Below are 112880 nucleotides of genomic sequence, written 5' to 3' on the forward strand. Positions count from 1 at the left end.
CCGGCGGCTTGAGCGCCGCGTGGATCTGGGGCGGGAGCACCCGCCCCAGATCCACGCGGCGCTCAAGCCGCCGGCGACGACCCGCGGATCGCCGACGCTCCATCCGTACGATGCGGCCCGGAGGGCGGCGTCCTGCGGTTCGGCGACCGACGCCCAGCAGGCACCGACCGCGACGAGGTCACCGGCAAGGACGGCGGCGTGCAGTTCCGCCGCCGGCCAGTCGTCCGTGGTGACGAGGCGGGAGGAGGGCACGAGCACATGATGGCGTAGCCGGCGTCACCGGGGGCGCGGGTGTGGACAAGCGGTGGAGCGGCGTCAGCGCAGGACGTCGGCCCGGTGCACGAGCGCCGCCGCGCCGATGAGCGGGCCGTCCTGCGACAGCCCGGTCGGCACGATCCGCACCTTCGTCACGAACGGGAACTCGACCCGCTCCGCGATGGCCTGTCGGGCGTACTCGAACAGGTCGGGGGAGACGTGCGAGAACCCGCCACCGATCGCCACGACCTCCAGATCGACCAGGCTCGTCGCGGCCGCGATGGCCTGACCGAGCGCGCGACCGCTCCGCTTGACCGCGGCCACGGCGACCTCGTCCCCGGCCGCGTAGGCGGCCGCGAGCTCTTCGCCGGTGCTGCCGGCGAACCCCTGACGACGCGCCCAGGCGACGGTCTTCGGGCCGCTGGCCACAGCCTCCAGGCAGCCGGTGCCACCGCAGGCGCACGGGTCGTCGTACCCGCCGCACTCGACGTGTCCGATGTGGCCGGCGTTGCCGGTCGGCCCGCTCACGGTCCGACCGTGCAGGATGAGCCCGCCACCGACGCCGGTCGAGACGATCATGCCCATCACGTGGTCAGAGCCCTGCGCCGCACCGACCCAGTGCTCGGCGAGCGTGATCGCGAGCCCGTCCATGCGCAGCGTCACCGGGACGCCCTCCGGCACGTGGGCGGCGACGCGGTCGCGGAGCGGGTAGCCGCGCCAGACCGGCATGTTCAGCGGGGAGACCAGGCCGTTCTCCTCGTCCACCGGACCCGCCGAGCCGATCCCGACGCCGACCAGGGTCGCGTCCTCCGGCAGGCTGGCGAGGGTCGCGACGACCACCTCGTCGACCGCGGCCTGCAGCTCCTCGGACGTGCGGCCGGGGCCGGTCGGGCTGCGGTGCCGGGAGGCGGGCAGGACGACGCCCTGGTCGGTGACCAGCGCGGCCTCGACCTTCGTGCCGCCGAGGTCGACGGCGAGGGCCAGGTTCGAGGAATCGGACGAGGTCGTGGTACTGGACATGCGCACTCCGGTGTGGCGGTCGGGAGGCCGGGCAGCGGTCCGGGACGTGTCGTGACGTCCGGACGCGGCCGGCCAGGTGAGGTCGGTCGGGGGAGAGGGGCTCAGTAGGACGAGGTGTCGTCGCCGCGGTCCGAGGCCGCACCGGTGGCGACGCGGTGCGCGACCTCGTCGAGGATGCGAGCGGAGGCGCTGGTGCCGATGCGGCTCGCGCCGGCCCGGACCATCTCGAGCAGGGTGTCGAGGCCGCGGACGCCGCCGGAGGCCTTCACACCGGTGTCGGGACCGACGGTCTCGCGCATCAGACGGATGTGCTCGGCGGTCGCGCCACCGCCGGCGAAGCCGGTCGAGGTCTTGACGAACGCGGCACCACCGGCGACGGCGGCACGGCTGGCGGCGACGATCTCGTCGTCGGTGAGGTACGCGGTCTCGAGGATGACCTTGACGACGGTGTCCCCGGCGGCATCGACGACGGCGCGGACATCACGCTCGACACGCTGCCAGTCACCGGACTTCGCGGCGCCGATGTCCTGCACCATGTCGAGCTCGAAGGCCCCGTCGGCGAGGGCCTGCAGCGACTCGGCGACCTTGGCCACGGTCGAGGTGGTGCCGTGCGGGAAGCCGATCACGGTGCCGACGCCCACCCCGGTGCCCTGCAGGCGCTCGACGGCGTGCAGGACGTCGCCCGGACGGACACAGACGCTGAACACGCGGTGCGCGGCGGCCTCGTCGAGCTGCGCATCGACCTCGGAGCGGCTCAGCTCGGGCTTGAGGACGGCGTGGTCGATGAGCCGACGCACGGCATCAGCGGTGACGGCTTCGGCGTTGTCGGGGAGCGCTGCGTTTTCCACCCGGCAAGCCTACAAGCAGGCGTGAGGCGTACCGTGCGGAGCATGCGCGTCCTCGTCACCGGGGCCACCGGGTACATCGGTGGTCGACTGGTCCCCAGACTCCTCGATGCCGGGCACGACGTCCGGGTCCTCGTCCGCAACCCCCGGAAGCTCCAGGACGTCCCCTGGGCGGACCGGGTGACCGTCGCCGAGGGTGACCTGCAGGACGCCGACGCAGTCGCCGCCGCGGTCGACGGGATCGAGGCGGTCTACTACCTCGCCCACGCCATGGGAGCGGACGGCGACTTCGAGCAGGCCGAGCGCGACGCCGCCCAGACCATGGCCCGTGTCGGTCACGAGGCCGGCGTGCAGCGGTTCGTGTACCTCGGCGGTCTGCACCCGGACGGCGACCTCAGCAAGCACCTCCGCAGCCGGAAAGAGGTGGGGGAGATCCTCCTCGGCTCCGGGGTGCCGACCGTCGCGCTGCAGGCGGGCGTCGTCATCGGTTCAGGCAGCACGTCGTTCGAGATGATCCGGCACCTGACGGACGTCCTGCCGTGGATGCCCGCGCCGCGCTGGGTGCGGAACCACATCCAGCCCATCGCCGTCCGCGACGTCCTCTACTACCTGGTCGAAGCACTCACGATCCCCGCCGACGTCAACCGCACGTTCGACATCGGCGGGCCGGACGTGCTCCGGTACGGGCAGATGCTCAACGGCTACGCGGTGGAGGCGAAGCTGCCGCAGCGACCGATCACGGTCCTCCCGGTCCTGACCCCGCGACTGGCGGCGCACTGGTTCAACGTCGTGACGCCGATCCCGCGGAAGCTCGCGACCCCGATCATCGAGTCGCTGCAGTTCGAGTGCGTCCAGCGCGAACACGACATCGACGACGTCATCCCGCAGCCGGAGGGCGGACTCACCTCGTACCGCCGAGCGGTCCGGCTCGCACTGGCGAAGATGCGCAAGGGCGACGTCGAGACGAGCTGGCGGAACGCGACGCTCTCGAGCGGGTCGGCCGATCCGCTGCCGAGCGACCCGGACTGGGCCGGCCACACCGTCTACGTCGACGACCGCAAGCGGCACTCGTCCGCCCCACCGGAGGCCGTGTGGAGCGTGGTCGAGTCGATCGGGGGCGAGAACGGGTGGTACTCGTTCCCGCTCGCCTGGGTCGCTCGCGGTTGGCTCGACAAGATCGCCGGCGGTGTCGGCCTGAACCGCGGCCGTCGCGACCCGAAGCGTCTCGAGCAGGGCGACGCGCTGGACTGGTGGCGCGTCGAACGGTTGGTGCGCGGTCGGTACCTGCGCCTCCGGGCCGAGTTCAAGTCGCCGGGGCGCGCCTGGCTCGAGATGACCGTCACCCCGTCGGACGACGGCGGCAGCGACTACCACCAGCGGGCGATCTACTTCCCACAGGGTCTGGCCGGGCGGCTCTACTGGTACGGCATCCTGCCGTTCCACGGGGTGATCTTCCCCGGCATGGTCGAGCGGATCACCGCCCGGGCTGAACGGGAGGCGCACCGTACGGACTCGACGCAGCGCAACTCCACGTACCAGAATGACGACGCGCAGCCAGCGCACGAGGAGGCGGCATGAGCGACGACGGCACGGACGGCGGCAGCACGGGCGGCGAACGCCCGGCCGGAGGCGGTGTCCTGTTCCTCGGTGACAGCATCACCGCGGGCGGCGACTGGGCACAGTGGCTGCCCGATGAGCGGACGATCACCCTCGGCGTCGACGGCGACACCACCGACGGAGTCCTGGCACGCCTGGACGAGGTCGTGCAGGCCGCACCCGAGGTCATCGTCCTCCTGATCGGGACGAACGACTTCGGCCACCACCGTGCCAGCGCCGAGCACGTCGTGCGGAACGTCGAGTCGGCCCTGGTGAGCCTCCGTCGTGCGCTGCCGGGCGTCCGACTGCTGCTGGTGTCGATCCTGCCGCGTCAGGCCGAGTTCACGCAGAAGATCGAGCAGGCGAACCGGCACCTCCGTCAGTTCGTCGCCACCTGCCACGCGCAGTACCTCGACGTCTGGCCGGCCCTGGCGGACGGGGACCACCTCGACGAGCGGTTCACCGACGACGGGTTGCACCTCGACGAGGACGGGTACCGCGCCTACGTCGCCGAACTCGTGCCGGCGCTCGAGCGTGTCCGTGAGCTGCCGCCGATGTCACGGCCGATCTCGCTGGCGGACCTGCGCGACGCCCAGGACCGATGACGGCACGGAAGGGACGGCCGGCGATCGGGTCCTCGCAGCAGGCGGCCTCGTCTCCGCAGGGCTCGTCGCGGCAGGGCTCGTCGCGGCAGGACTCGCGCGGCGCCACCCAGGGGAGCGGGTCGGGCCGCGACGGACGGACCCTGCCGGACTTCACCCGTCCGGCCCTGGCGCCGTCGCTCCTCGCAGCCGTGGTGCTCCTGGCGTGCGTGGCGTTCCTCGACTCCTCGGCGTTCGTCTTCGCGCGCTGGGGCGTCACGGTGTTGGCGCTCATCGTCCTGGTCTTCGCGATCCGCGGACGCGCCTGGTGGGCGGCGGTCCTCACCGCGGCCGTCGCCGTCTGCTGGAACCCGGTCGTGGTGCTCCCGATCCCGGGGCAGCTGTGGGCCGCGCTGCAGCTCGTGGCGGCGGCGCTCTTCATCGTCGTCGGGATCGCGGTCAAGGTGCCCCGCGCGGCGGACTGACGCCGCGCCTCCCGGTAAGATCGCAGGTGCTGTGCATCGAGTACGGCGGCGTGACCTGGAAGGCATGGATGAGCAACGAGACCGAGCCGGTGACCGAGAGTCCTCTGCTGACCCCTCGACCGTCCTCCGGCGGTCTCGACCGTCCTGACGTCGTCCTCCGCAAGGGACGGCTCACCCTCATCAACGGGCACCTCACGCCCCAGCAGTCGATGATCGAGGACCTGCTGTTCCTCGACGACGCCCTCACCGCCGGCGACGTCGACCACCTGCTCATCCGCGGCAACGACCAGCGTCCGGTCATCGCCGTCGACGAGCGCGACCGCCAGCGGGCCGAGAGCGCCGTGATGGACGCCGCCGCCGGCGAGCCGTTCTACGCGAAGCCGCCGGGCAAGGCCGCCCTGCTCGTCGTCGACGACGGCTTCGGATCGGCCGACGAGCCCGTCCTGCGCCTGTTCCGTCCGCGCCTCGAGCCGATGGGCCGTCTGCGGTACGGCGCGGAGACGAGTGTGCAGCTCGAGTTCTGGCGTGTCACCGAGACCGAGGTCCTGGCGCCCGTCGAGAACGCCCTGATGCGACGCAGCCTGCCGATCGAGGAGTTCGTCCTCGTCGACATCGAGCGCTACGGTCGCGGCTGGTCCACCGTCGAGCACATGTTCGACGACCACGTCTCCGACATCCGGTTCCCGATCGACATCGTCTTCTCGTGGGTGGACGGCAACGCGATCGAGTACCAGCGCGCCCGTCAGGCCGCGCAGGCGAACGCCGTCCTGGGGGAGGGCGACGACGCCCCCGCCCGCTTCCGGCAGATCAACGAGCTGAAGTACGCGCTCAGGTCGGTCCACATCTTCGCGCCCTGGATCCGCCGCATCTACATCGCGACCGACTCACCGGCGCCCGAGTGGCTGGCGGACCACCCGAAGGTGCGCATCGTCCGCAGCGAGGAGTTCTTCGCCGACCCCTCGGTCCTGCCGACCCACAACTCGCAGGCCGTCGAGGCGCAGCTGCACCACATCCCGGGGCTCAGCGAGCACTTCATCTACTCGAACGACGACATGTTCTTCGGGCGCCAGGTCGACCCGTCGATGTTCTTCAGCCCGGGATCGGTGACGAAGTTCATCCTCGCGACCACCCGGATCGGGCTCGGGACGAACAACCCGGCACGCAGCGGATTCGAGAACTCGGCACGGGTGAACCGGAAGCTCCTGCAGCAGCGGTTCGGCGCGGTCACCACGCGGCACCTCGAGCATGCGGCCACGCCGCTGCGGAGGAGCATCATGACCGAGATGGAGCACGAGTTCGCGGCAGAGTTCGCTGCGACCGCCGGCTCCCGGTTCCGTGCGGCGGACAACATCTCCGTGACGAACTCGCTGTACCACTACTACGCGCTGCTCACCGGTCGGGCGATCATCCAGGAGAACGCGACCGTCGGGTACATCGACACGACGATGGAAGCGGGGCTCCGGGAGCTCGACGAGCTGCTGAAGAAGCGGAACGTCGACATGTTCTGCCTGAACGACGGCAGCTTCCCGGAGGTCAGTGACGAGGAGCGTACCGAGCGGGTCACCGACTTCCTCGAGCGCTACTTCCCCTTCCCGGCGCCGTGGGAGCGCCCCGGCGCCTAGGGCGCGGAGCGCCCTGCCGGGGCGCTCCGGGCGAGCCTGCGAGCCCGGCGCCGAAGCCCAGCCATCTCCCGGAGTCGCTCCGGGCGAGCCTGCGAGCCCGGCGCCGAAGCCCAGCCATCTCCCGGAGTCGCTCCGTGCGAGCCTGCGAGCACGGCGCTGGATCCCAGTTATCTCCCGAGGTCGCTCCGGGCGCACCCGCGAGCACGGCGCCGAAGCCCAACCCCCTCGCGAGCGGCCCGTGCACGGCCGCCAGGCCCCCGTACACGCCGTCAGCGGTGTATCGGGGACACCGGCACCGAGTCGAGGGTGAACACCGGCATCGAGGCCGTGACGGGCGCGGGCTCGACGGCCGTCGGGATGACGACCCCGGCAGCAGCGAGCCGCGCTTCGGTCTCCATGGAGGACACGGGTTCGCCGACGGTCGCGTAGGTGCCGATCGGGACGACCGAGTGCACGACCTGGTGTCCGTAGACGTGCATGAGGTTGAACGACTGGGCACCGTCCCGTCCGCGGGTGCCGCCCTGGAACTCGTTGAGGTCCTGCGTGTAGCAGGTGGCGCTGGCGACGGAGACGGGGATGCCCGCGAACACGGCACTCGTCGAGTAGTGCAGGTGGCCGGCGATGATGGTGAGGATGTCGCTGCCCTCGACCACTTCGGCGAGGGCCGGCTGGTCGCGGAGCTCCACGAGGACGGTGAGGTCCTGGACGCTCGGGACGGGCGGGTGGTGCATCGCGAGGATCGTGCCGTGCGGTGCCGCTTCGGAGAGGACCTCGGCGAGCCAGTCGAGCTGTTCCGGGGAGACCTCACCGTGGTGGTGTCCGGGGACGCTCGTGTCGAGTGTGATGACACGGAGGCCGTTCACGTCGTACACGAAGTCGACGGGGCGGTCGGTGGGCTGCAGGCCGAAGAGCCCCTGTCGGAAGGCGCCGCGTTCGTCGTGGTTGCCCATGGCCCAGATGACCTGCGCGCCGAGACGTTCGGCGGCGGGTTCGATGATGTCGCGGACCTTGACGTAGGCACCCGGTTCACCCTTGTCGGCGACGTCGCCCGTGATGATGATCGCTTCCGGGCGTGATCCGGAGGCTTCGATCTCGGCGATGATCTGGCCGAGTCGTGCGGCGGAGTCGACGGCCCCGTAGAGCGCGCCGTCGCCGGCGATGAGGTGGGTGTCGCTGAGGTGGAGCAGGAAGTGGTTCGGCCTGGGGTGTTCGGCCGTCCGGGCGTCCATCGGTCTCTTCTTCCGTTGGCAGCGGGTGCGTGGTGCAACACAGTGCCACACCGTCCTCGACGATTCCAGCACCCACGTCTGAACGCCCCGTGAACTGGGGCGGCGTGTCCGATGTCCGCGGGTTGAGGCGAACGCGAACACCCCCCGACCACGAAGTGGACGAGGGGTGTTCGCGTTCTTGCCGAGGAGTGTTACCGAGGAGACTAGTGCGTCCCGGCACCGACCTGTGGGGCCTGGTGGGTCCCCTCCAGGTCGGGACCGTGGTGCGCGGCGTGCGCGGCTTCGAGCTCGTTCTTCGACACCGGCTCGATGCGGTCTTCGAAGAAGAAGCGGGAGGCGCGTGCACGAGCCTTCTGCAGCGAGGTGATGCGACCACGGGAGTCCGGGCGGATCATCAGCGGCTTGTAGTCGTTGAACTCCAGCAGACGCCAGCGCTCGTACTCGTCGAGCTGCTCGTGCACCTCGATGTACTCACCGTGCGGCAGTCGGACGATGCGGCCCGACTCGTACCCGTGCAGGACGATCTCGCGGTCCTTCTTCTGCAGTGCGAGGCAGACACGCTTGGTGATCCAGAAGGCCACGAACGGACCGAGGACCGTCGTTGCCTGGAGCACGTGGATCACGTGGTTGATCGACACCATGAAGTGGGTCGCGATGAGGTCGGACGACGCCGCGGTGAACAGCGCACCGTAGAGCGTGATGCCGGCGACGCCGAGAGCGGTCCGGGTCGGGGCATTGCGCGGGCGGTCGGCGATGTGGTGCTCCCGCTCGTCTCCCGTGACCCAGGCCTCGATGAACGGGTACACGAAGATCGCGATGATCAGACCCATGAGGACCGCGATCGGAACGAGGATGTTGAACGAGATCGTGTAGCTGAACCAGTTGACCTCCCAGTGCGGCGGCACCAGACGGAGCGCACCGTCCGCGAAGCCGATGTACCAGTCAGGCTGGGTACCGGCGGACACGGGGGAGGGGTCGTACGGGCCGTAGTTCCAGATCGGGTTGATCGTGAAGAACGACGCGATGGCGGCGAGGATGCCGGCGACGATGAAGAAGAAGCCACCGGCCTTCGCGGCGAACGCCGGCAGGATCGGGACGCCCACGACGTTGTCGTTGGTCTTGCCCGGACCCGCGTACTGGGTGTGCTTGTTGATCACGACGAGCACGAGGTGGACACCGAGCACTGCGACGAGGATCGCCGGCAGCAGCAGGATGTGCAGCGTGTACAGACGGCCGACGATGTCGGTCCCGGGGAACTCGCCGCCGAAGAGCAGGTAGGCGATCCAGACACCGATGACCGGCACACCCTCGATCATGCCGACGATGATGCGCAGACCGTTGCCCGAGAGCAGGTCGTCGGGAAGCGAGTACCCGGTGAAGCCCTCGGCCATGGCGAGGACCCAGAGCACGAAGCCGAAGACCCAGTTGAGCTCGCGCGGCTTGCGGAACGCGCCGGTGAAGAAGACGCGCGCCATGTGCAGCATGACGGAGGCCACGAACAGCAGGGCCGCCCAGTGGTGGATCTGCCGGACGAACAGACCGCCGCGGATCTCGAAGGAGATGTTGAGCGTCGACTGCAGCGCCACCGACATCTCGACGCCCTTGAGCGGGACGTAGGTGCCGTTGTAGACGACCTCGGCCATGGACGCCTGGTAGAAGAACGTCAGGAAGGTCCCCGAGAGCAGGACGACGACGAAGCTGTAGAGCGCGACCTCACCGAGCATGAAGCTCCAGTGGTCGGGGAAGATCTTGCGACCGACCTCCTTCACCAGGCCGGAGATGCTCGTGCGCTCGTCGATGTAGTTCGCGGTGTAGTTGATCAGACGCGAGCCACGGTCAGGAGCCGGCTTGTTCGCCGACTCGGTGGTGGGGGTGGTGGTCGTTGTGCTGCTCATGAGCGGGCACGCTCCCAGAAGGACGGGCCGACCGGCTCGTGGAAGTCGCTCTGTGCGACCAGGTAGCCGTCGTCATCGACCGAGATCGGAAGTTGGGGAAGGGGGCGGGCCGCCGGTCCGAAGATGACCTCGCAGTTGTTCGAGACATCGAAGGTGGACTGGTGGCACGGGCACAGCAGGTGGTGCGTCTGCTGCTCGTAGAGCGCGACCGGGCATCCGACGTGGGTGCAGATCTTGGAGTAGGCGACGATGCCGTCGTAGCCCCAGTTCTCGTGGCCCTTGGCGGGGTTGAGGTCCTTCGGGTCCAGGCGCATCAGGAGGACGGCGGCCTTGGCCTTCTCCTCGAGCATGTGCTCGGAGTCGAGCATGCCCTCGGGGATGACGTGGAACACCGATCCGATGGTGACGTCGGACGCCTTGATCGGCAGACCCGTCGGGTCCTTGGTCAGGCGGAGGCCCGACTTCCAGAAGGTGTGACGGAGCAGCTCGTTCGGGTCTTCCTTCGGCGCGAGGTCGCGCACCAGGACGATGCCGGGCAGCGGGAAGGCGACCAGGGCACCGATGAGCGAGTTGCGGATCAGCTTGCGACGGCTGAAGCCGGACTCCTTGTCGGCGAGCTGGAAGGCTTCGACGGCCTTGGCGCGGGTCGCGTCCGTGCCACGCGTGGTGTGGCGCATCTCTGTGATCTCGCGGTCGGAGACGAGCGTCTTCGACCAGTAGACGGCACCGATGCCCAGGGCGAGCAGGGCGAGCGTGATGGAGAGACCGAGGAACAGGTTCGCGGTACGGACCGTTCCGAACTCGTCCGGGTCGATCGGGAAGGCGATGTACGCGGCGATCGAGAGCACGCTCGCGACGATCGACACGTAGAAGAACGTGGCGACCTGGCGCTCGGCCAGACGCTGCTTCTTCGAGTCGACGTCCGTGCGGCGCGCGCGGTGCGGCGGCTCGCCCGGGTTCTCGAACGGATCGTGGGGCAGGACCGCGGTCCCGACCGGCTGGTTCGCGTCGTGCCTCTCGACAGCCGAGGACGAGTTCAGTGCCTCGTCGTCGTGCTCTGCCATGGTGTTCCCTTCAGTGTCGTGCGACACGGACGATCAGTTGGTCTTCGCGGTCAGCCAGACGGTCATCGCGACGACCGCTCCGAGACCGAAGATCCAGATGAACAGACCCTCGGCGACCGGGCCGAGGTCACCCAGGCCGAAGCCACCGGGCGACCTGTTGTCCTGCACGTACTTCAGGTACGTGATGACGTCGGCCTTCTGGTCCGGGGTCAGGTTCAGGTCGTTGAACACCGGCATGTTCTGCGGGCCGGTGAGCATCGCCTCGTAGATGTGCTTGCCGGACACGTCGCGCAGGTTCGGTGCGTACTTGCCCTCGGTCAGCGCGCCACCGGCGCCGGCGACGTTGTGGCACATCGCGCAGTTGATGCGGAAGAGCTCGGCACCTTCGGCAGCGTCACCCTCTGCGCCGTCGGTGAGCTTCGACGACGGGACCGACGGGCCGGGGCCGAGGGAGGCGACGTAGGCCGCCATGGCGTCGACCTGCTGGTCCGTGAACTGCTCGGGCTTCTCTTCACCCTGCGGGCCCTGGGCGGCGAGCGGCATGCGGCCGGTCCCGACCTGGAAGTCGACCGCTGCCGAGCCGACACCGATGAGGGACGGGCCTTCGCTGGTGCCCTGTGCCGACAGCCCGTGGCACGTGGCGCAGTTCGACGCGAAGAGCTTCTGACCCTCGTTGACCTGGGACTGGCTGGATGCGGCCAGCGTGGTGCTGGTGCTGTCGTCGGCGTTGGCCGACGTGCTGAACAGTGCGTACGCACCACCAGTCGTCATGAGGGCGACGGCGAGCAGGGACACGGTCGCCAGGGGGGAGCGACGGCCCTTCTTGTTCTTCTTCGATGTGTTGAACATGCTGTGGGGCTGCCTGATTCTCACTTGAGGAGGTAGATGACGGCGAAGAGACCGATCCACACGACGTCGACGAAGTGCCAGTAGTACGACACCACGATCGCGGTGGTGGCTTCCTTGTGCCCGAAGTTCTTCGCGGCGAACCCACGCCCGAGCGTGAGGAGGAAGGCGATGAGACCGCCGGTCACGTGCAGACCGTGGAAGCCGGTGGTCATGTAGAAGGCGGAGCCGTAGGCGCTCGAGGAGAGCGTCATGCCCTCGTGCCAGAGGTTGGCGTACTCGAAGATCTGCCCACAGACGAAGATCGCGCCCATGCAGTAGGTGACGAAGAACCACTCCGTCATGCCCCAGTCCTTGGGGTTCCAGCTGGTGCGGTGCACCTGGAACCGCTCGGCGGCGAAGACCGCGAACTGGCAGGCGAAGCTCGACAGCACCAGGACGATGGTGTTCACCGATGCGAACGGCACCTCGAGCTTGGCGCTCTCGGTTGCCCAGAGCTCGGGGGAGGTGCTTCGCAGCGTGAAGTAGATCGCGAACAGGCCGGCGAAGAACATGACCTCGCTGCCCAGCCACACGATCGTCCCCACGGCAACGGGGTTCGGCCTGTTCAGGACCGGACCGCTGACGGATCTGGAGAGAGGGGTGCTTGTCACGTCTTCCATTATGGCGGAAACCCCCGACAGTGTTTTCGCAGGCAACTGGCGGGTCCTCCAGAATCAGTACGATCGAGCCATGTCTGACGTACTCTCCTGGCCCTCGGTGATCAGCGCGCTCATGGCGCGCGAGGACCTCTCGATCAGGCAGTCCACATGGGCCATGGAGCAGATCGTGCAGGGCGAGGCGACCTCCGCCCAGATCGCCGCCTTCGCCGTGGCCCTCCGCGCGAAGGGCGAGACGGTCGACGAGGTCGTCGGTTTCCGCGACGCGATCCTCGACGCCGCCGTGCCGCTCGATGTCGACCCGATGGCCCTCGACATCGTCGGCACGGGCGGGGACGTCGTCGGCACCGTCAACATCTCGACCATGGCCGCGATCGTCATCGCCGCGGCGGGTGTGCCCGTCGTGAAGCACGGCAACCGGGCGAGCTCGTCCAAGTCCGGGTCGAGTGACGTGCTCGCCGCCCTCGGTCTCGACCTCACGATGGACGCCGCGCGTGTCGCCGAGACCTTCCGGCGTGTCGGTCTGACCTTCGCGTTCGCCAGCGCGTTCCACCCCGGATTCGCCCACGCAGGCCCGGCCCGCCGCGAGATCGGCGTGCCGACGGTGTTCAACTTCCTCGGCCCGCTGGTCAACCCGGCGCGCTGCGAGGCGAACGCCGTGGGCGTGGCGCAGCTCGAACTCGTGCCGATCATCACCGGCGTGTTCCAGACCCGGGGTGCGACCGCGCTCGTGTTCCGCGGCGACGACGGCCTCGACGAACTCACCACCACCGGCCACAGCCACATCTGGGAGGTGTCCGGCGGGCGCATCACGGAGCACGACCTGGACCCGCGCGACCTGGGCATCGCCCACGCCCGGATCGAGGACCTGCTCGGCGGCGAGCCGGCGGAGAACGCGGCGATCGTCCGGACGGTGCTGGCCGGCGAGACCGGACCGGTGCGCGACATCGTCCTGCTGAACGCGGCGGCCGGACTGGTGTCCTTCCGTCTCGCGCAGGACCCGACCGAGGCCGACCGTCCGATCCTGCAGCGCTTCCGCGAGCAGCTGGTCGTCGCGTCGGGATCGATCGACTCCGGCGCCGCCATGCGCAAACTGGACGAGTGGGTCGGCGTGGCCCCCGCCTCCGACCCGGCCTGAGACGCCGGCGGCGACGCGGGACGCCGCCGAGTACCCGGACACCGCCGGTTGCGGCGGCGTCTCACGGACACCGAGGCGTCTCGGCGGAAGGCACACAGGCAGGCACACGCAACAGACGGGAGGCCCGTACCGGTTCTGCGGAACCGGTACGGGCCTCCCGTCTGGAGCGGTCAGGCGACCCGCGTCAGCGGACGTCCTCGTCGACCCAGTCGAAGGTCTTCGTGACGGCCTTCTTCCAGAGGCGGAGGGTGCGCTCGCGCTCGGCGGCGTCGAGCTGGGGCTCCCAGCGCTTGTCCTCCTGCCAGTTGGCACGGAGCTCGTCGAGGTTCGCCCAGAACCCGACGGCCAGGCCGGCCGCGTAGGCGGCACCGAGCGCCGTGGTCTCGGCGACCACCGGGCGGACCACGGGGACGTCGAGGATGTCGGCCTGGAACTGCATGAGCGCGTCGTTGGCGGTCATGCCGCCGTCGACCTTGAGCTCCGTGAGCTCGACGCCGGAGTCCGCGTTGACGGCGTCCAGGACCTCGCGGGTCTGGAGTGCCGTCGCCTCGAGGGCCGCCCGGGCGATGTGCCCCTTGTTGACGTACCGGGTGAGGCCGACGAGCGCGCCGCGGGCGTCCGGACGCCAGTACGGCGCGAAGAGACCCGAGAAGGCCGGGACGAAGTAGACGCCGCCGTTGTCCTCGACCGTCGTGGCGAGGGTCTCGACCTCGGGCGCGCTGCCGATGATGCCGAGGTTGTCGCGGAGCCACTGGATGAGCGAGCCGGTGACGGCGATGGAACCCTCGAGGGCGTAGTGCGTCTCCTGGTCGCCGAGCTTGTAGCCGACGGTGGTGAGCAGGCCGTTCTCGGAGCGGACGATGTCCGTGCCGGTGTTGAAGATGAGGAAGTTGCCGGTGCCGTAGGTGTTCTTCGACTCGCCCTGGTCGAACGCCGCCTGGCCGAAGGTCGCCGCCTGCTGGTCGCCCAGGATGCCGGCGATCGGGACCTCGCGGAGGAGGCTCGAGGACTCGACGTGGCCGTAGACCTCGGAGGAGCTGACGATCTCCGGGAGCATCGACTTCGGGACGCCGAAGTCGGCGAGGATGTCGTCGCGCCACTGCAGCGTCTCGAGGTCCATGAACAGGGTGCGCGAGGCGTTCGTGACGTCGGTCTTGTGGACGCCGCCGTCGGTGCCACCGGTCAGGTTCCAGAGGACCCAGGTGTCGGTGGTGCCGAAGAGCAGGTCGCCGGCCTCGGCCTTCTCGCGTGCACCCTCGACGTTCTCGAGGATCCAGGCGATCTTCGTGCCGGAGAAGTAGGTCGCCAGGGGCAGGCCGACGATGGCCTTGTAGCGGTCGGTGTCGCCGTCGGCGAGCTTGTCGACGATCGACTGCGTGCGGGTGTCCTGCCAGACGATGGCGTTGTAGACGGCCTTGCCGGTGGTCTTGTCCCAGACGACCGCGGTCTCGCGCTGGTTCGTGATGCCGACCGCTGCGACGTCGTGACGGGTGATGTCGGCACGGGAGAGGGCCTGGCCGATGACCTCACGGGTGTTGTCCCAGATCTCCGCCGGGTCGTGCTCGACCCATCCGGCGCGCGGGAAGATCTGCTCGTGTTCCTTCTGACCGACGGAGACGATCGAACCGGAGTGGTCGAAGACGATCGCTCGCGTGCTGGTGGTTCCCTGGTCGATGGCGACGATGTAGTCGGCCATTGGTGCTCCTTACGACGGTGTTCGGTGCTGCGGACGGGACGGGTCGACCCGGCCGCGGGTGTTCGGGTGGTGCAGCGCGGGGCGGCCGCGCGGGTGGCGGGACGCGGCCGCCACGAGGGAGGTGCAGCGTGGCGGCCGCGTCGGTGGTGCTGGTGGTGCTGGTGGCCCGGTGACTACGCCATCGGGAGCAGCGCGCCGGAGAGGATCGCGGCGAGTGCACCACCGACGAGCGGGCCGACGACCGGGACCCAGGCGTAGGACCAGTCGCTGGTGCCCTTGCCCTTGATCGGCAGGAGGGCGTGCGCGATGCGCGGGCCGAGGTCACGTGCCGGGTTGATCGCGTAGCCGGTGGGGCCACCGAGCGAGACACCGATCGCGATCACGAGGGACGCGACCGGGATGGCGCCGAGTTCGGACGGGGTCTTGCCGTTCGTGAAGGCGAGGACCACGAACACGAGGACGAAGGTGCCGATGATCTCGGTCACCAGGTTCCACGCGTAGTTGCGGATCGCGGGACCGGTGGAGAAGACGCCGAGCTTCGCCGCGGCGTCGGGCTCCTCGTCGAAGTGCTGCTTGTAGGCGAGCCAGACGATGACGGCACCGATGATCGCGCCGATGAGCTGCGCGAGCCAGAAGAGGAACATCTCGCCGACCGAGATGTTGCCGATGATGGCCTGCGCGAGGCTGACCGCCGGGTTCAGCTGTCCACCGGACTTGTACGACACGGTGACGCCGGCGAAGACCGCGAAGCCCCAACCGATCGTGACCATGAGGAAGCCTGCGCCGAAGCCCTTGGACTTCGTGAGCGAGACCGCGGCGACCACGCCGCCACCCAGGATGATGAGCATCGCCGTGCCGACGAGCTCAGACAGGAATTTGACGCCGATGTCGTCCACCGGTACCTCCGATTTGCTGTGGTCGGGGGCCCCGGCTGAGCACCGGCACTCCCCGTCGAGTGATTGAGCCCGAGCTTAGTGCTGGGAATTTCCGGAGGGCGATGGACTCGAACCGCAATCCCGTCAAAGTGAACGGACGTGCACGGGTCATGGATGCCGGGAGACGCGGCGACCGGGTCGGAGGGTGGGGCCGGTGCACGAACGTGCAGAACGGCGGCACACGTGCCCGCGACTGCCCCTGGCGAGGACACCGCACGGCGGTACAGTGAGCCCGACTCCGGACGACGTCGGCGGTGTGCAGGCGATGGACCGGTGCCGGACATCCGTGTCGTACTCGTGGCACACCCTCGTCACACTCCCGGAGGCGCAGCATGAAGAAGCTCATCAACGACCCGCAGGACGTCGTCATCGAGACCGTCCGGGGGTTCGCCCTCGCCCACGCCGAACACGTCGTGCTCGTCGAGGACCCGGTCCACCTGTACCGCCGTGACGCCCCGGTGTCGGGCAAGGTCGGCATCGTCAGCGGTGGCGGCAGCGGACACGAGCCCCTGCACGCCGGCTTCGTCGGGTACGGCATGCTCGACGCCGCCGTCCCGGGCCCCGTGTTCACCAGCCCGACGCCCGACCCGATCGTCGCCGCCACCAAGGCCGTCGACGGGGGAGCGGGCGTCCTGCACATCGTGAAGAACTACACCGGGGACGTCCTGAACTTCGAGACCGCCGCCGAGCTCGCCGCGATGGACGACGTCCGGGTCGAGAGCGTCGTGGTGGACGACGACGTCGCCGTGCAGGACTCGCTGTTCACCGCCGGTCGCCGCGGGGTCGCGGGCACCGTCGTGGTGGAGAAGTGCGCGGGCGCCGCCGCCGAACGTGGCGACGATCTGGACGCCGTCGCGGCCGTGGCCCGCCGCGTCAACGAGGTGACGCGGTCCATGGGGCTCGCGCTGGCCTCCGGGACCGTCCCGCACGCCGGCGAGCCGTCCTTCACGCTGGCCGATGACGAAGCCGAGCTCGGCATCGGCATCCACGGCGAGCCCGGCCGGGAGCGGATCCCGATGGCGCCGGCGGACGAACTGGTCGACCGGGTGCTCGAGCCGATCCTGACCGACCTGCACGCACCGGCCGGGGCGCAGCTGCTCCTGCTCGTCAACGGCATGGGCGGGACCCCGCAGTCCGAGCTCTACATCGCCTACCGACGCGCCGCCGAGGTCCTCTCGGATCGTGGCTACACCGTCGCGCGTAGCCTGGTCGGCAACTACGTCACCTCCCTCGAGATGCAGGGGTTCTCGCTCACCGTCACGGTGCTCGACGAGGACCTCACGGCACTCTGGGACGCGCCGGTGGAGACGCCGTCGCTCCACTGGGGACGCTGACACCGCACCACGACTCCGCTCACGACGCCGACCAGCCGGTCGGCCGCACGAAGGGACACACCTTGTCGCTCGACACCGCCTGGGCCATCGACTGGGTCCGCCGCACCGCCGCCACCATCGACGAGCACCGGGCGGAGCTGATCACGCTCGACCGCGAGATCGGCGACGGCGACCACGGTGAGAACCTCGACCGGGGGTTCCGCGCGGTGGTCGTCGCGCTCGACGACGCGGATCCCGAGACGCCGGGTGCGGTGTTCAAGCTCGTCGCGACGAAGCTCATCTCCACCGTGGGCGGCGCGGCCGGTCCGCTGTTCGGCACGGCGTACCTCAAGGCGGCCCAGGCGGCAGGTGATGCCACCGAACTCGACGCCGACACGCTGGTCGCCGTCCTGACCGCAGCCCGCGACGGCGTCGTCTCCCGCGGCAAGGCCGAGGTCGGCGACAAGACGATGATCGACGCGTGGACGCCGGCCGTCGACGCCGCAGCCGCAGCCGCCGCCGCGGGGGAGACCCCGCAACGGGTGCTCGCGGCCGCGGCCGACGCAGCAGCGACCGGTGCCGCATCGACCGACGAGCTGGTCGCCCGGAAGGGACGCGCGAGCTACCTCGGCGACCGCGCGGTCGGGCACCGTGACCCCGGTGCCCAGTCGAGCGCCTACGTCCTCCGTGCCGCCGTGGACGCGGCATGAGCGTCGGCATCCTGGTCGTCTCGCACAGCGCCGCCGTCGCGCAGGGCACGGTGGACATCGCACGACAGATGGCCGGCGACGTGCAGCTCGTCGCGGCCGGTGGGACCGACGAAGGCGGCATCGGCACCTCGTTCGAGGCGATCACCGCCGGCATCGAACAACTCGCCGGGACCGACGGCGTGGTCGTGCTGTGCGACCTCGGATCGGCCTACCTGACGACGGACACGGCGCTCGACTTCCTGGACGACGAGCTGCGTGCCCGCGTGCACGTCTCGGACGCCCCGGTCGTCGAGGGGACCGTCGCGGCGGCCGTCGCCGCCCAGACCGGGGGCGACGTCGACGCGGTCCTCGCGGCTGCTGCGAGCGCATCCGGGACCACGGCCGGGACCGGCGCCGGCGCGGACGACGCGGCCACGGGCCTCCCGGGAGGCACGCCGACGGTCTCCGACGCCGGTGCGGCCGACGGGACCAACGCGACCGCCACCGTCGAGCTCGTCAACGCGTCGGGCCTGCACGCCCGTCCCGCTGCGGAGTTCGTGAAGACGGCGGCGAAGCACGACGCCTCGGTCCGGGTGAACGGGGTCGACGCGAAGAGCCTCCTGGCGATCATGGCGCTCGCGCTGCCGAAGGGTGCGACGGTGACGATCGTGGCGTCCGGCCCGGACGCCCGGGCCGCGGTCGATGCGCTGGCGGACCTGGTCCGATCCGGCTTCGGCGAGTAGTCCCTCCCGCGGACCGCAACGTGGGCGGTTCCTCGCAGCATCACTCCGTTGCGCGGCGACGCCGACGTTGCGTTCCGCGGGCGGTCAGACGCGCTGGAGGCCCGTGACCCGCAACAGGTCCAGTCGCGAAGCGTCGTCACTGCCGGGCACCACCGTGTAGACGACGATCCGCAGGTCGCTGCCCGGCACCGAGAGGGTGTCGCAGTCGACCTCGATCGGACCGACCGGGGTCTGCAGGGTCTTCCGGCTGGTCCGGTGCTCGGCGATCCGCGCCTCGCCCCAGCGCCGTTCGAACTCCGGGCTCGTCGCCCGCAGGTCCCGCACCAGCTCGGCGAGGCGCCGGTCGTCCGGGTAGCGGCCGAGGGCGGTGCGGAGGTCGGCGGCGAGGTCGGACGCGAACGCCTCGGCGTGCTCGTCGTCGAACTCCACGCCGGCGTGCCCGTCGGTGAAGAACTGCCAGACGAGGTTCGCGGAACGACCCTGCCACCGGTCGACGTCCCCCGTCGCGGCAGCCCACAGCTCGTTGCGGTGCAGCAGGTCGTGGCTGGCCGTGAAGACGGCGAGCGGCACGTCCGTCAACCGGTCGACGATCCGCTGCACGCCAGGTGTGATGTGCCGGGGGACGAGCCCATGTGTCGGGGGAGCGGCACCGGCGACGCGGAACAGGTGGTCGCGCTCCTGCTCGGTCAGGCGGAGTGCGGTGGCCAGAGCGGCGAGCAGCTGCGGTGACGGGTTCGTCGCACGGCCCTGTTCGAGTCGCACGACGTAGTCGACGCTGACCCCGGCGAGGGCGGCCAGTTCCTCACGTCGGAGGCCCGCGGTGCGTCGTCCGGCGCCGGCGGGCAGGCCGACCTCGGCTGGGGTGACCCGGTCGCGCCAGGACCGGAGGACGTCGGCGAACTCGCTCATGCACACATCCTCGCGCGTTTCGGCCAGCGGACCGTGGTACTGCCAGTCCCAGGGTCCGGGGGACAGCACGTCGAGCGGGGCCTGGGGGAGTGCGGGCGGAGCGAGCACGATGGTCCCCATGACCACCACACTCATCACCGGGGCGAACCGCAGCCTCGGACTCGAGACCGCCCGCCGCCTCATCGAGGCCGGCCACACCGTCTACGCCGGCGTCCGGAACCCGGAGGACGCCGACGCCGTGCGTGCCCTCGGCGCCACCGTCGTCCGCCTCGACGTCACCGACCAGTCCAGCATCGACGAGGCCCTCGCCTCGATCCCCGCGCTCGACGTGCTCGTCAACAACGCCGGCGTCCTGGGGACCTCGTTCGGCGTGGACGACCTGACGGCGGAGGCGATGGCGTCCGTCCTCGACGCCAACGTCACCGGCATCGTCCGGGTGACGCAGGCGGCACTGCCGCTGCTGCGCGCCTCGGAGAACCCCGTCATCGTCAACGTCGCGTCCGGGGTCGGCTGGCCGCGGTTCCTCAGCACCCCGGGCCACGACGAGTTCCACGTGCCGAGCATCCCGTACGCGGCGTCGAAGGCCGCGGTCATCACCCTCACGGTGCAGTACGCGAAGAACCTGCCCGGGTTCCGTGTGAACGTCAGCGACCCGGGCTACACCGCGACGGACTTCAACGGGCACTCCGGCCACCAGACGGTGACCGAGGGGACCGACGCCACGGTCATGCTCGCGCTCCTCGGTCCGGACGGGCCGACGGGGGAGTTCCACAACCGGCACGGGCGCGTCGACTACTGACGTGACCGGCTGGTGCTGACGAGACCGGTCGGTCCTGACGTGACCGGCTGGTACTGACGAGACCGGCCGGTCCTGACGTGACCGGTTGACGGACGGGAGGCCCGTGGCGACACCGCCACGGGCCTCCCGTCCGTCAGGGCGTCGGTCAGGGCGGTCAGCCCGCCCAGTGGGACGGTCGCTGGAACCCGTCGTCCAGGCGGGTGCGCGCGTCGCCGCGGGCGGCGTTCACCTGCATCTGCGTCAGGTACACGGCTCCGCGGAGGTCGGCTCCGGAGAGGTCGGTGTCACGGAGGTCCGCACCGATGCACTCGCACCGGCGCAGGTCCGCGCCGGTGAGGTCGGCACCGATGAGGAGCGCACCGCGGAGGCTCGCGCCGCGCAGGTCCGCCCGCCGCAGGTCGACGCCGAGCAGGTCCGCACCGGGACCGACGCGCACGCGCCCGATCCGGCGGTCGTCGCGGGCTCGGTCGACGCTGCCTCGGTCGTCCCCGGCTCGGTCGGCGCTGCCTCGGTCATCGGCGGCACCGACCCGGGCGTGCCGGCTGGCGGTGAGGAGGAGCGGTCGCGCTGCGTCGTACTCGGCGTCCACGTCCACGTCCAGCAACGTGCCCGGGTCGGCGTCGCTCAGGTCCCGGACCCGGTCGAACCGTTGCGTCAGCTCGGTAGCCGCATGTTGGTCGCGCGTGATGGTGATCGCTTCGTCCAGGTAGCGGAGCAGCTCGTGGAGTCGGCGGACGACCGGGAAGACGGCGAACATCGCGTCCCGGGTGGCCGTGTCGTCCTGCCAGGAGCGGCCCGCGAAGGTGTGGCGGGACACCTTCTGCCCGGCACCCGAGCAGTCGAAGACCGTGCAGCCGCGGAACCCCTCGGCCCGCAGGCGTGGGTGGATCGTGCAGCCGTCTGCGGGGTCGAGGTTCCCGCACGGGTCACCGGCGTCCTTGTCGACCGGGAAGTCGACCGACCGGGTGAACGCCAGCGCGACGCAGCACAGGCCGAAGCAGTTGGCGCAGTCGGCTCCGAGGTCCTCGCGGCGGCCGAGGGTGACCCGGGTGCGTGTCGTCATCGCCGACGAGGCTAGCCCAGCGCTCGGTCGCGCTCACCCACCGACGGGGTCAGCGGCGCCCGCGGAGCGCGTTCGTGGCCCAGAGCGCGACGGCGATCAGCACCGGCTGGAACAGCAGGCGGACGAAGCGCTTCGTGTCGGTGTCGAGCCCGAAGCCGTCACGGTGGTGCATCCACTGGGCGATGTTGCCCGGGAAGATCGCCGTGAAGAACACCGCCGCGACCCAGCCGACGGTCGCCTGACGGCGGACGAGCAGCATGAGCGCGGCGCCGAGGGAGATCTCCGCGATGCCGGAGGCCAGCACGGTGACGTCAGGGTCGAGCGGCACGAACTCGGGGACCTGGGCGCGGAACTCCTCGCGAGCGACCGTGAGGTGGCTGATGCCCGCCCACGTCATCGCCGCGCCGAGCAGGATGCGGACGACGGTGCGGGGGGCGGAGGAGCGGGAGGAGTGGCGACGGGACATCGGTTCGGGTGCCTTTCGGTGGTGGGGGAGGGTGAGGGGGAAGTGGCGGTTGCTCGGGTCAGTGCGCCCGGAGCACCCGATGCCTGCGGACGAGTTCGAACACGACGACAGCGCCGATCGCGCCGAGGAGTCCGGCACGCGGCCGACCCCGGGTGGAACGGACCACGGCCGCCAGCCCGGCGATGGTCAGGCCGGCAGCGGCAGCCGTCCCGCCGCCGACCGCGCTGTCCTCGAGGTCCGTGCCGACCCGGACGGCACCGAGGGCGGTCGCTGCTGCAGCGGCGGCGGGACCGACGACTCCGGCGCGGCCGAGCAGCGGACCGGTCGCGATCTCGAGCAGGGGGACGAGGACAGCGTGCGGCACGCCGGGGACGAAGCCGCGGTCCGCCATCCGGCGGGCGCGCGCCCCGAGCGGCTGTGAGACGAGCGCGGCCGCGCCGTGCGCGGTGAGGCACGTGCCGATCGCGCTGGTGATCTTGCTGCGTGCAATCATGTTGCGCACAACCTAACACCTGCTGGCGCGGAACGGTCGGGAGGCTGGTCACGCTGCTGTGTGCTGGTCGCGCTGCCGGACTGCGGGTCGATGACGATCTCCGAGTGCTCGTCCTGGCGGGTGGGGTGCCACAGGGGTGCGAGGGGAGTGCACTCGCGGTCGTCAGCGGCGCTCTGCCCCACCGGAGCTCACTGAGTTGACATAATATGCATTATCGGCGCGGAGTTCGTGGCGCCTGAACCCTGTGCGGGACGGCTCCGATCGGCTGCGCACAACGGAAGCCCGCCGGAACCACGGCATCCCACGGTTCCGGCGGGCTTCGGTTGTGCGGCGGTCATCCAGATCGCACGCGCCGCCCGTGTCAGCCCGCCAGCATCGCCTTGATGCTCCGTCGTTCGTCCATCGCGCGGTACCCCTCGGCGACGTCCGCGAGCGGCAGCGTCAGGTCGAACACGGCGCCCGCATCGTACGTGCCCGCCATCGTCCGCGCGACGAGGTCCGGCAGGTACCGACGGACCGGCGCGACGCCGAACCGCAGCGTCAGGTGCTGCACGAACGGCTGGAAGATACCGAGCTGCGGGCTGGTGTGCGGGACGCCGACCGCGCCGATCGTCCCGCCGACCCGGGCCATGCCGATCGCCGTGGCCCAGGACTCGGGCGTCCCGACGGCCTCGACGACGTGCCGCACGCCGAGTCCCCCGGTCATCTCGCGGACGGTCGCGACGGCTTCGTCGCCCCGCACGCTGACGACGTCCGTCGCACCGTACGAGCGCCCGAGAGTGGCTCGGTCTTCATGGCTGCTCATGAGGATCACTCGCTCTGCACCCAGGACGGAGCGTGCACCGAGCACCGCGGCCAGACCGACAGCGCCGTCGCCGATCACCGCGACGGTCGAACCGGCAGTCACGTCGGCGAGCACGGCGCCGTGGAGCCCGGTGCCCGCGACGTCGGTCAGGGCGAGCAGCGACGCGAGCTGGCCGTCGTCGACGGCGGACGGGCCTCCCGGCACGACCACGAGGGTGCCATCGGCCAGGGGAACGCGCACCGCCTCCCCCTGTCCCCCGTCGGTCCCCGGGGCACCGAAGGTGCCGCCGTGCTCACAGCGGGTGTGGATGCCGTCGAGGCAGGCCGGGCAGGTGCCGTCGGACCACTGGAACGGCGCGACGACGAGGTCCCCGACCGCGATGGTCCGGACGTCCCGGCCGACCTCCTCGACGACGCCGATGAACTCGTGCCCGAGGCGGGACCCCGGCTGGCGCTGGATCACGCCCCGCCAGGACCAGAGGTCGGACCCGCAGACGCAGGACCGGACGACCCGGACGACGGCGTCCGTGGAGTCGTGCAAGGCGGCGTCGGGGACGTCCTCGACGGTGACGTGGCCGGCGGCCTGGTAGATCGCTGCGCGCATGGGAGGGCTCCAGTTCAGACGTGGGTGGGGAGGTCCCGCACGAAGGCCGCGAGTTCGTCGAGGTTCGCGCGCTCGCACGTGCGGCGGCCCTCCTCGACGTCGTGGACCATGGCGACGATCCGGTCGAACACCGGGCCCTGGATGTCCTTGTGCACCTCGTCGACCTCGGTCTTGCGCTTCCGGACCATGAGATCGCGCCAGATCCCGGACCGGGCCTTCGCGCTGCGGCGGTTGAACGCGGCGAGGCGGTCGAGGGAGCCGGGCAGGTCGTCGGGCACGAAGCCGTCGAAGGACTCGACCGGGACGGGTGCCTGGTCGATGGCCTCCTGCGCGACGGCGATCATCAGCTCACGGTAGGCGGGCAGCGACAGCGAGTCGGCGATCGTCAGGTCCGAGACGGCCCCGGCCCAGAGCATCGCGCCGTAGGCCTCCTTGCCCCACAGGTACCCGAGGACGTTCTCCGTCGGCAACGCGTACGGCATCGCGTCCGCGAGCAGACCCACCCGCGGCGTGATCGCTCCCCCGGCGAGCTCGCCGATCCGGAACGCGGCGATGTTGCCCTGCAGGATCCGCCCGGGTTCGAGGTAGTCCGCGCCGACGTTGATGAAGCTCGACACGACGCGATCGGCACCGACCACGCCGGACAGGGTGTCGGCGGTCAGCCCGTTCTGCGTCGTCAGGACGTACCCGTCGGGTGCGAGGACCTGGGCCACGAGTTCCGCAGCGGCAGCGGTGTGCAGGCTCTTCACCGCGACGACGGCCGCGCCCACGCCCCCCGGACCGGCACGGTCCGCCAACTCCCCCGGCGTGACGGCGTCGACCTGGACGGTGAAGTCCTCCACGGGTCCTTCGATGTGCAGCCCGTTGGCGTTGATCGCGGCGACGTGGTCGGCGTCCGCGTCGCACAGCAGCACGCCGTGCCCGGCGCGCGCCATGTGTGCGCCGATGGTGCCGCCGATCGCGCCGGCGCCGATGATCGTGATGTCCACGGGGGTCCTCTCGAGGTGGTGCGGTCAGTGGGACGCGCTGTGCACCCGCTGCTGCCAGCGGGTCACGGCGTCGGCCAGCACGGTGAGCGGGACGGCGCCGTTGCCGAGCACCGTCTCGTGGAAGTCCCGGATCGAGAACGTCTCACCGAGCGACTCCCGGGCAGCGGTCCGGAGCCGGAGGATCTCGCGTCGGCCGATCATGTACGCCAGGGCCTGTCCCGGCCAGGCGATGTACCGGTCGACCTCGCTCCGGACGTGTTCGTCCGTCGTGGCGGTGTTGTCGAGCATGAACTGCACGGCGCGCTCGCGGGACCAGCCGAACGCGTGCATGCCGGTGTCGACGACCAGTCGGCAGGCCCGGACCGCCCGCATCGAGAGCATCCCGAGGCGCGACAGGTCGTCCGAGTACAGGCCGGCGTCGTCGGCGAACTGCTCGGAGTACAGCCCCCAGCCCTCGTTGAAGCTGCAGGCCTCGACGTCCAGGTGCCGGCGGTACCGCGGGATGTCGAGGCGTTGCGCCATCGCGAGCTGCATGTGGTGGCCGGGCACCGACTCGTGGAACGTCAGGGCTTCGTACTCGTAGCGGTAGTGCGTCTCCGGTGCACTGGCGTTGATGCAGAAGGTGCCCGGTCGGGTGCCGTCGACAGCGGGCGGACGGTAGAACCCGAGCGCACTCGACGCGGCGTCGACCTCGTTGATCGGTTCGATCGCGCAGTCGGTGATGTCGTCCGCGGGGAAGTACCGGTCGCGCACCGCCTCGGCACGGGCGAGGGCGTCGTGCGCGACAGCCACGATCTCCTCGCTCGAGCCGAACCGGAGCGCCGGGTCGTCGCGGAGTCGCGTGGCGATGGCGGTGAAGTCGCGCAGCCCGAACAACCGGTCCCCGATCTCGGCGGCCTCGGCGCGGATGCCCTCGAGCTCCTCGAGCCCGATCCGGTGCACCTCGTCCGGGGTCAGGTCGGTCGTGGTGTGCCGGGCGACCGCGGCGACGTAGCCCTCGGTCCCGCCGGGCACCTCGCTGATGCCGACGTGCTCGTCGTCACGGGCCACCGGCAGCAGCGCACGGAGCGCCTCGGCCAGCGCGGCCATCCCGGGGCGCACGGACTGCGCGACGAGCTCTTCCGACTGCGCGACCAGCGACGCCGCCTCCGCCACCGTCGCCGTGCGGGCGGGCTCCAGCAGCGGGTCCTGGGCGAGCGGCAGCCCCAGGTACCCCTCGAGCTGCTCCACGGCGTGCAGGACACCCATCCGCGTCGGGACACGGCCGGCGGCGGCCTCGTCGGCGTACCGCTCCCCCAGCGCGACGAACATCGTGCCGAGCCCAGCCAGGCGGGACGTGTACCGGGCGGCCGCGGCACGGTCCGGGACCGTCATCGCGGGCACGGCCTGGAACACGAGGCCCTGCCGGCTGACGTAGCCCTTGGCCGAGGCGTTCGCTGCCCAGAGCGCGTGCCGGGCGTCGTGCGCCGCCCCGCGGGCCAGCGCGACGAGCACGTCGCGGTCGGTGCGGCCGGCGTCGTCGAGGTCCTCCCCGGGCAGCGCCGCAGCGTCCTGCGCCACGGCGTCGAGCTCGGCGGCTGCGCGCTCACTCGCCGCCCGCGACGGGTCGCCCGGCAGGTGGTCGAACTCCGTGATCCCGAGCAGGGTCGCGTTGTACGGGTCGTACGTGTGCTGCGCGACGAAGTACCGCTCGCCGAGGGCGTGCAGTCTGGCGGCGGTGTCGGTGGTCAAGGGTCCTCCAGAGGACAGGAACAGGGACGAACAGGAACAGGACAGGACGGACAGGAACAGGACAGGACGGACTGGAGGCTCGCGGAGCCGACTCAGAAGAGCGAGTGGCCGCCGTCGACGGAGAGCGTCTGTCCGCTCACCCAGCCGGCGTCCGGGGCGACGAAGAACGACACCGCGCGGGCGATGTCGTGCGGCGTGCCGGTGCGACGGACGGCGATCCGTTCGACCAGGGCACGCTGCCCCTCGGGTCCGTAGGAGTCCCACTGCGCCTGCGTGGTCGGGTTCGAGAGCACGAACCCCGGTGCGATGCAGTTCGCGGTGATGCCGTGCGGACCGAGTTCGTGCGCCATCTGCCGGGTGAAGCCGATCTGGGCGGCCTTCGCCGCGGTGTAGGCCTGGATGCCGGTCAGGCTGACGCTCCGCCCGGCTCCGGAGGCGATCATCACGATCCGGCCCCACCCCCGCGGCTTCATGCTCCGGACCGCGGCGCGGGTGCAGTTCCGTGTGGTCGTCAGGTTGGCGTGCAGGACGGCGTCCCACGCCTCGTCGCTGAGTTCGTCGATCGGCGTGTGGGTCTGGCCGACGACCCCACCGGCGACGTTCACCAGGACGTCGACGGGGCCGAGCCCGGCGAACCACGCGTCGGTGGCCGCGGTGTCACTGAGGTCGACCTCGCTACGGTCGACCCGGTGCACGAGCGCACCGTCGGCGGCGAGCCGGTCCGCGATGCCGGATCCGATGCCCTGGGCCGCTCCCGTGACGACCGCGACCCGACCGTCGAGGGTCTCCACGGGCCTCCCGGCCGGCGCGGCGCTCACAGCGCCCCCTCGGTGCCCGGCAGGGCGAGCGCCTCGACGTTCCCGGCTCCGACCTCGCGGGGTCCGGTGTCGTCGCGGACGTCCTCCTCGGCATGGGCAGCACGGGAGGCGCGCGTGATCCGCACCGACTCCTCCCACTGCCGCATCCGCTCCAGCCCGCGAGGTCCGGCGGCGCGCAGCACACCCTCGACCAGGGCCTCGATGAGCACCAGCAGCGGCGTCATCGAGTCGAACGGGATGCCGTCGACGGTGACCGGGAGCACGATGTCGGCACTCTCGACCACGGGCGACAGCGACGTGTCGGTGATGAGCAGCACCGTGGCACCCTGGCGCTTCGCGGCGGCCGCCGCCTGCTGTGCGACGAGCTCGTGCCGGCGGAAGTCCATCACGACCACGACCCCGCCCTTGCCGAGCTGCAGGAACCGGCCGACGTCGTGGCCGAGCGGTTCAGCCACGAAGTCGACGTTCGGCAGGATCTGGTCGAGTTGCGCGGCGAGCACCATCGCGAAGTACCGGCTGAAGTACCCGCCCAGCAGCGCGACCTGCTTGGGACGGTCGGCGAGCACGGCGACCGCCCGGTCGAACTCGCTCGGCGGGACGCTCGTGCCGAGCGACTCCACGAGCGCGACGCGGTCCGCGATGGCGCGGCCGAGCGTGCCGCCGTCGCCGAGTGCGATGCCCTCCTGCGAGCGGCGGAGCGGGCTGTTGAGGTGGTCGGCGATCTCGTCACGGACCCGTGCCTGGAATTCCGGCCAGCTGCCGAACCCGAGGCGGCTCGCGAGCCTCAGGACCGTCGGCGTGCTCGTCCCGGCGGTGCGGGCGAGGCTCGCGGCGCTCTCCGTCCCGGAGGTGGGCCATGCGGCCAGCAGTGCGCGGGCGACCTTGCGCTCCGCCGGGCTCAGCTCGTCCATGCGGGCGAAGACCTCGTCGTTGATGGGCATCCCGGCTCCTCGTCGTCGGTGGTGGTCGTGGTGCTCGCGGACGAGCCTGGCAGGTGCGGCCGGGCGTCGGCCAACGCCGCCCGGGTCAGGTCCGGAGCACCAGGCCGCTGCCGTCGTCGAACGCCGCGAACATCGTCGGCGAGTTGTGCGCGACGACGATCCGGCCATCCGCCCCGACCGCGACGAGCCCGCCGCTGGCGTGCTCCTCGGTCAGCTCCTCCTGGATGGTCGCGGCCACGGCGTCGGGCAGCACACTGCCGCCGTACCGCATCCGCGCGACGATGTCGTAGGACACGACCCCGCGGATGAACGCCTCACCCTCGCCCGTGCAGGAGATCGCGGCGAACCCGTCGAGCGCGTAGGTGCCGGCGCCGATGATCGGCGAGTCACCGACGCGGCCGTCCTCCTGGTTCGCCATGCCACCGGTGGACGTGGCCGCCGCGATCGAGCCGCTCCGGTCCCGGGCCACCGCCCCGACGGTCCCGTGCCGCGGTGCGACGAGCCGGTCCGCCAGGATGCGGGCGAGCTGCGCCTGCCGGGCCTCGGTGACGAAGTGGTCCTGCTCCGCGGTGGCGAGTCCCCACGACTCGACGAGCGCGCGGGTCGGGTGGACCAGGAGGAGGTGGGCGGACCGCTCCATGACGGCGCGCGCCAGGTGCACGGGGTTGCGGGCATGCCGGGAGGCTGCGATCGCCCCCGCCAGGCCGGTCCGGCCGTCCATCACGGCCGCGTCCAGTTCCACCTCGCCGTCGGTGGTCAGGGCGGCGCCTCGCCCGGCGTTGAACAGCGGGTCGTCCTCGAGCTGTTCGACGGTCGCGCAGACCGCGTCGAGTGCGGTGCCGTCCTGGTCGAGGACCGCCTCACCGGCCCGGTAGGCGCGGGTCAAGCCCGCCTCGAAGCGCTCGCGCTCCTCGGCGGCGAGTTCCTGGATGCGGCCGCCGGCACCGCCGTGCAGGGCGAGCGACCAGCCGCGGACGGCGGGCACGTCGAACAGGACGGTGTCGCGTGGTGGGGCGATCGACTCCTCGGGCATCAGCGTCCTCCGGCCTGTCGGGTGATGTAGTTGACGGCGACGAAGCGGGTGAAGACCGACAGCAGGTCGTCGCCGCGGATGGCGACCGTGCGGGTGGCGGTCCGGTCGACGCCGCCGACCCAGGTGGCGACGTCGGCCATGTCGCCCGTCTGCAGGTCGAGCTCGAGGGTGGCCGGGGCGGTGATCGGTGCGCTGGCCATCTCGCCGACCCGACGTGCGGCGCGTTCGGCGGCGTCGCGGATCCGGCGGCACGACTCGGTCGGGTGCAGCGAGTCCGCGCTGGCGCGGGTGATGGAGGTCTTCGTCACGACGTGCTCGGCGTCCGGAGCGAACGGCTCGGTCTCGTCCCAGGTGACCTCGTCGCCGGTGACCAGGGCGATCGGCACCCCGTGGTGGGCGGTGACGAGGGCGTTGATCCCGCTCTCCCCCACCCACGTGCCGTTGACGCGGGCACCGGAGAAGACCTCGGGGTTGTAGGTGTGCGACATCGTGGACGGCTCCCCCGAGATCGAACCGTGGTAGCCGATGAGGAACGCTCCGTCGACGGTGTCGTCGAGCCCCTGCATCATGTACATCGGCTTGTGACGGCCGGTGATGAAGCGCACCTTGTCCGGGTGCACCACGGCACGCGGGTCGAGGTTCGACATCCGGCTGTGGGAGTCGTTGAGGAGCACCTCGGTGGCACCGCCGGCGACGGCACCCTCGATGGCCGCGTTCACCTCGTCGAGGAGCAGTGCGCATCCCAGGGCGTAGCCGTCGCTGCCCGGTCGGCACTGGTCCCAGTCGACGATGCCGGCGACGCCCTCCATGTCGTACGAGATCCAGATCTTCATGCGGACGGTTCCTCCTGGTGGTGCGCGGCCGTGGTGGCCGGGGCGGCTGGTGCGACCGGGTTGGCTTCGGGCTCGACGACCCGTTCGGGGTCGAGGAGCACGTCGGGACGGGTCAGTGCCGGATCGTCGGGTTCGATCGCGGGCTCGTGGAGCGGGTCGACGTCGCCGAGCTCCGCGGAGCGGATGCAGGCGGCGACGTGCGCATCAGGCGTGTGCACGTCGGCGGCCGACGTCGGGACCGTGGTCGTGCCTCCCGGCCGGGTGCCGAGCACCAGCGGGACCGGCGTGAGCGACGGGTCCGTCGTCCGGCAGGCGTCGACCGCGTAGGGGCAGCGCGGGTGGAACCGGCAGCCGGACGGGATGTCGAACGGGCTCGGCGGGTCACCCTGCAGCGCGAGCCGCGTCGTGACGCTCTCCGCGCCCATGCGCGGGATGGAGTCGATGAGCGCTCGGGTGTACGGGTGCCGCGGGTTGCGGAACAGCTCGTCGGTGTCGGCGACCTCCACGATCCGGCCGAGGTACATCACGGCGACGCGCTGGCTGAGGTGCTGGACGACGGCCAGGTTGTGCGCGACGAACAGGATGCTCAGGCCGAGCTCGCGCTGCAGCCGGGCGAAGAGCTCCAGGATCGTCGCCTGCACGGAGACGTCGAGGGCGGACACCGGCTCGTCCGCGATGAGCACGTCGGGCCGTACCGCAATGGCGCGGGCGATCGCGATGCGCTGTCGCTGGCCGCCGGAGAACTGGCTCGGGTACGCGTCGAGGGCGTCCTCTTCGAGCCCCACCAGGTTGAGCAGCCGGATGCTCTCCGCGCGGACCTCGTTCCGCGGCACGATGCGGTGCAGGAGCAGGAGTTCCCGGAGCATCGAGCCGACCGAGATCCGCGGGTTGAGCGAGGAGTACGGGTCCTGGAACACCATCTGGATCCGGCGTGAGGCGTCCTTGTCACGGTGGACGGGCATTCGCTCGCCGTCCGCGTCGAGGGTGCCAGTGGTGGCGGTGACGCTCCCGACCAGGATCTTGGCCAGGGTCGACTTGCCGGACCCGGACTCCCCCACCAGGGCGAGGACCTCGCCGCGGCGGAGCTCCAGGTCGATGCCGTCGAGCGCGGTCAGGGCGGTGGGGGCCGCCTTGCGCATCCGGTCGATGACCGTCACGGGCAGCTGGTAGCGCTTGGTGACGGCCTCGGCACGGAGGACCGGGGCGGTCGCGGTGCTGGTGTTCGGGCTCATGCCAGGACCTCCACCGGTTCGCCGGGGGCGGCGGAGCCGATCTCGTGCGTGCGGATGCAGGCGGCGGTACGGCCGGGGCCGACGTCCTCCTGCGCGGGCATCGCCGTCGTGCAGGCGTCGATCGCGAACCGGCAGCGCGGTGCGAACGGGCACCCGTCCGGCCGTTGCGCGACGTTCGGCGGGAAGCCGGGGATCGGCACGAGCTCCCGGTCCGGGTCGTCGAAGTCCGGCGCCGACTCGAGCAGCCCACGCGTGTACGGGTGACGCGGGTCGCGGAAGACGTCCTTCACCGGACCCGCTTCGACCCGGTGCCCCGCGTACATCACCGCGAGTTCGGTGCATGTCTGGTTCACCACGGCGAGGTCGTGCGTGACGAACGCCAGCGCAGTGCCCGTCTCGTCGCAGAGTTCCTCGACGAGCTGCAGGACCTGGTGCTGCACCGTCACGTCGAGCGCCGTCGTCGGCTCGTCGCACAGCAGCAGCCGCGGGGAACACGACAACGCCATCGCGATCATGATGCGCTGTCGCAGCCCGCCGGAGAGTTCGTGCGGGTAGGCCCGTGCCCGGCGCGCCGGGTCCGGGATGCCCGTGCGACGCATCATCTCGACCGCCAGGTCGGCAGCGGCAGCCCGCGAGAGCCCGAGGTGCCGGCGCGGACCTTCGGCGATCTGCTCACCGACGCGGACGACGGGGTTGAGCGCCGTCATCGGCTCCTGGAACACCATCGCGATCTGCGGGCCCACCAGCTTCCGCCGAGCGGTGGCGGACATGCCGCCGAGGTCCTCGCCGTTGTAGCGGATCGCGCCGGAGAGCACCTCGACGCCCTTGGGCAGGAGCCCGGCGATCGCGCGGAGCGTCAGGGACTTGCCGGAGCCGGACTCGCCGACGATCCCGAAGCGCTCGCCGGGCTGGATGGCGAACGTGAGGTCCTCGACGATGCGGACGTCGTCGCGGCCCTTGCGGCGGATGCCGATGGTGAGGTCCTCGACCTCGAGCAGTGCGGCGGTCATGTGCGTTCCTTCCATGTCAGCGCCTCCGGTCCGGGCTGAGCAGGTCGCTGATCCCGTCGCCGAGCCAGGAGAGACCGAGGCTCGTGACGACGACGACCAGGCCGGGGATCGTGGTCTGCTGCCACTGGGTGGTGATGAACTCCTGCCCGTCGACGATCATCGAGCCCCACTCCGCCGTCGGCGGCTCGATGCCGAGCCCCAGGTAGCCGAGGGTGACGATGGCCATGATGTCCATCACGATGTCGCTCATCGCGTAGATCACGGCCTGGCTCATCACGTTCGGGGCGATGTGGCGGACGAGCAGCCGGGCGTGGGACATGCCGCCGAGTCGTGCGGCGACGACGTAGTCCTGCTGGCGGGCGACGATCACCTCGCCGCGGACGATCTTGGCGTAGGAGACCCACGACACCGCGGCGATGGCGAGGTAGATGCTCGTCTCCCCCGCGCCGAGGACGAACACCAGCACGATCACCATGACGTAGAAGGGGAACGCGAAGAACACGTCGACGATGCGCATCAGGACCGTGTCGACGATGCCGCCCACGTACCCGGCGATCGCGCCGACGACGCTGCCGACGACGAACGGGATGAGCACGGCCAGGAAGCCGACGCGCAGGTCGACCCGGGCGCCCCAGATCAGGCGGGACAACACGTCACGGCCGTACTTGTCGGTGCCGAGCCAGTGCGCGGCGCTCGGCGACTCGAGCGCCTGCTCGAGGTGCTGCGCGATCGGGTCGTACGGTGCGATGACGGGTGCCAGCACGGCGACGAGCACCAGCAGGCCGACGATGACGATGCCCGCCATCAGGGACCCGTTGCGGTACCAGGCGCGGAGCGACCGGGAGCGCGATGCGCGACGGCGCTGCTTGAGGCCCACGAGCGCGGCGGTGGGGGTGGTCATGGGGTGGTGCCTCCGGCCAGGTCGACCCGCGGGTCGAGCATCGTGTAGACGACGTCGGTCAGGATCCCGACCACGACGACGAAGATCGCGACGAACAACGTCACGCCCTGGATCGTCGGGAAGTCACGGGCGAAGATCGCGTTCACCATCAGGGAACCGAGGCCGGGGAGCGCGAAGACCTTCTCGATGACGAGCGACCCGCCGACCAGGTAGCCGAGGTTCACGCCGATGATCGACACCGTCGGGATCGCGGCGTTCCGCAACACGTGGTCCCGGAACAGGGGCAGGCCGGCTGCACCCTTCGACTTCGCGGTGCCGACGTACTCGGACTCGAGCACCCCGATCATCGACGCCCGGAGGCTGCGGATGATCGTCGGCGACATCGCGATCGCCAGCGTCAACGCCGGCAGGAACAGGAAGTACAGGTGGGCGCCGGCACCGTCGCCGTACCCACCGACCGGGAAGGCACGCACGTTCACGGCCAGCAGCAGGATGAGCATGATGCCGACCCAGAACTGTGGCATGCCCTGCCCGAGCAGGGTGAACCCGCGGGCGAACAGGTCGCCGGCGCGGTTCGGACGACTGGCCGCCACGGAGGCGAGCGGGATGCTGATGAGCAGCGCCATCACGAGCGCGAGCCCCAGCAGCGACAGGGTGACCGGCACCGCCTGGAGGACCAGCTGCCCGACGGGCAGCTGGTAGGTGAGGCTCGTCCCGAGGTTCCCGTGCACGATCTGCCCGAGGAACCGGAAGTACTGCTCCCAGAGCGGCTTGTCCAGACCGAGCTGCTCGGTCAGCGCCGCGACGCTGGCCTTCGTCGCGCGCTCGCCGAGGAGTGCGAGCGCCGCGTTGCCGGGCAGCAGGTGGGAGAGGAAGAAGACGATGATGGTCACGCCGAACGCGACCGGGACGGCCTGCAGGAGTCGTCCGGGGATGAACCGGAGCCGGTGGAGCATGACTGCCTTTCCGAGAGGGGTGGTGGGGTCCGGCGTCGGGCCGGACCCCACCGGGTCCTACTTGGCCTTGGAGACGTCCTCGAGCTGGTAGTTGCCGAGGGGCGTCACGTGGAAGTCGTTGACCTTGTCGGTCGTCGCGAACACGTAGGGCGAGTAGTAGAGGTACGCCAGGAAGGCGTCGTCACCGGTCTTCTGCTGCAGTTCGGAGTAGAGCTCCTGCCGCTTGGCCGGGTCGGTCTCCTGCTGTGCCTTCTTGTTGATCGCGAGCACGTCCGGGTTGTCGTAGTGCGTGAAGGCCGAGTTCGAGCCGCCTTCGGGGTCGACGGCGAACGAGGTCCACTCGTCGGGGTCCGGGATGTCCATCGTCCAGGCGGACCAGGCCATGTCGAAGTCGCCGGCGAGTCGGGCTTCCTTGTTCGCCGTCGGGTCGAGCTGCTTGATCTGCATCGTGATGCCGATCTCCTTGAGCTCGGACTGCATGATCTGCGCGATGGAGGTCTGGTTCGGGTCACCCGACCGGATGAGCAGCGTCGTCGTGAACCCGTTCGGCTTCGACGACTTCGCCAGCTCGGCCTTCGCCTGCTTCACGTCGTACGTCGGCCCGTCCGCCTTCGCGTCGTAGTACGGCGTACCGGGCGACAGCAGCGAGTTCGCGGTCGTGCCGTTGCCGAACAGCACGGCCTTGACCATGGCCTTGCGGTCGAGTGCGTACGCGATCGCGCGGCGCACGTGCACGTCGTCGAAGGGCTTGCGCTGCTGGTTGAAGGCGACGTAGTCGATCTGCGTCGACTTGAACGTCTCCGCGTTGACGCCCGATGCCGACTTCAGCGACGAGAGGCTCGACCAGTCCGGGGTGTCGTCGATGTCGACCTGGCCGCCCTGCACCTGGAGCTTCCGGGTGTTGGCGTCCGGCACGACGGTCCACTTGACGCCGTCCAGGTACGGCTTGCCCTTCTGCCAGTAGTCGTCGTTGGCGGTGAGGCTGAGCGACTGGCCCTTCTTCCACGAGTCCCAAACGAACGGTCCGGTGCCGATGGGGTGGGTGTAGAACTCCTTCTTCGACTCCCCCGCGTAGTCCGCCGGGACGATCGCGTTGCTGAAGAGGGACAGGTCGGCGATGAGCGGTGCCCACGCGTACTTCAGGTCGATCTCGACCGTCTCGTCGTCGACGGCGCTGACCTTGTCGATCGCCGCGTTGATGTAGCCCCAGCCGGACGCCCCGGTGGCGGTGTCGGCGTCGATGGAGAAGACGACGTCCTTCGCGGTCATCGGGTCCCCGTTGGAGAACTCGACGCCCTTGCGGAGGTGGATCGTGTACTTCTTGCCGTCCTCCGACGCGTCGTACCCGGTGGCGAGCCACGGCTCGAGCTTCTTGCCGTCTGCACTCACGTTGAACAGCGGTTCCATGATCTGCTGCATCACGTGGATGGAGTTGTTGTCGAAGGTCGTGGTGTTGTCCATCGAGATGATGTCGGCGGACCGCGCCATCGTCAAGACACCGCCCTTCGGGTGGCCGCCGGCCGCGGTGCCGGTGTCCGCCGAGCCGCCGGCGCTGCAGCCCGCGAGGACCAGGGCCGCTGCCGCCGTCACCGCGGCCAGGGCCGCCCGATTCCGTTGTCTCATCGTTGCCTCTTCGCTTCTGTGCACCCGTGGGGTGCGTTGTCCGTCTTCGGGGAGGTGGAGCGAGTGGTGCTGTACTGATGATTACAGTAAGGCAACTTGTTTTCAGTTTTGTTACGTTTGGAAGACAATGACGAACGATGACCTCGACCTCGTCCTGCGGCCGTTCCGACCGGGTGACGCCGCGACCGTCGTCTCCTGGTTCCGCGGACACGCGGATGCGCTCGCCGTCGCCGGCACGGGTGCACCCTGGCCGTACGGGGCCTCGAACCTCCTCGCCGCGTCCGGACGACCCGACCGGACGCCGCTCACGCTCGTCGCACACGACGACGACGCGACGGTGCTCGGCCACGTCGCCGTCGTCCGTGTGACGGAGACCGCGGGGCGGCTGGCGCGGATCGTCCTCGCGCCGAACCTCCGCGGACAGGGCCGGTCCGGCGTGCTCGTCCGGCTCGCGATCGCCGAGGCCCGGTCGCTCGGCCTGGAGGAACTGGCCCTGTTCGTGGTGCCCGGGAACGAACCGGCGCTCCGGGCCTACGCGGCGGTCGGGTTCAGCCGGTCGGACCCCGACCCGGAGCACCCGGAGTACGTGCGTCTCACCCGTCGCCTATCCGGCACGATGGACGCATGACCGAAGCGTCCGAACGCGACCAGCACGACGAGCACGACGAGCACGACCAGCACGACCCCCGCCCCGCCGTCCTGTTCGTGTGTGTGCACAACGCCGGCCGCTCGCAGATGGCAGCGGGCTTCCTCCGCGCGATCGCCGGTGACCGCATCGACGTCTTCTCCGCCGGCTCCGAGCCCGCCGACCGAGTGAACGAGGTCGCGGTGGCCGCCATGCACGAGGTCGGGATCGACATCGTGGGACGGACCCCGACTGTCCTCACCACCGAGGCCGTCCGTCACGCCGACGTCGTCGTGACCATGGGCTGCGGCGACGCCTGCCCCGTCTTCCCCGGCAAGCGCTACGAGGACTGGGAGCTCACCGACCCGGCGGGCCTGCCGATCGAGGACGTCCGTCCGATCCGCGACGACGTCCGCAGACACGTCGAACGCCTGGTGTCGACACTCGTCTGAGTGCCGTCACCAGGCGTCCGGCGTGCTGTGCGAGCGCGCTCGCGTCAGTTCGACGAGTCGTCCGACGTCGTCGGGACGTCCGAGCTGTCGATCTCGAGGGCTGCCTGCTCCCCGCCCTGCTCGCCGACGGTGGACTGCTCCGTGTCGGGCTGCTCGGGCTCTGCCTGCGTGGTCTCTTCTGCCGGATCCGGCTGGCTGTACGTCATGGCCGCGACGCTACGCCGGAGACCGCCCACTGCTCGCAGGGACCGTGACGGTCGCCGATCAGTCGCGGTGGCGACGCACCAGGTCCGGCAGCTCGGCGGGCTCGTACGACTCGTCCGTCGCGTCGAGCTCGTCGGCGGTCCACCAGCGCGACGCCAGGATGTCCACCCGTTCGTCATCGGTCCATCCCGCATCCGACAGCTCGAACCCCGGCGTCCGTACCACGTAGAACTCGGCGTGCCCGCGGTCGTGGTCGGCCTGGTCCCACCCGACCGCGAAGTCCCACGACCACACCGGCTCGCCCGGGTCGGTGACGGCGATGCCGGTCTCCTCGCGGAGCTCGCGGATCGCCGCGTCCCGGTGGGACTCCCCCGGGTCGACGCCGCCGCCCGGCGTGATCCACCGGTGTGCTCCGTCGGACGACGGCGCCTTCGTGTCCATCAGGAACACGCGGCCCGCCGGGTCGAGCAGCAGGATGCGGGAGGTCCGGCGCAGGCCCGGTGTGGCGGTCACGGTGTCACGCCGTGAAGGAGCTGACGTCGCCGACGAGCTTGGTGTGGTCGGCGGGGATCGGCTCGACTGCGGCGAGGGCGATCTCGGCGGCGAACTCGGAGACGCTGTAGAGCTTGCCGACGGCGTCGCGACGACCCTCGATCGCGCCGGGGTTGAGACGGTTCAGCAGGGTCGCCGTGATGGTGCCCTCGATCATGTCGCCGGAGACGGTGACGAACTCGATGCCCGCGGCCTCGAGCTGGGGCAGGAGCTCGCGGAGGGCGAGTTCGCCGGCGCGCTTGCTCTTCGCGACCGGGACGTACTCGGGCATGGTCTCGGCGGTCTCGACGAAGTGCGCCTGGTGACTCGTGACGAAGACCACGCGGGAGCCGGACGGCATGTGCGGCACGGCCGTCTGGAGCATGTCGACCTGGGCGTCGCGGTTCAGGCGGAGCGCGTAGTCCTCGCCCATGCCGGACTCCATGCCACCGGAGGCGTTGAGCACGAGCAGGTCGATGCCACCCCACTCGGCGACGACCGCGTCGACCATGGCCTGAACGGAGTCGTGCTCCGTGAGGTCGGCCTGCAGTGCCAGGGCCGATCCCCCGGCGGCGGCGACCTTCTCGACGATCTGCTCGGCGCGACGGGCCTTGTTGCGGTAGTTGACGACGACCTTCGCACCGGCCTCGGCCAGGTACCCGACCGTGTCCGCACCGATGCCGCGAGAGGACCCGGTGACGAGGGCGCGCGTGCCGTCGAGGGATCCGGGGGCGAGGGGGCTGCTCACAGTGGTGACTCCTGTCGTCGGGCGGCGCCGGTCCTGGTCGTCCCGGGCGGCATCGAGCCTAGCAAGGGGCCCGCGCCACGTCGGCCCGTCAGTGGTGGCTGATACGTTGGACGCAACAGGACCGGACGTCGCGATGCTGCGGATGCCGTGCGCGATGCCAGGGGAGGGAGATCGCGTGAACGTCTCGGAATGGACCCAGGTGATCGTGTGGATCGCCCTGGTGCTCGTGTTGGGAGTGGTCGAGGTCTTCACGCTCGACTTCATCTTCCTCATGCTCGCGGCCGGTGCCGCCGGCGGGTTGATCGCCGCACTGCTCGGCGCCCCGTGGTGGCTCAGCGCCATCATCGCCGCGGTGCTCGCGCTGCTGCTGCTCGCCGTCGTCCGCCCCCGCGTGCTCCACGCGCTGAGCCGTGGTGCCGACCCACACCGCACCGGCGTCGAGGGTCTGGTCGGCATGGCCGGCACGGTCGCCCTCGCGTTCACGCCGTCCGCCCCCGGCCAGGTCCGCCTGGCCAACGGTGAGACCTGGAGCGCCCGGTTCGCACCCGGCGCCGTCGACCGCACGCCACCGCTCGGGACGCGCGTCGTCGTCGAGTCCATCGAAGGTTCCACCGCCGTCGTCCGCATCGAACAGAAGGCAGCCCAATGACGCTCTCCACCGGGACGGTCGTGCTCATCGTCCTGATCGTGGTCATCGTGATCTTCGTGATCACGGTCCTCTCGAAGGCCATCCGGATCGTTCCCCAGGCCACGGCCGGTGTCGTGGAACGGCTCGGGAAGTACCACAAGACCCTCACGCCCGGGTTGAACCTGCTTGTGCCGTTCATCGACCGGCTCCGGCCGCTCATCGACATGCGTGAACAGGTCGTCTCGTTCCCGCCGCAGCCCGTCATCACCGAGGACAACCTGGTCGTCTCGATCGACACGGTCGTGTACTTCCAGGTGACCGACGCCCGCGCCGCCACCTACGAGATCGCGAACTACCTCGGTGCCGTCGAGCAGCTCACGACCACCACGCTCCGCAACGTCGTCGGTGGTCTGAACCTCGAAGAGGCCCTGACCAGCCGCGACAACATCAACGGCCAGCTCCGCGTCGTGCTCGACGAAGCGACCGGCAAGTGGGGCATCCGCGTCGGCCGCGTGGAGCTGAAGGCCATCGAGCCACCCGTGTCGATCGTCGACGCCATGGAACAGCAGCTGCGCGCCGAGCGGAACCGTCGTGCGGCGATCCTGCAGGCCGAGGGCACCAAGCAGTCGCAGATCCTCGAGGCCGAGGGGCAGCGGCAGGCCGCGATCCTCGGTGCCGAAGGTGACGCGAAGGCCCAGGTCCTCCGGGCCGAGGGTGAAGCGCAGGCCATCGCCACGGTGTTCGACGCCATCCACCAGGGCGACCCGGACGAGAAGCTGCTCTCCTACCAGTACCTGCAGATGCTCCCGAAGATCGCCGAGGGCAACTCGAACAAGCTCTGGATGATCCCGAGCGAGTTCACCGAGGCGCTGTCCGGGATCGCGAAGGGTTTCAGCGCCCAGCGGACCGGTCCTGGCGGGTCGGCTGCCGGCGGCGCTGCCGGATCGGACTTCCTGTCCCGCATCTCGAAGCTCGCCGACGAGAGCCTCGCGAACACCCAGGCGCGGGACGGCGCCGGACGCTCCGGCTCCCCCGCGGCCGACGCCTCGGTCGCGGACATCGTGCCGCCGTCGGAACTCGACGACCGCCTGGCCCAGTCGGACCGCAGCATGGACGAGCGTCTCTCCGCCGCCGACCAGGAGGCCGACACGGCGTTCGGCACCGACCCGACGCGCGACTGACCCCGTTCGACGCCGGACACGCCAACGGCCCGCTCCCCTGCTGGGGGGCGGGCCGTTCTCGTCTGTTCCGGTGCTGCGGCGCTCTGGTCCGGTGCTGCGGCGCTCTGGTCCGGTGCTGCTAGGCGCCGCGGCGGGCCCGGAGGACCTGGAGACGTTCCTCCAGCAGTTCCTCGAGCTCCTCGCGGGAGCGCCGCTCGAGCAGCATGTCCCAGTGGGTCCGCGGTGCCTTGACGTCCTCTGCGGCGATCTCGACGGGCTTGCCGTCCTCGCCGAGGAGACGCCCTTCCCAGCCGCTGCGTGGGTCCGACCACACCGGCGGGACCTCGGCGTCGGCGGAGAACACCACGTCGAAGGTCTCACCCGATGCCGCCTGGTAGACGGCACGCTTCCGCTCGGAGAGCTCGACACCGTCCTCGCTCTGGAGGCTCTGGCTCCCGAGCCGCATGCCTCGGAGACTCCGATCAGCCATGTCCGACTCCTCTCGCTCGTTCCCCCGGTCCAACCCACACCACCCGCGTTTCGTTCCGGTGGGGTTGCATTCACAGTCGCTTCCCAGTGCGCAGGATCCGACGGGGACCCGTCGGACGGCGTCAGCGGTGCCCGCGTCGCCAGGGAGCGCAGGCCAGCAGCACGAGCAGTCCCCCCAGCGACAGCACGAGCGTGACGTCCCCGGAGGCGACGGTCGCGGGCGTCGTCGAGGTGCCCAGTGGGACGTCGGTCACCATCGAGGTCGCCGTGTAGGCAGGCACCCGGTCGATGGTGTGCCCGTCCGGGTCGATCACCTGCGACGCGCCGACGGTCGAGATGTTCACGAGCGAGCGTCCGGTCTCGACGGCCCGCATCCGCGCGATCTCGAGCTGCTGCAGGTTCTCGTCGGTCCCGTCGAAGTCCGCGTTGTTCGTCTGCGCCAGGATGACCTGCGCTCCCCCACGTGCCAGGTCGGCGGTCAGCCCGTCGTCGACGACGTCGAAGCAGATCATCACACCCGCGCGGATGCCGGCGACCGGCAGCACGTTCGGCTTCGTCCCGGGTGTGTAGTCGCGCTGCAGCAGGCCGATCAGCGAGGGCGCGAGCTTCGAGTAGAACCAACGGTCGGGAACGTACTCGCCGAACGGCACCGGCCGCTTCTTGTCGTAGGAGGCCTGCCAGCCGTCCGCGCCCCAGACGAACGAGGTGTTGTGGAGCACGCCCGACGACGTCTGCGTCACGGCCCCGGCGACGAGGGGTGCGCCGACGCTCTGCACGACCGCGTCCAGGGCGCCGGCGATGACCGGTTCCCGTCGCGGGTCGTACTCGGCGGCCGCCTCGGGCCAGACGACCAGGTCCACGCCCCGGGCGTCGACGTCGGTCGCGGCGACCTGGGACCGCAGCACGTCACCCGGCTGCGCACGGTCGAAGTAGCCCGCGGGGCCGTTGCCCTGCACGGACTCGACACGCACTGTCCCCTGGACGGCCGTCGGCCACGCGGGCACGGCCAGCACCGCGGACACGAGCAGTCCCGCCGTCGCGATCCGCATCGGCAGCCGGACACCGCCGACCAGCCCGAGCGAGACCACCACGGCGACGCAGTACACGACGACGAAGCTCAGTCCGAACACGCCGACGTACGCGGCGAGGTGCGTGAACGGACCCTGCGACTGCGACAGACCGACCCGTCCCCACGCGAAGCCGCCGTACGGCCAGCTGCCGGAGAACCACTCGCGTCCGGTCCAGAGCGCTGCCACCACGGCCGGGAGGCCCCACACCCGCCCGGCGGTCGAGGGCACCACGCGCGCGACCCAGCGGTAGGCCAGTGCGATCGCGACCGTGCCGACGGCGAAGAGCGCCGCCTCGAGCAACGCCAGCGCGAACCAGGGCACCGGTCCGAGGTAGCGGCCCGCCCACGAGATCGCGGGCAGCCAGAACGTCGCTCCGGCGAGCAGTCCGAGCCAGGCCGCCCGACGAGCGCGCTGTCCCATCGCGGCGAGCAGGAGGCACGCCACGGCCGGGTAGGCGAGGAACCACCAGCCGGGCGACGGGAACGACAGGGCGAAGAGCAGTCCCCCGATCACCGACAGCGGCAGCGCCTGGCCGAGCGGCAGCGCGGCGAACACCGACGTCGACTGCGCGACGACGGGCGTCGTCGTCCGGGTCGCACGGCCGGCGTCCGCACGCGCCGGGCGCACGGCTGTCCCGGGGACCGACACTGGGCCTCCCGTCAGACCGTCGCGTACGCGACGATGCCGCGGCGGACCGCGTCGGTGGCGCGCCGGGCGGTCTGCGCGAGGTCCGGGTCGCCGGCGTTCCGGATCTGGTCGAGGAGGTCGATGACCTGCTTCGACCAGCGCACGAAGTCCCCCGCGGCCAGGTCGAGCGAGCGCAGGACGTCGTCGAGCGGCGAACCCGACGCCCAGCGGAACATGCCGAGCGCGATCGCCGGGGTGGGCGGCTCGGACCCGGCCAGCCGGGCGTCCCGCTCGACGTCGTCCAGGCGGGACCAGATCGTCAGCGTCTCGTCGAGCGCCGGCCGGAACGCCCCGCGCGGGACGGCGTGCTCGGTGCCCGGTGCGTCCTCGCGACGCGGCTGGTAGACGATCGTCGCCGCCATGCCGGCGAGCTGCGCGGGGGTGAGGTCCTTCCAGACCCCGGCTTCCAGGCACTCGGCGACCAGCAGGTCCCGGTCGCCGTAGATGCGCTGCAGTCGGCGACCACCGGCGGCCACGGTCACGTCGCCCTGCTCGTCCTGCACCAGGTACCCGAGGGCGAGGAGCACGTCGGTGACGCGGTCGAACGTCGTCGCGACCGCGCCCGTGCGGGAGCGGATCTGCTGCACGAGCTTGTCGTTGGTGCGCTTGAGCTTGTACCAGCGCTCGGCCCAGCGGGCATGCGCCTCCCGGTCGGGGCAGGCGTGACAGGGGTGCCGCTGGAGCTGGCGGCGGACCTCGCTGATCGCGGCCTGACGCTCCTGGCGGGCACCGTGCGACGCTTCACGACCACCGGGCACGTTGGTGCGCTCGAGGTCCGAGAGCCGCCGACGCAGCGCCGCGTACTCGGTGAAGTCGCCGAGGTGGCACTGCATGGCGTCCTGGTAGCCGTCCAGGGACTCCTGCTGCGACCGCACCTTACGCGCCAGGTCGACGACCGAACGGTCCGCCTGGAACTGGGCGAACGAGGTCTCGAGGACCTCGCGGGTGCGGTCCCGACCGAACTGCTCGATCAGGTTCACGGCCATGTTGTACGTCGGCTTGAACGACGAGTTCAGCGGGTAGGTGCGACGGCTCGCCAACGACGCGACGGCCTGCGGCTCGAGCCCGTCCGTCCACTGCACGACCGAGTGCCCCTCGACGTCGATGCCACGACGACCGGCGCGACCGGTGAGCTGCGTGTACTCCCCCGGCGTGATCGGCACCCGGGCCTCGCCGTTGAACTTCTCGAGCTTCTCGAGCACGACGGTGCGCGCGGGCATGTTGACCCCGAGCGCGAGGGTCTCGGTGGCGAAGACGACCTTCACGAGCTTGCGCTGGAACAGGTCCTCCACCACCTCCTTGAAGGCCGGGAGCAGGCCTGCGTGGTGCGCGGCGACGCCGCGCTCCAGACCCTCGAGCCACTCCCAGTAGCCGAGCACGGCCAGGTCCTCGTCGAGCAGGGTGCGGCAGTGGTACTCGGCTGTCTCCCGGATCTCCCGGCGCTCGTCGGCCGTCGTCAGGGACAGCCCGGAGCGCACGACGTGGCGGACGCCCTGGTCGCAGCCGTTCCGGCTGAAGACGAAGAAGATCGCCGGCAGCAGCATCCGCTCGTCCAACATCTTCGCGATCTGTTCGCGGTGCGCCTTCTCGGTGCGCGGGCCCCGGCGCTCCGGGAACCCACCGCGGCCACCGCGTCGACCCCGCGGACCACCGGACCCCCGGGAGGCGCTGCCCACCAGACGGAGCAGCTCCGGGTTGACCCGGTTGGTCGCGGCGGCACCCGACGAGTCGAACAGGTCGACCATCTTGTTGCCGACGAGGACGTGCTGGTCGAGCGGGACCGGACGGTCCTCGGACACGATCACGTCGGTGTCGCCGCGGACCGTCTGCAGCCAGTCGCCGAACTCCTCGGCGTTGCTGACCGTGGCGGACAGCGAGACCAGCCGGACCTCGGTCGGCAGGTGCAGGATGACCTCTTCCCACACCGCGCCGCGGAACCGGTCGGCCAGGTAGTGCACCTCGTCGAGCACGACCCACGCCAGGTCGTCGAGCAGGTCGGAGTCCGCGTAGATCATGTTCCGCAGGACCTCGGTCGTCATCACGACGACGCGGGCCCGGGGATTGACGTTCGTGTCGCCCGTGAGCAGGCCGACCTCGGTCTCCCCGTAGGCCTGGACGAGCTCGGCGTACTTCTGGTTGCTCAACGCCTTCATCGGCGTCGTGTAGAACACCTTCGCCGTCGGCTGCCGCATCGCCAACCAGATGGCGAACTCGGCGATGATCGTCTTGCCGGCACCGGTCGGCGCTGCGACCAGGACGCTCCGGCCCTGGTCGACGGAGTCGCACGCAGCGAACTGGAACGGGTCGAGGTCGAAGCGCAGGTCGGTGCGGAACAGCTCGAGGTTCCGGGACCGGGAACGGACCTTCGCGGCGGCGAACCGCTCGGCGGGGCTGAGGCTGGTCTCGGTCACAGTCCGTACTCCTCGTCGAGCTTCGCCTGGCGCTTGGCCACGCGGCGGTCGTGGATCCACGTCACCAGGCAGGCCGCGAAGTAGAGCACGACCATCGGGATCGCCAGGATGAACATCGACAGGATGTCCGCCGACGGGGTCACCAGTGCGGTGAAGACCAGGATGAGGACGATCGCGACCCGCCACGAACGGACGATCGCCGCCGCCGACAGGACGCCGACGAAGTTCAGCAGCACCAGGAAGACCGGCAGCACGAAGGCGATGCCGACCGCGACGATGAGCTTGATGACGAAGTCGTAGTAGGCCTTCGCGTCGACGATCGAGGTGTCCTGTGCGGAGACGAAGCTGCCGAGGATCCCGACCACGTGCGGCAGGACGTACCAGCCGAACGCGCAGCCGGCGAAGAACAGCGGGATCGCGGTGCCGAGGAACCCCCACACGTACTGCTTCTCACGGCGGACCAGGGCCGGGACGATGAACGCCCAGATCTGGTAGAGCCACACCGGGCTCGCGAGGACGACCCCGATCGTGATCGCGATCTGCAGGCGGAGGTCGAAGGCGCCGGTGATCATCGGGAAGTTCAGCTCGGCAGTGTGCCCACCGACCCGCGCGAGCTGCGTCACCGGGGCACGGAGCGAATCGAGCACGAAGGGGGTGAGGAACCAACCGCCGATCGCACCCACCAGCACCGCGACGACCGCCTTGAAGAGACGGTTGCGCAGCTCGATCAGGTGCTGACCGAGGGACATGCGGCCTTCGGGCTCCTTCGGCCGGCGCCCTTGCCGCTTCTCTCGCCCGCTCGCGGTCGTCGAAGCCATGGTCCGATCCTACGGCAGCGGTCTCTCAGTGGACGTCGAGAGCGGCGGCGGCGAAGTCGCGGACGGCCTGCCGGGCGGCCGGCGGGTCGAGCACCACGGCACGGCCCGGCAGGCCGGCCACCAGACGGACCACCCCGTCGAACCCGGCCGACGCGGCGAGCCGGATGCGCACCCGTCCGTCGTCGTCCGGCGCGTCCGCGGTGTCCGCGAGGAAGTCGGCGACCAGCGGCAGCGACGACCCGTCGAGCTCCACCGTCACGATGACGTCCTGGGCGCTCTGCTGGAACAGCGTGTCGGGCAGGACGACGTCCTCGATGGTCCGTTCCGCGGGCCGGTCGTCGACGCGCACGCCGGACATCCGGTCCAGTCGGAAGGTCCGGATCGCGGCACGGTCGAGGTCCCAGGCGCGCAGGTACCAGTCCGCGTCGATCGACTCCACCCGGAGCGGGTCGACCCGGCGCGTGCTGCCCTGCGTCCGCGGTCCGGCGTACTCGAAGTGCAGGCCGCGGCGGCCTGACATGGCCTCCCGGATCACCGTGAGGGCGGCGTCGTGCAGGTCCTGGCCGACGGCGACGTTGCCCGCCACACCGCCGGCACCACGGGACAGCTTCGCCATCAGGGCACGGATCGCGTCCTTGTCAGCCGCCTCGGGCAACGCCGACAGGTACTGCAGCCCGGCGATGAGCGCCGAGGCCTCGCGGGCCGACAGCCGCGGAGCGTCGTCGATCGCCACCAGGTTCGTCAGGACGATCATGTCGTTCTGGTCGAAGTCGTCCCAGGCGATGTCGAACAGGTCACCGTGCTGGTACTGCATGGTCTCGCCGGGGACACCGGAGACCGCGATGAGCTCGACGGCACGGCGGATCCGGGACTCCGGGACGCCGAAGTGCCGAGCCGCCTCGGACACGGAGACACGCTCGCGGTCGATCAGGTACGGCACGAGGGCCAGCAGGAAGGCCAGCTTGTCCTGCGCCTGCAGCGGTTGGGCGTCAGCCATGTGTCGCTCCGTCGTTCCCCGTGGTCGCGCCCGCGACGCCGCTCTCCGGTGCACCGGTGTGGTCCTCGACGAGCACGCGGAGCCGGTCGACCACGCGCTGCCGCAGGTCCTCGGGTTCGACGACGCGGACCTCGGGCCCGAAGGCCGCCAGTTCCTCGGCCAGGATCTGCGGGTCGACGTGGTGGATCACGAGTTCACCCTCGGCGGTCGAGGTCGTGTCCCGGCGTCGGGTCAGTCGTCGTTCAGCGTCGGAGCCCGGGACGACGTGCACGGTCGCCGTGCGCTCGGCCCAGACCCGGTCGAGGCCCGCCAGCGCCCGTTCCCCGGCGTCGGCCGGCGCCGGGTGCTGCCCGACCTCGTACTGGGTGACCGGCCCGACGATCCGGGCGAGCAGGTAGTTCTTCTCGGAGCGGGTCGCGAACTCGTGCGCGGCGAGCATCCACCGGCCGCCGTGCTGCACGAGCGCGAGCGGGGCGAGTTCGCGCACCCGCGCATCGTGGTGCCCCGGTGTGATGTAGGAGAACCGGACGGCCGCCGCCCGGTCGAGGGCCGAACGCAGCGGCTCGAAGGCGGCGTCCCGGGTGCGCAGCCGCGGAGCGTACGCACCGATGGCGGCGGCGCCGTCACCGGCGTCGTGCTCCGACCCGTCGTCGTCGGACCCGGCGGAACGGACCTTCAGCAGACCGCGGCGGGAGTCGGCGGACAGCGCGCCCTCGCGCCAGGCCATCGCGGCCAGGGAGAGCAGCGCGGACTCGTCCGGGGTGAACCGGACGTCGAGGGGCAGGTCGTACTCGCCCTTCGGGATGCGGTAGCGCAGCGTCTGGTTGTTGCCGGCGGCGCCCGGGGTCTCGATCGTCTCGAGCGGGATGCCGAGCTCGCGGACGTCGTCCTTGTCGCGCTCGAACTGTCGCTCGAGCGACGCGTTGTCCCCGCCGGTGCTGTAGCGCTGCCGGTAGCCCTGCACGTTCGCCAGGATCTCGGACTTCGTCAGCCCGGACTCCGTCGACAGCAGCGCGAGGACCAGGCTGAACAGCCGTTCCTCAGCGGGCACACGGGGAGCACGAGTGGTGGGCACGTGCCGATCCTACGCAGCCTGTGGTGCGGGTCAGCGCGGCATCACGCCGAGCACGTCGATGACGTACGCGTACGCGGCACCCTGCTCGTGCACGATCGCCAGCACCTGGTCACCCACGTGGCGGCCGAGCAGGGCGTTCCGGATGCCGTCGACGACCTGGCCCTTCGCCAGCGGCAGCGGCTGGGAGCCCGAGCCGTCGGTCCAGCTGGAGCCCGCGACGGTCGAGTCGGCCGTGCTGCTGCCCCACGTGACGGCGGTGTACTTCACCACGGCGGTGTCCTTCGCCGTGAGGGTCGCGCCGTCGCCCTTGCGGAGCAGGTGCTGCTCGTCCTGCTTCGGGGCGGACCACGACGGGATCGTGATGCCGGGCGCGCCGTCGGGTGCGAGCACGACGGCAGGCATGCGGTCACCCGCGAGCTGTGGCGTGCCCGTCGCGCGGGCGTCGAAGGCCCGCTTGACGTCGACGACGAAGACGGCGGCGTCCTCGGCCTTCGACCCCGAGCGACCCTGGTCCGCAGCGGTGCCGGAGAGCGCGGACTTCGGCAGTGCCACGGCCAGGCGGTCGCCCACCTGGGCGCACTCGAGCGCCTCGCCGAGCGCGCCGCCGTTGGTGGAGCCCGCCGTCAACGGTGCGGTGCTGCCGGTGTAGCCGCTGGTCTGGGCCACCGCGCCGGTGGCACCGTCGACCAGCGTGTACTCGAGCACCACGGGGGTGCCGTCGCCGATCGTGCGGCCCTCGCCCTGGCGGAGCACGGAGACCTGCGTGCCGCGGACGGTCAGACCGGCCGGCACGGTGACCTCCGGCTCGGAACCGAAGGCGCCCTTCGCCGACACGGCCTGGGACGCGGCGCCGGACGGGGCGCACGTGCCGGCCGATCCCGCACCGGGCGTGGCGCACGCGGTCAGCGACGCGAGGAGTCCGATGGTGACGACGAGTGCGGGGATGGCGCGCACGGATCCTCTTTCCGGTCGATGCAGGACGGGCACGGGGGAAGCCTACCGGTCGCCGTCGGAGGGACCGGACGCCCCGAGGACCGCTGCCGTGGGCTCGGACGCTGCCGCGACGGCGGCCTCGGACGCCGCTTCGGCAGCGGCGACCTTCCGCGCCTGGGCTGCAGCCTGACGGGCGACCTTCCGGAGCTTCTTGTCGCTGGCACCGCGCTCGCCGACCGCGCCGGGGGTCCACGCCTCGACGTCCTCGTCGGAGAACTCCGCCTTGCCGGCTCGACGCTTCAGGTTCGGTAGGACGACACCGTCGGCCAGTCGACGGGCCGTGATGAGGAAGCCGGTGTGCGCCACCATGCGGTGGTCGGGTCGGACTGCGAGACCCTCGACGTGCCAGGTGCGCACCAGGGTCTCGCTCGACTGCGGGTCGGTGAAGCGTCCGGTGTCGCGGAGCGCCTCGGCGGTGCGGGAGAGCTGCGTCACCGTGGCGACGTAGCAGACGATGAGACCCCCGGGCGCGAGGGCGTCGGCTGCCTCGTCGACGCACTCCCAGGGCGCGAGCATGTCGAGCACGACGCGGTCGATGCTCTGCGGCTCGACGGCCTGCGGCAGTTCCTCGACCAGGTCGCCGACGGTGACCGACCAGTTGTCGGGGACAGCGCCGAGGAACGTGCCCACGTTGCCACGGGCGATCGCCGCGAACTCCTCGCGTCGCTCGAAGGACTGCAGGCTGCCGCTCGGGCCGATGGCGCGGAGGAGCCAGAGCGACAGTGCGCCCGAACCGACGCCGGCCTCGACCACGCGGGCGCCGGGGAAGACGTCCGCGAAGGCGACGATCTGTGCCGCGTCCTTCGGGTAGACGATCGCGGCTCCGCGCGGCATCGACATGACGTAGTCGTTGAGGAGCGGCCGGAGGGCCAGGTACTCGTCGCCCGTGCTGGCCCGGATGACCGACCCGTCCGGCTGGCCGATGACGTCGTCGTGCGCGAGCATGCCGCGGTGCGTGTGGTAGACCACGCCGGGCTCGAGCGAGAGCGTCGTGAGCTTGCCCTTCGGCCCGGTCAGCTGCACCCGGTCACCGGCGCGGAACGGACCGCGGGGCGGGGTGTGCGGGGCGCCGCCGGCGGTGTGCGGCAGCTCGGCCTCCGGAACAGCAGCGGCGTCGTGCACGGTGGTGTCGTCGCTCATCGCGCGTCCCCTTCGGTGGCGGGGGCCGACGTCGGGACGGAGGTCGGGCCTCCTTGGCGTTCGGCTGCCCGCGCGCTGAGCGCCGGGCCGGTGAGTTCGAGCAGGCGGTCGACGTCGACGCCGTCCAACGTGGTGAGGTGGACGTCGCTCGCGCCCTCGGCGATCGGGACGATGTGCTCCACCGCGACGGTGACGGCGCCCGAGGCCCGGGCGGAGGCGACGCCCGTGGCGGAGTCCTCGATCGCGACGCAGGCGGTGGGTTCGACGCCGAGCTGTGCGGCGGCGGTCAGGTACGCGTCCGGGTGCGGCTTCGGACGGTCGACGTCGTCACCGGCCACGACGACCCGGAAACCGCGGGCACCGAACGCCTCGGCCGTCACGAGCGCCATCGTCCGACGGGACATCGTCACGAGGGCCGTCGGGATGCCGCGGTCGTGCAGTTCCTCGACGAGTTCACGGGCGCCGGGACGCCAGGGCAGGTCGTCACCGTGCAGCCGCTCGACCACGAAGTCGGTCATCCACTGGACGATCTCCTCGACCTCCAGGTCGACGCCCTTGTCACGGAGGATCTCCCCCGACCGCTCCAGGCCACTGCCGACGAGCGACAGACCGTCCTGGTGGGTCCACTCGGCGCCGTAGCGGGCGGTGAGCACGACCTGCGACTCCTGCCAGATCGGCTCGGTGTCGATGATCGTGCCGTCCATGTCCCACAGCACGGCTGCGGGCAGCACCGATGCGGGCTGGGCGGGGGTGGGGGGTTGCGCGGTCACGGGCGACGAGTCTACCGGCGGCGCGGTCGGTGGACGGCGGCCTGTGGAGAGCGGGACTATCGTGGATGCCTGATCGTGTCCGGTCGGCACGCGCGTGAGCGCGGCGGACCACTCCACCACCAGGAGGCCCTGCCGTGCCACAGCACTCCCCCTTCAGTGACGGACGGCTCCTCGTCGTCGCGTTCGAGGGCTGGAACGACGCGGGAGAGGCCGCGAGCGGTCTCGCCCGACGCATCGTCGACTCGCTCGAGCTCGACGAACTGCGCGAGATCGACGGGGAACGCTACGTCGACTACCAGTTCAACCGGCCCGAGGTCGGTTTCGACGACGACGGCGAACGCGGAGTGCAGTGGCCCCGCATCGTCCTGCACGGCCCCAGCGCCGAGGGCCGCCCGGTGATCGGGGCGACCGGTGCCCCGACCGAACGCGACGTGTTCGTCCTCGTCGGCCCCGAACCGTCGCGCACCTGGCGCGGCTTCTGCGCCGAGGTCATCGACCTGGCCGACGTCTACTCGATCGACGCCGTCGTGTTCGTCGGCGCGATGCTCGCCGACGTGCCGCACACCCGTCCGATCTCGGTCTTCGTGTCGAGCGAGAACGCCGGCGTCCGGGCCGCGTTCGACGTGGACAAGTCGACGTACGAGGGGCCCACCGGCATCCTCGGGGTCCTCGCCGACTCGATGGACAAGGCCGGGCTCACGACGCTCTCGCTGTGGGCGTCGGTCCCGCACTACGTGCACAACGCACCCTCCCCCAAGGCCACGCTGTCACTCCTCGACAAGATGGAGGAGCTCACCGACGTCACCGTGCCCCGCGGCACGCTGCTCGACGACGCCGCGCAGTGGGAGGAGGGCATCGACGCCCTCGCCTCGGACGACGAGGACATGGCGTCGTACATCGGGCAGCTCGAGCAGGCGCGTGACACCGTCGACTCCCCGGAGGCCTCGGGGGACGCCATCGCGCAGGAGTTCGAGCAGTACCTCCGGCGTCGCGAGCACAAGGACGGCAAGGACGGCAACGGGGCGGCGGGTGAGGGGCCGTGGCGTCCGCCGCAGCCGCCGCAGTAGGCGCGAGACCCTGACGGACGGGAGGCCCGGGACCAGCTGGTCCCGGGCCTCCCGTCCGTCCGGTGCGTGCGTCAGGAACGCGACTCCGCTCGCCGAGACGGCGCGACTCGCCGCCCGCCGGTCGCCGGTCGCCCGAGGTGCCGGGACACCGGCACCTCGGGCCCCGGGACACCGGGGTGTCGGCACCTCGGCGAAGCGGGTGGGCGTGCGCGCAGGCGCGCCGCGTCAGCCGATGCGGATGCCGAGGAGCGCGTCGACCAGGTCGACGAGCTCGGGCGTCGCCGCCGTGCCGGCCGCGATCGCGGTGTCGACGACCGCGACGGCACCCGGCGTGTCGAGGTCGTCCGCGACGCGGGCGCGGAGGCGGCCGATCACCTGGTCGGCGTCGTCCTGCTCGCCGCGACCGCCCGCGGCCCAGGCGTCCCAGGACGCCAGCCGGCGCTCGGCGTCCTCGAGGTCGCCGTCGAACCACTCCCAGTCGTCGGAGTAGCGGTGCGACAGCAGCGCCAAGCGGATCGCCCGCGGATCGGCGCCGGCGTCCAGCAGACCGCGGACCGTGACCAGGTTGCCGAGCGACTTCGAGATCTTCGTGCCCTGGTAGGCGACCATGCCGGTGTGCACGAACGCGTTCGCGAGCGGCTGCTGGGCGAGGGCTGCGGCGTGCCCGGCGCTCATCTCGTGGTGCGGGAAGACCAGGTCGCTGCCGCCGCCCTGCACACTGATCGGCAGGCCGAGCCGGTCGCCCGCGATGACGCTGCACTCGATGTGCCAGCCGGGACGCCCGGGGCCGATCTCGGTGTCCCAGCTCGGCTCGCCCTGGCGCTCGGCACGCCACAGGAGCGGGTCGAGGGGGTCGCGCTTGCCGGGGCGGTCGGGGTCACCGCCGCGTTCGGCGGAGAGGGCGAGCATGGTGTCGCGGTCCAGACGGCTCTCGTCACCGAGCGTCCACACGTCGTTCGCCCGGTTCACGTCGAAGTACAGGTCCTCACCGTCGGAATCGGGCGTGGGCACGGTGTAGGCGGCGCCGGTCTCCTCGAGGTAGGCGACGGCCTCGGCGACGCGGTCGACCTCGTCCGTGACGGCCACGTAGTCGTCCGGCGGCAGGACGCGGAGGGCCTCCATGTCGCGGCGGAACAGGTCGATCTGCGACGCGGCGAGCTCCCGCCAGTCGACGCCGTCGCGGGTCGCGCGCTCCAGCAGCGGGTCGTCGACGTCGGTGGTGTTCTGGGCGTACTGCACCTGCAGGCCGGCGTCGCGCCAGACCCGGCCGAGCGTGTCGAACGCCAGGTAGGTGGCGGCGTGGCCCAGGTGCGTGGCGTCGTAGGGCGTGATGCCACAGACGTACAGCGCCGCCCGGTCGGCACCGCGCGTCGGGTCGACGGGCTTGCCGGTGGCGGTGTCGTGGACGACCGGGCGGGGACCGGCGCCGGGGACCTCCGGGACGGACGGTGCCGACCAGGCCCTCATGCCTGCACCACCCCGAGCGAGAGCAGCACGATGAGGACGATGCCGAGCAGGATCCGGTAGACGACGAAGGGCATGAAGCTCCGCTTGCTGATGTAGTTCATGAAGGCGGCGATCACGACGAAGCCGACGACGAACGCCACCACGGTCGCGATGAGCGTGTCCGCCAGGCCGAACGGTGCGCCGGTGTCACCGAGGCTCGTCGCTGCCTCGTACAGGCCGGACAGGAACACCGCGGGGATCGCCAGGAGGAACGCGAACCGCGCCGCGGCCGGCCGCGTGTACCCGAGGGCGAGCCCCATCGACACGGTGGCTCCGGAGCGGGAGACACCCGGCACGAGCGCCAGGACCTGTGCCAGGCCGATCAGGATGCCGCCGGTGAAGGTCATCTGCTCGATCGGACGGACCTTGCGGCCGACGCGGTCCAGCACGCCCAGGACGACCCCGAAGACGATGAGGACGATGGCGACGATCCACAGCGACCGGAACGTGGTCTCGATGGTGTCCTGCAGGAGCAGCCCGATGACGCCGATCGGGATCGTGCCGATGATGACGAGCCATCCGACGCGGACGTCCGGGTCGTTCCGTGGCACCTTCCCGGCCAGGGCGCCGAACCACTTCCGGACGATCCGGACGATGTCCTTCCAGAAGTAGATGAGCACGGCGGTCTCGGTGCCGAGCTGCGTCACCGCCGTGAAGGCCGCGCCGGGGTCCTGTGCGTCGGGCAGGAACAACCCGACGATGCGCAGGTGGGCGCTGGAGGAGACCGGCAGGAACTCCGTCAGCCCCTGGACGAAGCCGAGGAAGATCGCTTCGAAGATGTGCACGTGTGCGGCCTTTCGCCGGTGCTGGACTCGGTTGTGCCGTCACCGACGACGACCATGCACGGTATCAGTAGGTCGCGAACAGGTCCCCGAGGACGCGGCGGCCGAACGCCAACGACTCGAGCGGAACGCGCTCGTCGACGCCGTGGAACATCGCGGGGAAGTCGACGCCAGCCGGCAGCTGCAGCGGCACGAAGCCGTACCCGGCGATGCCCAGTCGCGAGAGCGCCTTGTTGTCGGTACCGCCGGACAGCAGGTACGGCAGCACCGGAGCACCCGGGTCGTGACGCTCGAGGACGTCCCGGACGGCGTCGACGAGCGGGCCGCCGAAGTCCTGCTCGAGCCCGACGTCCTGGTGCGTCATCGTGACCTCGACGTCGTCGCCGGCCAGTTCGCGAACCCGGGCCAGGACCGCGTCCTCGTCACCGGGCAGGCAGCGGATGTCCACGAGCGCGGTGGCCTGGTCGGGGATCACGTTGTGCTTGTACCCGGCGCTCAGGACGGTCGGGTTCGTCGTCGTGTGCAGGGCGGCGTGGATGAAGCGGGCGGCCGACCCGGTGGCGAGCGCGACCTCGTCCGGTCCGGTGGCGACCGGGTCGACCCCCAGGAACCGGGCCACCTCGGTGACCATCGCGGTGGTCGTGTCGGACAGCCGGACCGGCCACTCCTCGCTGCCGATCCGGGCGACGGCGGCGGCGATCGTGGTGACCGCGTTGTCCTTGATGACGTGCGAGCCGTGCGCCGCGGTCCCCCGCGCGGTGAGCTTCACCCACATCAGGGCCTTCTCGCCGGTCTGCAGCAGGTAGGCGCGCCGGTCACCGACCGTGATCGAGTAGCCACCGACCTCGCTGATCGCCGCGGTGGCGCCGTCGAAGACCTCGGGGTGGGTGTCGACCACGTGGTGGGCGCCGAGGATGCCGCCCGCCTCCTCGTCGGCGAAGTACGCGATCACCAGGTCCCGCTCCGGGGCGCCCCGCTGCTCGATGACGTCCGACAGCGCGGTGAGCATCATCGCGTCCATGTTCTTCATGTCCACGGCGCCGCGGCCCCAGAGGGACCCGTCGCGCACCTCGCCGCCGAACGGGTCGACGGACCAGTTCGCCGGGTCGGCGGGGACGACGTCGAGGTGTCCGTGCACGACGAGTGCCGGCTTGCTGCGGTCACGACCGGGCACGCGGGCGACGACGCTGACGCGGTCCGGTTCGGACTCGAACAGCTGCGGCGTGAGCCCGAGCTCCTGCAGCGCGGACTCGACGTAGTGCGCCGCCTCGGTCTCACCGCGCGACTTCCCCTCACCCCAGTTCGTCGTGTCGATCCGGATCAGGTCCCGCGCGATCGCCGCGGTGCGTTCCAGCTCGGACGTCATGGTCCAACGCTACCGGCGAAGCCGCTCCGACTGCGCCGCGCCCGGGATGCGCGACCGTGTTCAACGCGCGTTCACACCCGTGCTAGTGTCTTCTCTCGGCAGGAACGCCGGGGAAACCCGGTCGAACGGCCCGATGCGGGCATCATGTGCAACGCATCACACCCAGTCCGGGTGGCGGAATTGGTAGACGCGCTAGCTTGAGGTGCTAGTGCCCGTATTAGGGCGTAGGGGTTCAAGTCCCCTCTCGGACACGCAGTACCCGCTCTTCGGAGCACGTACTCGAACACTTGTGTTGAGACAAGCGGCGAACGGCCCTCCTTCGGGAGGGCCGTTCGTTTTGGTGCGCCCGTGACAGGACAATGCGTTCTCGGACCGTCACGTCTCCGGCCGCCACGTCACGGACGGGAGGCCCGTCACCATCTGGTCACGCGCCTCCCGTCCGTCCCGTACGCCCTACGCCCTCACGGAAGCTGGCCTCACGGACACTGGGCGTCAGCGTCGCGCGCGCCGCACCACCCACACCGCCACGCCGCCGATGAGCAGGTAGGGCCACATGGTGACGACCGGGTCGAGCACCCCGTGCCGCCAGTCGCTCCGGGTCGACCCGAGCCGCGCGCCGATCGGACTGTCGGCCTGCTCCGCCGCGATGCCGGTCTCGCGGATCAACCGGTCCGGCCGCCCACGCAGCGCGTCCGTCACGCGGTGCGTGGCCACGTCGAGCCGGTCGCCGACGACGAGCAGCATCCAGTGCGCCAGGCGCCCCTCGCTGAACCGCCGGTACGCGTACCGCTTGACGATCCCGGCGGGACCGGCGAGCGGTTGCGCGGTCCCGAACACGGGCGTGACGTGGGCGTGCTCGATGGACCGCTCGCGTCCCTCCGCCCCGGCCTGCTGCTCGGGACGCTCCCAGTGCGCGTTGGTGGCGGAGCCGGCCTCGCGGGACAGTTTCGGCACGCTCGGCCGGTCGGCGAGGTCCAGGTCGCTCCCCCACCCCGGGATCCGTGCCCGCAGCTCGTCCGCGGACGGCAGGTCCCGGGGCTTGTCCGCCACGTAGGCGATGTGGTCGTCGGCGTTGCTCATGCTCTGCTCTCCGTTCCCGGTCCCGCTCACGGCACGATCACCGGCTTGATGCACCCGTCGAGCTTCGACGAGAACAGGTGGTAGGCCTCACCGATGTGCTCGAGCGGGATCCGGTGCGTGATGATGTCGCTCGGCTTGAGGTGCCCGGCCTGGATGTGCTCGAGCAAGCGCGGCCACTGACGCTTCACCGGCGCCTGGTTCATGTGGATCGTGACGCCCTTGTTCATCGCGTCGCCGAACTTCACGAGGTTCGGGATGGGCCCGTAGGCACCCATCGCCGAGACGGTGCCGCCCTTCCGGACGCCGTCGATCGCCCAGTTCAGGGCGACCGGCGACCCACCCTGCATCTTCAGCTTGGCGCTCGAGACGTGCATCAGGAAGTTGCCGTCCGCTTCGGCACCGACGGCGTCGATGATGCTGTCCGCTCCGAGGAAGCCCGTCTGCTTCTTGATCTCGACGACGACGTCGTCCACCTCGGCGAAGTTGATCGTCTCGGCCTGGGCGAACTCGCGCGCCTTGGCCAGGCGGTACTCGAGCTGGTCGATGACGATCACCCGTCCGGCGCCCATGAACCATGCCGACTTCGCTGCGTACAGCCCGACGGGTCCGGCACCGAGCACCACGACGGTGTCGCCCTCGCGGATCGAGGCGAGCTGCGCTCCGAAGTACCCCGTGCCCAGCGCGTCCGTCATCATCAGCGCGTCCTCGGGGTCGAGCCAGTCCGGGATCACCTGCGGGCCGACGTCGGCGAACGGCACCCGGACGCGTTCCGCCTGGCCGCCGTCGTAGCCGCCGGTGGTGTGCGAGTAGCCGAAGATGCCGCCGACCGCGGTGGCGTTCGGGTTCACGTTGTGGCAGTTCGTGAAGAGACCGCGGGCGCAGAACCAGCAGGTGCCGCAGGAGATGTGGAACGGCACCATCACCCGGTCTCCCACGTTGAGGGTCTCCACCGACGACCCGACCTGTTCGACGACCCCGATGAACTCGTGGCCGAAGGTGTGGCCGACGCGGGTGTCGGGCATCATGCCGTGGTACAGGTGCAGGTCCGACCCGCAGATCGCCGCCCGTTCGACGCGGATCACGGCGTCGTTCGGGTGCTCGATGCGGGGGTCCGGCTTGTCCTCGACGCGGACCCGGTAGGGGCCGCGGTAGGTCATGGCGCGCATGGCGCTCCTCTCGGTCGTGCCGTCCACGCTGACGGTCGGCGGATGGGAGGAGGTCCAGGGTCGCGTTCCGTGTCCCAGCCGGCAGCAGCGCACCAGGACCGGTGGCGGACGGACGGGAGGCCCGGTACCAGCTGGTACCGGGCCTCCCGTCGGCAGGCAGTCGCGTCGCGACGCGTGCGCTAGCTCTTCGCCGCGTCGACGAAGGTGCGACGCGGGTCGGTCTCCTTGATGAGGGAGGTCGCGTCGCGGCCGGACACCGCACCGGTGACCCAGCCGATCACGATGCGCGCCTTGCGGTTCAGCGTCGGCATCGCGTAGACGTGGTAGGCGCGGTGCGCGAGCCAGGCCAGCAGGTTCGTCATCTTGATGCCCTTGATGTTCGCCGCACCCTTGGCGACACCGTACGAGGCGACCGTGCCGATCGACGGGTGGCGGTACTCCTCGAGCGGCTTGCCGCTGATCGACGCCACGATGTTGTCGGCGACGACGACGGCCTGACGGACGGCGTTCTGGGCGTTCGGCGGGTAGTAGGCCGGCTGCTTCTCGGCGGTCAGGTCGGGGACCTGGGCGACGTCTCCGAGGCCCCAGACACCGGGGACGACCTCGTGGGTGTCCTCGGCCTCGACCTGGAGCTTCGCGTTGGCGGCGAGGTGCCCCTTCGGGCCGCGCGGCAGGTCGGTGGCGTCGAGGAGCGGGTTCGGCTTGACGCCGGCGGTCCAGACGAGCAGGCCGGTGGCGAACTCGTCGCCGTCGGACAGCTTGACGACGCCGCCCTCGCAGCTCGGCATGGTCGTCTTCAGGCGGACGTCGATGCCACGGGCCCGGAGGGACTCGAGGGTCCACTTCGACAGCTCCGGCCCGACCTCGGGCGCGACGCGGTCGAGGGCGTCGATGAGCACCCAGCGGGGCTGCTCGCCGGCGAGGGACGGGTAGGTGGCGATCGCGGCCTGCGAGACGTCGAACAGCTCACCGATCGCCTCGACGCCGGTGTAGCCACCGCCGATGAAGATGCTGGTGAGGAGACGACGACGCTCGTCCTCGTCGCGGGTGGCGGCGGCCTTCGCGATGTTGTCGAGGAGCTTCGCACGCACGTACGCGGCTTCCTCGACGGTCTTGAACCCGACGCCGACCTCGTCGAGGCCCGGGGTCGGGAAGGTGCGGGTGACCGAACCGAGCGCGACGACGAGGTGGTCGTAGCCGAGGGTGCGGTCGTCGCCGCCGGCCGTGGCGACCGCGACGGTCTTGTCGGCCGAGGAGATGCCGGTCACCTTGCCCTGGATGACCCGGGTCTTGCGGAGCGCGCGTCGGAGTTCGACGGTGACGTCCTTGGGGGCGATGTGACCGCCGGCGACCTCGGGCAGGAACGGCAGGTACGTGTAGTACGTGTTCTGGTCCACGAGGGTGATGCGCATCGGCACCGTGGCGGCGTGCTTCTGCAGCTGCTTGACGGCGGTGTAGCCGGCCGAGCCGCCGCCGAGGACGAGGACGTGAGGGATGGAGTCTGCCATTCCTCCGGTCTACCCGATCCTGCCCGTCCCCGTCACCAGCGCCGCACCTGTCCGGGCGATCCGTACCGGATCCGGGTCACTTCCTGCCGTCCCGGAGGCGCCACCAGGCGGTCTCGGCGATCTCCCGGCCGGTGTAGACGCCGTACTGGGTGCGGCGGGACTCGTGCAGCGAGAAGCGCCGGAGCCGGTAGCCGCCGCCGAACCGGTCGATGATCGCCTCGGGTGAGGAGTCCGCGTCGCGCTTGACGTACCAGGTGCGGTCGTCGTCGACGGGCTCGATCACGCGCGGACCGTCTTCACCGACGACCGCCGATGCGGGACCGCAGGATGTCGATGCGCTTCTGGATCTGCTCGATGCTCGCCTGCGCCACGGCGGGTCCCCCGCTGATCCGACGGAGTTCGGCGTGGATCGACCCGTGCGGCTCGTTCGCGTGCCGGGACCAGATCGAGACGAGGCGCTGGAGTTCGGAGCGCTGCTCCTTGATGGTCATGTACATCGGCCGGTTCTCCGGCTCCGGCGCCTTCGGCAGCCCGTCCTTCACCACGCGCCCCTTGGACCGCTTCGCCTGGGTCGCCTGGCGGGCACGGAGCAGGTCCCGCACCTGGTCGGGTTCGAGCAGCCCCGGGATGCCGATGAAGTCGAGTTCCTCGAGCGACCCGACCTCGCCCCCGGTGCCGAACTCACCGCCGTCGTAGAGCACCCGGTCGAAGGACGCCTGCGAGTCGAGCGCCTCGAACGGCTGCATGTCGAGCAGGCTCTCGGAGGCACGTTCGTCTTTGTTGGCCTCGGCGACCATGGCGTCTTCGGGGTTGTACATGCCGTCCTCGGCGTCCTTCGGACGGTCGAGTGCGTGGTCCCGCTCCAGCTCGAGGGTGGCGGCGAGGGCCATCAGACCGGGCACGCTCGGCAGGAACACCGACGCGGTCTCACCACGACGACGGGCGCGGACGAACCGGCCGATGACCTGGGCGAAGAACAGCGGTGTGCTCGCACTCGTCGCGTACACGCCGACGCACAGGCGCGGGACGTCGACGCCTTCCGAGACCATGCGCACGGCGACCATCCAGCGCGAGGTGTCCTCGGCGAAGGACTGGATGCGGCTGGAACCCGCGGCCTCGTCGGAGAGCACGACCGTGGGGCGTTCCCCGGTGATCCGCTGCAGGATGCGCGCGTAGGCCCGGGCGGTGGTCGTGTCGGTCGCGATGACCAGCCCACCGGCGTCAGGGACACCCCGGCGCACCTCGGTGAGGCGTTTGTCGGCGGCCGAGAGCACGGCGGGCATCCACTCGCCCTCGGGCGACAGGGCGGTCCGCCACGCCTGCGCGGTGATGTCCTTCGTGACGGCTTCGCCGAGGGACGCCGACATCTCGTCGCCCATCCGGGTCTTCCAGCGCATCTGGCCGGCGTACGCCATGAACAGCACGGGCCGGACGACGCCGTCCTTGAGCGCGCGGCCGTAGCCGTAGTTGTAGTCGGAGATCGAGGTGCGGATGCCCTGCTCGTCGGGGGCGTACTGCACGAACGGGATCGGTGCCGTGTCGGAACGGAACGGGGTGCCGGAGAGCGAGAGGCGCCGGGTGGCCTTCGAGAACGCCAACCGGATGCCGTCACCCCAGGTGAGGGCGTCGCCGCCGTGGTGCACCTCGTCGAGGACGACCAGGGTCTTGCCGCCGGCGGTGATCCGTTCGTGCACCTCGGGGTTCATGCCGACCTGGGCGTAGGTGATCGCGACGCCCTGGTAGTGCCGACCGAACATGCCGTCGCCGTTCTTGAACATCGGGTCGAGTCGGATGTTGACGCGGTCGGCGGCGTCGGCCCACTGCCGCTTGAGGTGCTCGGTCGGTGCGACGACGACGAGCCGGTCGACGGTGCCGCGGGCGAGCAGTTCGGTCGCCAGCCGCAGCGCGAAGGTCGTCTTGCCCGCGCCCGGGGTGGCCGCTGCGAGGAAGTCGCGCGGTTCCTTCTCGAAGTACTTCGTCAACGCCTCGACCTGCCAGGCACGGAGCTTCGAGGCGGTGCCCCATGCGGCTCGTTCCGGGAACGCCGGGGAGAGGTGCTCGGCGGCCGCGTTGCCCGCGACCTCGGCGATGGCCGCCGGTTCGGTCGGAGCCGGCTGGGTCGGGGCGGTCCCGTTCGCCGACGGCCCGTCGATCGGGAGTTCGGCGGGTTCCTGGTGCTCGATGTTCTCCGCTGCGCTCACTCCACCCGAGTGTACCGGCACGCTCAGTCCTGTCGGGCGTGCGGGGCACGCTGCTCCGGCGTCGCGCGGACGAGCGAGGCGGGTCGCAGCACGCCGGCGCCGAAGCGGGCGGTGACGGCGTCGACGGTGGTCTCGGTGTCGCGCCACGGCGCGTCGTCGTCCCACAGGGCGTTGCTCGCGGCTGCCGGCACCAGGTTCTCGCCGCGGACGCCGATCAGTCGGATGCGGTTGCCCGGGCGGTGCAGGACGTCGTACAGCTCGACGGCTTCGCGGTGGATCCGCTTGGCGACGTCGCTGGGTTCGGCGAGCGTGCGGGACCGGGTGAGCGTGGTGAAGTCGGTGTACCGGACCTTCAGCGCGACCGTGCGCGCCTGCACCTCGGCGCGGCGGAGCCGGACCGCGACCTTCTCGGCCAGGCGCAGCAGTTCCCGGGCGACGTCGTCGCGTTCGGTGAGGTCGCGGCCGAAGGTGACCTCGTGCCCGATCGACTTCTCGCCCACCCCGGCCTCGACGGTGCGCGGGTCGCGGCCCCAGGCGAGGTCGTGCAGCCGCTGCCCGCCGGACGGTCCGAGCAGGGCCACGAGCGACGGCAGCGGCGTGGTGGCGAGGTCGCGGACGGTGTGGATCCCCCGGCGCTCGAGGGTCTCCTGCGTCTTGCCGCCGACGCCCCAGAGCGCGGAGACGGGCTGCGGGTGCAGGAACTCGATCGTGTACGCGTGCGGGACGACGAGCAGCCCGTCGGGCTTGGCGCGGCTGGACGCCAGCTTCGCCACGAACTTCGTGGACGCGGCACCGACCGAGCAGTGCAACCCGGTCTCGGCGAACACGGTCCGTCGGATCTCGGTGCCGATCTGCCACGGCGTGCCGTAGAGCCGGAGCGCACCGGCCACGTCGAGGAACGCCTCGTCGATCCCGAGGCGCTCGACCCGCGGCGTGAACCGGTCGAAGATCCGCATGACCTGGGCGGAGCGCGCGCTGTACTTCTCGAAGTGCGGCTCGACGATCACCGCCGCCGGGCACCGACGTTTCGCCACGGCCATCGGCATCGCGGAGTTGATGCCGTACCTGCGCGCCTCGTACGTGGCGGCCGTGACGACCGAGCGGTCCGAGTCGTGGCCGACGATGACCGGCAGACCGACCAGGTCGGGGCGGTCGAGCAGTTCGACGGAGGCGAAGAAGGCGTCCATGTCGACGTGCAGGACCGTCGCCGTGGCGTCGTCGACCGGCGCGTCGGTGACGAGTCGGTTCCGTCCGTCCTGCTTGCTCACCGGGTCATGCTCGCACGGACCGGCGACACCCGGACCGACGGCGCCCGCGACACCGGACCCCGCGCGACCGGGCCCGACTCAGCGGGGCAGCGGCCCGAACTCCGCCGCCGCGATCGTCCGCATCGCCGAGTCCCGCGTCGACGGGTGGTACTGGCCGGCGCGGACGTCCCGGGCCAGGCGAGCCAGTTCGTCCGACGCCCGGAACGCCGATCCACCGACGACCCGCAGCGCCTCGTCCACCACGGACTGCGCCGTGTCCACCGCACGGGCCTTCGTGCCGACGAGCAGCGGGAACCACCGGTCGTGCTCGACGAGCTCGTCGGCGTCCCGGGCGAGCGCGTCGACCTGCAGCGCGATGGCGTCGGTCGCACTGCGCATCGCGGCGACCGCGCGCCGGACGTCCGGGTCGGCCGAGCGCCGCGTCCCGTCCATGGCGACCCGCTCGGCGACCCGCTCGACCGCCAGGGTGACGGCGCGCGAGGCGAGCCCCACGTACACCGACGCCACGAGCAGTTCGAAGGCGGCGAAGATCCCGAACACGAGCGGGTCCGCCACCGGACCGACCGGCAGCACCCGGACGATGCGCTCCGCCGGCACGTGCAGCCCCTCGAGGATCGTCGTCCGGCTCTGCGTCGCCCGCATGCCGAGCGTGTCCCAGTCGTCCAGGTGCCGGACCCCGTCGTCGGCACGGACCGCGAAACCGTGCACGAGCCGCGGTTCGGTGCCCGAGGTGTCCTTCCCGAACACGCTCAGCAGGTCCCACGCGGGTGCGAGCGAGGTCGACACCTTCGTGCCGGTGAACCGGTACCCGCCCGCGCCGTCCGGCTCGGCTGTCGTCAGCGAGTCGAAGAGGACGGCGTCGTTGCCCGGCTCGCTCACCCCGAAGGCGAGCAGCCGGTCCGCCGCCGCTGCGTCCGTGACGGTCTGGAGGAACGTCCCACCCCGGACGGACACGCTGCGCGCCGCCTGCACCCAGACCTGGTGCATGCCGAGCCCGAGTGCCGTCGCCGGTGCGGCGGTCGCGAGGGTCCGCTGGACCGCAGCGGTCTCGCGGAGACCCAGCCCCGAGCCTCCGTCCCGGATCGGCACCCCGATCCGGAGGTACCCCGCCTGCCGGAGCTCCGCCAGGTCCTCCGCGCAGAAGGCGTTGTCGGTGTCGTAGCCGGGGGCGCGTGCGGCGATGCGTGCCAGGAGGTCGTCCGGAACGGTCCAGGGACGTCGCTTGCCGGGAGTGGACTCGGTCATGGGACGAGAGTACGGTCGCCTGTCGTGTCAGACGAGCATCCCTGGACCCGGTACGTCGCGATCGGCGACTCCTTCACCGAGGGGATCGGTGACCCGGACACGCACTCGGTCGGCGGCCACCGCGGCTGGGCCGACCGCGTTGCCGAGACCCTGGCCGACCGCACCGACGAGGACTTCGGCTACGCCAACCTCGCCGTGCGTGGACGTCTGCTCGGGCAGATCGTCGACGAGCAGGCCGAGGCCGCCGTCGCCCTCGGTCCGGACCTGATCACCGTGTCGGCGGGCGGCAACGACATCATCCGTCCGGGCTCCGATCCGGACGCCCTGGCGGAGCGCTACGACCGCATGATCGCGACCCTCCGTCGTGACGGTGCGACCGTGGTGCTGTTCACCGGCCCCGACGTCGGCATGACGCCGGTCCTCGGCATGGTGCGTGGCAAGACCGCGATCTACAACGAGCACCTGCAGGCCATCGCGCTGCAGCACGGGGCGCTCGTCACGAACCTCTGGGCGCTCCGGGTGCTGCGGGACCCGCGGATGTGGGCCGCCGACCGGCTGCACCACTCCCCGCTGGGACACGCCACCGTCGCCGCCGCCGTGCTCGACACGCTCGGCGTCGCCCACGAACTCGGCGCCGCGGTCCCCGAGCCGCTCGCCGCTCGGCCCTGGCGGGAGGCCCGCGTCGAGGACCTCGGCTGGGCGAAGGAGTACCTCGTGCCGTGGGTGGTCCGACGCGTCCGTGGGACGTCGTCCGGCGACGGCATCACGGCCAAGCGGACCTCGATGCAGCCGGTCGCCCCGCGGGACTGAGCGCAGCCCCGATCACGGGCAGCGCCGGCCCGGTCAGCCGACGAGCGCCCGGTCGAGCTCGACACCGCGGAACGGGTTCGACCACCGCCACCAGACCCCCGGGTCCTCGATGGACCGGTCGAGCTCGAGCGGGACCGTCACCGGGTCGTGGTGCGAGACCGCGAACCGCACCGACCCGACGCGCTCCCCCGCCGACCCGAACGTCAGCGGTTCCAGCGTCGTCTTCGCGGTCACGTCGGTCCGTCCCCAGACCAGGAGCGACGCCGCACGGCTCGCCGTCGCGTCGACCTCCTCCTGCCAGGGCGCCTGGTACGTGCCGAAGGTCTGCCCGGCGTTCGTCAGGGTGATGGTGTGGAAGTCGTCCGCCACCGAGTGCAGCAGCTTCCGCACGTCGCCGTCGAGCGAGTCGTGGTCGACCCCGCCGAGCATCGCCCCGATCACCGTCACCGTGCGGCCACCGCGCTGGTAGGTCGCCGCGAAGAGCAGGCACGCTCCGGCCTCGTCGAGCGTGCCGGTCTTGATGCCCTCGACGCCGTCCATGCCGAGCAGCTTGTTCGAGTTCTCGATGTCGCCGACGCCCGGCACCGTCGCCGACGCCGTCCCGACGACCTCCTTGACGAGCGGGTCCGCCAACGCCAGCTTGCCGAGGTCGACCAGGTCCGTCGCGGTGCTCTGGTTCCGGGGGTCCAGGCCGGTCGGTTCCACGATCGTGGTGTCGTCCAGGCCGTGGTCGTCGAGCCAGGTCGCCGCGGCCTTGCGGTAGCCGTCCATCGACCCGAACGCCCAGAGCGCCAACGAGCCGGCGTAGTTGTTCGCCGACTTCATCAGCATCACCTGGAACGCCCGGTACTCGGACAGCCGCAGGTTCGTCGGCAGCGGCGCCACCTCACCGTTCTGCGCCGCGTACTGGCCGTACAGCGCCTCCATCTGGGGCGTGAACCGCACGTCCGGGCCCTGGTCACCGGGCTGCAGCGGCTTCTCCTCGAGCACGACCAGAGCCGTGACGACCTTCGAGATGCTCGCGATCGAACGTGCCTTCCGGTCCCCGCTGGTGGTCAGGCTCTCCGGGAACCCGTCGGCCTCCACCGCCGTCGCACCGTAGTCCGGGAACCGGACGTCCGCGGCGCTCGCGGTCGGCGGGCGGTACGTCGCCGTGCTGGCCGTCGCCGGTGCGAACGGCACGACTGCGGCGGCCACCAGGAAGGCGACGACGAGCAGGAGCACCGCGATGACGGCAACCGTCACGGGCCTCCGGATCGCGGAGCGGGGGCGGCGGACGACGTTCGGCACGAGACCGGATCGTACTGGAGGCCCGGGCCGACCCCCTGGGTCCGGTGCGGCTCGTCGCGGGGCCGGGGTGGGCCTCCCGGCATCACCGTCCCGCTCCGCACAGGCACCGGTCGATGCCACGCACGCCGCTGCCGAGCCGACCGCCAGGGTAGGGCTCGACGTCGAACGGGACGCGGTCCCCGGCGCGCAGCTACCGCGGCGGCTCGACCCTCTCGTCGACCAGCGCGACGAACCGGCTGCCGACACCCTCGACCTCGTGCCGCACGAAGCCCGCGGTCGGCTCAGGAGCCTGGTACGGCGCGTGGTAATCGCACATCAGGTGGTCCCAGTCGGGCCACCACTTCTTCGGCCGCGCCTCTTCCCAGTAGCCGCACACGACGCACTCCAGGCGCACCCAGACCTTCTTCGCACCCGTGCGGTTCGCCCGCGACTGCACCAGCCAGGCGGGCGGGTCCTGCTCGATCGCTGTCAGTTCAGCCTCGCTGAGGCGCGACGGGATCCCGTGGTGGGTCGCCATCTCGAGGGTGATGTCGAGCCGGACGGCGGCGTCGCGTCGGGAGAGCATCCGGCAAGCCTAAAGGAGGGGATCAGCGTGCACGTTGCGCGTGCGCGACCGCCCACAGGCCGACGGCGCTCGCCGCGGCCACGTTGAGTGAGTCGACGCCGTGGTGCATCGGGATCCGCACCGTGGTGTCGGCCGCCGCGACCGCAGCCGGCGTGAGGCCCTGTCCCTCGGTGCCCATGACCAGGGCGACCCGCTCCGGCACGTCGGCGACGAACTCCTCCAGGTCGACGGAGCGGTCGGTGAGGGCCATCGCGGCGACGTGGAAGCCCTGCGCGCGGAGGTCCTCCCCCGCGGCCGGCCACTCTCCGATGCGCGTCCAGGGGACCTGCAGCACGGTGCCCATGCTCACCCGGACACTCCGGCGGTAGAGCGGGTCGGCGCAGCGCGGGCTGACCAGGACGGCGTCGGCACCGAGACCGGCGACGCTGCGGAAGACGGCCCCGACGTTCGTGTGGTCGACGATGTCCTCGAGGACGACGACGAGCCGGGCGTCGCGCACGACGTCGGCGACGCTGGGCAGCTCGGGTCGGTGCATCGCCGCGATCGCACCGCGGTGCATCCGGAAGCCGGTGAGCTCCTCGAGCAGCGCGTCCGACCCGACGAAGACCGGCCCGTCGTGCTCGGCGACCAGCGGCAACACGCTGTCCAACCACTTCTCCTGCACCAGGACACTCCGCGGCACGTGCCCGGCACGGACGGCGCGCTCGATGACGGTGTTCGACTCGGCGATGTACAGCCCACCCTCGGGCTCCGTCACGCGGCGGAGCGCCACGTCGGTGAGCCGGGCGAAGTCGTCCAGGCGCGGGTCGTCGAGGGAGTCGATGCGGACGGGGTGCACGGTGCTCGTTCCGGTCGGGAGGATCGTGGTCTGGTCGCGGACGTCAGCCCGGGGAAGGACCGGGGACGCTCGGCGGTTGAGGGTACCGTGGACACGATGGCGACGAGCGACGGCACAGCGACCGACGGCACGGCGACGGACGGCACGGCGACCGACGCGACGGACGGCACGGCGACCGACGCGACCGACGCGACCGACGCGACCGTCACCGACGTCGACCGGGCGGTCGCGGTCCTCCGCGGCAAGCGCATCGCCGTCCTGACGGGCGCCGGTGTCAGCACCGACTCCGGCATCCCCGACTACCGCGGCGCGGGACGTGTCGTCCGGAAGCCGATGACCTTCCAGGAGTTCCTGGCCGACCCCGCGAAGCGCCAGCGCTACTGGGCGGGCTCGCACCTGGGGTGGCGGACGTTCGCCGCTGCCCGGCCGAACGACGGACACCGGGCTCTGGCCGCCCTCGAGTCCGCCGGGGTCGTCAGCGGCATCGTCACCCAGAACGTCGACGGCCTGCACCTGCGAGCCGGGTCCCGTCGTGTCGTCGAGATCCACGGCTCGATGGACCGCGCCGTCTGTCTGACCTGCGGGCAGGTGTTCTCCCGCGCCGACCTGGCCGCCGTGCTGGACCGCGAGAACCCGTGGATCGACGAACCGGGTTCGGTGCAGCTGCAGCCGGACGGCGACGTGGAGATCAGCGACGTCCAGCGGTTCCGGGTGCCCGACTGCACCGTGTGCGGCGGTGTCCTGAAGCCCGACGTGGTGTTCTTCGGCGAGTTCGTCCCCGCCGAGAAGTTCCGCGAGGCCGTGTCGATCGTGGCCGAGGCGGACGCGTTGCTCGTCGTCGGTTCCTCGCTGACCGTGAACTCCGGCGTCCGCCTGCTCGACCACGCGACCCGGCGGAAGCACCCGGTCGTGATCGTGAACCGCGGCGTGACCCGCAGCGACCGTCGTGCCGCGGTGAAGATCGACGCCGGCACGACCGAGACCCTCGTCGAACTGGCGGCACGGCTGTCCGCGTCTGCGATGATCGACGGGTGACGACGCTCCTCTACCTGGTCCGCCACGGCGAGACCGACTGGAACCGGCAACGACGCATCCAGGGTTCGACGGACGTGCCGCTCAACGACACCGGCCGCCGACAGGCCGCCGAGACCGCTGCGCTCCTCACCCGCCGCCGGTTCGACGCGGTCGTCTCGTCGCCGCTGTCCCGGGCGCTCGAGACCGGCACGATCATCGCCACACGCCTCGGCCTCCCCGAGCCGTCGACGTACGACGGGCTGCGCGAACGCTCCTACGGCGACGCCGAAGGGCTCACACACCCGGAGATCGAGTCCCGCTGGCCGCACGACGCGGTGCCCGGTCGCGAATCCCGGGCGGCACTGCTCGACCGCGTCACCGAGACGCTCGCCGAGATCGCCGTCCGCTTCGACGCCGGCTCGGTCGTCGTCGCGACCCACGGCGCGGTCATCCGGACCGTGGTCGACGCGGCCGCTCCGGGCACCATCGAGCGGTCGACCGTACCGATCCGGAACGGTTCGGTGCACTCGTTCCGCTGGGACCCGGAGCGCTTCCGTGCGGAACTCGTCCGCTCCGACGACCCGATCGAGGACGTCTCGGACGCCCCGGGTCGCTACGCCTTCGAGTACCAGAACCCGCTCGAACGCCGGAACTGACCCGGGTCAGATGCCCGAACCGCCCGTGTAGCCGGTCCCACCCGCGGTCCGGGCGGCCTGCGCCTCGGCCACCCGCAGGTCGTGGCCATCCGGACCGCTGCCGTGCAGGACGCCGGCGTCCGGCAGGCCGCGGAGCAGACGCGCTCGGCGGCGGTCGGCGACCGCCATCCCGACGGCGATCGCCACGATGACGACGCCGACGGCGATGAGTGTGAAGAGCATGGTCCCCCCGTCCGACGGAGGCCCGTGCCCCCGTCGAGCTCCACCGTAGCGTGACCGAGAGCACACGCCCAGTGCGCGGACTACGCTCCGGTGGACGACGCGGCCCGACGCTCGGGCCGCCCGCTGCGAGGTGACGTTGTGAGCGCTGGTGGACGGCACACCGACCCTCCTCGCGGCCGCGATCCGTGGGATGACGACGACGACCTCGACACGGCGTTCGGACCGGACACGGCGTCGATCCGCTCCCGCTCCCGTCCCGAGCGGGTCCGGGCTGGAACGGCGATCGTCCTCGGCGTCATCGGCGTCGCGGTGGTCCTCGTCGTGGTGCTCGGCGTGATCCTGTCCGGCGTGCAACGCGGCGTCGGGGGCGTGTTCCCGCAGCCCGAGGCCGACCGGGCGCGGTTCGTGGCGGCAGCGTCTGCGCTGCCCGGGGTGACGGCCGTCGAGCGAGCCCGCAGTGAGAAGACCTCGTTCGCGGGCTACGACGTGACCGCGCTCGTGCGTGCCGATCCGGCGCTCGGTGCCGACGACCGCCGCGCACTCGTCTCGGCCGTGAGCGCCGCTGCGGCCGATGCCTCGGGTTCCGGCGTCCGCATCTGGGCCGACGTCGACTTCGGATCGCAGCAGGTCGGGGTGTCGGACTCCGAGGATGCCAGCCAGCGACGACTGCGGATGGCCGGACAGCTCGACGCGATCGGTGGCGTGGTCGGCGTCAGCTGCACGTTCGCAGCCGGCGCCGACGGGCGCTCCGACGAGCCTGCGGCGCAGCAGGTGACGGTCCGGTCAGCGGGTACGGGCACCGGGTTCGCCGCGGTCGCGGCTGCCGCCGAGCAGGTGGGCGACGACGTCTTCCCGGGCGTGCAGGTCCGGACCGTCCAGCCCTGAGGTCCGGATGGCGACCCCGTCAGCGGCGGTGGGCCGCTCGGTCCGAGACGGCGCGCTCGACGGCACGGACGACCTGCTCGGCGGAGTCCTGCCAGCGGAACCGGGCGGCCTGCGCGACCGACGCCTGCGAGGCGGCACTCCAGCGGGCCTCCAGTCGGCGGACGGCAGCCGCGACGGCAGAGGGCGACGAGGGGTCGAAGTACTCGGCCACCTCGCCCCCGATCTCCCGGAAGATCGGGATGTCGCTGACGACCACCGGTGTCCCGACGCCCATCGACTCCACCAGCGGGATGCCGAAGCCCTCGTCGTACGAGGCGGTCGCCAGGGCCGTGGCGGACCGGAGCACCGACCGGTACTCCTCGTCGCTCGCGCCGTCGTGGAAGACCACGGCGCCGGCCGGCGCGAGACGGCCGATGCGCGCCCGGTCGGCGTCCGACACGCGCGACATGCAGTGCAGGGTCCAGTCCGGCCCGAGCAGGGGCAGGGCGGCCGCCAGCGTCTCGACGTTCTTGTACGGCATGAACGAGCCCATGTAGACGAGCGCCTTCTGCCGGGGAGCGTCGGCGTCCCGGGGCTCGGCCGGGTCCGCGGCGTTGTACGCGACCGTCACGGGACGGTCGGTCAGCCGGTGCTCCCGGATCAGCCCGGCGGTCGTCTCCGAGACCGTCACGACACCGTCCGCGCCGTTGAGCAGCATCCGCTGGGGCCACCAGGCCAGGTGGAACGCACGCCAGCCGAGGCGCAACGGCCACGAGAACTCCCGCGGGGGCGTGCGGTTCCGGTAGTAGATGAGGTCGTGGAGCGTGAGCACCAGGGCGTACCGGCGGCCACGGGAACCCATCGTCTGCATCGGCGAGAACACCGCGTCGAGGCCCAGGCGGTTGACCCGCCGCGCCACCAGCGGCTCCCCCGCCTCGGTCGGCGCCGGGACGAGTTCCCACGGCAGGTGTGACGGGAGTGATCCGAGCTGCCGTTCGTCGGACACGAGCAGCACGTGGTCGTGTCGGTCCGGCAGGTGCGCGGCGACCCCCGCCGTGAAGCGGCTGATCCCGTCATGGCGGTCGATGCGGACGTAGCGGCAGTCGATGCCGATCCGGAGGCGGGTCACGGGGTCTGCATCCGTCGGAGGACCGCGCTCGCGGCCGCGGCGGGCGTCTCGTAGTGCACCAGGTGGCCGACGCCGGGGACGACGACGAGTTCCGCGTCGGCGAGGCGCTCCGCCAGGGCACGCTGCTCCGGGACGGCAGTGATGTCGTCGTGCTCGGCGGCGACCAGCAGGACCGGCACCGGGATCCGGTCGGCGAACTGGGCGACGTCGTGCGTCACGGACGTCCGGAACGCCTCCATGACGCTGGTGCGGTTCGCGAAGGCCGAGAAGTAGCGGTCGTGCTGGTCGTGCACCCACCGCCGGAGCGACGGCCGGCGCGACTTGAGCATCGCGATGCTCATCGCCCGGACGATCGCCCGGTTCCGCAGGAGCCCGAGTCCGAGCGGGCGCGGCAACCAGGCGCCGAGACGGTAGTAGGCGATGGCGATGCCGGTGCCGACCGCCCGGGGACCCTGCAGCGCGGGCGCGGCGATCGGGTTCACCAGGACGAGCAGCCGGGTGTCGAGCCCGGCGGCGGCCGCAGCCGACACGACGATCGACCCGAAGGAGTGGCCGAGGACGACGGTGTCACGGTCGAGCCCGAGTGCCGTCCGGAAGCCCTCGAGCCAGTGGACGTAGCCGTCGAGGTCGGAGGTCGGGAGCGGGTCGGACACCCCGAACCCGGGCAGGTCCGGCACGATCACCCGGACGCCGGTCGGGTGTCCGGACACCAGGTGCGCGGCGATCGACTCGAGTCCGTGGTGGTCGCCGCGGAACCCGTGCACCGCGAGGACCGTCGCCGGGGCGGTCCCGGCGTCGGCGGGGCCGTACTCCCAGAAGTGTGTGGTCCGGTCTGCCACCAGGACCGAGCGGTGCACGACGGGGGTGGCCGCCATCAGCGACTGGTACGGGGACAGCACGGGCGGTTCCATCCGCGTCAGTCTAGGGAACGTCCCCGGCGACGTGGTGTGCGCGTCGGGGGTCGCCCGGCTAGCGTGTCCGGGGCGGCCCTCCTGCTCTGGAGGCCGCCACGACCTCCGAGGAGCACGGTGTCCTTCACAGCCCCGATCCAGCAGCCCGGACTGACCCTCGACCCGCTCTGGTACAAGCGTTCGGTGTTCTACGAGTGCATGATCCGCTCGTTCGTCGACTCGAACGGCGACGGCACCGGAGACCTGCAGGGCCTGATCAGTCGGCTCGACTACCTGCAGTGGCTCGGCGTCGACGCCCTCTGGCTGCCGCCGTTCTTCCGTTCACCGCTGCGTGACGGTGGCTACGACATCTCCGACTACAAGGCGATCCTGCCCGAGTTCGGCACCCTCGACGAGTTCCGCGAACTCGTCACGAAGGCGCACGAGCGCAACATGCGCATCGTCATCGACATGGTCATCAACCACACGAGCGACCAGCACGAGTGGTTCCAGCAGTCGCGCGAGGACCCGGACGGCCCCTACGGCGACTTCTACGTCTGGCGGGACACCGACGAGGAGTACTCCAACATCCGCGTCATCTTCGTCGACACCGAGGAGTCCAACTGGACCTTCGACCCGGTCCGACGCCAGTTCTTCTTCCACCGGTTCTTCTCCCACCAGCCGGACCTCAACTACGAGAACCCGGCCGTGGTCGAGGCCGTGTACGACGTCGTCCGGCACTGGCTGGACCTCGGCGTCGACGGCCTGCGCCTGGACGCGATCCCGTACCTGTTCCAGTCGGAGGAGGGCAACGGCGAGGGCGAGCCGGAGACGCACGAGTGGATCAAGAAGCTCCGCACGATGATCGACGACGAGTACCCCGGTCGTGTGCTCATCGCTGAGGCGAACCAGTGGCCCCGGGAGACCGCTGCGTTCCTCGGCACCGACGAGGAACCCGAGTGCCACATGGCCTTCGACTTCCCGGTGATGCCGCGCATCTTCTACTCGCTGCGGGCCCAGCACGCCAAGGAGCTCCAGGCGATCCTCTCCGAGACGCTCGACGTGCCGGAGACCGCGGCCTGGGGTGTGTTCCTCCGCAACCACGACGAACTCACCCTCGAGATGGTGAGCGAGGAGTACCGGCAGGCGATGTACGGCTGGTACGGCTACGACCCGCGGATGCGGTCGAACATCGGCATCCGGCGACGGCTCGCACCGCTGCTGGACAACTCGCGCGCCGAACTCGAGCTCGTGCACGCGCTGCTGTTCTCGCTCCCCGGCTCGCCGTTCCTGTACTACGGCGACGAGATCGGGATGGGCGACAACATCTGGCTGCCGGACCGCGACTCGTCCCGCACGCCGATGCAGTGGACCCCGGACCGCAACGCCGGGTTCTCGTCCGCCGACCCGGGCAAGCTCTTCCTGCCCGTCGTGCAGTCCCTGGTGTTCAACTACGCCCAGGTGAACGTCGAGGCCCAGCTGGCGCAGTCGCGCTCACTGCTGCACTGGATCCGCAACGTCATCCACGTGCGGAAGGCGCACCCGGTGTTCGGCATGGGGTCGATCGCCGTGCAGCAGACCTCGAACGACAGCGTGCTGGCGTTCGTCCGGTCCTGGGCGGGCTCCGGTTCGGACCAGCAGTTCGGGCCGAGCGCCGAGGACGTGCTCTGCGTGTTCTCGTTCGCGCACAACCCGACCTCGGTGACGATCACCGCGCCCGAGTACGCGGGCCGGCCGCTGGTCGACCTCTTCGGTGGCGGCGCGTTCCCGTCCTTCGACGCCGAGGGCACCGTGACGCTGACGCTCGGCACGCAGGCGTTCTACTGGCTGCACGTCGGTCGGGGTGCGGAGAACGCGAGCGCGCCTCGCGGGGCTGTCGGTGCCGTTGGCTAGCCTGACCGCGTGACCTCCCCCGCTGCCGCGCTCGACCCGGCGACCCGGCCCCCGCAGGACCTGACCACCCGACCGTGGTGGCACGCGCTCGGGGTGTTCGACCTCGAGACGACCGGGATCGACGTCGAGACCGCGCGGATCGTCAGCGCACACGTCGGCCTCATCGACATGACCGGCCGTTCCATCGTCGAGGGCAGCTGGCTCGCCGACCCCGGCGTCGAGATCCCCGAGCAGGCCGCGGCGGTGCACGGCATCACGACCGAACGCGCCCGTGCCGACGGACGCCCGGCCGGCGAGGTCGTGGCCGAGATCGTCGCCGCGGTCGAGGCCGTGTTCGCCCGCGGCATCCCGCTGGTGATCTACAACGCCCCCTACGACCTGACGCTGCTCGACCGGGAGGCCAAGCGCCACGGGATCGCCTCCCCCGTGATCGGCAACGTGGTCGACCCGTTGGTGATGGACAAGGCGCTCGACACCTACCGGAAGGGCAAGCGGACGCTCGAGGTCGCGTCGCAGCTCTACGGCGTGCAGCTCGACGACGCGCACGACGCCGGTGCCGACGCGATCGCCGCCGGTCGGGTCGCGCAGGCGATCGCCGCCAAGTACCCCGACGAACTCGGCATCAGTGCCGAAGAACTGCACCGCAAGCAGGTGACGTGGTGCTCCGAGCAGGCTGCGTCGTTCCAGGAGTACATGCGGGGCAAGCGCGACCCCTCGTTCACCGCCGACGGCCGCTGGCCCCGACGGCACTCGGCCCCGAGCATGTAGCATTCCGAGAGGGGGAGGGCCGGATCGCGCCGTCCCCTCGACGACCGCACTGCAGGCACCGCCTGCACCGCTCAAGGGGAGATCCGCGCACGTGTTCCTGAAGACCTTCGGGTGGTCCCTGGCCATCACCGTGCTCGCACTGGCCATCGCGCTGGTCTACGGCGGATGGAGCGCGGTCATCATCACCGCGATCCTCGGCGTGCTCGAGATCAGCCTCAGCTTCGACAACGCGGTCGTCAACGCCCGCATCCTCGAGCGGATGAACCCGTTCTGGCAGAAGATGTTCCTGACGGTGGGCATCGTCATCGCCGTCTTCGGCATGCGCGTGCTCTTCCCGCTGCTCATCGTCGGCGTCACGGCGTCGCTGAACCCGGTCGAGGCCGTGCAGCTCGCTCTCGAGAAGGGGCCGATCGACGAGCCCGGCACGTACGCGTACCTGCTCCACGAAGCGCACCCGCAGATCGCGGCCTTCGGCGGCATGTTCCTGCTGATGATCTTCCTGGACTTCATGTTCGAGGAGCGCGACATCCTCTGGCTGCGCTGGCTCGAGCGCCCGTTGCTCTTCATCGGCAAGCTCCCGATGGTCAACGTCATCGTCGCCCTCGTGCTGCTGGCCGTCGCGGGCACCACCGCCGGCGAGCACCAGTCGACGGTCCTCGTCGCGGGCATCGCCGGCCTCGTCACGTACTTCCTGGTCACCGGACTCGGCGGGCTGTTCGACGTCGACGACCCGGAGGACGACGGCAACTCGTTCGAGAGCACCGGTGAGATGGTCGCCGAGGCGAACCGCATCAGCAACAAGCGCCGCGTCGGCAACGTCGCCGGCAAGGCCGCGTTCCTGCTGTTCCTCTACCTCGAGGTCATCGACGCGTCGTTCTCGTTCGACGGGGTCATCGGCGCCTTCGCGATCACCGCCGACCCGATCATCATCGCGCTCGGTCTGGGCCTGATCGGTGCCCTGTTCGTGCGTTCTCTCACCGTCTTCCTGGTCCGACAGGGCACGCTGGACGAGTTCGAGTACCTCGACCACGGGGCGCACTGGGCGATCGGTGCTCTCGCGGCGATCCTGCTCGTCACGATCACCACCGAGGTGAACGAGGTCGTCACCGGCCTCATCGGCGTCGTCTTCATCCTCGCCGCGTTCATCTCCTCGGTGGTCCGCAACAAGCGCAAGGCCGGCGACCACGAGCCGGCAGACGACCACGCAGCCGTCGCCTCCTGACGGTCGCGACGACTGCACCACCGACGAAGGGTTCACCGCAATGGGTCTCAGCCTCCAGAAGGGCCAGGCGCTCTCGCTCACGAAGACCGACGGCAGCGCACTGACGCGCGTCCGTCTCGGTCTCGGGTGGGACGCCGTGGCGACGAAGCGCGGACTGTTCGGCGGCAAGAAGTCCGCGGACGTCGACCTCGACGCCTCGGCGGTCTTCTTCGGCGCCGACGGCCAGCCCGTCGACTACGTCTGGTTCAACCAGCTCCGCAGCAAGGACGGCTCGGCGCAGCACACCGGTGACAACCTGACCGGTGAGGGCGACGGCGACGACGAGGTCATCCGCATCGACCTCAGCGCGGTGCACGGCGCCGTGCAGCAGATCGTCTTCGTCATCAGCAGCTACAGCCGGCAGACGTTCGACAACGTGCAGAACGCGTTCTGCCGGGTGGTCGACGACTCGACCGCCGGTGCGCCCGAGGTCGCCCGCTACCAGCTGACCGACTCCGGGCAGCACACCGCGATGGTGATGGCGAAGGTGTCCCGCACCGGAGCAGGATGGACCTTCACGGCGATCGGCGAACGTGCCGACGGCCGGACGGTGCAGGACCTGGTCGGTCCCGCGGCCGCCGCGCTCTGACGGCACCCCACCAGACGGAAGGACGACCGATGGCGACCCTCTCGCTCTCGAAGGGCAACAACCTCTCCCTGACCAAGACCGACCCGGGGCTGCGACGCGCCATGATCGGCCTCGGCTGGGATCCGCGGACGACGGCCGGCGAGCAGTTCGACCTCGACGCCTCGGCCCTGCTGGTCGGTGCGAACGGCAAGGTCCGCTCGAACGACGACTTCATCTTCTACAACCAGCTGCAGTCCGTCGACGGTTCGGTCGTCCACCAGGGTGACAACCGCACCGGCGAGGGTGACGGCGACGACGAGCAGATCCTCATCGACCTCGACCTGGTCTCCGCCGACGTCGCCCGGGTGGTCATCGTCGTCACCATCGACCAGGCCGACGCCCGCCACCAGAACTTCGGGCAGGTGCGCGGCGCCTTCTGCCGGGTCGTCAACGACGAGACCGGCAACGAGGTCGTCCGCTTCGACCTCACCGAGGACGCCGCGTCGGAGACCGGCATGATCTTCGCCGAGATCTACCGCTACGACGGCGAGTGGAAGTTCCGCGCGGTCGGCCAGGGCTACGCGACCGGCCTCCGCGGCGTCGCGACCGACTACGGCGTCGTCCTCGACTGACGGTCAGACGACCGCCCTCCCCCACAACCGAAAGGACCCGATCATGGCCGGACTCTCCCTCAGCAAGGGCGGCAACCTCTCCCTCACGAAGACGAGCCCCGGGCTCACCGTGGCCACCGTCGGCCTCGGCTGGGACCCGCGCACCACGGCCGGCGAGGCGTTCGACCTCGACGCGTCAGCGCTCCTGGTCGGTCCCGACGGCAAGGTGCGCTCGGACGCCGACTTCATCTTCTACAACCAGCCCAAGAGCGCCGACGGATCCGTCGAGCACAAGGGCGACAACCGCACCGGTCAGGGCGACGGTGACGACGAGCAGATCGCCATCGACCTGCAGAGCCTGCCGGCCGACGTGGACCGCGTCGTCGTCGTGGTCTCGATCGACCAGGGCGAGGCTCGTCGGCAGAACTTCGGCCAGGTCCGCAGCGCGTACTCCCGTGTGCTCGACCAGGACGGCGCCGAGATCGTCCGGTTCGACCTCTCCGAGGACGCCGCCCCCGAGACCGCGATGATCTTCTCGGAGATCTACCGCAGCGGCGCCGAGTGGAAGTTCCGCGCGGTCGGCCAGGGCTACCAGTCCGGCCTCGCCGGCGTCGCGACGGACTTCGGCGTCAACCTCAGCTGACCCAGCGCCAGACCAGCAGCACCCAGCAGTCCTCAGCAGCACCCAGCAGTTCCACCTCGTCACAGGAGACCACCGATGCCCGGACCGCTCGCTCCGCCGGAGCCCACCGACCCGTCGCAGGACGCCCTCGTCCTGCGTGCTGCCGACGCTGCCGAGGTCGTCACCCCGGACGACGCTCCGGGCATGGTGCCGGTGGACGCGGACCGGCAGGCGCAGATCGCGGCCCAGGCCCGGGAGTTCGTCGACGAGGTCGCCCGGCTCGACCCGCGGTCCCCCGCGTTCACCGAGAAGGTCGACGGCATCAACGCGATCGCCGGATCCGAGATCGCACGGTCCGGCGGGTTCTCCTCGCGCATGCTCGAGCGCTCCCAGTCGTCGATCGCCGGCGCCAAGCGGACCGGGGACGGCACGCAGGTCAAGGTCGCCACCACGCTCGGCGACCTGCGGTCCACGGTTGAGGACCTGACGCCGAACGCTGCCGACCTCAGCACCGGCCGGAAGATCCTCGGCATGATCCCGGGCGGCAACAAGCTGGCGAAGTACTTCCAGCGCTACGAGTCCGCGCAGACCCAGCTCGACCACATCATCAAGTCCCTGATGGCCGGACAGGACGAGCTCCGCAAGGACAACGCGACGCTCGCCGACGAGAAGGTCCAGCTGTGGGAGACCATGCAGCAGCTGAGCGAGTACGCGGTGTTCGCGAAGGCCCTGGACGCGGCGACGGTCACCAAGATCGAGAGCCTGCGGAACGGCGGCCGCGTCGACGAAGCGCAGAAGCTCGAGTCCGACGTGCTGTTCCCGGTGCGGCAGCGCCACCAGGACATCCTGACCCAGCTGGCCGTGTCGGTGCAGGGCTACCTGGCGATGGACCTGGTCCGGAAGAACAACACGGAGCTCATCAAGGGTGTGGAGCGCGCCCGCACCACGACGATCGCGGCGCTCCGGACGGCCGTCGTCGTGGCCCAGGCCCTGGCGAACCAGAAGATGGTCCTCGACCAGATCGACGCGGTGAACAACACCACGAACGCGATGATCCTGCAGACCAGCGAGATGCTGCGTGACCAGACCACGCGGGTCCACGAGCAGGCGACGAACTCCGGTGTCAGCGTCGAGACCCTGCAGAAGGCGTTCGACAACGTGTTCCAGACGATGGACGCGATCGACTCGTTCCGCTCGCAGGCGGCACAGAACATGTCCTCCACCGTGTCGGCGCTCGAGTCCGGCATCCAGCGCGCCAAGCCGTACCTGGAGCGCGCCCGCCAGACCGACGACGACCCCCGATCGGTCACGCGATGACCCCTGCGGTCGGCTGCCGTGCGTGATCGCCTGCGCGCGCTGTTCGGCCGCGACGACGACGACCAGGACCGGCGGGTGCCCGACCCGGACGCCGAGACGCCGGCGTCGGCCGCAGCTGCTGCAGCGGCCCGCATCGACGTCCGCGGTTCAGGTGGCGCGGCCGACGACGCTGCAGCCGCGGCCGGGCTCGACGACCTCCGGACCATCGTGCGTGCGGCCGGAGCCGATCTGCCGACCGTCGTGTCCTCGCGCGTCCGACACGTCGAGGACCTCCTCCGGGAGGCCGCCGGCACCGTCATCGCGCGTGGCGCCTCGACCGAGCAGCGGTACCTCTTCCAGGCCATCGTGAACGACTACCTGCCCACGCCCGTCCGGACGTACCGCTCGCTGCCCGCGGCGGACCGCACGCCGGAGAGCGCCGCCACGGCGACCCTCGCCGGCCAACTCGACGTCGTCGCGGAGACGGTGGAGGACATGCACGAACAGATCAGGAGCGGTGCCATCGCCGAACTCTCCTCGCACGGCCGGTTCCTGCGGGACCGACTGGGCGACGGCGACGAGGGCCTGCGCCTCCGCGGAGCCGACTCGTGACCGGGCAGCTCGTCCCGGGAGCGAACGCTGCCCTGACGGCCGAGAACCCCGGCCTCACCGCGGTCGTCGTCGGCATCCACTGGGACCAGATCGCCAGCCGCGGGCCCTCGGCCGAGCTCGTCCCGGTGGCGATCGTCTGCGGCCCGGACGGGCACGTCCTCTCCGACGAGGACCTCGTCTTCTTCAACCAGATCGAGAGCGCCGACGCGTCCGTCCGGTACCTGGCCGAGTCCGACCAGGAGGAGATCGACGTCGACTTCGCCTCGGTCCCGGATGCCGTCGACAAGATCGTCTTCGCGGTCTACCTCGACCCTGACCCGCGGTCCCCGAAGGACCTCGGCTCGGTCCGGTCGATGTCGGTCCGCGTCTGCGCGCCCGACGGTCGCGAACTCGTCGCGTTCCCGCTGCCGTCGGAGCGGAACCACCTGATCGACGCGGTGATCCTCGGCGAGCTCTACCGCCACCGGTCGGAGTGGAAGTTCCGCGCTGTCGGCCAGGGGTACACGACGGGTCTGACCGGCCTCCGCACCGACCACGGCATCGGCCGCGCGCGATGACGACGGGGCACCCGTTCCTCCGCCGTCGCGTCCGCCCGACCCCGCCCGGCCAGGAGGCCCGCCCGACCGCCGCCACGTCCGGCACCGCCACCACGTCGGGCACCACCGCCACGCCCGGCGTGCCGCTCCGCCGCCCGACCCCGCCCGCCGGACCGCCCCTGGCGTCGGCACCGGCCGCGCCGGCCAGCTCCGGCGGCGGGCTGAGCCTGTCCTCCGGGCGGCAGCCCGCACCGTCGGCGGTCCGGACGCCGGCGCAGCGCAGCTCGACCGCACCGTCGGCCTCCGCGGCCGCCCCCGGCGCGACCCCGCCCCGTTCCGACCGTGTCGCACGTCGACTGCGGGAACGGGCCTCCCGGATCCGACCGTTCCCCGCTCCGGACCCCCGCGACGTCCGCGTGCTCGGACCCGAGGACCCGGTGGTCCGCATCGACCGTCGCCGCTCTGCCGTCGGAGCACTCCGGATCACCGGTTCGACGAGTGCTGCGTGGGAGTCGGTGGACCACGTCGTCGGCGCTGCGACCGCGGACGGCGCGACGGCCGGACGCGCCGTGTCCACGCGCGGCAACCGCCCCCTGGTCGGCTACGACGGCTCCGACGTCCTGATCGCCCTCCGCCACGTCCGCGAACTGCGGCGGGCACTCGTGATGGGTCGCGGACCGGACCGGCTCGTCGTCGCCCTGCACGACGGCACCACCCTCGCGATCGCCCCCGGAGACCCGGACACCACCACGATCCTGGCGCTCTCCGTCATCGACGGTGAACTCGAGCTCCGCGCCGAGCCGTTCCCCAGGGCCACCCACGACGGCGACGTGTTCGCCGCGTTCGGGTTCGTCCTGTCCGCCCCGACCGTCGGAGTCTGATCCGTGCGCCACTTCGCCAACATCGCCGATCAGGAACCGCTCTTCCTCCGACCACCCGAGGACGTGACGCGGGACAGCCCGCAGGACCTCCGCGCGGTGGCACTCGGGGCGACCCTGTACACGCCGGGGATCCGTCCGGACCTGGTGCGTGACGTCCGACGGCAGACGGAGCTCGGCGCGGGGTCGATCGTCCTCTGTCTGGAGGACTCGGTCGCCGACGACGACCTGCCCACGGCCGAGGCGAACGTCGAGGCCGCGCTGCGGACCCTCGCTGAGGAGCTCGACACGGCGACGCTGCCGCAGCTGTTCCTCCGGGTCCGGACGCCGCAGCACTTCGCACGGTTGCTCGACCGCTTCGGCAGTCGAGCGCTCGACGTCCTGGCCGGGATCGTCCTGCCGAAGTTCGAGGACCCCGACGGTGCCGGCGCTGCGTGGTTCGAGGTCCTCGACGCCGCGAACGAGGGTCGGGCACCCGGCCGCCGTCTGCTCGTGATGCCGATCCTCGAGTCCCCCGCGATCATGCACCGTGAGTCGCGAACCGAGGCCCTGGCCGACGTCCACGACCTGCTGCTCGAACGACGGGACGACGTCCTGGCGGTGCGCATCGGGGCGACGGACCTGTCGAGCGTGTACGGCCTCCGGCGTCCCTCGCACCTGACCGTGTACGACGTGCAGGTGTTGGCGTCCGTGATCGGCGACGTGGTCAACGTCCTCGGTCGGGCGCGGGACGGCTTCGTGGTCGCCGGGCCGGTGTGGGAGCACTACCCCGACTCCGACCGGGTGTTCCGCACGCAGTTGCGCACCACGCCGTTCCAGGAGGCCGGGGACCTCAGGCTCCGTCGGCAGCTGCTCCTGGAGGGCTTCGACGGGCTCCTCCGCGAGGTCACCCTCGACCGCGCGAACGGCCTGACCGGCAAGACCGTCATCCACCCGCGCCACGTTCCCCTCGTCCACGCGATGTCGGTGGTCAGTGACGAGGAGTTCTCCGACGCGTCCGACGTGCTCGCGAACGCCACGGGCGGGGTCGCCGCCTCCCGCTACGGCAACAAGATGAACGAGATGAAACCGCACCACGCCTGGGCGCAGCGGACCATGCTCCGCGCCCGGGCGTTCGGTGTGGCCACCCCGGACGTGACCTACGTCGACCTGCTCGAGCGGAGCCTCCCGTGACCACGACCACCTCGACGACCGCGACGACGGACGCCGCCCTGCCGAGCCCGGAGGAGCTCGGCGTGGTCCTGACCGACGCGCCGATCGTGCCCACCGCACCCGGCGTGCCGCTGGCGTCGCTCGTCCGGCTCGCACTCCGTCGCAACCCCCGACGGGCGCACCTGCTGGTGTCCACCGTGCTCGCGAAGCACGTCCCGACCGTGCCCGCGGTCGCGCTCCTCGCCGGTGAGGCGCTCGGCGCCCGGGTCGCCGACGTCCTGGACGGCGGTGCGCGGCTCGACGCCGGCGCCGCCGCGCGCCTCCGGGCCGTGCTCGACCGCCAGCAGGCGACCGACGTTGCGGGCGACGGGTCCGACGCCCTGCACCGGGCCGCGACGACGCTCCGCACCGACCTCGCCGCGGTCCGGCCGACCCTGGCCGACGTCCTCGTCCTCGGGTTCGCCGAGACCGCGACCGCCCTCGGCGCGACGGTCGCCGAGGCCCTCGGTGCCGGGTACCTGCACTCGACGCGCCACGACCCGCCCGGGGCGACGCCGGCCGCCGGCTTCGACGAGGCGCACTCGCACGCCACGGCACACCGCCTGCTGCCCGCCGAGGACGACTGGCTGCCGGCCGACGGCACCGTGGTCCTGGTCGACGACGAGCTGAGCACCGGAGCGACGGCCCGCGAAACGATCCGCGCCCTGCACGCCGTCGCACCGCAGCGACAGTGGGTCGTCGCCGCGCTCGTCGACCTCCGCTCCGACGCGGACGTCGCCGCCACCGAGGCCCTCGCGACCGAGCTCGGCGCGCCCGTTGCGGTCGTCGCCCTCGGCCGCGGCCGCGTCTCCCTCCCGGACGGTCTCACCGACACGGCGGCGGCGCTCGTCCTCTCGGCCGCGGCGCCCCTCACCACGACGACGCCGGACCGCACGACGTCATCCGACGGCACCACCCCACCGGACGGCACGACGGCGCCCGACAGCGGACCGACCGCGGACGGGAGGCCGGCACCAGGCCCGGCACGCGCCTCCCGTCCCGACGCGGTCACCGTCGTCGCCGCCCCGCCGACCGCCGTCGACCGCACCGGGACGCCCGCCGCACGCGTCCGCACCCCGCGGACCGACGTCGAGGGCATCGCGGCCGACCTCGCCCGGGTCCTGACCGACACGTCCGGCCGGGTGCCGGACCGGGTCCTGGTCCTCGGGACCGAGGAACACATGGCGACGCCACTCGCCGTCGCGGACGCACTCCGCCGTCGGACGACGGCGGACGTCCGGTCCTCGACGAGCACCCGCTCCCCCGTCGCGGTGTTCGACGCCCCGGCCTGGCCGATCCGGTCCGGCATCCGGCACCGGTCCCACGACGTCACGGTCGACGGTCCCGGCGAGCGGTACGCGTACAACGTGCACGGCTTCGACGCGGTCGTCGTCGTCCCCGAGCCGGGCACCGGACGATCGTCGCTCGAGGGTCCCGACGGCCTGCTCGACGTCCTGGCCACCGTGACGCCCCGGGTGCTGCTCGTGGACAGCGCCCTCGAACCCGCCGGTGCTGCCGCGTCCTCGCCCCGTCCGCTCACCGGGCCGTCCTTCGGGTCGTACGAGCCGGACGAGGTGACCTGGCTGCTGCAGGACCTCGCCGACGCCGCCCTCGAGGCCGACACCGCCGACCGGGAACGCGCCATCCAGCTCGAGGGCGCCAACTACGCGGAGTCGCTGCCCGTCGAGTACGTGCCGTCGGAGTCCTACGAGGAGCTGTACCGGGAGGCCCTCACGCGGTCGGCGGAGCGGATCGCGGAGGCGGTCGGGATCGTCACGGACCTGGTCCTCCTCGACCGGCCGGACGCGGTGCTCGTCTCGCTCGCGCGCGCCGGGACGCCCGTCGGGATCCTGATGCGCCGGTGGGCCGAGCAGCAGCGCGGTGTCCGGCTGCAGCACTACACGGCGAGCATCGTCCGCGGGGTCGGCATCGACGAGACGGCCCTCCGCTGGCTCGCCGCGCACCACGACGCGTCCCAGGTCGTCTTCGTCGACGGGTGGACGGGCAAGGGCGCCATCACGCGCGAGCTGACCGACGCGCTTGACCGGTTCGCGGCCTCCGACGGCGTGCGCTTCGGCGACGGACTCGCGGTCCTCGCCGACCCGGCCGGCTGCACCCCGCTGCACGGCACCCGCGACGACTACCTGGTGCCGTCGGCCTGCCTCAACTCCACCGTGTCCGGGCTGGTGTCCCGCACCGTGTTCAACCGTGCCTGGACCCCGGAGGGCACGCTGCACGGTGCGAAGCAGTACCGGGAGCTCGGTCCCCGCGATCACTCCCGCTCGTTCGTCGCCACCATCGCCGACCGGTTCAGCGCCGTCCGTCCCCGAGTCGACGCCGCCGTGGCAGCCGACGCCGGACCGGCGTCACGGGCCGTCGACTGGCGTGGCATGCGGACCGTCGAGGCGATCGGTGCCGAGTACGGCATCACCGATCTGCACCTGGTCAAGCCGGGGGTCGGCGAGACCACCCGGGTGCTGCTCCGCCGCGTGCCGTGGCAGGTCCTGGTGCGCGACCCGGAGGACGTCGACGTCGCGCACGTCGTCGCGCTGGCCCGTGAGCGCAGCGTGCCCGTCGTGACCCGCCCCGAGCTGTCCTACAGCTGCGTGGGGCTCATCCACCCGCTCGGCAGTCGCGTGTCGGACACCGGGACCGCTGCCGGCACCACCGGGAGCGTCGCGTGAGCGCGCTCGTCGGGTTCGACCTCGACCGCACCGTCGTCTACTCCGCCGCCGCGCTCATGCTCGACGGCCCCGACGAGGACGCACCCTCGCTCGTCGTCACCGAGGTGTACCAGGGCCTGCCGCTGTCGTTCATGACCCGCACGGCGGAGCGTGCACTCGCGGCGCTGGCGGAGACGTCCGTCGTCGTCCCGGTGACCACCCGCACGGTCGCACAGTTCCAGCGGATCCGTCTGCCGCTGCCGACGTCCGGCTGGGCCGTCACGACGAACGGCGCGGTCGTGCTGCACGACGGCACACCGGACGAGTCCTGGACCGCCACGCTCCGCGAGGAGATCGCGGCGACGTCGGCACCGCTCCCCGAGGTCGAGCACCGCCTGGCCGCGGCGCTGCCCGAGGGTGCCGTCCTCCGCACGCGGCGCGCCGAGGACCTCTTCGTGTACGCCATCGTCGAGCGGGCCGAGTTGCCCGATGCCGCCGTGGAGGCCTTCGCGGCCGAACTCACCGACCTCGGGTGGCGGGTGTCCGTGCAGGGGCGGAAGCTCTACGCGGTCCCGGTGCCGATCCGGAAGGAACGGGCCCTGGCGGCCGTCGCCGAGCGCACCGGAGCGACCCGCACGATCGCCGCGGGCGACTCGCTGCTCGACCGGGAGATGCTGGCCTGGGCGGACGTCGCGATCCGCCCGGCCCACGGCGAGCTGAACGCGGTGGGGTGGACGGCACCGAACCTCGTCGTCACGCAGGCGCGCGGGGTCATGGCCGGTGAGGAGCTCATCGGGCTCGCAGCCGCCGCCACGGTGCAGACGACGACCTGACCGGACGCAGAACGGGCGGCCCTCCCGCAGGAGGACCGCCCGTTCGAACTCCCAGAGGGAGCAGAGCTGCTTACTTGCTGAAGCCCTTGAAGCGCTGGTTGAACTTCTCGACGCGGCCGGCCGAGTCGAGGATGCGCTGCTTGCCCGTGTAGAACGGGTGCGAGGCGGACGAGATCTCGACGTCGATGACCGGGTAGGTCGCACCGTCGAGCTCGATGGTCTTGTCGCTGTTCGCGGTCGAACGCGTCAGGAACGTCTCACCGGAAGCCAGGTCGCGGAAGACGATGGCGCGGTACTCGGGGTGGGTTTCGGTCTTCATGGGGATTCCTCGGTGGATCGCGATGACGGAAGATGGGAAGTCGTGTGGCCTACGCCAGCGGACCACGTTACCAGACCACGGCCCTGATCGGGAGCGTCCGGAGCCGTGTCGCGGCCGGCCGGAGTCGGGCCCCGGCGGATCAGACGGCGCGGGCGGTCCAGCGTCCGGCGTCCTGGGACACCGTGAGCTCGACACCGAACGCCGCGGAGAGCGTCTCCGCGGTCAGTACCTCGGCGATCGGACCGGCGGACTGCACGTGGCCGTCGGCGAGGACGAGCGCGTGGGTGAAGCCAGCCGGGATCTCCTCGACGTGGTGGGTGACGATGACGATCGCCGGCGAGTCCTGGCTCTGCGCGTAGCCGCCGAGCGTCCGCACCAGACTCTCGCGGGCGCCCAGGTCGAGCGACGCTGCCGGCTCGTCGAGGAACAGCACCTCGGGGTCGGTCATCACCGCACGGGCGATCTGGACCCGCTTCTGCTCGCCGTCGCTGAGCTCCCCGAAGCTGCGCTCGGTGAAGGCGCCGAGGCCCCACTCCTCGAGCACGCGCTGGGCACGGCGGACGTCGAGCTCCTCGTACTCCTCGTTCCACCGGCCGGTGACCGAGTACGCGGCCGTCAGGACCACGTCGATGACCTTCTCGGTCATCGGGATGCGACGCGCCAGGGCGGTCGACGCGAAGCCGATCCGGGGGCGGAGTTCGAACAGGTCGGCGCCGCCGAGTCCGGTCCCGAGGACCTCGACGTCGCCGGAGGTCGGGAAGGTCTGCGCACCCGCGACCTGCAGCAGCGTGGTCTTGCCGGCACCGTTCGCGCCGAGCACCACCCAGCGCTCGTCGTCCTGCACCTCCCACGAGATCCCGTCGAGGATGGTGGACCCGTCACGGACCACGGAGACGTCTGACAAGCGCACGACCGAGGGCATGCCGCCAGCCTAGACGAGCGCGGTCGGCTCCCCCGTCAGCGCCGCGCGCCCGGCTGTCCAGGGGTGACGGACGGGAGGCCCGGTGCCGGTCTCGGGGACCGGCACCGGGCCTCCAGGCCGTCAGTCGACGAGACGCGGTCAGCGCCCGGCGAGCACCTCGTCGTACACGGCGCGGGTCTTCGTGGCGATGGCGCCCCAGGTGAACTCGCTCTCGACGCGGAGCCGGCCGGCGCGGCCCATCAGCTTGGCGAGCCCGAGGTCGTCGAGCACCTCGTTGAGGGTCGCGGCGAGGTCGGCGACGTACCGGTCCGGGTCCGTGGGGGTACCCGTGCCGTCGGTCGCCTGGTCGATCGGGACGATGCGCCCGGTGAGGCCGTCGGCGACGACCTCGGGGATCCCGCCGGTCTTCGTGCCGACGACCGGGATCCCGCAGGCCATGGCCTCGAGGTTCACGATGCCGAGCGGCTCGTAGATCGACGGGCAGACGAACACGGTCGCGCTCGACAGGACGTGCACGATCTCGCGGTGCTCGAGCATCCGGTCGATCCAGATCACGCCGTTCCGACGGGTCCGGAGGTCCTCGACCAGCCCCGTGACCTCGGCGAGGATCTCGGGTGTGTCGGGCGCGCCGGCGCACAGCACGACCTGGACGTCCTCGGGCAGCGACGCCACCGCGCGGAGCAGGTAGGGCAGGCCCTTCTGGCGGGTGATGCGACCGACGAAGACCACGCTGGGGCGGTCCGGGTCGATGCCGAGCGCGCGGACCGCGTCGTCGTCGCGGTCGGGAGCCCAGTCGTCGATGTCGATGCCGTTGTAGACGACCTTCACGCGGGACGGGTCGATCGACGGGTACGAGCGGAGGATGTCCGCACGCATCGCCTTCGACACCGCGACGACACCGTCCGCGTTCGTGAACGCCTCGCGTTCCATCCAGCTGGACAGGCGGTACCCGCCGCCGAGCTGCTCGGCCTTCCACGGACGGAGCGGCTCGAGGCTGTGTGCCGTGACGACGTGCGGGATGCCGTGCGTCAGCTGCGCCAGGCGTCCGGCCGAGTTCGCGTACCAGGTGTGCGAGTGCACAAGGTCGGCACCCTCGACGTCGGCCGCGATCTGCACGTCGGTGCCGAGCGCCTGCAGCGCACCGTTCGCCTGCTCGAGGCCCGCCGGGGTGCGGTAGGCCCACACGCCCTGTTCGTCACGGAACCCGCCGAACGCCCGGACGCGCACGTCGGTGTCGGTCCCCGACCGCAGCGCCGCGGTCAGCTGGGCAACATGGACTCCGGCACCGCCGTAGACCTCCGGCGGATACTCCCTGGTCAGTAGATCGACTCGCACGGGTTCAAGGTAACGGTTTCCCAGTGCTGACGCCTACTGTGAGCGACATGGCAACGAAGAAGGTATTCGGCATCGTCCTGGCCGGCGGCGAGGGCAAGCGACTCATGCCGCTCACCGCGGACCGCGCGAAACCGGCCGTGCCGTTCGGTGGGAACTTCCGCCTCGTGGACTTCGCGCTGTCGAACCTGGTCAACTCCGGGCTCCAGCGCATCGTCGTCCTGACGCAGTACAAGTCGCACTCACTCGACCGGCACGTCTCCCAGACCTGGCGCATGGAGGGGCTGCTCGGCTCCTACGTCGCCTCCGTCCCCGCGCAGCAGCGGCTCGGCAAGCGGTGGTTCGCCGGCTCCGCCGACGCGATCTTGCAGTCCCTGAACCTGATGCGTGACGAGCGGCCCGACATCGTCGTCGTGGTCGGCGCCGACCACGTGTACCGGATGGACTTCTCCCAGATGGTGGAGGCGCACATCGCCTCCGGACGCAGCGCCACCGTCGCGGCGATCCGCCAGCCGATCGAGCTCGCGGACCAGTTCGGAGTCATCAAGGTCGACGACGCGGACCCGACGCGGATCGAGGCGTTCCTCGAGAAGCCGAAGGACGCCACCGGTCTGCCGGACTCGCCGAACGAGGTCCTGGCGTCCATGGGCAACTACGTCTTCGACGCCGACGCCCTGGTCGACGCGGTGCTCCGCGACGGCCAGATCGAGTCGTCCGACCACGACATGGGCGGCGACATCATCCCGGACTTCGTCGCACGCGGCGACGCCGGTGTGTACGACCTGCAGCGCAACGAGGTGCCCGGGTCCAACGACCGCGACAAGTACTACTGGCGCGACGTGGGCACGATCGACTCATTCTTCGACGCGCACATGGACCTCATCGCCCCGGTCCCGGTCTTCAACCTGTACAACCAGGACTGGCCGATCTTCAACCAGCAGACGAACCTGCCCCCGGCGAAGTTCGTCCGTGACGCGAACGGCAACACCGGCGCGACCGTCGACTCGATCGTCTCGCTCGGCTGCCTGCTCTCCGGAGCGCAGGTCGAGCGCAGTGTCATCGGCCCCTGGGCGACGATCGACTCGCAGGCGAAGGTCCTCGACTCGATCGTCTTCGAGCGCGCGACCATCGGTGCCGGCGCGATCGTGAACCGGGCGATCCTCGACAAGGACGTCGTCCTCGCTCCGGGCGCACACGTCGGCGTCGACCGTGAGGCCGACGAGGCCCGCGGGTTCACCGTCACCGACTCGGGCATCACCGTCGTCGGGAAGGGCGTGCGCGTCGAGGCCTGAGCGAGCAGTCTCCGCTCGTCGTGTCAGCACGACGTCACGGAACACCCGACCCCGCTACCGTGGTCGGGTGCCCCGTTTCCTCGTCGTCCTCGATGCCGACTCGACCCTGCTCGAGGACGAGGTCATCGAGCTCCTGGCCGACGCGGCGGGGACCCGGCCACAGGTCCAGGCGGTGACGGAGCGTGCCATGCGCGGCGAGATCGACTTCGCCGAGAGCCTCCGGGAGCGGGTCGCGACGTTGGCGGGCCTCCCGGTCGACACGTTCACGCGTGCGCAGCAAGCCGTCCGCGTCACGCGCGGAGCCGACGAGTTGGTGCGCCGGGTGCACGCCGCGGGCGGGACGGTCGGCGTCGTGTCGGGGGGCTTCCACGAGGTGCTCGACCCCTTCGCAGCCGGTCTCGCGCTCGACCACTGCCGGGCGAACCGCCTGGACACGCAGGACGGCGTGCTCACCGGATGTGTCGCGGGCGCGGTCGTCGACGCGCAGGCCAAGGCGGACACGCTCCGGACCTGGGCCGCGGCGGACGGGGTCCCGCTCGCCCGCACGGTCGCCGTCGGGGACGGCGCCAACGACCTCGCGATGATGGCGGTCGCCGGTCTCGCCGTCGCGTTCGACGCCAAGCCCCGGGTGCGCGCGGAGGCGGACGTCGCCGTCGTCGACCGCGATCTGTCCGTCGTGCTGGCGGCCCTCGGTCTGCGCGGCTGACTCCCGCCACCACTCCGGCGGCTCAGCTGCTCAGCGGCTCAGCTGCTCAGCTGCTCAGCTGCTCAGTGGCCCATGCCCAGGCCGCCGTCGACCGGGATGACCGCGCCGGAGATGTAGCCCGCGCCGTCGCCGGCCAGGAACAGCGTGGCGTCCGCGACGTCGTCGACGCTGCCGTAGCGTGCCGCGGGGATCGCCTTCTTGAACTCGGCCTGCAGCTCGTCCGAGAGCGCCGCCGTCATGTCGGTCTGGATGAAGCCCGGCGCGACGACGTTCGCGGTGATGCCGCGGGAGCCGAGCTCGCGCGTGATGGACCGGGCCATCCCGACCAGCGCGGCCTTCGACGACGCGTAGTTGACCTGCCCGATCTGCCCGTACGCCCCGACGACGCTCGACATCAAGACGATGCGGCCGAACTTCGCCTTCATCATCCCCTTGGTCGCACGCTTGACCACCCGGAAGGTCCCCGTCAAGTTGGTGTCGATGACGCTCGTGAAGTCGTCCTCGGACATCCGGAGCAGCAGCTGGTCGTTCGTGATGCCGGCGTTGGCCACCAGGACCTCGATCGGCCCGAGCGCTGCCTCGACCTCGGTGAAGGCGCGGTCCACCGAGGCGGTGTCGGTGATGTCGGCCTGCACGGTGAGCGCGCCCCCGGGGCCGCCCTGACCGCTGCGCGACGTGACGGCCACCCGGTGACCGGCTGCGACGAACCGAACGGCCAGCGCGTGGCCGATGCCGCGGTTGCCGCCGGTGATGAGGACGGTACGGGGGGTGGTCATGGTCGCTCCGTTCGCTGGTGGTCGCTGGCGCGCCAGGACCCGCGGGTCCGGACACGCCCGGACGAGCCTACCGGTGCGCATCCCCCGACGGCCGGTCCCCGCACCACCGGCCGGATGTCGGTACCCGGGCGTAAACTGGAGGTCGGCAGACGGAGACCCCACCGCATGAACCGCAAGAACCAGCAGAACCCGAGCGGCCCGCGCATCCAGCTCCAGCGTTCCGCGCCGGAACACGTGATCGCGGAGCCGATGTCGACCCAGAACATCACGACGCTCCCGGACAACCCGGAGATCGACCGCGCGCACCGGCTCTCCCGCTACGTGTGGCAGATGGCCTTCCGCGTGGTGTGCTTCGTCGCGGCGGTGCTCATCTGGAGCGCATGGCACTCCTGGATCGCCGTCCTGCCCATCGTCGCCGCCGCCGTCGTCCCCTGGGTCGCGGTCGTGCTGGCGAACGCGGGCAACCGCACCGGTGGCGACGTGGTGCGACCGGGTGGTGCCATCGAGCTGTACGACGCCGTCGACCCGCACCTCCGTGACGAGCAGGAAGAGGCCCGAGCCCAGGCCTACCGTGCCGAGCAGGAGCGTCTGCGCGACCAGGCCCAGCGCGCCCAGGAGGACTGGCAGCGCAACGGTGACCGCTCACGTGTCTGGTCGCCCCGGAACGGCGGCCGCCGCTGATGGGATCGACCTTCGACCTGTTCACCGAACCCGGCGCGACGCCGGTGTGTTCGCGGGCCGGTTGCTCGTCGACGGCATCGTGGCGGGTGAACTGGCGGAACCCCCGCATCCACGCGGAGGACCGGGTGAAGATCTGGGCCGCCTGCGACGACCACTGCGACTTCCTCGCCGACTACCTGCGGTCGCGCTCGTTCCCCGTGCGCGTGACCGGCATCGACGACGACGTGGAGAACCTCGACGACACCACCGCGCGCGTCGCGGGTGACGGGCGATGACCGAGGGCTTCGACCCCGGCTCCCGGTACGGCCGGCGCCACGCGGCCCGGATCCGGCAGGCGAGCAACGACGCGACGACGGACGTCGCCACTGCGGACGATCAGGGCGGTCAGGGCGGTCGCCCCTCCGAGCCATTCGTCGGCTGGCACTTCGTCCGCAGCCGTCGGTGGCTCGGCTACTTCGCCATCGCCGTGGCGTTCGCGGTCGTCTGCGCGCTGTTCGGCATGTGGCAGTGGGACCGTCGGAACGAGGCCGTCCGCCAGAACGACCAGATCGCTGCGAACTACGACCACGCCCCGATCCCGATCGACCAGGTGCTCCCCCGCTCCGGGACGTGGAGCAACGACCTGACCTGGCTGCGCGCGAGCGTCACCGGCCGGTACGACACCGACCACCAGCTCCTCGTCCGCAACCGCGTGCACAACGGCCAGCCGGGGTTCGAGGTCCTCACTCCCCTGGTCACCGCCGAGGGTCGCGCCTTCGTCGTCGACCGCGGATGGGTGCCGACCGGCAACAGGCAGGACGCCCCGGACAACATCCCGGCTCCCCCGACGGGCACCGTCACCGTCGTCGTGCGGCTGCAGCAGTCCGAGCCGCGCATCCCCGGCCGGACCGACCCGGCGGACACAGACCAGGTGCAGTCCGTCACGCTGCCGGACGTCGCCGACAAGGCCGGGCACCCGATCTGGACCGGCGCGTACGGCCAGCTCGACAGCGAGACGCCCGCCCCGTCGGAGCGGGCGCCCCTCGGCTGGGACCGCCCGAGCGCCGACACCGGCCTGCACCTCAGCTACTTCATCCAGTGGTTCCTGTTCGCCGTCGGGGGCTTCGGCTTCCTGGCGTACGTGATGGTGCAGGAGTACCGGAACCTCAACCAGGACGACCCGGAAGAGCGCGAGCGGGCCCTGGACCGGCAGCGCCGCAAGGACGCGAAGCCGAAGTCCGACGCCGAGATCGAGGACGAACTGCTGACGTCCGGTCGCTGACGGGCTGACCAGACCGACGGGAGGCCCGTGGCGGTGTCGCCACGGGCCTCCCGTCGGTCTGCGTCCCGGTTCCGCATCCGCGGTCCGCGCACGCGTCAGGCGAGCTCGATGAGCTCCGCGTAGTCCTTGTTCCAGTGGTCCTCGGTGCCGTCCGGCAGGAGCAGCACGCGCTCCGGGTTCAGCGCCTCGACCGCGCCGGCGTCGTGCGACACCAGGACGACGGCACCCTCGAAGCCGGCCAAGGCGCTGAGGATCTCCTCGCGCGACGCCGGGTCGAGGTTGTTCGTCGGTTCGTCGAGCAGCAGCACGTTCGCACCCGAGACGACGATCATCGCGAGCGACAGGCGCGTCTTCTCACCGCCGGAGAGCACGCCGGCCTTCTTGTAGCCGTCGTCGCCGGTGAACAGGAACGAGCCCAGGACGCGGCGCGCCTCGGTCTCGTTGAGGTCCGTCGACGCCGAGACCATGTTCTCGATCACCGTGCGGTTGACGTCGATGTTCTCGTGCTCCTGCGCGTAGTACCCGATCCGCAGACCGTGCCCGGGCAGGATCTCGCCGGTGTCGGGTGCGTCCGCGCCGGCGAGGATGCGGAGCAGCGTCGTCTTGCCCGCACCGTTGAAGCCCAGGATGACCACGCGGGAACCGCGGTCGATCGCCAGGTCCACGCCCGCGAAGATCTCGAGCGACCCGTAGGACTTCGACAGTCCCTCCGCCATCAGCGGCGTGCGACCACAGGGAGCCGGGGTGGGGAAGCGGATCTTCGCGACCCGGTCGGCGACGCGCTCGTCCTCGAGGCCCGCGAGCAGCTTGTCGGCGCGCGCCACCATCTGGTGGGCCGCCGCCGCCTTCGACGCCTTCGCGCCGAACCGAGCAGCCTGGTCCTTGAGCGTCGCGGCCTTCTTCTCGGCACCGGCCCGCTCCTTGCGACGGCGCTCCTCGTCGGCCGCACGCTGCCGCTGGTAGAGCTTCCAGCCCATGTTGTAGATGTCGATCGCCTGGCGGTTCGCGTCCAGGTAGAAGACCCGGTTGACGACCTCGTCGACGAGTTCCACGTCGTGGGAGATCACGATCACGCCGCCCGGGTAGGTCTTGAGGTGCTCGCGCAACCACACGACGGAGTCCGCGTCGAGGTGGTTCGTGGGCTCGTCGAGGATCATCGTGTCCGCATCGGAGAACAGGATCCGCGCGAGCTCGATGCGGCGCCGCTGCCCACCGGACAGCGTCTTCAGCTGCTGGTCGAGGATGCGGTCCGGCAGCTTGAGGTTCGACGCGATCGACGCCGCCTCCGCCTCGGCCGCGTAGCCGCCCAGGGCGTTGAACTCGTCGTCGAGCCGCGAGTAGCGCTTCATCGCCTTCTCGGCGACCGCCGGGTCCGTGCTGGCCATGTCGAGCGTGGCCTTGCGGATGCCGTCGACGAGCTCGCCGAGCCCGCGGGCATCCAGGATGCGCTTGCGCGCGGTGTCCTCGGGGTTGCCCGAACGGGGGTCCTGCGGCAGGTAGCCGATCTCACCCGACCGCTCGATCTTGCCGTCGGTCGGGGCAGCTTCACCCGCCAGGGCCTTGGTCATGGTGGTCTTCCCCGCGCCGTTGCGGCCGACGAGGCCGATCTTGTCACCCCGCTCGACGCGGAAGGACACGTTCTCCATCAGGAGGCGAGCCCCGACGCGGATCTCGAGGTCGTGCACGGCAAGCACAGTGGTGGTCCAATCAGTTGGTGGAAGTGCACAACGGTGTGTGCGGGAGGTGCACCGCTACGCTGACGGGACCGATGGTCCGAAGAGGACCAGCAGTCCATTCTAGGAGAATCCATGACGAACGCCACCGGGTTCGCTCCCCGCGCAGTCCTCGCCGACCGTCTGCGCACGCACGGTCTCGCCACCGACGCGGCCCTGATCGCCGGCGGCGCGCTGTTCACCGCCGTCCTGGCGCAGGTCCAGGTGCCGATGTGGCCGGTCCCCGTGACCGGTCAGACGCTCGCCGTCGTGCTCGTCGGCGCGACCCTCGGTGCCCGCCGAGGTGTCCTGTCGATGCTCGTCTACGCGGTCGTCGGACTGGCCGGCGCGCCGTTCTTCGCCGACGCGCAGGGCGGCCTGCACGCCCTCACCCTGCCGAGCTTCGGGTACGTCATCGGCTTCATCCCGGCCGCCGGGCTCGTCGGGTGGCTCGCGCGTCGCAACTGGGACCGCAAGGTCGGGCGCGCGGCGGTGGCGATGCTGCTCGCGAGCGCGATCCCCTTCGTCACCGGCCTGCCGTACCTCGCCGTCGCCCTCGGCGCCCTCGGGGCCCCGAACGACCTTCAGTCGGTCCTCGCGGCGGGCCTGTACCCGTTCGTCGTCGGCGGCGTCGCGAAGGCGCTCATCGCGGCCGGCGTGCTGCCCCTGGCGTGGAAGGCGCTCGGCCGGCGCTGAGCGCACTGCGCACCTCGACGAGGGGCCCCGCACCGATCCGGTGCGGGGCCCCTCGTCGTCTGGTGCGTCCCGCGGTCGCACAACACGCCGCGAGCCGACTGCCGAGGTCGCACAAGTGGCCGCTCGGCGCCGATGGCGGCGGCAGTTCGTGCGACTTCGACGAAGCAAGGGCGGGACACGACGACGGACGGGAGGCCCGGTACCAGCTGGTACCGGGCCTCCCGTCCGTCTCGCGCGCTCGTGACTAGATCGAGAAGCCGAGTGCGCGCATCATCTCGCGACCGTCGTCGGTGATCCGCTCCGGACCCCACGGCGGCATCCAGACCCAGTTGATGCGGAACGCGTCGACGATCCCGTCCAGCGCGTTCGCGGTGTCGTTCTCGATGACGTCGGTCAACGGGCAGCCGGCGCTCGTCAACGTCATGCTGATGATCAGCGCACTCGCCTCGTCGTCCCAGGCCAGGTCGTAGATGAGGCCGAGGTCGACGATGTTCACGCCGAGCTCCGGGTCCTGCACCTCTTTCAGGCCCTCGACGACCTCGTCGAACTTCTGCGGTGCCAGTGTGGTGATCATCGTCACTCCGCCGGTGCGGCAGCGGCGGCCTGCACGTAGCGGTCGTAGCCCTCGTTCTCGAGGCGCTCCGCCAGCTCCGGGCCACCCTGCTCGGCGATCTTGCCCGCGACGAACACGTGGACGAAGTCCGGGCGGATGTAGCGGAGGATGCGCGTGTAGTGCGTGATGAGCAGCACCCCGAGGCCGGTCGCGCCCTTGGCACGGTTGACGCCCTCGGACACGATCTTCAGCGCGTCGACGTCCAGGCCGGAGTCGGTCTCGTCCAGGACGGCGAACTTCGGCTTGAGCAACTCGAGCTGCATGATCTCGTGGCGCTTCTTCTCGCCACCGGAGAAGCCCTCGTTGACGTTGCGCTCGGCGAAGGCCGGGTCCATCTTGAGGTCAGCCATCGAGGTGCGGAGGTCCTTGATCCAGCCACGGAGGGCCGGAGCCTCGCCGTCGATCGCGGTCTTGGCGGTGCGGAGGAAGTTCGACACGGTGACGCCGGGGATCTCGACCGGGTACTGCATGGCGAGGAACATGCCCGCGCGGGCACGCTCGTCGACGCTCATCGCCAGGACGTCCTGGCCGTCGAGGGTGATCGAGCCGCCCGTGACGTGGTAGCGCGGGTGACCGGCGATCGTGTACGCCAGGGTCGACTTGCCGGAGCCGTTCGGCCCCATGATCGCGTGGATCTCGCCCTCGTTGATCGTCAGGTCGACGCCCTTGAGGATCTCCTTGACGCCCTGATCGGTGTCGATCGCGACCTGCAGGTCACGGATTTCGAGAGTGGACATTGCGTTCCTTCGGTTGCAGCTGTGGTGCGGCGTCAGCCGCGGGAAGAGTGAGGGATGACTGTCAGTCGACCGGGACCGGCTCGTGCACGTCGACGTAGACGTCGCCGTCACGGACCTCGACCCGGAAGACCGGCACCGGCTCGTACGCCGGGAAGTTCTTCGGCTTGCCGGTCGTCAGCGAGAACTGCGACCCGTGCGCCCAGCACTCCAGCGAGTCGCCCTCGACGAAGCCCTCGGACAGCGAGATGTCGCCGTGCGTGCAGGTGTCACCGATGGCGTGCACCGTGCCGGCCGAGTCCTTCACGATCGCGATCGCGGTGCCGTCGACGACCGCACGCATCGGGCTGTCCACCGCGATGTCGCTCTCGGCACAGACCTTCTCGGCCATCAGGCGTCGACCCCGGCGGCAGCAGCCTCGGCGACGGGCGCGGCGAGGACCGTCCGGCCCTCCATCAGCTCCTGCTCGACGGCAGCGATGAGACGCTCCTCGAGCTCGGGCGCACCGATCTTCTGGATCACCTCGACCAGGAAGCCCAGGACGACGAGACGACGTGCCTCTTCCTCCGGGATGCCGCGGGCCTGCAGGTAGAAGAGCTGCTCGTCGTCGAAACGACCGGTGGCGCTGGCGTGGCCGGCACCGGTGATGTCGCCCGTTTCGATCTCGAGGTTCGGGATGCTGTCGGCGCGCGTTCCGTCGGTCAGGACCAGGTTGCGGTTCTGCTCGTACGAGTCCGTGCCGGGAGCCGACCGTCCGATGAGGACGTCGCCGATCCACACCGTGTGCGCACCCTGGCCCTGCAGCGCGCCCTTGTAGTTGACCCGGCTGCGGGTGTTCGGCGCGTCGTGGTCGACGTAGACCTGCTGCTCGATGTACTGGCCGGCGTCGGCGAAGTAGACGCCGTACATCTCGACGTCGCCGCCCTGCGCACCGAGGTGCGTGGACGGGTTGACGCGGATGACGTCACCGCCGAGCGAGACCACGACGTGCTTGAGGAAGGCGTCGCGGCCGACCTCGGCGAAGTGCGTCGAGACGTGCACCGCGTCGTCTTCCCAGTCCTGGACCGTGACGACGGTGAGCCGTGCGCCGTCGCGGACGACGACCTCGACGTTCTCGCTGAGGAGCGCCGTGCCGCGGTTGTCGATGACGACGATGCCCTGCGCGTGCGGCTCGGCCGTGATGACCGTGTGCGCCGCCCGCGGCTGCGAGCCGAAGTCAGAGCGGGTCACCGTGATGAACTCGTGCTCGTCGGTGCCCTTCACGGTGATCGCCAGGACGGCGTCGCGCGCGCTCCATGCGGCCGCGGCCGCCCGGTCCTCCGGCAGGCCGGCGCCGCCGACGCGGGGGTCGTCGCTGCGACCCCACTCGACGTCGGCGCCCGCGGACTGGGTCGCGAGGAACGGGTACGCCGAGCCGTCCAGCGGGCCGTCGAGCAGCGGCTGGATCTTGGCGAGCGGGGCGAACTTCCAGTTGACCTCTCGGCCGGTGACGACGGGGAAGGCGTCGACGTCGCCCGAGCGGAACCGCTCGGAACGCGTCTGCACCGGCACCTTGGTGTCCCAGCCGCCGTCGGAGTGCGCCCGGGCGCCGTGCTGGTCCGTACCGCCCGACGAGAGCGTGCTCGCGGGCTCCGTCGGCTGGTCGATGTGGGGAGGAGGGGTGGTGCTGGACATCTAGCCGACGGATCCTTCCATGCTCATCTCGATGAGCTTGTTGAGTTCGAGTGCGTACTCCATCGGGAGCTCGCGGGCGATTGGCTCGATGAAACCGCGCACGATCATCGCCATGGCCTCGTCCTCGGCCATGCCGCGGGACATGAGGTAGAACAGCTGCTCCTCGCTGACACGGGAGACGGTGGCCTCGTGGCCGAGCTGCACGTCGTCGACACGGATGTCGATCGCCGGGTAGGTGTCGCTCCGCGAGACGGTGTCGACGAGCAGCGCGTCACAGCGGACCGTGTTGGCCGAGTGGTGTGCGCCCGGGTCGACCCGGACCTCGCCGCGGTACCCGGCACGACCGCCACCACGGGCGATCGACTTCGAGACGATCGACGACGTCGTGTACGGCGCCATGTGGATCATCTTCGCGCCGGCGTCCTGGTGCTGGCCGGGGCCGGCGAAGGCGACGGACAGGGTCTCGCCCTTGGCGTGCTCACCGGCGAGGTAGATGGACGGGTACTTCATCGTGACCTTGGACCCGATGTTGCCGTCGATCCACTCCATGGTCGCGCCCTCGTGGGCGATCGCACGCTTCGTGACGAGGTTGTAGACGTTGTTCGACCAGTTCTGGATCGTCGTGTAGCGAACGCGGGCGTTCTTCTTCACGATGATCTCGACGACGGCCGAGTGCAGGGAGTCCGACTTGTAGATCGGCGCGGTGCAGCCCTCGATGTAGTGGATGTACGAGTCTTCGTCCGCGATGATCAGCGTCCGCTCGAACTGGCCCATGTTCTCCGTGTTGATGCGGAAGTAGGCCTGCAGCGGGATCTCGACGTGGACGCCCTTCGGGACGTAGACGAACGAGCCGCCGGACCACACGGCCGTGTTCAGCGCAGCGAACTTGTTGTCGCCGGCCGGGATCACGGTGCCGAAGTACTCCTCGAACAGCTCCGGGTGCTCGCGCAGCGCCGTGTCGGTGTCCATGAAGATGACGCCCTGCTGCTCCAGGTCCTCGCGGATCTGGTGGTAGACGACCTCGGACTCGTACTGCGCGGCGACGCCGGCGACGAGGCGCTGACGCTCGGCCTCCGGGATGCCCAGGCGCTCGTACGTGGTGCGGATGTCCTCGGGGAGGTCCTCCCACGACTCGGCCTGCTTCTCCGTCGACTTCACGAAGTACTTGATGTTGTCGAAGTCGATGTCCGACAGGTCGGCGCCCCACGAGGGCATCGGCTTGCGGTCGAAGAGCTTCAGCGCCTTCAGCCGGTTGGCACGCATCCACTCGGGTTCACCCTTGCGGCCGGAGATGTCGGTGACGACCTCTTCCGACAGGCCACGGCGCGCAGAGGCGCCGGCCGCGTCGGAGTCGGCCCAGCCGAATTCGTACTGGCCGAGCCCTTCGAGTTCTGGACGGTCGATGAGCACGTCGGACATGGTCTCCTCGTTTCCTTCTCGCAACAGCGTCTCCGGTACAACCCGGTGGTGTCGGACACCATTCCACCGCGGGCCGCCGACACGGCGGTCCATGGTGTTGCTGCCTCGCAACGTCGATGCTTCCACGCAGTCGCGGGACCGATCGGCGATCACGGCTCATTCGGAGCCGGCGCCTGCCTAGACTTGACTGCTGCTGAACCCTCGAATCCTACAGGTCCAGGGCCCGGAACAACAGGAAGGCACCACCCTCGTGACTCGCGTCGGCCCCACCGTCGAGCAGGACGTCCGGACTCCGACCACCTGGTGGTCGCTCCCCCGCACCGTCGACCCGCGCGTCGTGGTCCTCGCCTGGGCGTCCTTCGTCGTCGAGGTCGTGCTCATCGGCACCGGTGGGCTGGTCCGCCTGACCGCCTCCGGCCTCGGCTGCCCCACCTGGCCGAAGTGCACCACCGACTCGCTCGTGTCCACGCCCGAGATGGGCATCCACGGCGTCATCGAGTTCGGCAACCGCCTCCTCACCTTCGTGCTGGTCGTCGTCGCGATCGCGATGTTCCTGGCGGTCGTCCGGATGCGGAAGACCCGGCCTGAGCTGTTCTGGTTGGCGTTCGCCCAGGGCGCGGCGATCCCCGTCCAGGCCGTCATCGGCGGCGTGTCGGTCATCTCCGGCCTCAACCCGTTCGTCGTCGGACTGCACTTCGTCGTCTCCGCCGTCCTGACGAGCATCACCGCCGCACTCGTGTACCGGTCGGTGAAAGGCCCGCGCGTCCGCGATCGCATCGTGCCCCGCTGGTACTCCGCCGTCGTCGGCGGCACCGTCGTCGCCGTCGCCGTCACCGTCCTGGTCGGCATCCTCACCACCGGCAGCGGTCCGCACGCCGGCGCGAGCGAGCGGGTGGACGGTGGCGCGGTGCACCGGACGGGCTTCGACACGCAGCTCATGGAGCACCTGCACGCGATCCCCGCCTACGCGACCTTCGCCCTGACGCTCGTGCTCGTCATCGGGGCGGTCCGCCTCCGCATCTCCAGCAGGAGCGCGTTGCTGTTGCTCGTCGTCGAGTTCGTCCAGATCGCGGTCGGGCTCACCCAGGCCCGCACCGGCCTCCCCGTCGGCCTGGTGGGCACCCACATGGTGCTCGCCGGCCTGCTCGTCGCGGCGGTGACCGCGGTGGTGCTCTCCACCCGCTCGAGTGCCGGTCGGGACGCCGTCCGGGCCTGACCCGGCTCGGCCCCACCGCGGCTGCGGGCCGGCCACCTCGTCACGGCAGCCGTCCGCGAGTGGCGATCCGTGCCTCCCGGACGGCCGCGGACCCGGTCCCGGCCCCGGACGCAACACGTCTGCGTGCACCTTCGGCCGAACGGTCGCTTCCGCGCAGGAGTCCGCCGGCACCGCGCCCCGCGCCCCGCACGCCGCTGCGCCGCTGCCGTCTGGCCCCGGGCGCGAAAGCGACAGATGAGCGCGGCCACGTTGCGGTGAACTGTCGCTTCCGCGCCCGAGTCGGAGTCGCGGGCCGGCCCGCGTCACCGCCACCCCCGGTCCCCGACCCGGACGCGGACCCGGACCGGGACCGGGACCCGGACCCCCCGGACCCGGACCCGGACCCGGACCCGGACCCGGACGCGACAGACTTGCGCGGGTATTCCGCCGCGAACTGTCGCTTTCGCGTCGGGGTCGGCAGCCGTGCCGCCAGCCTGCCGCCCGAGGCGCACGCCGCGCCCGCCCCCGAAACGACGACGGGCCCGACCTCCGAGGAGGCCGGGCCCGTGGTCACACCGGGTGGATCAGATCGTGAACGTGAACACCTGTGGGAGCAGCGGATCGATGCCGACCGCGATGAACAGCAGCGTCAGGTACGTGATCGAGCTGCGGAACACACGCATCGGGTGGACCTGCTCCATGTGCTGGATCGCCCGGTTGTAGAGCAGGTGCGACTCGACGACGAACCAGATGCCGCCGGCGAGTGCGACCACCGTGTACAGCGGGCCCATGTTCGCGACCGGGACGAGGAGCAGCGAGCAGACCAGGGTCGCCCAGGCGTAGAGCACGACCTGCAGCCCGACGACGGTCCGCCCGCGCACGACGGCCAGCATCGGCACGTCGGCGGCGTCGTAGTCGTCGCGGTACTTCATCGACAGCGGCCAGTAGTGCGGCGGCGTCCAGAGGAAGATCACCATGAAGAGGATGACCGGCGCCCAGGTCAACGAGCCGGTGACGGCCGCCCACCCGATGAGGACCGGCATGCACCCCGCAGAGCCGCCCCAGACGATGTTCTGCGGGGTCCGGCGCTTGAGCCAGAGCGTGTAGACGAACACGTAGATGAGGATCGCGGCGACGCTCAACGCAGCCGCCAGCCAGTTCACGAAGACGACGAGGACCGCGGTCGACACGATGCCGAGGATCCACGAGAACACCAGCGCTTCGCGGTCCGAGAGCTCACCGGTGACCAGCGGACGTGTGCTCGTGCGCTTCATCAGGCGGTCGATGTCGCGGTCGATGTAACAGTTGAACGCGGACGCCGACCCGGCCGACATCGCGCCGCCGAGCATCGTCCAGAACACGAGCCACAGGTCGGGCACGCCACGCTCGGCGAGGAACATCGTGGGCGCGGTGGTGACGAGCAGGAGCTCCATCACGCGCGGCTTGGTGAGCGAGACGTACGCCCGGACCTTGCGGGACAGCATCGACCGACGAACGGTGTCTGGCCTGGTCACGGTGGCACTCGGCAAGGGAACCTCAGTCTGTTTCGCTGCAGCTCGCACGCTCGGGAGGACGTCACCGTCGGCGTCCGGGCGCGCGTGTCCGCGGAATGGTCGCGGATCACGATCAGTTTACGCGATCGAGGGCGCCACGACGATGTCCGGCAGCATCGCCGCGGGTCCGGGACACGCCCGGACGGTGACCGGCCACCGAACGGCCACCGAGGCCCGCCGGTCACCTGGGCACCTTCTGAGTGCCGGTTCACTATGCTGGAGAGGCCCTCCCGCAGCGTGCCCCGAAGACGTCGGCCGCGATCGAGCCGGTCGGCCGCCGGCAACGGCGCCGCGACGGAGCCCCGGGTGGGCACCATGTCCGTGCGATGGCACGAGCCCTCGCACATGTCGCATCAATGAAGGGTCAACATCCAAGTGGCTGAATTCACCTGGGACGCCATCGACCGGAAGGCCGTCGACACGGCCCGCGTCCTCGCCGCCGACTCTGTCGAGGCGGCCGGCAACGGTCACCCCGGCACCGCGATGAGCCTCGCGCCGCTGGCTCACCTCCTCTTCCAGAAGGTGATGCGTCGCGACCCGAGCGACTCCACGTGGATCGGCCGCGACCGCTTCATCCTGTCGGCGGGTCACGCATCGATCCTGCAGTACGTGCAGTTCTACCTGCACGGGTACGGCCTCGAGCTCGACGACCTCCAGCACCTCCGCAAGTGGGGCTCCAAGACGCCGGGTCACCCGGAGTACGGCCACACCGACGGTGTCGAGATCACCACCGGACCGCTCGGCCAGGGCCTCGCGTCCGCGGTCGGCTTCGCCTACGCGCAGCGCTTCGAGCGCGGTCTGTTCGACCCGGAGACCCCGGCCGGTCAGTCGCCGTTCGACCACTACACCTACGTGATCGCCGGCGACGGTGACATGCAGGAAGGCGTCACGAACGAGGCCGGTTCGCTCGCAGGTCGCCAGCAGCTCGGCAACCTCATCGCCTTCTACGATTCGAACCAGATCTCGATCGAGGACGACACCGACATCGCGTTCTCCGAGGACGTCCACGCCCGCTACGAGGCGCTCGGCTGGCACGTCCAGGTCGTCGACTGGAAGAAGACCGGCGAGTACCACGAGGACGCCGAAGCACTCTTCGCCGCCGTCGAGGCCGCCAAGCAGGTCCACGACAAGCCGTCGCTGATCGTCATCAAGACGATCATCGGCTGGCCGTCGCCCACCAAGCAGAACTCCGGCAAGATCCACGGCTCGGCCCTCGGTGCCGACGAGCTCAAGGGCCTGAAGGAGGTCCTCGGCTTCGACACCGAGAAGACCTTCGACGTCGACCCCGAGGTCCTCGACTACACCCGTGGCGCGATCGCCAAGGGCCAGGCCGAGCACGCCGAGTGGCAGAAGACCTTCGACGCGTGGGCCGCGGCCAACGCCGACAAGAAGGCACTGTTCGACCGGGTGCAGGCGAAGCAGCTGCCCGAGGGCCTCGAAGCCGCCCTCCCGGTGTTCAGCACCGAGAAGGCCGTCTCGACCCGCGCCGCCTCCGGCAAGGTCATCAACGCCATCGCGCCGCTGATGCCCGAGTTCTGGGGTGGCTCCGCCGACCTCGCCGAGTCGAACCTCACCACGATCGAGGACGGCAAGTCCTTCGGTCCGGCCGAGGCCTCGACGAAGACCTGGACGACGGACCCGTTCGGCCGCGTGCTGCACTTCGGCATCCGTGAGCACGCCATGGGCTCGATCCTGAACGGCATCGTCCTGCACGGCAACACCCGCCCCTTCGGCGGCACCTTCCTGATCTTCAGCGACTACATGCGTCCGGCAGTCCGTCTCGCCGCCCTCATGAAGGCGCCCGCGATCTACGTCTGGACGCACGACTCCATCGCCCTCGGCGAGGACGGCCCCACGCACCAGCCGATCGAGCAGATCACTGCCCTCCGTGCGATCCCGGGTCTCGACGTCGTCCGCCCCGCGGACGCCAACGAGGTCGCGTACGCCTGGCTCGAGATGCTCAAGCACCAGGACCGCCCGGCCGGCATCGCGCTCAGCCGCCAGAACCTGCCCGTCTTCGAGCGTGGCGACGGTGACGCCTCGGGCGAGGTCTTCGCCTCGGCGAAGAACGTCGCCAAGGGTGCGTACATCCTCGCCGAAGCGCCGAACGGCACTCCGGACGTCATCCTCATCGGCACCGGCTCCGAGGTCCAGATCGCGGTCGACGCCCGTGAGCAGCTGAAGAGCGAGGGCATCAACGCCCGCGTCGTGTCCGCCCCGTCGCTCGAGTGGTTCTTCGAGCAGGACGAGGCGTACCGCGAGTCGGTCCTGCCGAAGGCCGTCAAGGCCCGTGTCTCGGTCGAGGCCGGGATCGCGATGAGCTGGCGCGACATCGTCGGCGACGCCGGCCGCAGCGTGTCGATCGAGCACTTCGGTGCCTCGGCCGACTACCAGAAGCTGTTCGAGGAGTTCGGCTTCACCACCGAGCACGTCATCTCGGCTGCCAAGGAATCGATCGCAGCAGCGTCCTGACCCACCGGGCCGGGTCCGGACATCCGGGCCCGGCCCTTCCGCACGGGAGGCCCGTAGCGGTCCCGCCACGTCCCTCCCGTGCCGGGGGCTCGACCCCCGCACAGACCACGGCTCCCCGGAGCCGACGAACGAAAACGAAGCAGAGAAGAAGCGAATGACTGACACCACCCCCACCGAAGCCCTCTCCGCCGTCGGCGTGAGCATCTGGCTCGACGACCTGTCCCGTGAGCTGCTGGAGACCGGCCGTCTCGAGAACCTCATCGCGGACCGCAACGTCGTCGGCGTGACCACGAACCCGACGATCTTCGCCTCGGCCCTCGCCAAGGGCGAGCGCTACGACGCGCAGGTCAAGGAGCTCGCCGCTGCGGGCACCGACGTCACGAACGCGATCTTCGAGATCACCACGCGCGACGTCGCCGACGCGTCCGACATCTTCGCCCCGATCTACGCCTCGTCCAACGGCTTCGACGGCCGCGTCTCCATCGAGGTCGAGCCGGGTCTCGCGCACGACACCGCGAAGACCATCGAGCAGGCGAAGTTCCTGTTCGACAAGGTCGGCAAGGAGAACGTCCTCATCAAGATCCCGGCGACCGTCGACGGGCTCGAGGCCATCACCGAGGTCATCGGCGCCGGCATCTCGGTCAACGTCACCCTGATCTTCTCGCTCGAGCGCTACCGCGCCGTCATCGACGCCTACCTCGGTGGCCTCGAGAAGGCCAAGGCCGCCGGCCACGACCTCTCGAAGATCCACTCGGTCGCGTCGTTCTTCGTCTCGCGCGTCGACTCCGAGATCGACAAGCGTCTCGACGCCGTCGGCTCGGACGAGGCGACCGCGCTCAAGTCGAAGGCCGGCATCGCCAACGCGCAGCTCGCCTACCAGGTGTGGACCCAGGCGTTCGCGACCGAGCGTGCCCTCGGCCTCCTCGAGTCCGGCGCGAACACGCAGCGCCCGCTCTGGGCCTCGACCGGTGTCAAGGACCCGTCGCTGCCCGACACCCTCTACGTGACCGAGCTCGCGGCCCCGAACACCGTCAACACGATGCCGGGCAAGACCCTCGAGGCCACGTTCGACCACGGTCAGATCCACGGCGACGCCATCGCCGGGACCTTCGACGACGCGAACCAGGTCATGGACCAGCTCGCCGCTGTCGGCATCGACTACGACGACGTCGTCGACCTCCTCGAGAAGGAGGCCGTCGAGAAGTTCAACGTCTCGTGGGGCGAGCTCGTCGACACCGTCAAGACGGCCCTCGAGAACGCCAAGTAAGAGTGACCGTCTCCATCGCCGCCAGCGGTGACGCGGCGCGGGCCATCGACACGGTGGTCCCGCGCCTCGTCACCGATCTGGTGGCGTCCGGGATCACGGCACAGGACGCCGCACTGTGGGGTCCTGCAGCCGAAGCCGAGGCGTCGAACCGCCTCGGCTGGGTCGAGGCCGTCTCGGTCTCGCGTCCGCTCGTCGCCGAGGTCGTGGCACTCCGCGACCAGCTGCACGAGCAGGGCGTCGACCGGGTGGTCCTCGCGGGCATGGGCGGATCGTCGCTCGCGCCGGAGGTCATCGCCCGGACCTCCGGCGTGCCACTGGTGGTGCTCGACTCCACCGATCCCGCGCAGGTCCGGGCTGCGCTCACCGACCTCGAGCGCACCGTGCTCGTCGTGTCGTCGAAGTCAGGCTCCACGCTCGAGACCGACTCGCAGCGCCGGGTGTTCGAGCAGGCGTTCGAGGACGCCGGCATCGACCCCGCCGGGCGCATCGTCGTCGTGACGGACCCGGGCTCCGCGCTCGAGTACGCCGCACAGCAGGCCGGGTACCGCGTCTTCACCGCCGACCCGACCGTCGGCGGCCGCTACTCCGCACTGACCGCCTTCGGACTGGTCCCGGCCGGACTGGCCGGAGCCGACATCGCGGAGCTCCTCGACGAGGCCGACGCCATCAGCGTGCTGCTGGCCGTCGACACCGACGAGAACCCCGGCCTCGTGCTGGGCGCGGTCCTCGGCGGGACCGCTCCGCTGCGCGACAAGATCGCCATCGTCGCGGACGGCACCCACATCCTCGGCTTCGGTGACTGGATCGAACAGCTCATCGCCGAGTCGACCGGCAAGGACGGAAGGGGGCTGCTCCCCGTCGTCCTCGACGTCGACGCCCCCGAGCTCGGCGCGGGTCTGCCCGACCTCCAGGTCGTGCGGCTCGTCGGGTCCCGCGAGGACGAGCGCCACGTCGCCGACGGCGAGCTGGAGATCACCGGCACGCTCGGTGGTCAGTTCCTCGTCTGGGAGTACGCGGTCGCGGTCGCCGGGCGGCTGCTCGGCATCAACCCCTTCGACCAGCCCGACGTGGAGGCCGCCAAGGTCGCCGCCCGCACGCTGCTCGACGGTCCTGCGTCACCGGATGTCACGCCGGCCTTCGAGGAGCACGGCATCGCCGTGTCCGCGACGGGTGGAGTCGACGTCGGGACGACGCTCACCCAGGCCGTGTCGGGCCTCCTGGCCGGTCTCGGCGCCGACGGCTACGTGGCCGTCCACGCCTACGTGGACCGCGCCGCCGGTGCCGGCCTGGTGTCGCTCCGCGACCAGCTGGCCGCTCGCACCGGCCGGCCCGTCACCTTCGGCTTCGGGCCCCGGTTCCTGCACTCCACGGGCCAGTACCACAAGGGCGGCCCCGCGAACGGCGTGTTCCTGCAGATCGTCTCCGACGAGCAGGACGACCTCGCTGTCCCCGGCCGCCCGTTCACGTTCGGTCGGCTCATCCGAGCCCAGGCAGCCGGTGACGCGAGTGTCCTCGCCGAGCACGGCCGCCCGGTGCTGACCCTGTCGACGCGGGACGTCCCCGCGGCGGTGGCGGTCATCGCGGCTGCACTCACCACCTGATTCAAAGGAGTTCACCGACATGTCACCGGTGGCGATCACCCCGGAGCACAATCCGCTCCGGTTGCCCGCGGACCGTCGACTGAACCGGATCGCGGGTCCCAGCACCCTCATCATCTTCGGGGTGACGGGAGACCTCTCCCGGAAGAAGCTGATGCCCGCGGTCTACGACCTCGCGAACCGGGGGCTCCTGCCCCCGGGATTCGCGCTGGTCGGGTTCGCTCGGCGCGACTGGGAGGACCAGGACTTCTCCCAACTCGTCCACGATGCCGTCAAGGAGCACTCGCGGACCCCGTTCGACGAGGACGTCTGGCGTCAGCTCGAACAGGGCATCCGCTTCGTCCAGGGATCGTTCGACGACCCGGAGGCGTTCCGGCTGCTCAAGGAGACCGTCGACACGCTCGACGCCGAACGTGGGACGCTCGGCAACCACGCCTTCTACCTCTCCATCCCGCCGAAGATGTTCCCCGTGGTCACGGAGCAGCTCAAGGTCTCGGGCCTCACCGAGAAGCGCGACGGCTCCTGGAGCCGCGTCGTGGTCGAGAAGCCGTTCGGCTCCGACCTCCGCACCGCGCGCGAGCTGAACGCCATCGTCGAGAGCGTCTTCGCTCCCGACGACGTGTTCCGCATCGACCACTACCTCGGCAAGGAGACCGTCCAGAACCTCCTGACGCTGCGGTTCGCGAACCAGATGTACGAACCCATCTGGAACTCGAACTACGTCGACCACGTGCAGATCACGATGGCCGAGGACATCGGCGTCGCTGGACGAGCCGCGTACTACGACGGCATCGGCGCGGCGCGCGACGTCATCCAGAACCACCTCCTGCAGCTCCTCGCCCTCACGGCGATGGAGGAGCCCGTCTCGTTCAAGGCCGGACACCTCCGTGCCGAGAAGGAGAAGGTGCTCTCCGCGGTCCGCCTGCCCGAGGACCTGTCCACGGCGACCAGCCGCGGGCAGTACGCCGGTGGGTGGCAGGGCGGCGAGAAGGTGCTCGGGTTCCTCGAGGAAGCGGGCATGAACCCCGAGTCCACGACCGAGACCTTCGCGGCCATCCGTCTCGACATCGCGACCCGCCGCTGGCAGGGCGTCCCGTTCTACCTGCGTGCCGGCAAACGACTCGGTCGTCGGGTGACCGAGATCGCGATCGTGTTCAAGCGCGTGCCCGAGGACGTCTTCGGCATCGAGCAGTCCCCGCTCGGCCAGAACGCCCTCGTGATCCGCGTGCAGCCGGACGAGGGCGTCACGCTCCGCTTCGGTTCGAAGGTCCCCGGCGTCGGGACGCAGGTCCGCGACGTGACGATGGACTTCGGCTACGGCCACGCGTTCACCGAGGCCTCCCCCGAGGCCTACGAACGGCTCATCCTCGACGTGCTCCTCGGTGACCCGCCGCTGTTCCCGCGGCACCAGGAGGTCGAGTTGTCCTGGAAGATCCTCGACCCGATCGAGGAGTTCTGGCGGACTCAGGGCCAGCCCGAACAGTACCGTCCCGGCACCTGGGGCCCGGCTTCGGCCGACGAGCTCCTGGCCCGCGACGGTCGGACCTGGAGGCGTCCATGAAGATCGACCTGCCGAACACCACGGTCTCGAAGATCCAGAAGACCCTGGTGCACATCCGCGAAGAGGGCGGCGCCGTCGCCCTGGGCCGCGTCCTCACCCTCATCGTCTCGACCGCCCTCGGTCGCGAGGAAGAGGCGATCGAGGCCGCGAACCAGGCGTCCCGCGAGCACCCGATGCGCGTCGTCATCGTGTCGAAGAACGAAGGAGACGTCGCGTCCCCCGGCCGGCTCGACGCGCAGATCCGCGTGGGTAGCGACGCCGGAGCCAGCGAGGTCATCGTCCTCCGTGCCTACGGCGAGACCGCGGCGGACGAGGAGAGCCTGGTCACCGGGCTGCTGCTGCCCGACGCGCCCGTCGTGGCCTGGTGGCCGGAAGCCGCGCCAGAGAAGCCCTCGGCGTCCCCGCTCGGCCGGATCGCCCAGCGTCGCATCACGGACGCAGCCGCTCAGAAGGACCCGAACGCGGCGATCATGGCGCTGGCCGACTCCTACGCACCGGGTGACACCGACTTCGCGTGGACCCGCCTGACCCTCTGGCGGAACCAGCTCGCCGCCGCGCTCGACCAGCCGCCGTTCGAGCCGATCACCGCGGTGGAGGTCTCGGGCGCGTTCGACAGCCCGTCGACCGTCCTGCTCGCGGCCTGGCTCGGACTGCAGCTCAAGGTACCGGTGGAGGTCACCACCTCGCCGCGTGCGACCGGTTCGAGCGGCATCCACGGCGTCAAGCTGATCCGCGAGTCCGGGACCATCGAACTCGAGCGGTCCCTGGTCGACGTGGCGACGCTGTCGATGCCCGGTCAGCCGACGCACGACCTGTCCCTGCCCCGCCGGAACCTCCGCGACTGCCTGGCCGAGGAACTCCGTAGACTCGACCCGGACGTCCTCTTCGGAGACGTCGTCAAGCACGGGGTGGCCAAGCTCCGCGAACGCATCGCGGGCTGAACCACCACGGTCCGGCCGTCCGTCCTCCCCCACCCGCCCGGTGGACGGTCGGACGGCCGGCCGGACCGACCCGCGGGCACACCGACCGCACACGAACACAGGAGTCACGTGACCAACGAACGGCGGGTGCTCGTGCACCCCGACAAGCAGGCCCTCGGCGCCTCCGTCGCCGCACGCTTCATCACGAAGATCATCGACGTCCTCGACGAGCAGGGGCGGGCCGACATCGCGATCAGCGGGGGCTCCGTCTCCACCCTCGTCCTGGCTGCGATCGGTCAGTCGCAGGCGAAGCAGAGCGTCGACTGGTCGAAGGTCCACGTCTGGTGGGTCGACGAGCGCTGGGTGCCGGAGGGGGACGCGGACCGCAACATCACCGGCACGCAGACCGACTTCCTGGACCACGTGAGCATCCCGGCGGAGAACATCCACCCGATGGCTCCGTCGGACTCCGGCATCAGCATCGACGAAGCCGCCGAGCAGTACGAGCGCGAACTCCTCGCTGCTGCCCCCGACTCCGCCGAGACGCCCCGGTTCGACATCACGCTGCTCGGCGTCGGACCGGACGGCCACACCGCATCGCTGTTCCCGGAGTTCCCGCAGCTGCGCATCACCGACCGTAAGGTCGTCCCGGTCGACGACTCCCCCAAGCCGCCGGCACAGCGCCTGACGCTCACCTACCCGGTGATCAACGCCTCGCAGCGCGTCTGGGTCATCCTGTCCGGAGCCGAGAAGGCATCGGTCCTCGGGCTGGCACTCGCGGGCGCTTCTGTCGACGAGGTCCCCGTCGGCGGCGTGCAGGGTCGGAAGCGCACGGTCTTCTTCGTCGACCAGGACGCCGCACGCGACGTCCCGGAGAACCTCATCGCGTCGACGTACTGACGCACGCGGCGCGTGACGCGCCTGCACACGGACGGGAGGCCCGGTACCAGCTGGTACCGGGCCTCCCGTCCGTTGTCCGCTCCCGCTCGGGCGCGGTGAGACGGAGAAGGCCCCCGCACCGATGGGTGCGGGGGCCTTCTCCGTACCGGTGGTCTACTTGGCCGCGGTCCCGCGGCGCTGGCGCAGCTGCTGGAGCGCGTCCTCGAGGAGCTGCGCGGCCTCTTCCTCGGTGCGGCGCTCCTTCACGTACGCGAGGTGCGTCTTGTACGGCTCGGTCTTCGCGACCTGCGGCGGGTTCTCCTTGTCGCGACCGGCCGGCAGACCCGTGGACGGCGAGTCGACCGTCTCCGGGATCTCGTCGTCGGGCAGGTTCGCGGCGAAGTACCGGACGACCTCGTTGCCCATCGCGTCCCAGTAGGAGATGGCCACACGCTCGGCCTGGACCCCGCGGTCCTGCTCGCCCATCGGGCCCGCGCCGACGCGCGATCCGCGGATTGCGCTTCCTCCGGATGCCATGTCAGCTCCCTGCTGTGAACTTGTTGATGAGACCGAGCACGATGATGCTGGAGATCCAGAGGAGTCCGAGGATCACCGTGATGCGGTTCAGGTTGCGCTCGGCGACGCCAGATGCCCCGAGGTTGCTCGTCACACCACCGCCGAACATGTCGGAGAGACCGCCACCGCGGCCCTTGTGCAGGAGGATGAGGAGCGTGAGCAGGAGGCTCGTGATCGCGAGCAGGACCTGCAGCACGACGGAGAGTATCGCCACGACGTACCTTTCGTGTCAGTCAGCCATCCGAGTATACCGGTCACGCGGAGCGCGGTCGGGACCCGGACGGGCTGGGCGGTTCGGGAGGGGCACAGCACGAGGCGCGACGGGCGGTGCCCGTCGCGCCTCGGCGGTGCTGGTCTAGAGACCGACGTGCTGCTGGAACCGCGCGATCGCGGCGAACTCCTGCACGTCGAGGGACGCGCCGCCGACGAGGGCGCCGTCGACGTCGGGCTCGCGGAGGAAGCCGGCGATGTTGCCCGACTTGACCGAACCGCCGTACAGCACCCGCGTGTCGGCAGCGGCCTGGTCACCCCAGGCGGCGGCGATCCCGCGGCGCAACGCTGCACATTCGTCCTGCGCCTGCTCTGCGGTCGCTGCCTGGCCGGAGCCGATGGCCCACACCGGTTCGTACGCGACGACGATCTCGGACGGCTGCACGGAGCCGAGGACGACCTGGAGCTGCTCGACCGGCACGACGCCGGCCCCGCGCTGCTCCCGCTGCTCGCCGGTTTCGCCGACGCAGACGACCGGCACGAGACCGTGCTTCACGGCAGCGGCCGTCTTGGCAGCGACGACCTCGTCCGTCTCACCGTGCATGGTGCGACGTTCGGAGTGCCCGACGATGACGTACTTCGCGTCGAGTGCCGCGAGGAAGGCGCCCGAGACGTCACCGGTGTACGCACCCGAGTCGT

111 protein-coding genes, 1 tRNA gene and 1 pseudogene (1 of these 113 running past the window's edge) are annotated in these 112880 nt (G+C 70.9%); 45 read left to right on the forward strand and 68 right to left on the reverse strand.

Annotated elements, in window-relative coordinates; translation table 11 throughout:
* From DEJ33_RS17425 to deoC, 3 genes and pseudogenes are all read right to left on the reverse strand, one after another.
* Nucleotides 1-252 (reverse strand): annotated as a pseudogene (locus DEJ33_RS17425) (hypothetical protein); the annotation flags it as partial.
* Between the two features lie 63 nt (nucleotides 253-315).
* Nucleotides 316-1275 carry an ROK family protein gene (locus DEJ33_RS02405; protein WP_111194224.1) on the reverse strand — a complete coding sequence of 320 codons (960 nt, stop codon included), beginning with the start codon at nucleotides 1273-1275 and terminating at the stop codon, nucleotides 316-318.
* A 101-nt stretch (nucleotides 1276-1376) separates the two neighbouring features.
* The gene (deoC, locus tag DEJ33_RS02410; protein WP_111194225.1) at nucleotides 1377-2123 is read right to left on the reverse strand and encodes a deoxyribose-phosphate aldolase; all 747 of its coding nucleotides are present in this window, start codon (nucleotides 2121-2123) and stop codon (nucleotides 1377-1379) included.
* Nucleotides 2124-2165: 42 nt separating this feature from the next.
* Between deoC and DEJ33_RS02415 the strand changes: the two genes are divergently transcribed.
* From DEJ33_RS02415 to DEJ33_RS02430, 4 genes are all read left to right on the forward strand, one after another.
* Complete coding sequence (locus tag DEJ33_RS02415) at nucleotides 2166-3698, forward strand: SDR family oxidoreductase (RefSeq protein WP_111194226.1); 1533 nt, start codon at nucleotides 2166-2168, stop codon at nucleotides 3696-3698.
* Complete coding sequence (locus DEJ33_RS02420; protein WP_111194227.1) at nucleotides 3695-4321, forward strand: GDSL-type esterase/lipase family protein; 627 nt, start codon at nucleotides 3695-3697, stop codon at nucleotides 4319-4321. Before DEJ33_RS02415 ends, DEJ33_RS02420 begins: the two co-directional genes overlap by 4 nt.
* Nucleotides 4318-4782 carry a DUF6804 family protein gene (locus tag DEJ33_RS02425; RefSeq protein ID WP_181432801.1) on the forward strand — a complete coding sequence of 155 codons (465 nt, stop codon included), beginning with the start codon at nucleotides 4318-4320 and terminating at the stop codon, nucleotides 4780-4782. The genes DEJ33_RS02420 and DEJ33_RS02425 overlap by 4 nt, the downstream gene beginning before the upstream one ends.
* Nucleotides 4783-4850: 68 nt before the next feature.
* Nucleotides 4851-6404, forward strand: coding sequence for a stealth conserved region 3 domain-containing protein (locus tag DEJ33_RS02430; RefSeq protein ID WP_111194290.1), 1554 nt, complete (start codon nucleotides 4851-4853; stop codon nucleotides 6402-6404).
* A 269-nt stretch (nucleotides 6405-6673) separates the two neighbouring features.
* On the opposite strand, the gene DEJ33_RS02435 is transcribed toward DEJ33_RS02430, so the two are convergent.
* The 5 genes from DEJ33_RS02435 to DEJ33_RS02455 form a co-directional block, all read right to left on the reverse strand.
* Nucleotides 6674-7633: a phosphodiesterase gene (locus DEJ33_RS02435; RefSeq protein WP_111077136.1), complete on the reverse strand. Its 960-nt coding sequence runs from the start codon at nucleotides 7631-7633 to the stop codon at nucleotides 6674-6676.
* Between the two features lie 203 nt (nucleotides 7634-7836).
* Nucleotides 7837-9528, reverse strand: a complete 1692-nt coding sequence (locus tag DEJ33_RS02440; protein ID WP_111077137.1) for a cytochrome bc complex cytochrome b subunit — start codon at nucleotides 9526-9528, stop codon at nucleotides 7837-7839.
* Complete coding sequence (locus tag DEJ33_RS02445) at nucleotides 9525-10592, reverse strand: ubiquinol-cytochrome c reductase iron-sulfur subunit (RefSeq protein WP_111077138.1); 1068 nt, start codon at nucleotides 10590-10592, stop codon at nucleotides 9525-9527. The genes DEJ33_RS02440 and DEJ33_RS02445 overlap by 4 nt, the downstream gene beginning before the upstream one ends.
* A 33-nt stretch (nucleotides 10593-10625) precedes the next feature.
* Nucleotides 10626-11441, reverse strand: coding sequence for a cytochrome c (locus DEJ33_RS02450; RefSeq protein WP_111077139.1), 816 nt, complete (start codon nucleotides 11439-11441; stop codon nucleotides 10626-10628).
* Between the two features lie 20 nt (nucleotides 11442-11461).
* Nucleotides 11462-12100, reverse strand: coding sequence for a heme-copper oxidase subunit III (locus DEJ33_RS02455; protein ID WP_110902297.1), 639 nt, complete (start codon nucleotides 12098-12100; stop codon nucleotides 11462-11464).
* A 70-nt stretch (nucleotides 12101-12170) separates the two neighbouring features.
* On the opposite strand from DEJ33_RS02455, the gene trpD reads away from it, so the two are divergent.
* Nucleotides 12171-13235 carry an anthranilate phosphoribosyltransferase gene (trpD, locus tag DEJ33_RS02460; protein ID WP_111194228.1) on the forward strand — a complete coding sequence of 355 codons (1065 nt, stop codon included), beginning with the start codon at nucleotides 12171-12173 and terminating at the stop codon, nucleotides 13233-13235.
* Between the two features lie 184 nt (nucleotides 13236-13419).
* Here the strand turns inward: trpD and glpK are convergent, their stop codons facing one another.
* Both glpK and DEJ33_RS02470 read right to left on the reverse strand, forming a co-directional pair.
* Nucleotides 13420-14931 carry a glycerol kinase GlpK gene (glpK, locus tag DEJ33_RS02465; protein WP_111077141.1) on the reverse strand — a complete coding sequence of 504 codons (1512 nt, stop codon included), beginning with the start codon at nucleotides 14929-14931 and terminating at the stop codon, nucleotides 13420-13422.
* A 173-nt stretch (nucleotides 14932-15104) separates the two neighbouring features.
* Complete coding sequence (locus DEJ33_RS02470) at nucleotides 15105-15827, reverse strand: MIP/aquaporin family protein (protein ID WP_111194229.1); 723 nt, start codon at nucleotides 15825-15827, stop codon at nucleotides 15105-15107.
* Nucleotides 15828-16198: 371 nt separating this feature from the next.
* Here DEJ33_RS02470 and dhaK point away from each other — a divergent pair, with 371 nt between their 5' ends.
* The 3 genes from dhaK to dhaM all read left to right on the forward strand — a co-directional run bounded on the left by dhaK (nucleotide 16199) and on the right by dhaM (nucleotide 18611).
* Nucleotides 16199-17200: a dihydroxyacetone kinase subunit DhaK gene (dhaK, locus tag DEJ33_RS02475; RefSeq protein WP_111194230.1), complete on the forward strand. Its 1002-nt coding sequence runs from the start codon at nucleotides 16199-16201 to the stop codon at nucleotides 17198-17200.
* A 62-nt stretch (nucleotides 17201-17262) separates the two neighbouring features.
* On the forward strand, nucleotides 17263-17889 hold the full coding sequence (dhaL, locus tag DEJ33_RS02480; protein ID WP_111077144.1) for a dihydroxyacetone kinase subunit DhaL: 627 nt from the start codon (nucleotides 17263-17265) through the stop codon (nucleotides 17887-17889).
* Nucleotides 17886-18611, forward strand: a complete 726-nt coding sequence (gene dhaM / locus DEJ33_RS02485; RefSeq protein WP_111077145.1) for a dihydroxyacetone kinase phosphoryl donor subunit DhaM — start codon at nucleotides 17886-17888, stop codon at nucleotides 18609-18611. The genes dhaL and dhaM overlap by 4 nt, the downstream gene beginning before the upstream one ends.
* Nucleotides 18612-18695: 84 nt before the next feature.
* On the opposite strand, the gene DEJ33_RS02490 is transcribed toward dhaM, so the two are convergent.
* Nucleotides 18696-19520, reverse strand: coding sequence for a helix-turn-helix domain-containing protein (locus DEJ33_RS02490; protein WP_111077341.1), 825 nt, complete (start codon nucleotides 19518-19520; stop codon nucleotides 18696-18698).
* A 118-nt stretch (nucleotides 19521-19638) separates the two neighbouring features.
* Between DEJ33_RS02490 and DEJ33_RS02495 the strand changes: the two genes are divergently transcribed.
* Entirely contained in the window at nucleotides 19639-20319 is a 681-nt protein-coding gene (locus DEJ33_RS02495; RefSeq protein WP_111077146.1) for an SDR family NAD(P)-dependent oxidoreductase, read from the forward strand.
* A gap of 154 nt (nucleotides 20320-20473) precedes the next feature.
* Here the strand turns inward: DEJ33_RS02495 and DEJ33_RS02500 are convergent, their stop codons facing one another.
* The 15 genes from DEJ33_RS02500 to DEJ33_RS02570 all read right to left on the reverse strand — a co-directional run bounded on the left by DEJ33_RS02500 (nucleotide 20474) and on the right by DEJ33_RS02570 (nucleotide 35816).
* Complete coding sequence (locus DEJ33_RS02500; RefSeq protein ID WP_111077147.1) at nucleotides 20474-21382, reverse strand: pentapeptide repeat-containing protein; 909 nt, start codon at nucleotides 21380-21382, stop codon at nucleotides 20474-20476.
* 49 nt (nucleotides 21383-21431) lie between these two features.
* On the reverse strand, nucleotides 21432-21848 hold the full coding sequence (locus DEJ33_RS02505) for a MauE/DoxX family redox-associated membrane protein (protein ID WP_111077148.1): 417 nt from the start codon (nucleotides 21846-21848) through the stop codon (nucleotides 21432-21434).
* Nucleotides 21849-21906: 58 nt separating this feature from the next.
* A complete protein-coding gene (locus DEJ33_RS02510) occupies nucleotides 21907-22341 on the reverse strand; it encodes a hypothetical protein (RefSeq protein ID WP_146242505.1) in 435 nt (144 codons plus the stop codon).
* Nucleotides 22342-22702: 361 nt separating this feature from the next.
* A complete protein-coding gene (locus DEJ33_RS02515) occupies nucleotides 22703-23749 on the reverse strand; it encodes a zinc-binding dehydrogenase (protein WP_111077150.1) in 1047 nt (348 codons plus the stop codon).
* A gap of 14 nt (nucleotides 23750-23763) precedes the next feature.
* The gene (locus DEJ33_RS02520) at nucleotides 23764-24738 is read right to left on the reverse strand and encodes a ketopantoate reductase family protein (RefSeq protein WP_111077151.1); all 975 of its coding nucleotides are present in this window, start codon (nucleotides 24736-24738) and stop codon (nucleotides 23764-23766) included.
* A gap of 24 nt (nucleotides 24739-24762) precedes the next feature.
* Nucleotides 24763-26469 (reverse strand): DUF885 family protein, encoded by a 1707-nt coding sequence (locus DEJ33_RS02525; RefSeq protein ID WP_181432802.1) that lies wholly within the window; start codon nucleotides 26467-26469, stop codon nucleotides 24763-24765.
* A 92-nt stretch (nucleotides 26470-26561) separates the two neighbouring features.
* Entirely contained in the window at nucleotides 26562-27287 is a 726-nt protein-coding gene (locus DEJ33_RS02530) for an SDR family NAD(P)-dependent oxidoreductase (RefSeq protein ID WP_220033998.1), read from the reverse strand.
* The gene (locus DEJ33_RS02535) at nucleotides 27284-28228 is read right to left on the reverse strand and encodes a MurR/RpiR family transcriptional regulator (protein WP_181432803.1); all 945 of its coding nucleotides are present in this window, start codon (nucleotides 28226-28228) and stop codon (nucleotides 27284-27286) included. Before DEJ33_RS02535 ends, DEJ33_RS02530 begins: the two co-directional genes overlap by 4 nt.
* Nucleotides 28229-28313: 85 nt before the next feature.
* A complete protein-coding gene (locus tag DEJ33_RS02540) occupies nucleotides 28314-29261 on the reverse strand; it encodes an isoaspartyl peptidase/L-asparaginase family protein (protein ID WP_111077154.1) in 948 nt (315 codons plus the stop codon).
* On the reverse strand, nucleotides 29261-30094 hold the full coding sequence (locus DEJ33_RS02545) for a M55 family metallopeptidase (protein WP_111077155.1): 834 nt from the start codon (nucleotides 30092-30094) through the stop codon (nucleotides 29261-29263). The genes DEJ33_RS02540 and DEJ33_RS02545 overlap by 1 nt, the downstream gene beginning before the upstream one ends.
* Entirely contained in the window at nucleotides 30091-31326 is a 1236-nt protein-coding gene (locus tag DEJ33_RS02550) for an ABC transporter ATP-binding protein (RefSeq protein WP_111077156.1), read from the reverse strand. The genes DEJ33_RS02545 and DEJ33_RS02550 overlap by 4 nt, the downstream gene beginning before the upstream one ends.
* Complete coding sequence (locus DEJ33_RS02555) at nucleotides 31323-32336, reverse strand: ABC transporter ATP-binding protein (RefSeq protein ID WP_220033999.1); 1014 nt, start codon at nucleotides 32334-32336, stop codon at nucleotides 31323-31325. Before DEJ33_RS02555 ends, DEJ33_RS02550 begins: the two co-directional genes overlap by 4 nt.
* 16 nt (nucleotides 32337-32352) lie before the next feature.
* Nucleotides 32353-33237 (reverse strand): ABC transporter permease, encoded by an 885-nt coding sequence (locus tag DEJ33_RS02560; RefSeq protein WP_111194232.1) that lies wholly within the window; start codon nucleotides 33235-33237, stop codon nucleotides 32353-32355.
* Nucleotides 33234-34193 (reverse strand): ABC transporter permease, encoded by a 960-nt coding sequence (locus DEJ33_RS02565; RefSeq protein ID WP_111077159.1) that lies wholly within the window; start codon nucleotides 34191-34193, stop codon nucleotides 33234-33236. The genes DEJ33_RS02560 and DEJ33_RS02565 overlap by 4 nt, the downstream gene beginning before the upstream one ends.
* Nucleotides 34194-34250: 57 nt before the next feature.
* Nucleotides 34251-35816: an ABC transporter substrate-binding protein gene (locus DEJ33_RS02570; protein WP_111077160.1), complete on the reverse strand. Its 1566-nt coding sequence runs from the start codon at nucleotides 35814-35816 to the stop codon at nucleotides 34251-34253.
* A gap of 127 nt (nucleotides 35817-35943) precedes the next feature.
* Here DEJ33_RS02570 and DEJ33_RS17065 point away from each other — a divergent pair, with 127 nt between their 5' ends.
* Nucleotides 35944-36444: a GNAT family N-acetyltransferase gene (locus DEJ33_RS17065; RefSeq protein ID WP_181432804.1), complete on the forward strand. Its 501-nt coding sequence runs from the start codon at nucleotides 35944-35946 to the stop codon at nucleotides 36442-36444.
* A complete protein-coding gene (locus DEJ33_RS02580) occupies nucleotides 36441-36893 on the forward strand; it encodes an arsenate reductase ArsC (protein WP_111194234.1) in 453 nt (150 codons plus the stop codon). Before DEJ33_RS17065 ends, DEJ33_RS02580 begins: the two co-directional genes overlap by 4 nt.
* Nucleotides 36894-36937: 44 nt before the next feature.
* Here the strand turns inward: DEJ33_RS02580 and DEJ33_RS17070 are convergent, their stop codons facing one another.
* The 3 genes from DEJ33_RS17070 to DEJ33_RS02590 are packed head-to-tail and all read right to left on the reverse strand — an operon-like array spanning nucleotide 36938 to nucleotide 38376.
* A complete protein-coding gene (locus DEJ33_RS17070; protein WP_181421453.1) occupies nucleotides 36938-37099 on the reverse strand; it encodes a hypothetical protein in 162 nt (53 codons plus the stop codon).
* A gap of 58 nt (nucleotides 37100-37157) precedes the next feature.
* Nucleotides 37158-37610 (reverse strand): NUDIX hydrolase, encoded by a 453-nt coding sequence (locus tag DEJ33_RS02585; protein ID WP_111194235.1) that lies wholly within the window; start codon nucleotides 37608-37610, stop codon nucleotides 37158-37160.
* Nucleotides 37611-37614: 4 nt separating this feature from the next.
* The gene (locus tag DEJ33_RS02590; protein ID WP_111077164.1) at nucleotides 37615-38376 is read right to left on the reverse strand and encodes an SDR family oxidoreductase; all 762 of its coding nucleotides are present in this window, start codon (nucleotides 38374-38376) and stop codon (nucleotides 37615-37617) included.
* 175 nt (nucleotides 38377-38551) lie between these two features.
* On the opposite strand from DEJ33_RS02590, the gene DEJ33_RS02595 reads away from it, so the two are divergent.
* Nucleotides 38552-39025: an NfeD family protein gene (locus tag DEJ33_RS02595; protein ID WP_258374526.1), complete on the forward strand. Its 474-nt coding sequence runs from the start codon at nucleotides 38552-38554 to the stop codon at nucleotides 39023-39025.
* A complete protein-coding gene (locus DEJ33_RS02600; protein ID WP_111077165.1) occupies nucleotides 39022-40185 on the forward strand; it encodes an SPFH domain-containing protein in 1164 nt (387 codons plus the stop codon). The genes DEJ33_RS02595 and DEJ33_RS02600 overlap by 4 nt, the downstream gene beginning before the upstream one ends.
* 118 nt (nucleotides 40186-40303) lie before the next feature.
* Here the strand turns inward: DEJ33_RS02600 and DEJ33_RS02605 are convergent, their stop codons facing one another.
* From DEJ33_RS02605 to DEJ33_RS02645, 9 genes are all read right to left on the reverse strand, one after another.
* The gene (locus DEJ33_RS02605; protein WP_111077166.1) at nucleotides 40304-40654 is read right to left on the reverse strand and encodes an RNA polymerase-binding protein RbpA; all 351 of its coding nucleotides are present in this window, start codon (nucleotides 40652-40654) and stop codon (nucleotides 40304-40306) included.
* 121 nt (nucleotides 40655-40775) lie between these two features.
* Nucleotides 40776-42350 carry an apolipoprotein N-acyltransferase gene (gene lnt, locus DEJ33_RS02610; protein ID WP_258378071.1) on the reverse strand — a complete coding sequence of 525 codons (1575 nt, stop codon included), beginning with the start codon at nucleotides 42348-42350 and terminating at the stop codon, nucleotides 40776-40778.
* A gap of 32 nt (nucleotides 42351-42382) precedes the next feature.
* Entirely contained in the window at nucleotides 42383-44821 is a 2439-nt protein-coding gene (locus tag DEJ33_RS02615; protein ID WP_110902282.1) for an RNA helicase, read from the reverse strand.
* Nucleotides 44818-45639 (reverse strand): twin-arginine translocase subunit TatC, encoded by an 822-nt coding sequence (gene tatC, locus DEJ33_RS02620; protein ID WP_375334683.1) that lies wholly within the window; start codon nucleotides 45637-45639, stop codon nucleotides 44818-44820. The genes DEJ33_RS02615 and tatC overlap by 4 nt, the downstream gene beginning before the upstream one ends.
* 25 nt (nucleotides 45640-45664) lie before the next feature.
* Complete coding sequence (locus tag DEJ33_RS02625) at nucleotides 45665-46636, reverse strand: YafY family protein (RefSeq protein WP_111077168.1); 972 nt, start codon at nucleotides 46634-46636, stop codon at nucleotides 45665-45667.
* Nucleotides 46629-47711 carry a YafY family protein gene (locus DEJ33_RS02630; RefSeq protein ID WP_111077169.1) on the reverse strand — a complete coding sequence of 361 codons (1083 nt, stop codon included), beginning with the start codon at nucleotides 47709-47711 and terminating at the stop codon, nucleotides 46629-46631. The genes DEJ33_RS02625 and DEJ33_RS02630 overlap by 8 nt, the downstream gene beginning before the upstream one ends.
* 30 nt (nucleotides 47712-47741) lie before the next feature.
* Nucleotides 47742-48665 (reverse strand): FKBP-type peptidyl-prolyl cis-trans isomerase, encoded by a 924-nt coding sequence (locus tag DEJ33_RS02635; protein ID WP_111077170.1) that lies wholly within the window; start codon nucleotides 48663-48665, stop codon nucleotides 47742-47744.
* Between the two features lie 42 nt (nucleotides 48666-48707).
* Nucleotides 48708-49844 carry a tRNA (adenine-N1)-methyltransferase gene (locus DEJ33_RS02640; protein WP_258374528.1) on the reverse strand — a complete coding sequence of 379 codons (1137 nt, stop codon included), beginning with the start codon at nucleotides 49842-49844 and terminating at the stop codon, nucleotides 48708-48710.
* The gene (locus DEJ33_RS02645) at nucleotides 49841-50614 is read right to left on the reverse strand and encodes an HAD family phosphatase (RefSeq protein ID WP_258374529.1); all 774 of its coding nucleotides are present in this window, start codon (nucleotides 50612-50614) and stop codon (nucleotides 49841-49843) included. Before DEJ33_RS02645 ends, DEJ33_RS02640 begins: the two co-directional genes overlap by 4 nt.
* A gap of 134 nt (nucleotides 50615-50748) precedes the next feature.
* Between DEJ33_RS02645 and DEJ33_RS02650 the strand changes: the two genes are divergently transcribed.
* The gene (locus DEJ33_RS02650; RefSeq protein ID WP_110902276.1) at nucleotides 50749-51681 is read left to right on the forward strand and encodes a proteasome assembly chaperone family protein; all 933 of its coding nucleotides are present in this window, start codon (nucleotides 50749-50751) and stop codon (nucleotides 51679-51681) included.
* Between the two features lie 225 nt (nucleotides 51682-51906).
* On the opposite strand, the gene mshC is transcribed toward DEJ33_RS02650, so the two are convergent.
* The 3 genes from mshC to DEJ33_RS02665 form a co-directional block, all read right to left on the reverse strand.
* Nucleotides 51907-53148: a cysteine--1-D-myo-inosityl 2-amino-2-deoxy-alpha-D-glucopyranoside ligase gene (gene mshC, locus DEJ33_RS02655; protein WP_111077171.1), complete on the reverse strand. Its 1242-nt coding sequence runs from the start codon at nucleotides 53146-53148 to the stop codon at nucleotides 51907-51909.
* On the reverse strand, nucleotides 53145-53972 hold the full coding sequence (locus DEJ33_RS02660; RefSeq protein WP_110902274.1) for an undecaprenyl-diphosphate phosphatase: 828 nt from the start codon (nucleotides 53970-53972) through the stop codon (nucleotides 53145-53147). Before DEJ33_RS02660 ends, mshC begins: the two co-directional genes overlap by 4 nt.
* A 64-nt stretch (nucleotides 53973-54036) precedes the next feature.
* Nucleotides 54037-55335, reverse strand: a complete 1299-nt coding sequence (locus DEJ33_RS02665) for a M20/M25/M40 family metallo-hydrolase (RefSeq protein ID WP_111194236.1) — start codon at nucleotides 55333-55335, stop codon at nucleotides 54037-54039.
* Nucleotides 55336-55500: 165 nt separating this feature from the next.
* Between DEJ33_RS02665 and DEJ33_RS02670 the strand changes: the two genes are divergently transcribed.
* Nucleotides 55501-55586: transfer RNA gene (locus tag DEJ33_RS02670), tRNA-Leu, on the forward strand.
* Nucleotides 55587-55827: 241 nt separating this feature from the next.
* Here the strand turns inward: DEJ33_RS02670 and DEJ33_RS02675 are convergent.
* From DEJ33_RS02675 to DEJ33_RS02705, 7 genes are all read right to left on the reverse strand, one after another.
* A complete protein-coding gene (locus DEJ33_RS02675) occupies nucleotides 55828-56415 on the reverse strand; it encodes a hypothetical protein (protein WP_220033180.1) in 588 nt (195 codons plus the stop codon).
* Nucleotides 56416-56441: 26 nt separating this feature from the next.
* Nucleotides 56442-57581: a zinc-dependent alcohol dehydrogenase gene (locus tag DEJ33_RS02680; RefSeq protein ID WP_111194292.1), complete on the reverse strand. Its 1140-nt coding sequence runs from the start codon at nucleotides 57579-57581 to the stop codon at nucleotides 56442-56444.
* 179 nt (nucleotides 57582-57760) lie between these two features.
* Nucleotides 57761-59089, reverse strand: coding sequence for an NAD(P)/FAD-dependent oxidoreductase (locus DEJ33_RS02685; protein WP_111077173.1), 1329 nt, complete (start codon nucleotides 59087-59089; stop codon nucleotides 57761-57763).
* A 76-nt stretch (nucleotides 59090-59165) separates the two neighbouring features.
* Nucleotides 59166-59372, reverse strand: coding sequence for a hypothetical protein (locus DEJ33_RS02690; RefSeq protein WP_110902270.1), 207 nt, complete (start codon nucleotides 59370-59372; stop codon nucleotides 59166-59168).
* A 13-nt stretch (nucleotides 59373-59385) separates the two neighbouring features.
* Complete coding sequence (locus DEJ33_RS02695; protein WP_110902497.1) at nucleotides 59386-61179, reverse strand: DEAD/DEAH box helicase; 1794 nt, start codon at nucleotides 61177-61179, stop codon at nucleotides 59386-59388.
* 134 nt (nucleotides 61180-61313) lie between these two features.
* Complete coding sequence (gene dinB, locus DEJ33_RS02700; RefSeq protein ID WP_111194237.1) at nucleotides 61314-62558, reverse strand: DNA polymerase IV; 1245 nt, start codon at nucleotides 62556-62558, stop codon at nucleotides 61314-61316.
* 78 nt (nucleotides 62559-62636) lie between these two features.
* Nucleotides 62637-63803 carry an acyl-CoA dehydrogenase family protein gene (locus DEJ33_RS02705; RefSeq protein ID WP_111077174.1) on the reverse strand — a complete coding sequence of 389 codons (1167 nt, stop codon included), beginning with the start codon at nucleotides 63801-63803 and terminating at the stop codon, nucleotides 62637-62639.
* 24 nt (nucleotides 63804-63827) lie between these two features.
* Between DEJ33_RS02705 and DEJ33_RS02710 the strand changes: the two genes are divergently transcribed.
* Nucleotides 63828-64613, forward strand: a complete 786-nt coding sequence (locus DEJ33_RS02710) for an SGNH/GDSL hydrolase family protein (RefSeq protein ID WP_111194238.1) — start codon at nucleotides 63828-63830, stop codon at nucleotides 64611-64613.
* Nucleotides 64614-64646: 33 nt separating this feature from the next.
* Here the strand turns inward: DEJ33_RS02710 and DEJ33_RS02715 are convergent, their stop codons facing one another.
* The 3 genes from DEJ33_RS02715 to DEJ33_RS02725 all read right to left on the reverse strand — a co-directional run bounded on the left by DEJ33_RS02715 (nucleotide 64647) and on the right by DEJ33_RS02725 (nucleotide 67306).
* A complete protein-coding gene (locus DEJ33_RS02715; protein WP_146242506.1) occupies nucleotides 64647-65903 on the reverse strand; it encodes a D-alanyl-D-alanine carboxypeptidase family protein in 1257 nt (418 codons plus the stop codon).
* Between the two features lie 190 nt (nucleotides 65904-66093).
* A complete protein-coding gene (locus tag DEJ33_RS02720; protein ID WP_111077177.1) occupies nucleotides 66094-66468 on the reverse strand; it encodes a hypothetical protein in 375 nt (124 codons plus the stop codon).
* Between the two features lie 22 nt (nucleotides 66469-66490).
* Nucleotides 66491-67306 (reverse strand): RNA methyltransferase, encoded by an 816-nt coding sequence (locus DEJ33_RS02725; protein ID WP_110902263.1) that lies wholly within the window; start codon nucleotides 67304-67306, stop codon nucleotides 66491-66493.
* A gap of 96 nt (nucleotides 67307-67402) precedes the next feature.
* On the opposite strand from DEJ33_RS02725, the gene DEJ33_RS02730 reads away from it, so the two are divergent.
* Entirely contained in the window at nucleotides 67403-68341 is a 939-nt protein-coding gene (locus DEJ33_RS02730; protein ID WP_111194293.1) for an NAD-dependent protein deacetylase, read from the forward strand.
* Nucleotides 68338-68976 carry a histidine phosphatase family protein gene (locus tag DEJ33_RS02735; RefSeq protein ID WP_110902262.1) on the forward strand — a complete coding sequence of 213 codons (639 nt, stop codon included), beginning with the start codon at nucleotides 68338-68340 and terminating at the stop codon, nucleotides 68974-68976. Before DEJ33_RS02730 ends, DEJ33_RS02735 begins: the two co-directional genes overlap by 4 nt.
* A gap of 6 nt (nucleotides 68977-68982) precedes the next feature.
* Here the strand turns inward: DEJ33_RS02735 and DEJ33_RS02740 are convergent, their stop codons facing one another.
* Nucleotides 68983-69198, reverse strand: coding sequence for a hypothetical protein (locus tag DEJ33_RS02740; RefSeq protein ID WP_111194240.1), 216 nt, complete (start codon nucleotides 69196-69198; stop codon nucleotides 68983-68985).
* A 138-nt stretch (nucleotides 69199-69336) separates the two neighbouring features.
* Here DEJ33_RS02740 and DEJ33_RS02745 point away from each other — a divergent pair, with 138 nt between their 5' ends.
* Nucleotides 69337-70083 carry a hypothetical protein gene (locus tag DEJ33_RS02745; protein ID WP_111194241.1) on the forward strand — a complete coding sequence of 249 codons (747 nt, stop codon included), beginning with the start codon at nucleotides 69337-69339 and terminating at the stop codon, nucleotides 70081-70083.
* 19 nt (nucleotides 70084-70102) lie between these two features.
* On the opposite strand, the gene DEJ33_RS02750 is transcribed toward DEJ33_RS02745, so the two are convergent.
* Nucleotides 70103-71191 (reverse strand): glycosyltransferase family 1 protein, encoded by a 1089-nt coding sequence (locus DEJ33_RS02750; RefSeq protein ID WP_111194242.1) that lies wholly within the window; start codon nucleotides 71189-71191, stop codon nucleotides 70103-70105.
* The gene (locus DEJ33_RS02755) at nucleotides 71188-72102 is read right to left on the reverse strand and encodes an alpha/beta fold hydrolase (RefSeq protein WP_111194243.1); all 915 of its coding nucleotides are present in this window, start codon (nucleotides 72100-72102) and stop codon (nucleotides 71188-71190) included. The genes DEJ33_RS02750 and DEJ33_RS02755 overlap by 4 nt, the downstream gene beginning before the upstream one ends.
* Before the next feature lie 117 nt (nucleotides 72103-72219).
* On the opposite strand from DEJ33_RS02755, the gene treS reads away from it, so the two are divergent.
* From treS to DEJ33_RS02820, 13 genes are all read left to right on the forward strand, one after another.
* Nucleotides 72220-73974 (forward strand): maltose alpha-D-glucosyltransferase, encoded by a 1755-nt coding sequence (gene treS, locus DEJ33_RS02760; RefSeq protein ID WP_111077182.1) that lies wholly within the window; start codon nucleotides 72220-72222, stop codon nucleotides 73972-73974.
* A 9-nt stretch (nucleotides 73975-73983) separates the two neighbouring features.
* Complete coding sequence (locus tag DEJ33_RS02765) at nucleotides 73984-74742, forward strand: 3'-5' exonuclease (RefSeq protein WP_375334541.1); 759 nt, start codon at nucleotides 73984-73986, stop codon at nucleotides 74740-74742.
* Between the two features lie 91 nt (nucleotides 74743-74833).
* On the forward strand, nucleotides 74834-75964 hold the full coding sequence (locus tag DEJ33_RS02770) for a DUF475 domain-containing protein (protein ID WP_111194244.1): 1131 nt from the start codon (nucleotides 74834-74836) through the stop codon (nucleotides 75962-75964).
* A gap of 40 nt (nucleotides 75965-76004) precedes the next feature.
* Nucleotides 76005-76592, forward strand: a complete 588-nt coding sequence (locus DEJ33_RS02775) for a TerD family protein (protein ID WP_110902255.1) — start codon at nucleotides 76005-76007, stop codon at nucleotides 76590-76592.
* Nucleotides 76593-76621: 29 nt separating this feature from the next.
* Nucleotides 76622-77203 (forward strand): TerD family protein, encoded by a 582-nt coding sequence (locus DEJ33_RS02780; protein WP_110902254.1) that lies wholly within the window; start codon nucleotides 76622-76624, stop codon nucleotides 77201-77203.
* A gap of 43 nt (nucleotides 77204-77246) precedes the next feature.
* Nucleotides 77247-77825, forward strand: a complete 579-nt coding sequence (locus DEJ33_RS02785) for a TerD family protein (RefSeq protein WP_110902253.1) — start codon at nucleotides 77247-77249, stop codon at nucleotides 77823-77825.
* Between the two features lie 75 nt (nucleotides 77826-77900).
* Nucleotides 77901-79121, forward strand: coding sequence for a toxic anion resistance protein (locus DEJ33_RS02790; RefSeq protein WP_111194245.1), 1221 nt, complete (start codon nucleotides 77901-77903; stop codon nucleotides 79119-79121).
* Between the two features lie 18 nt (nucleotides 79122-79139).
* Nucleotides 79140-79712 (forward strand): hypothetical protein, encoded by a 573-nt coding sequence (locus DEJ33_RS02795; protein WP_111194246.1) that lies wholly within the window; start codon nucleotides 79140-79142, stop codon nucleotides 79710-79712.
* Entirely contained in the window at nucleotides 79709-80269 is a 561-nt protein-coding gene (locus DEJ33_RS02800) for a TerD family protein (protein WP_111077184.1), read from the forward strand. The genes DEJ33_RS02795 and DEJ33_RS02800 overlap by 4 nt, the downstream gene beginning before the upstream one ends.
* Nucleotides 80266-81129, forward strand: a complete 864-nt coding sequence (locus tag DEJ33_RS02805; RefSeq protein WP_146242507.1) for a hypothetical protein — start codon at nucleotides 80266-80268, stop codon at nucleotides 81127-81129. The genes DEJ33_RS02800 and DEJ33_RS02805 overlap by 4 nt, the downstream gene beginning before the upstream one ends.
* 3 nt (nucleotides 81130-81132) lie before the next feature.
* The gene (locus DEJ33_RS02810; RefSeq protein ID WP_111194248.1) at nucleotides 81133-82299 is read left to right on the forward strand and encodes an HpcH/HpaI aldolase/citrate lyase family protein; all 1167 of its coding nucleotides are present in this window, start codon (nucleotides 81133-81135) and stop codon (nucleotides 82297-82299) included.
* A complete protein-coding gene (locus DEJ33_RS02815; protein ID WP_258378072.1) occupies nucleotides 82296-85001 on the forward strand; it encodes a phosphoribosyltransferase in 2706 nt (901 codons plus the stop codon). Before DEJ33_RS02810 ends, DEJ33_RS02815 begins: the two co-directional genes overlap by 4 nt.
* Nucleotides 84998-85813: an HAD family hydrolase gene (locus tag DEJ33_RS02820; RefSeq protein ID WP_111077187.1), complete on the forward strand. Its 816-nt coding sequence runs from the start codon at nucleotides 84998-85000 to the stop codon at nucleotides 85811-85813. The genes DEJ33_RS02815 and DEJ33_RS02820 overlap by 4 nt, the downstream gene beginning before the upstream one ends.
* Nucleotides 85814-85883: 70 nt before the next feature.
* Here the strand turns inward: DEJ33_RS02820 and DEJ33_RS02825 are convergent, their stop codons facing one another.
* The 3 genes from DEJ33_RS02825 to glgA all read right to left on the reverse strand — a co-directional run bounded on the left by DEJ33_RS02825 (nucleotide 85884) and on the right by glgA (nucleotide 88389).
* Nucleotides 85884-86132, reverse strand: coding sequence for a type B 50S ribosomal protein L31 (locus DEJ33_RS02825; RefSeq protein ID WP_071275272.1), 249 nt, complete (start codon nucleotides 86130-86132; stop codon nucleotides 85884-85886).
* Between the two features lie 139 nt (nucleotides 86133-86271).
* Entirely contained in the window at nucleotides 86272-87054 is a 783-nt protein-coding gene (locus tag DEJ33_RS02830; protein ID WP_110902246.1) for an ABC transporter ATP-binding protein, read from the reverse strand.
* Between the two features lie 138 nt (nucleotides 87055-87192).
* Complete coding sequence (glgA, locus tag DEJ33_RS02835; protein ID WP_110902245.1) at nucleotides 87193-88389, reverse strand: glycogen synthase; 1197 nt, start codon at nucleotides 88387-88389, stop codon at nucleotides 87193-87195.
* A gap of 47 nt (nucleotides 88390-88436) precedes the next feature.
* On the opposite strand from glgA, the gene glgC reads away from it, so the two are divergent.
* Both glgC and serB read left to right on the forward strand, forming a co-directional pair.
* Nucleotides 88437-89678: a glucose-1-phosphate adenylyltransferase gene (gene glgC / locus DEJ33_RS02840; RefSeq protein ID WP_110902493.1), complete on the forward strand. Its 1242-nt coding sequence runs from the start codon at nucleotides 88437-88439 to the stop codon at nucleotides 89676-89678.
* 67 nt (nucleotides 89679-89745) lie between these two features.
* A complete protein-coding gene (gene serB, locus DEJ33_RS02845) occupies nucleotides 89746-90384 on the forward strand; it encodes a phosphoserine phosphatase SerB (protein WP_111077188.1) in 639 nt (212 codons plus the stop codon).
* 62 nt (nucleotides 90385-90446) lie between these two features.
* Here serB and fabG read toward each other — a convergent pair whose 3' ends face one another.
* Nucleotides 90447-91160: a 3-oxoacyl-ACP reductase FabG gene (gene fabG / locus DEJ33_RS02850; RefSeq protein WP_111194249.1), complete on the reverse strand. Its 714-nt coding sequence runs from the start codon at nucleotides 91158-91160 to the stop codon at nucleotides 90447-90449.
* 165 nt (nucleotides 91161-91325) lie between these two features.
* On the opposite strand from fabG, the gene DEJ33_RS02855 reads away from it, so the two are divergent.
* Genes DEJ33_RS02855 through DEJ33_RS02865 form a run of 3 tightly spaced genes read left to right on the forward strand, consistent with a single transcriptional unit; the run spans nucleotide 91326 to nucleotide 93102 of the window.
* Nucleotides 91326-91841 carry a DUF3099 domain-containing protein gene (locus DEJ33_RS02855; RefSeq protein ID WP_220034000.1) on the forward strand — a complete coding sequence of 172 codons (516 nt, stop codon included), beginning with the start codon at nucleotides 91326-91328 and terminating at the stop codon, nucleotides 91839-91841.
* Nucleotides 91841-92116: a hypothetical protein gene (locus DEJ33_RS02860; RefSeq protein WP_111077189.1), complete on the forward strand. Its 276-nt coding sequence runs from the start codon at nucleotides 91841-91843 to the stop codon at nucleotides 92114-92116. The genes DEJ33_RS02855 and DEJ33_RS02860 overlap by 1 nt, the downstream gene beginning before the upstream one ends.
* Entirely contained in the window at nucleotides 92113-93102 is a 990-nt protein-coding gene (locus DEJ33_RS02865; RefSeq protein WP_111194250.1) for an SURF1 family protein, read from the forward strand. Before DEJ33_RS02860 ends, DEJ33_RS02865 begins: the two co-directional genes overlap by 4 nt.
* A 95-nt stretch (nucleotides 93103-93197) precedes the next feature.
* Here DEJ33_RS02865 and DEJ33_RS02870 read toward each other — a convergent pair whose 3' ends face one another.
* Entirely contained in the window at nucleotides 93198-94796 is a 1599-nt protein-coding gene (locus DEJ33_RS02870) for an ABC-F family ATP-binding cassette domain-containing protein (protein ID WP_111077191.1), read from the reverse strand.
* A 114-nt stretch (nucleotides 94797-94910) separates the two neighbouring features.
* On the opposite strand from DEJ33_RS02870, the gene DEJ33_RS02875 reads away from it, so the two are divergent.
* Nucleotides 94911-95510 (forward strand): biotin transporter BioY, encoded by a 600-nt coding sequence (locus DEJ33_RS02875; RefSeq protein WP_111077192.1) that lies wholly within the window; start codon nucleotides 94911-94913, stop codon nucleotides 95508-95510.
* A gap of 244 nt (nucleotides 95511-95754) precedes the next feature.
* On the opposite strand, the gene DEJ33_RS02880 is transcribed toward DEJ33_RS02875, so the two are convergent.
* The 5 genes from DEJ33_RS02880 to sufB all read right to left on the reverse strand — a co-directional run bounded on the left by DEJ33_RS02880 (nucleotide 95755) and on the right by sufB (nucleotide 99950).
* Nucleotides 95755-96084, reverse strand: a complete 330-nt coding sequence (locus DEJ33_RS02880; RefSeq protein ID WP_110902238.1) for a metal-sulfur cluster assembly factor — start codon at nucleotides 96082-96084, stop codon at nucleotides 95755-95757.
* Between the two features lie 2 nt (nucleotides 96085-96086).
* Nucleotides 96087-96860: a Fe-S cluster assembly ATPase SufC gene (sufC, locus tag DEJ33_RS02885; protein WP_111043735.1), complete on the reverse strand. Its 774-nt coding sequence runs from the start codon at nucleotides 96858-96860 to the stop codon at nucleotides 96087-96089.
* A 61-nt stretch (nucleotides 96861-96921) separates the two neighbouring features.
* Nucleotides 96922-97248, reverse strand: a complete 327-nt coding sequence (locus tag DEJ33_RS02890; protein WP_372377828.1) for a non-heme iron oxygenase ferredoxin subunit — start codon at nucleotides 97246-97248, stop codon at nucleotides 96922-96924.
* The gene (sufD, locus tag DEJ33_RS02895) at nucleotides 97248-98531 is read right to left on the reverse strand and encodes a Fe-S cluster assembly protein SufD (protein WP_111077193.1); all 1284 of its coding nucleotides are present in this window, start codon (nucleotides 98529-98531) and stop codon (nucleotides 97248-97250) included. Before sufD ends, DEJ33_RS02890 begins: the two co-directional genes overlap by 1 nt.
* On the reverse strand, nucleotides 98532-99950 hold the full coding sequence (sufB, locus tag DEJ33_RS02900) for a Fe-S cluster assembly protein SufB (protein ID WP_110902235.1): 1419 nt from the start codon (nucleotides 99948-99950) through the stop codon (nucleotides 98532-98534). It lies immediately after the preceding gene.
* 250 nt (nucleotides 99951-100200) lie between these two features.
* Here sufB and DEJ33_RS02905 point away from each other — a divergent pair, with 250 nt between their 5' ends.
* The gene (locus DEJ33_RS02905) at nucleotides 100201-101166 is read left to right on the forward strand and encodes a heme A synthase (protein WP_111077194.1); all 966 of its coding nucleotides are present in this window, start codon (nucleotides 100201-100203) and stop codon (nucleotides 101164-101166) included.
* A gap of 563 nt (nucleotides 101167-101729) precedes the next feature.
* Here DEJ33_RS02905 and DEJ33_RS02910 read toward each other — a convergent pair.
* The gene (locus DEJ33_RS02910) at nucleotides 101730-102659 is read right to left on the reverse strand and encodes a heme o synthase (protein ID WP_181432805.1); all 930 of its coding nucleotides are present in this window, start codon (nucleotides 102657-102659) and stop codon (nucleotides 101730-101732) included.
* A gap of 414 nt (nucleotides 102660-103073) precedes the next feature.
* Here DEJ33_RS02910 and tkt point away from each other — a divergent pair, with 414 nt between their 5' ends.
* The 6 genes from tkt (at nucleotide 103074) to pgl (ending at nucleotide 111416) form a co-directional block, all read left to right on the forward strand.
* Nucleotides 103074-105170 (forward strand): transketolase, encoded by a 2097-nt coding sequence (tkt, locus tag DEJ33_RS02915; RefSeq protein WP_111121043.1) that lies wholly within the window; start codon nucleotides 103074-103076, stop codon nucleotides 105168-105170.
* Nucleotides 105171-105324: 154 nt separating this feature from the next.
* Entirely contained in the window at nucleotides 105325-106437 is a 1113-nt protein-coding gene (gene tal, locus DEJ33_RS02920) for a transaldolase (RefSeq protein WP_110902231.1), read from the forward strand.
* 2 nt (nucleotides 106438-106439) lie between these two features.
* Nucleotides 106440-108038: a glucose-6-phosphate isomerase gene (locus tag DEJ33_RS02925; protein WP_111077197.1), complete on the forward strand. Its 1599-nt coding sequence runs from the start codon at nucleotides 106440-106442 to the stop codon at nucleotides 108036-108038.
* A 19-nt stretch (nucleotides 108039-108057) separates the two neighbouring features.
* A complete protein-coding gene (zwf, locus tag DEJ33_RS02930) occupies nucleotides 108058-109596 on the forward strand; it encodes a glucose-6-phosphate dehydrogenase (RefSeq protein WP_110902229.1) in 1539 nt (512 codons plus the stop codon).
* Nucleotides 109593-110537, forward strand: coding sequence for a glucose-6-phosphate dehydrogenase assembly protein OpcA (locus DEJ33_RS02935; protein ID WP_110902228.1), 945 nt, complete (start codon nucleotides 109593-109595; stop codon nucleotides 110535-110537). The genes zwf and DEJ33_RS02935 overlap by 4 nt, the downstream gene beginning before the upstream one ends.
* Before the next feature lie 108 nt (nucleotides 110538-110645).
* Nucleotides 110646-111416 (forward strand): 6-phosphogluconolactonase, encoded by a 771-nt coding sequence (gene pgl / locus DEJ33_RS02940; protein ID WP_111077198.1) that lies wholly within the window; start codon nucleotides 110646-110648, stop codon nucleotides 111414-111416.
* 153 nt (nucleotides 111417-111569) lie between these two features.
* On the opposite strand, the gene DEJ33_RS02945 is transcribed toward pgl, so the two are convergent.
* The 3 genes from DEJ33_RS02945 to tpiA form a co-directional block, all read right to left on the reverse strand.
* Nucleotides 111570-111932 (reverse strand): RNA polymerase-binding protein RbpA, encoded by a 363-nt coding sequence (locus DEJ33_RS02945; protein WP_110902226.1) that lies wholly within the window; start codon nucleotides 111930-111932, stop codon nucleotides 111570-111572.
* Nucleotide 111933: 1 nt separating this feature from the next.
* The gene (gene secG, locus DEJ33_RS02950) at nucleotides 111934-112185 is read right to left on the reverse strand and encodes a preprotein translocase subunit SecG (RefSeq protein ID WP_110825023.1); all 252 of its coding nucleotides are present in this window, start codon (nucleotides 112183-112185) and stop codon (nucleotides 111934-111936) included.
* A gap of 141 nt (nucleotides 112186-112326) precedes the next feature.
* A protein-coding gene (gene tpiA, locus DEJ33_RS02955) for a triose-phosphate isomerase (RefSeq protein WP_111077199.1) crosses the window boundary here: on the reverse strand, nucleotides 112327-112880 show its 3' portion. The gene runs 226 nt beyond the window's last position; only the last 554 of its 780 coding nucleotides appear in the window; the start codon falls outside the window, past its right edge; its stop codon occupies nucleotides 112327-112329.

The organism is Curtobacterium sp. MCPF17_047, assembly GCF_003234045.1.
Taxonomy (GTDB): Bacteria; Actinomycetota; Actinomycetes; order Actinomycetales; family Microbacteriaceae; genus Curtobacterium.

Bases quoted from the DNA above. Each gene is read 5' to 3' on its own strand.
- DEJ33_RS02720 (WP_111077177.1), bottom strand. From the start codon at position 66,468: ATGCTCTCCCGACGCGACGCCGCCGTCCGGCTCGACATCACCCTCGAG.
- DEJ33_RS02545 (WP_111077155.1), bottom strand. From the start codon at position 30,094: ATGAAGATCTGGATCTCGTACGACATGGAGGGCGTCGCCGGCATCGTC.
- DEJ33_RS02605 (WP_111077166.1), bottom strand. From the start codon at position 40,654: ATGGCTGATCGGAGTCTCCGAGGCATGCGGCTCGGGAGCCAGAGCCTC.
- DEJ33_RS02830 (WP_110902246.1), bottom strand. From the start codon at position 87,054: ATGCCCTCGGTCGTGCGCTTGTCAGACGTCTCCGTGGTCCGTGACGGG.
- DEJ33_RS02665 (WP_111194236.1), bottom strand. From the start codon at position 55,335: ATGACGTCCGAGCTGGAACGCACCGCGGCGATCGCGCGGGACCTGATC.
- glgC (WP_110902493.1), top strand. From the start codon at position 88,437: ATGGCAACGAAGAAGGTATTCGGCATCGTCCTGGCCGGCGGCGAGGGC.
- DEJ33_RS02540 (WP_111077154.1), bottom strand. From the start codon at position 29,261: ATGCCCGAGGAGTCGATCGCCCCACCACGCGACACCGTCCTGTTCGAC.
- DEJ33_RS02780 (WP_110902254.1), top strand. From the start codon at position 76,622: ATGGCGACCCTCTCGCTCTCGAAGGGCAACAACCTCTCCCTGACCAAG.
- mshC (WP_111077171.1), bottom strand. From the start codon at position 53,148: ATGAGGGCCTGGTCGGCACCGTCCGTCCCGGAGGTCCCCGGCGCCGGT.
- tal (WP_110902231.1), top strand. From the start codon at position 105,325: ATGACTGACACCACCCCCACCGAAGCCCTCTCCGCCGTCGGCGTGAGC.
- DEJ33_RS02880 (WP_110902238.1), bottom strand. From the start codon at position 96,084: ATGATCACCACACTGGCACCGCAGAAGTTCGACGAGGTCGTCGAGGGC.
- DEJ33_RS02440 (WP_111077137.1), bottom strand. From the start codon at position 9,528: ATGAGCAGCACAACGACCACCACCCCCACCACCGAGTCGGCGAACAAG.
- DEJ33_RS02455 (WP_110902297.1), bottom strand. From the start codon at position 12,100: ATGGAAGACGTGACAAGCACCCCTCTCTCCAGATCCGTCAGCGGTCCG.
- DEJ33_RS02875 (WP_111077192.1), top strand. From the start codon at position 94,911: ATGACGAACGCCACCGGGTTCGCTCCCCGCGCAGTCCTCGCCGACCGT.
- DEJ33_RS02740 (WP_111194240.1), bottom strand. From the start codon at position 69,198: ATGCTCTTCACACTCATCGCCGTCGGCGTCGTCATCGTGGCGATCGCC.
- DEJ33_RS02685 (WP_111077173.1), bottom strand. From the start codon at position 59,089: ATGGCAGACTCCATCCCTCACGTCCTCGTCCTCGGCGGCGGCTCGGCC.
- DEJ33_RS02825 (WP_071275272.1), bottom strand. From the start codon at position 86,132: ATGAAGACCGAAACCCACCCCGAGTACCGCGCCATCGTCTTCCGCGAC.
- dhaK (WP_111194230.1), top strand. From the start codon at position 16,199: ATGAAGAAGCTCATCAACGACCCGCAGGACGTCGTCATCGAGACCGTC.
- DEJ33_RS02430 (WP_111194290.1), top strand. From the start codon at position 4,851: ATGAGCAACGAGACCGAGCCGGTGACCGAGAGTCCTCTGCTGACCCCT.
- DEJ33_RS02495 (WP_111077146.1), top strand. From the start codon at position 19,639: ATGACCACCACACTCATCACCGGGGCGAACCGCAGCCTCGGACTCGAG.
- DEJ33_RS02560 (WP_111194232.1), bottom strand. From the start codon at position 33,237: ATGACCACCCCCACCGCCGCGCTCGTGGGCCTCAAGCAGCGCCGTCGC.
- DEJ33_RS02510 (WP_146242505.1), bottom strand. From the start codon at position 22,341: ATGATTGCACGCAGCAAGATCACCAGCGCGATCGGCACGTGCCTCACC.
- DEJ33_RS02580 (WP_111194234.1), top strand. From the start codon at position 36,441: ATGACCGAAGCGTCCGAACGCGACCAGCACGACGAGCACGACGAGCAC.
- DEJ33_RS02775 (WP_110902255.1), top strand. From the start codon at position 76,005: ATGGGTCTCAGCCTCCAGAAGGGCCAGGCGCTCTCGCTCACGAAGACC.
- DEJ33_RS17065 (WP_181432804.1), top strand. From the start codon at position 35,944: ATGACGAACGATGACCTCGACCTCGTCCTGCGGCCGTTCCGACCGGGT.
- DEJ33_RS02790 (WP_111194245.1), top strand. From the start codon at position 77,901: ATGCCCGGACCGCTCGCTCCGCCGGAGCCCACCGACCCGTCGCAGGAC.
- DEJ33_RS02490 (WP_111077341.1), bottom strand. From the start codon at position 19,520: ATGAGCGAGTTCGCCGACGTCCTCCGGTCCTGGCGCGACCGGGTCACC.
- DEJ33_RS02890 (WP_372377828.1), bottom strand. From the start codon at position 97,248: ATGGCCGAGAAGGTCTGTGCCGAGAGCGACATCGCGGTGGACAGCCCG.
- DEJ33_RS02860 (WP_111077189.1), top strand. From the start codon at position 91,841: ATGGGATCGACCTTCGACCTGTTCACCGAACCCGGCGCGACGCCGGTG.
- DEJ33_RS02445 (WP_111077138.1), bottom strand. From the start codon at position 10,592: ATGGCAGAGCACGACGACGAGGCACTGAACTCGTCCTCGGCTGTCGAG.
- DEJ33_RS02505 (WP_111077148.1), bottom strand. From the start codon at position 21,848: ATGTCCCGTCGCCACTCCTCCCGCTCCTCCGCCCCCCGCACCGTCGTC.
- DEJ33_RS02865 (WP_111194250.1), top strand. From the start codon at position 92,113: ATGACCGAGGGCTTCGACCCCGGCTCCCGGTACGGCCGGCGCCACGCG.
- DEJ33_RS02675 (WP_220033180.1), bottom strand. From the start codon at position 56,415: ATGAGCAACGCCGACGACCACATCGCCTACGTGGCGGACAAGCCCCGG.
- DEJ33_RS02730 (WP_111194293.1), top strand. From the start codon at position 67,403: ATGGCGACGAGCGACGGCACAGCGACCGACGGCACGGCGACGGACGGC.
- DEJ33_RS02425 (WP_181432801.1), top strand. From the start codon at position 4,318: ATGACGGCACGGAAGGGACGGCCGGCGATCGGGTCCTCGCAGCAGGCG.
- DEJ33_RS02535 (WP_181432803.1), bottom strand. From the start codon at position 28,228: ATGCCCATCAACGACGAGGTCTTCGCCCGCATGGACGAGCTGAGCCCG.
- DEJ33_RS02450 (WP_111077139.1), bottom strand. From the start codon at position 11,441: ATGTTCAACACATCGAAGAAGAACAAGAAGGGCCGTCGCTCCCCCCTG.
- sufC (WP_111043735.1), bottom strand. From the start codon at position 96,860: ATGTCCACTCTCGAAATCCGTGACCTGCAGGTCGCGATCGACACCGAT.
- sufB (WP_110902235.1), bottom strand. From the start codon at position 99,950: ATGTCCGACGTGCTCATCGACCGTCCAGAACTCGAAGGGCTCGGCCAG.
- DEJ33_RS02945 (WP_110902226.1), bottom strand. From the start codon at position 111,932: ATGGCATCCGGAGGAAGCGCAATCCGCGGATCGCGCGTCGGCGCGGGC.
- DEJ33_RS02570 (WP_111077160.1), bottom strand. From the start codon at position 35,816: ATGAGACAACGGAATCGGGCGGCCCTGGCCGCGGTGACGGCGGCAGCG.
- dhaM (WP_111077145.1), top strand. From the start codon at position 17,886: ATGAGCGTCGGCATCCTGGTCGTCTCGCACAGCGCCGCCGTCGCGCAG.
- DEJ33_RS02550 (WP_111077156.1), bottom strand. From the start codon at position 31,326: ATGAGCCCGAACACCAGCACCGCGACCGCCCCGGTCCTCCGTGCCGAG.
- tatC (WP_375334683.1), bottom strand. From the start codon at position 45,639: ATGGCTTCGACGACCGCGAGCGGGCGAGAGAAGCGGCAAGGGCGCCGG.
- DEJ33_RS02515 (WP_111077150.1), bottom strand. From the start codon at position 23,749: ATGCGCGCAGCGATCTACCAGGCCGCCGGCCACGTCACCGTCGAGGAC.
- DEJ33_RS02935 (WP_110902228.1), top strand. From the start codon at position 109,593: ATGAAGATCGACCTGCCGAACACCACGGTCTCGAAGATCCAGAAGACC.
- zwf (WP_110902229.1), top strand. From the start codon at position 108,058: ATGTCACCGGTGGCGATCACCCCGGAGCACAATCCGCTCCGGTTGCCC.
- DEJ33_RS02500 (WP_111077147.1), bottom strand. From the start codon at position 21,382: ATGACGACACGCACCCGGGTCACCCTCGGCCGCCGCGAGGACCTCGGA.
- DEJ33_RS02405 (WP_111194224.1), bottom strand. From the start codon at position 1,275: ATGTCCAGTACCACGACCTCGTCCGATTCCTCGAACCTGGCCCTCGCC.
- fabG (WP_111194249.1), bottom strand. From the start codon at position 91,160: ATGACCACCCCCCGTACCGTCCTCATCACCGGCGGCAACCGCGGCATC.
- DEJ33_RS02600 (WP_111077165.1), top strand. From the start codon at position 39,022: ATGACGCTCTCCACCGGGACGGTCGTGCTCATCGTCCTGATCGTGGTC.
- DEJ33_RS02565 (WP_111077159.1), bottom strand. From the start codon at position 34,193: ATGCTCCACCGGCTCCGGTTCATCCCCGGACGACTCCTGCAGGCCGTC.
- sufD (WP_111077193.1), bottom strand. From the start codon at position 98,531: ATGTCCAGCACCACCCCTCCTCCCCACATCGACCAGCCGACGGAGCCC.
- DEJ33_RS02640 (WP_258374528.1), bottom strand. From the start codon at position 49,844: ATGAGCGACGACACCACCGTGCACGACGCCGCTGCTGTTCCGGAGGCC.
- DEJ33_RS02705 (WP_111077174.1), bottom strand. From the start codon at position 63,803: ATGACCGAGTCCACTCCCGGCAAGCGACGTCCCTGGACCGTTCCGGAC.
- DEJ33_RS02415 (WP_111194226.1), top strand. From the start codon at position 2,166: ATGCGCGTCCTCGTCACCGGGGCCACCGGGTACATCGGTGGTCGACTG.
- DEJ33_RS02855 (WP_220034000.1), top strand. From the start codon at position 91,326: ATGAACCGCAAGAACCAGCAGAACCCGAGCGGCCCGCGCATCCAGCTC.
- DEJ33_RS02435 (WP_111077136.1), bottom strand. From the start codon at position 7,633: ATGGACGCCCGGACGGCCGAACACCCCAGGCCGAACCACTTCCTGCTC.
- DEJ33_RS02625 (WP_111077168.1), bottom strand. From the start codon at position 46,636: ATGGCTGACGCCCAACCGCTGCAGGCGCAGGACAAGCTGGCCTTCCTG.
- DEJ33_RS02785 (WP_110902253.1), top strand. From the start codon at position 77,247: ATGGCCGGACTCTCCCTCAGCAAGGGCGGCAACCTCTCCCTCACGAAG.
- DEJ33_RS02755 (WP_111194243.1), bottom strand. From the start codon at position 72,102: ATGGAACCGCCCGTGCTGTCCCCGTACCAGTCGCTGATGGCGGCCACC.
- DEJ33_RS02805 (WP_146242507.1), top strand. From the start codon at position 80,266: ATGACGACGGGGCACCCGTTCCTCCGCCGTCGCGTCCGCCCGACCCCG.
- DEJ33_RS02555 (WP_220033999.1), bottom strand. From the start codon at position 32,336: ATGACCGCCGCACTGCTCGAGGTCGAGGACCTCACCATCGGCATCCGC.
- trpD (WP_111194228.1), top strand. From the start codon at position 12,171: ATGTCTGACGTACTCTCCTGGCCCTCGGTGATCAGCGCGCTCATGGCG.
- DEJ33_RS02420 (WP_111194227.1), top strand. From the start codon at position 3,695: ATGAGCGACGACGGCACGGACGGCGGCAGCACGGGCGGCGAACGCCCG.
- glpK (WP_111077141.1), bottom strand. From the start codon at position 14,931: ATGGCCGACTACATCGTCGCCATCGACCAGGGAACCACCAGCACGCGA.
- DEJ33_RS17070 (WP_181421453.1), bottom strand. From the start codon at position 37,099: ATGACGTACAGCCAGCCGGATCCGGCAGAAGAGACCACGCAGGCAGAG.
- DEJ33_RS02680 (WP_111194292.1), bottom strand. From the start codon at position 57,581: ATGCGCGCCATGACCTACCGCGGCCCCTACCGGGTCCGCGTCGAGGAC.